112 protein-coding genes and 1 pseudogene (1 of these 113 running past the window's edge) are annotated in these 115,343 nt (G+C 58.4%); 53 read left to right on the forward strand and 60 right to left on the reverse strand.

Annotation, left to right across the window (positions count from 1 at the left end; genetic code table 11):
* From BM074_RS23375 to BM074_RS18630, 4 genes and pseudogenes are all read right to left on the reverse strand, one after another.
* A partial coding sequence (locus tag BM074_RS23375; RefSeq protein WP_244532983.1) for a DUF2950 family protein occupies positions 1–155 on the reverse strand: 155 nt, incomplete at its 3' end.
* Positions 156–680, reverse strand: a pseudogene (locus tag BM074_RS18620) (HAD family hydrolase); the annotation flags it as partial.
* Between the two features lie 662 nt (positions 681–1,342).
* Positions 1,343–1,663, reverse strand: a complete 321-nt coding sequence (locus tag BM074_RS18625) for a hypothetical protein (RefSeq protein ID WP_027232818.1) — start codon at positions 1,661–1,663, stop codon at positions 1,343–1,345.
* A 333-nt stretch (positions 1,664–1,996) separates the two neighbouring features.
* Positions 1,997–3,166, reverse strand: a complete 1,170-nt coding sequence (locus BM074_RS18630; RefSeq protein ID WP_091924056.1) for a zinc-dependent alcohol dehydrogenase — start codon at positions 3,164–3,166, stop codon at positions 1,997–1,999.
* A 284-nt stretch (positions 3,167–3,450) separates the two neighbouring features.
* On the opposite strand from BM074_RS18630, the gene BM074_RS18635 reads away from it, so the two are divergent.
* Entirely contained in the window at positions 3,451–4,644 is a 1,194-nt protein-coding gene (locus BM074_RS18635; RefSeq protein WP_091924433.1) for a M14 family metallopeptidase, read from the forward strand.
* A gap of 31 nt (positions 4,645–4,675) precedes the next feature.
* Here the strand turns inward: BM074_RS18635 and BM074_RS18640 are convergent, their stop codons facing one another.
* Positions 4,676–5,002, reverse strand: coding sequence for a DUF982 domain-containing protein (locus BM074_RS18640; protein WP_051615226.1), 327 nt, complete (start codon positions 5,000–5,002; stop codon positions 4,676–4,678).
* A 327-nt stretch (positions 5,003–5,329) separates the two neighbouring features.
* Here BM074_RS18640 and BM074_RS18645 point away from each other — a divergent pair, with 327 nt between their 5' ends.
* Positions 5,330–5,587 (forward strand): GlsB/YeaQ/YmgE family stress response membrane protein, encoded by a 258-nt coding sequence (locus tag BM074_RS18645; protein ID WP_091924058.1) that lies wholly within the window; start codon positions 5,330–5,332, stop codon positions 5,585–5,587.
* 690 nt (positions 5,588–6,277) lie between these two features.
* On the opposite strand, the gene BM074_RS18655 is transcribed toward BM074_RS18645, so the two are convergent.
* From BM074_RS18655 to BM074_RS18685, 7 genes are all read right to left on the reverse strand, one after another.
* Positions 6,278–7,561 (reverse strand): NAD(P)/FAD-dependent oxidoreductase, encoded by a 1,284-nt coding sequence (locus BM074_RS18655; protein ID WP_091924061.1) that lies wholly within the window; start codon positions 7,559–7,561, stop codon positions 6,278–6,280.
* Between the two features lie 64 nt (positions 7,562–7,625).
* On the reverse strand, positions 7,626–8,354 hold the full coding sequence (locus BM074_RS18660; protein WP_091924063.1) for an amino acid ABC transporter ATP-binding protein: 729 nt from the start codon (positions 8,352–8,354) through the stop codon (positions 7,626–7,628).
* Between the two features lie 28 nt (positions 8,355–8,382).
* The gene (locus BM074_RS18665; protein WP_091924065.1) at positions 8,383–9,057 is read right to left on the reverse strand and encodes an amino acid ABC transporter permease; all 675 of its coding nucleotides are present in this window, start codon (positions 9,055–9,057) and stop codon (positions 8,383–8,385) included.
* A complete protein-coding gene (locus tag BM074_RS18670; protein WP_027232810.1) occupies positions 9,054–9,731 on the reverse strand; it encodes an amino acid ABC transporter permease in 678 nt (225 codons plus the stop codon). Before BM074_RS18670 ends, BM074_RS18665 begins: the two co-directional genes overlap by 4 nt.
* A gap of 96 nt (positions 9,732–9,827) precedes the next feature.
* Positions 9,828–10,619 (reverse strand): ABC transporter substrate-binding protein, encoded by a 792-nt coding sequence (locus BM074_RS18675; protein WP_027232809.1) that lies wholly within the window; start codon positions 10,617–10,619, stop codon positions 9,828–9,830.
* 161 nt (positions 10,620–10,780) lie between these two features.
* The gene (locus tag BM074_RS18680) at positions 10,781–11,296 is read right to left on the reverse strand and encodes an Lrp/AsnC family transcriptional regulator (protein ID WP_091924067.1); all 516 of its coding nucleotides are present in this window, start codon (positions 11,294–11,296) and stop codon (positions 10,781–10,783) included.
* A 185-nt stretch (positions 11,297–11,481) separates the two neighbouring features.
* Entirely contained in the window at positions 11,482–11,742 is a 261-nt protein-coding gene (locus BM074_RS18685; RefSeq protein ID WP_091924069.1) for a type II toxin-antitoxin system prevent-host-death family antitoxin, read from the reverse strand.
* A gap of 225 nt (positions 11,743–11,967) precedes the next feature.
* Between BM074_RS18685 and BM074_RS18690 the strand changes: the two genes are divergently transcribed.
* The 3 genes from BM074_RS18690 (at position 11,968) to BM074_RS18700 (ending at position 15,021) form a co-directional block, all read left to right on the forward strand.
* Positions 11,968–13,101: a helix-turn-helix transcriptional regulator gene (locus BM074_RS18690; RefSeq protein ID WP_091924071.1), complete on the forward strand. Its 1,134-nt coding sequence runs from the start codon at positions 11,968–11,970 to the stop codon at positions 13,099–13,101.
* 114 nt (positions 13,102–13,215) lie between these two features.
* Positions 13,216–13,806, forward strand: a complete 591-nt coding sequence (locus tag BM074_RS18695; RefSeq protein WP_027232802.1) for a jacalin family lectin — start codon at positions 13,216–13,218, stop codon at positions 13,804–13,806.
* Between the two features lie 210 nt (positions 13,807–14,016).
* On the forward strand, positions 14,017–15,021 hold the full coding sequence (locus BM074_RS18700) for an ABC transporter substrate-binding protein (RefSeq protein ID WP_175499073.1): 1,005 nt from the start codon (positions 14,017–14,019) through the stop codon (positions 15,019–15,021).
* Positions 15,022–15,027: 6 nt separating this feature from the next.
* Here BM074_RS18700 and BM074_RS18705 read toward each other — a convergent pair whose 3' ends face one another.
* Positions 15,028–16,794 carry an adenylate/guanylate cyclase domain-containing protein gene (locus BM074_RS18705; protein ID WP_244532958.1) on the reverse strand — a complete coding sequence of 589 codons (1,767 nt, stop codon included), beginning with the start codon at positions 16,792–16,794 and terminating at the stop codon, positions 15,028–15,030.
* Between the two features lie 374 nt (positions 16,795–17,168).
* Positions 17,169–18,626, reverse strand: coding sequence for a glucose-6-phosphate dehydrogenase (gene zwf / locus BM074_RS18710; protein WP_091924077.1), 1,458 nt, complete (start codon positions 18,624–18,626; stop codon positions 17,169–17,171).
* A gap of 312 nt (positions 18,627–18,938) precedes the next feature.
* On the opposite strand from zwf, the gene BM074_RS18715 reads away from it, so the two are divergent.
* Entirely contained in the window at positions 18,939–19,409 is a 471-nt protein-coding gene (locus BM074_RS18715; RefSeq protein WP_091924079.1) for a VOC family protein, read from the forward strand.
* Between the two features lie 95 nt (positions 19,410–19,504).
* Here the strand turns inward: BM074_RS18715 and BM074_RS18720 are convergent, their stop codons facing one another.
* The 3 genes from BM074_RS18720 to BM074_RS18730 all read right to left on the reverse strand — a co-directional run bounded on the left by BM074_RS18720 (position 19,505) and on the right by BM074_RS18730 (position 22,617).
* The gene (locus tag BM074_RS18720) at positions 19,505–20,833 is read right to left on the reverse strand and encodes an epoxide hydrolase family protein (protein ID WP_091924080.1); all 1,329 of its coding nucleotides are present in this window, start codon (positions 20,831–20,833) and stop codon (positions 19,505–19,507) included.
* Between the two features lie 264 nt (positions 20,834–21,097).
* Positions 21,098–22,144, reverse strand: coding sequence for a DUF3095 family protein (locus BM074_RS18725; protein WP_051615215.1), 1,047 nt, complete (start codon positions 22,142–22,144; stop codon positions 21,098–21,100).
* 77 nt (positions 22,145–22,221) lie between these two features.
* Positions 22,222–22,617, reverse strand: a complete 396-nt coding sequence (locus tag BM074_RS18730) for an Ohr family peroxiredoxin (protein WP_091924082.1) — start codon at positions 22,615–22,617, stop codon at positions 22,222–22,224.
* Between the two features lie 145 nt (positions 22,618–22,762).
* Here BM074_RS18730 and BM074_RS18735 point away from each other — a divergent pair, with 145 nt between their 5' ends.
* From BM074_RS18735 to BM074_RS18765, 7 genes are all read left to right on the forward strand, one after another.
* Positions 22,763–23,296 (forward strand): MarR family winged helix-turn-helix transcriptional regulator, encoded by a 534-nt coding sequence (locus tag BM074_RS18735; protein ID WP_091924084.1) that lies wholly within the window; start codon positions 22,763–22,765, stop codon positions 23,294–23,296.
* 115 nt (positions 23,297–23,411) lie between these two features.
* Positions 23,412–23,645 (forward strand): AbrB/MazE/SpoVT family DNA-binding domain-containing protein, encoded by a 234-nt coding sequence (locus tag BM074_RS18740; RefSeq protein WP_091924085.1) that lies wholly within the window; start codon positions 23,412–23,414, stop codon positions 23,643–23,645.
* Positions 23,642–24,046, forward strand: a complete 405-nt coding sequence (locus BM074_RS18745) for a type II toxin-antitoxin system VapC family toxin (RefSeq protein ID WP_091924087.1) — start codon at positions 23,642–23,644, stop codon at positions 24,044–24,046. The genes BM074_RS18740 and BM074_RS18745 overlap by 4 nt, the downstream gene beginning before the upstream one ends.
* A 125-nt stretch (positions 24,047–24,171) precedes the next feature.
* A complete protein-coding gene (locus BM074_RS18750; protein WP_091924089.1) occupies positions 24,172–24,927 on the forward strand; it encodes an SDR family oxidoreductase in 756 nt (251 codons plus the stop codon).
* 70 nt (positions 24,928–24,997) lie between these two features.
* Positions 24,998–25,378: a cupin domain-containing protein gene (locus tag BM074_RS18755; RefSeq protein WP_036814922.1), complete on the forward strand. Its 381-nt coding sequence runs from the start codon at positions 24,998–25,000 to the stop codon at positions 25,376–25,378.
* A 48-nt stretch (positions 25,379–25,426) separates the two neighbouring features.
* A complete protein-coding gene (locus BM074_RS18760; protein ID WP_091924091.1) occupies positions 25,427–26,695 on the forward strand; it encodes a cytochrome b in 1,269 nt (422 codons plus the stop codon).
* A gap of 222 nt (positions 26,696–26,917) precedes the next feature.
* The gene (locus BM074_RS18765; RefSeq protein ID WP_027232790.1) at positions 26,918–27,205 is read left to right on the forward strand and encodes a glycine zipper 2TM domain-containing protein; all 288 of its coding nucleotides are present in this window, start codon (positions 26,918–26,920) and stop codon (positions 27,203–27,205) included.
* Positions 27,206–27,219: 14 nt separating this feature from the next.
* Here BM074_RS18765 and BM074_RS18770 read toward each other — a convergent pair whose 3' ends face one another.
* From BM074_RS18770 to BM074_RS18800, 7 genes are read right to left on the reverse strand one after another with little or no spacing between them, the layout of a single operon-like run.
* Entirely contained in the window at positions 27,220–30,300 is a 3,081-nt protein-coding gene (locus BM074_RS18770) for a proton-conducting transporter transmembrane domain-containing protein (protein WP_091924093.1), read from the reverse strand.
* Positions 30,294–30,662 carry a sodium:proton antiporter gene (locus BM074_RS18775; RefSeq protein WP_091924094.1) on the reverse strand — a complete coding sequence of 123 codons (369 nt, stop codon included), beginning with the start codon at positions 30,660–30,662 and terminating at the stop codon, positions 30,294–30,296. Before BM074_RS18775 ends, BM074_RS18770 begins: the two co-directional genes overlap by 7 nt.
* A 21-nt stretch (positions 30,663–30,683) precedes the next feature.
* Positions 30,684–31,367: a hydrogen gas-evolving membrane-bound hydrogenase subunit E gene (gene mbhE, locus BM074_RS18780; protein ID WP_091924096.1), complete on the reverse strand. Its 684-nt coding sequence runs from the start codon at positions 31,365–31,367 to the stop codon at positions 30,684–30,686.
* Positions 31,364–31,708: a monovalent cation/H(+) antiporter subunit G gene (gene mnhG / locus BM074_RS18785; protein WP_091924098.1), complete on the reverse strand. Its 345-nt coding sequence runs from the start codon at positions 31,706–31,708 to the stop codon at positions 31,364–31,366. Before mnhG ends, mbhE begins: the two co-directional genes overlap by 4 nt.
* The gene (locus tag BM074_RS18790) at positions 31,705–31,950 is read right to left on the reverse strand and encodes a Na(+)/H(+) antiporter subunit B (RefSeq protein WP_027232785.1); all 246 of its coding nucleotides are present in this window, start codon (positions 31,948–31,950) and stop codon (positions 31,705–31,707) included. Before BM074_RS18790 ends, mnhG begins: the two co-directional genes overlap by 4 nt.
* Before the next feature lie 4 nt (positions 31,951–31,954).
* A complete protein-coding gene (locus BM074_RS18795; protein ID WP_027232784.1) occupies positions 31,955–32,215 on the reverse strand; it encodes an MrpF/PhaF family protein in 261 nt (86 codons plus the stop codon).
* Complete coding sequence (locus tag BM074_RS18800; RefSeq protein ID WP_091924100.1) at positions 32,208–32,741, reverse strand: Na+/H+ antiporter subunit E; 534 nt, start codon at positions 32,739–32,741, stop codon at positions 32,208–32,210. Before BM074_RS18800 ends, BM074_RS18795 begins: the two co-directional genes overlap by 8 nt.
* Positions 32,742–33,032: 291 nt before the next feature.
* On the opposite strand from BM074_RS18800, the gene BM074_RS18805 reads away from it, so the two are divergent.
* On the forward strand, positions 33,033–34,463 hold the full coding sequence (locus BM074_RS18805) for a basic amino acid/polyamine antiporter (RefSeq protein ID WP_027232782.1): 1,431 nt from the start codon (positions 33,033–33,035) through the stop codon (positions 34,461–34,463).
* 60 nt (positions 34,464–34,523) lie between these two features.
* Here BM074_RS18805 and arcA read toward each other — a convergent pair whose 3' ends face one another.
* The gene (gene arcA, locus BM074_RS18810) at positions 34,524–35,786 is read right to left on the reverse strand and encodes an arginine deiminase (RefSeq protein WP_091924101.1); all 1,263 of its coding nucleotides are present in this window, start codon (positions 35,784–35,786) and stop codon (positions 34,524–34,526) included.
* A gap of 20 nt (positions 35,787–35,806) precedes the next feature.
* The gene (locus BM074_RS18815; protein ID WP_091924103.1) at positions 35,807–37,240 is read right to left on the reverse strand and encodes a basic amino acid/polyamine antiporter; all 1,434 of its coding nucleotides are present in this window, start codon (positions 37,238–37,240) and stop codon (positions 35,807–35,809) included.
* A 526-nt stretch (positions 37,241–37,766) separates the two neighbouring features.
* Here BM074_RS18815 and BM074_RS18820 point away from each other — a divergent pair.
* The 6 genes from BM074_RS18820 to BM074_RS18840 all read left to right on the forward strand — a co-directional run bounded on the left by BM074_RS18820 (position 37,767) and on the right by BM074_RS18840 (position 45,357).
* Entirely contained in the window at positions 37,767–38,879 is a 1,113-nt protein-coding gene (locus BM074_RS18820) for an efflux RND transporter periplasmic adaptor subunit (RefSeq protein ID WP_244532959.1), read from the forward strand.
* Positions 38,876–41,953, forward strand: a complete 3,078-nt coding sequence (locus BM074_RS18825) for an efflux RND transporter permease subunit (RefSeq protein ID WP_091924105.1) — start codon at positions 38,876–38,878, stop codon at positions 41,951–41,953. Before BM074_RS18820 ends, BM074_RS18825 begins: the two co-directional genes overlap by 4 nt.
* A gap of 294 nt (positions 41,954–42,247) precedes the next feature.
* Positions 42,248–43,441 (forward strand): helix-turn-helix domain-containing protein, encoded by a 1,194-nt coding sequence (locus tag BM074_RS18830; RefSeq protein WP_228020505.1) that lies wholly within the window; start codon positions 42,248–42,250, stop codon positions 43,439–43,441.
* Between the two features lie 25 nt (positions 43,442–43,466).
* The gene (locus tag BM074_RS23445) at positions 43,467–43,592 is read left to right on the forward strand and encodes a hypothetical protein (RefSeq protein ID WP_280139098.1); all 126 of its coding nucleotides are present in this window, start codon (positions 43,467–43,469) and stop codon (positions 43,590–43,592) included.
* 31 nt (positions 43,593–43,623) lie between these two features.
* Positions 43,624–44,130, forward strand: a complete 507-nt coding sequence (locus BM074_RS18835) for a hypothetical protein (RefSeq protein WP_091924107.1) — start codon at positions 43,624–43,626, stop codon at positions 44,128–44,130.
* A 72-nt stretch (positions 44,131–44,202) separates the two neighbouring features.
* On the forward strand, positions 44,203–45,357 hold the full coding sequence (locus BM074_RS18840) for an alpha/beta hydrolase (RefSeq protein ID WP_244532961.1): 1,155 nt from the start codon (positions 44,203–44,205) through the stop codon (positions 45,355–45,357).
* Between the two features lie 36 nt (positions 45,358–45,393).
* Here BM074_RS18840 and BM074_RS18845 read toward each other — a convergent pair whose 3' ends face one another.
* The 7 genes from BM074_RS18845 to BM074_RS18875 form a co-directional block, all read right to left on the reverse strand.
* A complete protein-coding gene (locus tag BM074_RS18845; protein ID WP_091924109.1) occupies positions 45,394–45,822 on the reverse strand; it encodes a DoxX family membrane protein in 429 nt (142 codons plus the stop codon).
* A 144-nt stretch (positions 45,823–45,966) separates the two neighbouring features.
* Positions 45,967–46,740 carry an amino acid ABC transporter ATP-binding protein gene (locus BM074_RS18850; protein WP_091924111.1) on the reverse strand — a complete coding sequence of 258 codons (774 nt, stop codon included), beginning with the start codon at positions 46,738–46,740 and terminating at the stop codon, positions 45,967–45,969.
* Between the two features lies 1 nt (position 46,741).
* The gene (locus BM074_RS18855) at positions 46,742–47,404 is read right to left on the reverse strand and encodes an amino acid ABC transporter permease (protein ID WP_027232773.1); all 663 of its coding nucleotides are present in this window, start codon (positions 47,402–47,404) and stop codon (positions 46,742–46,744) included.
* Positions 47,404–48,051 (reverse strand): amino acid ABC transporter permease, encoded by a 648-nt coding sequence (locus tag BM074_RS18860; protein WP_091924113.1) that lies wholly within the window; start codon positions 48,049–48,051, stop codon positions 47,404–47,406. Before BM074_RS18860 ends, BM074_RS18855 begins: the two co-directional genes overlap by 1 nt.
* 55 nt (positions 48,052–48,106) lie before the next feature.
* Positions 48,107–48,925, reverse strand: a complete 819-nt coding sequence (locus BM074_RS18865) for a transporter substrate-binding domain-containing protein (protein WP_091924115.1) — start codon at positions 48,923–48,925, stop codon at positions 48,107–48,109.
* Between the two features lie 439 nt (positions 48,926–49,364).
* On the reverse strand, positions 49,365–50,519 hold the full coding sequence (locus tag BM074_RS18870; RefSeq protein ID WP_091924117.1) for an acyl-CoA dehydrogenase family protein: 1,155 nt from the start codon (positions 50,517–50,519) through the stop codon (positions 49,365–49,367).
* Positions 50,516–51,667: a CaiB/BaiF CoA transferase family protein gene (locus tag BM074_RS18875; RefSeq protein WP_091924119.1), complete on the reverse strand. Its 1,152-nt coding sequence runs from the start codon at positions 51,665–51,667 to the stop codon at positions 50,516–50,518. The genes BM074_RS18870 and BM074_RS18875 overlap by 4 nt, the downstream gene beginning before the upstream one ends.
* A 208-nt stretch (positions 51,668–51,875) precedes the next feature.
* Here BM074_RS18875 and BM074_RS18880 point away from each other — a divergent pair, with 208 nt between their 5' ends.
* The 6 genes from BM074_RS18880 (at position 51,876) to BM074_RS18905 (ending at position 61,906) form a co-directional block, all read left to right on the forward strand.
* On the forward strand, positions 51,876–52,586 hold the full coding sequence (locus BM074_RS18880) for a GntR family transcriptional regulator (protein ID WP_091924121.1): 711 nt from the start codon (positions 51,876–51,878) through the stop codon (positions 52,584–52,586).
* A 382-nt stretch (positions 52,587–52,968) separates the two neighbouring features.
* The gene (gene bcsN, locus BM074_RS18885) at positions 52,969–53,889 is read left to right on the forward strand and encodes a cellulose biosynthesis protein BcsN (protein ID WP_081815953.1); all 921 of its coding nucleotides are present in this window, start codon (positions 52,969–52,971) and stop codon (positions 53,887–53,889) included.
* Between the two features lie 112 nt (positions 53,890–54,001).
* Entirely contained in the window at positions 54,002–56,182 is a 2,181-nt protein-coding gene (gene bcsA, locus BM074_RS18890; protein WP_027232767.1) for a UDP-forming cellulose synthase catalytic subunit, read from the forward strand.
* Entirely contained in the window at positions 56,179–58,542 is a 2,364-nt protein-coding gene (locus BM074_RS18895) for a cellulose biosynthesis cyclic di-GMP-binding regulatory protein BcsB (RefSeq protein ID WP_139217693.1), read from the forward strand. The genes bcsA and BM074_RS18895 overlap by 4 nt, the downstream gene beginning before the upstream one ends.
* A gap of 56 nt (positions 58,543–58,598) precedes the next feature.
* Positions 58,599–59,588: a glycosyl hydrolase family 8 gene (locus BM074_RS18900; RefSeq protein ID WP_244532962.1), complete on the forward strand. Its 990-nt coding sequence runs from the start codon at positions 58,599–58,601 to the stop codon at positions 59,586–59,588.
* The gene (locus tag BM074_RS18905) at positions 59,585–61,906 is read left to right on the forward strand and encodes a hypothetical protein (RefSeq protein ID WP_091924126.1); all 2,322 of its coding nucleotides are present in this window, start codon (positions 59,585–59,587) and stop codon (positions 61,904–61,906) included. Before BM074_RS18900 ends, BM074_RS18905 begins: the two co-directional genes overlap by 4 nt.
* Before the next feature lie 32 nt (positions 61,907–61,938).
* Here the strand turns inward: BM074_RS18905 and BM074_RS18910 are convergent, their stop codons facing one another.
* The gene (locus BM074_RS18910; RefSeq protein ID WP_348271671.1) at positions 61,939–63,192 is read right to left on the reverse strand and encodes a flavin-containing monooxygenase; all 1,254 of its coding nucleotides are present in this window, start codon (positions 63,190–63,192) and stop codon (positions 61,939–61,941) included.
* A gap of 164 nt (positions 63,193–63,356) precedes the next feature.
* Here BM074_RS18910 and BM074_RS18915 point away from each other — a divergent pair, with 164 nt between their 5' ends.
* The 3 genes from BM074_RS18915 to BM074_RS18925 all read left to right on the forward strand — a co-directional run bounded on the left by BM074_RS18915 (position 63,357) and on the right by BM074_RS18925 (position 65,038).
* Positions 63,357–63,563, forward strand: a complete 207-nt coding sequence (locus BM074_RS18915) for a hypothetical protein (protein ID WP_091924130.1) — start codon at positions 63,357–63,359, stop codon at positions 63,561–63,563.
* A 243-nt stretch (positions 63,564–63,806) separates the two neighbouring features.
* Entirely contained in the window at positions 63,807–64,415 is a 609-nt protein-coding gene (locus tag BM074_RS18920; RefSeq protein WP_091924132.1) for a DUF6766 family protein, read from the forward strand.
* Positions 64,416–64,543: 128 nt separating this feature from the next.
* A complete protein-coding gene (locus tag BM074_RS18925; RefSeq protein ID WP_027232762.1) occupies positions 64,544–65,038 on the forward strand; it encodes a YciE/YciF ferroxidase family protein in 495 nt (164 codons plus the stop codon).
* A gap of 75 nt (positions 65,039–65,113) precedes the next feature.
* Here the strand turns inward: BM074_RS18925 and BM074_RS18930 are convergent, their stop codons facing one another.
* From BM074_RS18930 to BM074_RS18970, 9 genes are all read right to left on the reverse strand, one after another.
* Complete coding sequence (locus tag BM074_RS18930) at positions 65,114–65,749, reverse strand: RES family NAD+ phosphorylase (RefSeq protein WP_091924134.1); 636 nt, start codon at positions 65,747–65,749, stop codon at positions 65,114–65,116.
* Positions 65,749–66,369 (reverse strand): MerR family transcriptional regulator, encoded by a 621-nt coding sequence (locus BM074_RS18935; protein WP_091924135.1) that lies wholly within the window; start codon positions 66,367–66,369, stop codon positions 65,749–65,751. Before BM074_RS18935 ends, BM074_RS18930 begins: the two co-directional genes overlap by 1 nt.
* A 60-nt stretch (positions 66,370–66,429) precedes the next feature.
* Entirely contained in the window at positions 66,430–67,581 is a 1,152-nt protein-coding gene (locus BM074_RS18940) for a VWA domain-containing protein (RefSeq protein WP_091924137.1), read from the reverse strand.
* Positions 67,578–69,866 (reverse strand): DUF5682 family protein, encoded by a 2,289-nt coding sequence (locus BM074_RS18945; protein WP_091924138.1) that lies wholly within the window; start codon positions 69,864–69,866, stop codon positions 67,578–67,580. The genes BM074_RS18940 and BM074_RS18945 overlap by 4 nt, the downstream gene beginning before the upstream one ends.
* Before the next feature lie 3 nt (positions 69,867–69,869).
* Positions 69,870–70,952, reverse strand: a complete 1,083-nt coding sequence (locus BM074_RS18950) for an AAA family ATPase (protein WP_091924140.1) — start codon at positions 70,950–70,952, stop codon at positions 69,870–69,872.
* A complete protein-coding gene (locus BM074_RS18955; protein WP_091924142.1) occupies positions 70,945–72,354 on the reverse strand; it encodes a DUF5691 domain-containing protein in 1,410 nt (469 codons plus the stop codon). The genes BM074_RS18950 and BM074_RS18955 overlap by 8 nt, the downstream gene beginning before the upstream one ends.
* The gene (locus BM074_RS18960; protein WP_348271672.1) at positions 72,351–73,490 is read right to left on the reverse strand and encodes a hypothetical protein; all 1,140 of its coding nucleotides are present in this window, start codon (positions 73,488–73,490) and stop codon (positions 72,351–72,353) included. Before BM074_RS18960 ends, BM074_RS18955 begins: the two co-directional genes overlap by 4 nt.
* 500 nt (positions 73,491–73,990) lie before the next feature.
* The gene (locus BM074_RS18965) at positions 73,991–75,448 is read right to left on the reverse strand and encodes a UdgX family uracil-DNA binding protein (protein ID WP_091924146.1); all 1,458 of its coding nucleotides are present in this window, start codon (positions 75,446–75,448) and stop codon (positions 73,991–73,993) included.
* On the reverse strand, positions 75,448–76,680 hold the full coding sequence (locus tag BM074_RS18970) for a putative DNA modification/repair radical SAM protein (protein ID WP_091924444.1): 1,233 nt from the start codon (positions 76,678–76,680) through the stop codon (positions 75,448–75,450). Before BM074_RS18970 ends, BM074_RS18965 begins: the two co-directional genes overlap by 1 nt.
* Before the next feature lie 356 nt (positions 76,681–77,036).
* Between BM074_RS18970 and BM074_RS23450 the strand changes: the two genes are divergently transcribed.
* Positions 77,037–77,168, forward strand: a complete 132-nt coding sequence (locus tag BM074_RS23450; RefSeq protein ID WP_255453114.1) for a hypothetical protein — start codon at positions 77,037–77,039, stop codon at positions 77,166–77,168.
* Positions 77,169–77,184: 16 nt separating this feature from the next.
* Here BM074_RS23450 and BM074_RS18975 read toward each other — a convergent pair whose 3' ends face one another.
* From BM074_RS18975 to BM074_RS19030, 12 genes are all read right to left on the reverse strand, one after another.
* Positions 77,185–79,485 carry an ATP-binding protein gene (locus tag BM074_RS18975; RefSeq protein WP_091924147.1) on the reverse strand — a complete coding sequence of 767 codons (2,301 nt, stop codon included), beginning with the start codon at positions 79,483–79,485 and terminating at the stop codon, positions 77,185–77,187.
* Positions 79,486–79,623: 138 nt separating this feature from the next.
* Positions 79,624–81,672 carry a PAS domain-containing hybrid sensor histidine kinase/response regulator gene (locus BM074_RS18980; protein ID WP_091924149.1) on the reverse strand — a complete coding sequence of 683 codons (2,049 nt, stop codon included), beginning with the start codon at positions 81,670–81,672 and terminating at the stop codon, positions 79,624–79,626.
* Complete coding sequence (locus BM074_RS18985) at positions 81,659–83,167, reverse strand: ATPase domain-containing protein (protein ID WP_027232751.1); 1,509 nt, start codon at positions 83,165–83,167, stop codon at positions 81,659–81,661. Before BM074_RS18985 ends, BM074_RS18980 begins: the two co-directional genes overlap by 14 nt.
* A gap of 211 nt (positions 83,168–83,378) precedes the next feature.
* Positions 83,379–83,753, reverse strand: coding sequence for a nuclear transport factor 2 family protein (locus BM074_RS18990; protein ID WP_091924151.1), 375 nt, complete (start codon positions 83,751–83,753; stop codon positions 83,379–83,381).
* Positions 83,754–83,780: 27 nt separating this feature from the next.
* A complete protein-coding gene (locus BM074_RS18995; protein ID WP_051615209.1) occupies positions 83,781–84,089 on the reverse strand; it encodes a hypothetical protein in 309 nt (102 codons plus the stop codon).
* 128 nt (positions 84,090–84,217) lie between these two features.
* On the reverse strand, positions 84,218–84,817 hold the full coding sequence (locus tag BM074_RS19000; protein WP_027232749.1) for a hypothetical protein: 600 nt from the start codon (positions 84,815–84,817) through the stop codon (positions 84,218–84,220).
* Between the two features lie 21 nt (positions 84,818–84,838).
* Entirely contained in the window at positions 84,839–85,156 is a 318-nt protein-coding gene (locus tag BM074_RS19005) for a PepSY domain-containing protein (protein WP_027232748.1), read from the reverse strand.
* 254 nt (positions 85,157–85,410) lie between these two features.
* Positions 85,411–85,851, reverse strand: a complete 441-nt coding sequence (locus BM074_RS19010) for a hypothetical protein (RefSeq protein WP_027232747.1) — start codon at positions 85,849–85,851, stop codon at positions 85,411–85,413.
* Between the two features lie 143 nt (positions 85,852–85,994).
* Positions 85,995–86,378 (reverse strand): hypothetical protein, encoded by a 384-nt coding sequence (locus BM074_RS19015; protein ID WP_091924155.1) that lies wholly within the window; start codon positions 86,376–86,378, stop codon positions 85,995–85,997.
* A 106-nt stretch (positions 86,379–86,484) separates the two neighbouring features.
* A complete protein-coding gene (locus BM074_RS19020) occupies positions 86,485–87,174 on the reverse strand; it encodes an FkbM family methyltransferase (protein WP_091924157.1) in 690 nt (229 codons plus the stop codon).
* Between the two features lie 51 nt (positions 87,175–87,225).
* Entirely contained in the window at positions 87,226–89,229 is a 2,004-nt protein-coding gene (locus BM074_RS19025; RefSeq protein ID WP_091924159.1) for a putative bifunctional diguanylate cyclase/phosphodiesterase, read from the reverse strand.
* A gap of 7 nt (positions 89,230–89,236) precedes the next feature.
* Positions 89,237–89,743 (reverse strand): putative pterin-binding protein, encoded by a 507-nt coding sequence (locus tag BM074_RS19030; RefSeq protein WP_027232744.1) that lies wholly within the window; start codon positions 89,741–89,743, stop codon positions 89,237–89,239.
* Between the two features lie 225 nt (positions 89,744–89,968).
* On the opposite strand from BM074_RS19030, the gene BM074_RS19035 reads away from it, so the two are divergent.
* Complete coding sequence (locus tag BM074_RS19035; protein WP_091924161.1) at positions 89,969–90,343, forward strand: VOC family protein; 375 nt, start codon at positions 89,969–89,971, stop codon at positions 90,341–90,343.
* A 10-nt stretch (positions 90,344–90,353) separates the two neighbouring features.
* Here the strand turns inward: BM074_RS19035 and BM074_RS19040 are convergent, their stop codons facing one another.
* From BM074_RS19040 to BM074_RS19055, 4 genes are all read right to left on the reverse strand, one after another.
* Positions 90,354–90,584 carry a hypothetical protein gene (locus tag BM074_RS19040; RefSeq protein WP_091924173.1) on the reverse strand — a complete coding sequence of 77 codons (231 nt, stop codon included), beginning with the start codon at positions 90,582–90,584 and terminating at the stop codon, positions 90,354–90,356.
* A 190-nt stretch (positions 90,585–90,774) separates the two neighbouring features.
* Positions 90,775–91,908 (reverse strand): AI-2E family transporter YdiK, encoded by a 1,134-nt coding sequence (gene ydiK / locus BM074_RS19045; RefSeq protein WP_036814913.1) that lies wholly within the window; start codon positions 91,906–91,908, stop codon positions 90,775–90,777.
* Positions 91,908–92,399 carry a CYTH domain-containing protein gene (locus BM074_RS19050; protein WP_091924175.1) on the reverse strand — a complete coding sequence of 164 codons (492 nt, stop codon included), beginning with the start codon at positions 92,397–92,399 and terminating at the stop codon, positions 91,908–91,910. Before BM074_RS19050 ends, ydiK begins: the two co-directional genes overlap by 1 nt.
* A gap of 56 nt (positions 92,400–92,455) precedes the next feature.
* The gene (locus BM074_RS19055; RefSeq protein ID WP_244532964.1) at positions 92,456–92,692 is read right to left on the reverse strand and encodes a hypothetical protein; all 237 of its coding nucleotides are present in this window, start codon (positions 92,690–92,692) and stop codon (positions 92,456–92,458) included.
* 160 nt (positions 92,693–92,852) lie between these two features.
* Here BM074_RS19055 and BM074_RS19060 point away from each other — a divergent pair, with 160 nt between their 5' ends.
* The 8 genes from BM074_RS19060 to BM074_RS19095 all read left to right on the forward strand — a co-directional run bounded on the left by BM074_RS19060 (position 92,853) and on the right by BM074_RS19095 (position 99,565).
* Positions 92,853–94,625, forward strand: coding sequence for a hypothetical protein (locus tag BM074_RS19060; protein ID WP_091924179.1), 1,773 nt, complete (start codon positions 92,853–92,855; stop codon positions 94,623–94,625).
* A gap of 216 nt (positions 94,626–94,841) precedes the next feature.
* Positions 94,842–96,599 carry a SulP family inorganic anion transporter gene (locus BM074_RS19065; RefSeq protein ID WP_091924181.1) on the forward strand — a complete coding sequence of 586 codons (1,758 nt, stop codon included), beginning with the start codon at positions 94,842–94,844 and terminating at the stop codon, positions 96,597–96,599.
* Positions 96,596–97,417, forward strand: a complete 822-nt coding sequence (ppk2, locus tag BM074_RS19070; RefSeq protein WP_027232739.1) for a polyphosphate kinase 2 — start codon at positions 96,596–96,598, stop codon at positions 97,415–97,417. Before BM074_RS19065 ends, ppk2 begins: the two co-directional genes overlap by 4 nt.
* A 46-nt stretch (positions 97,418–97,463) precedes the next feature.
* Positions 97,464–97,937, forward strand: coding sequence for a hypothetical protein (locus BM074_RS19075; protein ID WP_027232738.1), 474 nt, complete (start codon positions 97,464–97,466; stop codon positions 97,935–97,937).
* A gap of 30 nt (positions 97,938–97,967) precedes the next feature.
* A complete protein-coding gene (locus BM074_RS19080; RefSeq protein WP_091924183.1) occupies positions 97,968–98,288 on the forward strand; it encodes a hypothetical protein in 321 nt (106 codons plus the stop codon).
* A gap of 5 nt (positions 98,289–98,293) precedes the next feature.
* Positions 98,294–98,659, forward strand: a complete 366-nt coding sequence (locus BM074_RS19085) for a hypothetical protein (RefSeq protein ID WP_228020436.1) — start codon at positions 98,294–98,296, stop codon at positions 98,657–98,659.
* Positions 98,660–98,674: 15 nt separating this feature from the next.
* On the forward strand, positions 98,675–99,004 hold the full coding sequence (locus BM074_RS19090) for a potassium channel family protein (RefSeq protein WP_091924185.1): 330 nt from the start codon (positions 98,675–98,677) through the stop codon (positions 99,002–99,004).
* A gap of 69 nt (positions 99,005–99,073) precedes the next feature.
* Entirely contained in the window at positions 99,074–99,565 is a 492-nt protein-coding gene (locus tag BM074_RS19095) for a hypothetical protein (RefSeq protein ID WP_027232734.1), read from the forward strand.
* 60 nt (positions 99,566–99,625) lie between these two features.
* Here BM074_RS19095 and aspT read toward each other — a convergent pair whose 3' ends face one another.
* Positions 99,626–101,320, reverse strand: a complete 1,695-nt coding sequence (gene aspT, locus BM074_RS19100; protein ID WP_091924187.1) for an aspartate-alanine antiporter — start codon at positions 101,318–101,320, stop codon at positions 99,626–99,628.
* Positions 101,321–101,637: 317 nt separating this feature from the next.
* Between aspT and BM074_RS19105 the strand changes: the two genes are divergently transcribed.
* From BM074_RS19105 to BM074_RS19170, 14 genes are all read left to right on the forward strand, one after another.
* The gene (locus BM074_RS19105; RefSeq protein ID WP_091924189.1) at positions 101,638–103,248 is read left to right on the forward strand and encodes a bifunctional aspartate transaminase/aspartate 4-decarboxylase; all 1,611 of its coding nucleotides are present in this window, start codon (positions 101,638–101,640) and stop codon (positions 103,246–103,248) included.
* A gap of 111 nt (positions 103,249–103,359) precedes the next feature.
* The gene (locus tag BM074_RS19110; protein WP_091924191.1) at positions 103,360–103,746 is read left to right on the forward strand and encodes a hypothetical protein; all 387 of its coding nucleotides are present in this window, start codon (positions 103,360–103,362) and stop codon (positions 103,744–103,746) included.
* Between the two features lie 54 nt (positions 103,747–103,800).
* Complete coding sequence (locus BM074_RS19115) at positions 103,801–104,676, forward strand: bifunctional helix-turn-helix transcriptional regulator/GNAT family N-acetyltransferase (RefSeq protein ID WP_091924192.1); 876 nt, start codon at positions 103,801–103,803, stop codon at positions 104,674–104,676.
* Positions 104,677–105,100: 424 nt separating this feature from the next.
* Positions 105,101–106,018 carry an MBL fold metallo-hydrolase gene (locus BM074_RS19120; RefSeq protein ID WP_091924195.1) on the forward strand — a complete coding sequence of 306 codons (918 nt, stop codon included), beginning with the start codon at positions 105,101–105,103 and terminating at the stop codon, positions 106,016–106,018.
* Positions 106,019–106,378: 360 nt separating this feature from the next.
* Positions 106,379–107,719 (forward strand): sensor histidine kinase, encoded by a 1,341-nt coding sequence (locus tag BM074_RS19125; protein ID WP_091924198.1) that lies wholly within the window; start codon positions 106,379–106,381, stop codon positions 107,717–107,719.
* Positions 107,716–108,387, forward strand: a complete 672-nt coding sequence (locus BM074_RS19130; RefSeq protein WP_091924201.1) for a response regulator — start codon at positions 107,716–107,718, stop codon at positions 108,385–108,387. The genes BM074_RS19125 and BM074_RS19130 overlap by 4 nt, the downstream gene beginning before the upstream one ends.
* A 205-nt stretch (positions 108,388–108,592) precedes the next feature.
* Entirely contained in the window at positions 108,593–108,817 is a 225-nt protein-coding gene (locus BM074_RS19135) for a hypothetical protein (RefSeq protein WP_091924203.1), read from the forward strand.
* Positions 108,818–109,063: 246 nt separating this feature from the next.
* Complete coding sequence (locus tag BM074_RS23115) at positions 109,064–109,483, forward strand: hypothetical protein (RefSeq protein ID WP_162737209.1); 420 nt, start codon at positions 109,064–109,066, stop codon at positions 109,481–109,483.
* Positions 109,484–109,929: 446 nt separating this feature from the next.
* Positions 109,930–110,937 carry a taurine ABC transporter substrate-binding protein gene (locus BM074_RS19145; protein WP_091924208.1) on the forward strand — a complete coding sequence of 336 codons (1,008 nt, stop codon included), beginning with the start codon at positions 109,930–109,932 and terminating at the stop codon, positions 110,935–110,937.
* A gap of 60 nt (positions 110,938–110,997) precedes the next feature.
* Positions 110,998–111,792, forward strand: coding sequence for a taurine ABC transporter ATP-binding protein (locus tag BM074_RS19150; RefSeq protein ID WP_091924211.1), 795 nt, complete (start codon positions 110,998–111,000; stop codon positions 111,790–111,792).
* Positions 111,793–111,827: 35 nt separating this feature from the next.
* Positions 111,828–112,673, forward strand: a complete 846-nt coding sequence (locus BM074_RS19155; RefSeq protein WP_091924214.1) for an ABC transporter permease subunit — start codon at positions 111,828–111,830, stop codon at positions 112,671–112,673.
* A gap of 16 nt (positions 112,674–112,689) precedes the next feature.
* Complete coding sequence (gene ssuD / locus BM074_RS19160) at positions 112,690–113,838, forward strand: FMNH2-dependent alkanesulfonate monooxygenase (RefSeq protein ID WP_091924217.1); 1,149 nt, start codon at positions 112,690–112,692, stop codon at positions 113,836–113,838.
* Positions 113,839–114,022: 184 nt separating this feature from the next.
* The gene (locus BM074_RS19165; RefSeq protein ID WP_091924220.1) at positions 114,023–114,376 is read left to right on the forward strand and encodes a DUF2200 domain-containing protein; all 354 of its coding nucleotides are present in this window, start codon (positions 114,023–114,025) and stop codon (positions 114,374–114,376) included.
* Positions 114,377–114,697: 321 nt separating this feature from the next.
* On the forward strand, positions 114,698–115,343 hold the 5' portion of the coding sequence (locus tag BM074_RS19170) for an ABC transporter ATP-binding protein (RefSeq protein ID WP_027232721.1). It continues 419 nt past the right edge of the window; 646 of the gene's 1,065 nt are visible here — the first part of the coding sequence; it begins with the start codon at positions 114,698–114,700; its stop codon lies beyond the right edge, outside the window.

A 115,343-nucleotide genomic window follows, 5' to 3' on the forward strand; every position in this document is an offset into this window, starting at 1 on the left:
GTGTCGAACTGCCATCCCGCATCGTGCTTGACCAGTGGAAACGGAAACGGCCAGACACGGCTGCCCAGAATAACTTCCTTGGCGCCGTCATCGCGATCTTTCAGCTCCGTGCGTTCTTTCGATGCCTGCTGCAGTTCCGCGAGCCGATCGCCCAATTCAATGCCACCGCCGGATACGATGAACACCTTGAAGCCGTTCTGTTTGAGATAGTCGATGACCTCGAGCATAGGCTGGAAGATGAGCGACGTGTACGGTTTGTCGAGTTTGGGATGACGTGCCTTGGCGATCCAGTCAGCAACAATCTTGCTGAACTCCTCACTCGTCATGCCGGCGTGGGTTGCCGCCACAAGTTCAACAAGTCCGCGCTCGCCCGACGCCGCGACACCGTTCAAATCTCCTGAAAGGACAGATTTGAACGGCTCGGTGGTCTGCCATTCCGGATGCTGCGGCGCCAGGGCTTTCACGCGGTCGAGGACAAATGCGAGCTGGACATACATCGGCTGCTCGCCCCAGAGCGTGCCGTCATTGTCAAAGACGGCAATTCGGTTGTCGAGGTCGACGAAGTCGGCATTCCCTTCGGTGGTAACGGCCTTCACGAAATCGATGATCCTTGCCTTGGCATCACCGTCGGACCAGGAGGAAAGCGGCGCCTTTTGCCCCCTGTGCAAGAGCGGTGACAGGCATTGCTAAAGTGGAAGCCAAGAGCGAACATGCATTGCCCGGGCTTTGGTCTCTTGCCGCGCCATTCTCGACTTGCCTTCTGCCTTTGCTCGTTCCGGACGCCCATCGGGGCGGCTGCCGGAACGTCTTGCTCGCCCGCTCGGTCAGGGCGAAGGGCGAATGCGGTGTAAACAAGTGAGCCGCCGGCATCGTCGCCGCCCAGAACCAATGTGGTTCCGGCGCGGGAACCAAATTGAAAGCCGGTCAAGGACCTCGTTCGCGTTCAATTGTATCTCGATGAGGAAAACCATAAATTCCTGAAGGTTTACGCGGCCCAACGCCGCACCACCATATCAAACGCATTGAATGAATTTCTCATGGAGAAGTCTGGGCTGTAACCTTCGCCCAAGCGTGACTTCCGTCGCGGCACTTGCTTCGAGGCCGGCCGGTGCAGCGCAGCGCCAATGTTGAGCTAGGAGCGAATGTGAGAATTTTCTTTCTTGCTGCGCGCGGCGATCGACCCGCGACCGAAAGCGCCCCTCCGCACGGGCGTTTTACCTCGGTCGTCTTCACCGGTGAAGATCGAAATCCCGATGAAGCATGATGGGAAGGGGCTGCCGGCTGTATTGCCTCTAATTGCGACGGCTTGAGGAAGACCGATCAAACCCTGGCGGCGAAGCGCTCAACCCCCATTGCATTCGGATGGAACGGCCCGGCCGACGCCCCACGATAGCTTCCCCTGCACGATACTCAGCGTCTGTCGGCCATTCGAAAAAGTCGTTCCGTCTGGCCCCATGGAGGGCAGCTCGACCGCTGTCGCGCCGTTGACGGATACCGAAGCCCGATCGCCAAGGAGACGTACTGCCAGATGCGTGCCGTCCTCGCACTTGTAGTTGCTGACCGGATAGGGGTTGCCCACGCCCACCGACGCTCCAGGCGTGGATGGCTCATTGCTAACAAGCATCAAGGCGCTGATTGCCGCGATCGATAGATGACCCAACATGGTAGTTCTCCAAACTGGATCGAGAGTAGATGAAACAGAGAATGATGTCTTCTCCGGAGGACGAGCCGCGCAGATATTCACCACGGCCGCACCAAAAAAGGTCAAGCAACCTACTCGATCGCTCTCTGGCAGTGGCTCCGGTGGCCTTGTGGCCGGCGGGCGGGCGTGGTCTTTCGATAAAAGCCAAGGGCCGGTCCCTGCGGTCCCACTGTTCCGCCAATCCGTCAAAGTAAAAACGCATTGGGTGGAACCGACGGAAGTGGCGGGCTTGCAGTTTGTTTAGTCAAGAAACATGCGGGCCGGTCTAGGTCTTTATTATGTGCGGCACTGTAATTATGGACGCAGCACTACTTTGATTACGCCATCCTCTTTGTCGCGGAATTTCTTGTACATTTCAGGGGCATCTTCCAGTGCGGAGGGATGTGTAACGACAAAGCTCGGATCTATTTCGCCAGCCTCGATCTTCTCCAGCAACGGTTTCGTATATTTCTGAACGTGTGTCTGCCCCATCTTGAAGGTCAACCCTTTGTTCATCGCGGCACCAAGTGGAATCTTGTCGCCCATACCCACGTACACACCCGGTATCGAGAGGGTTCCGCCCTTGCGGCAGCTCATGATGGCTTCTCGAAGGACGTGGACCCGATCAGTAGCAAGGTAGGTCGCGGCCTTGACCTTGTCGATTATTGCGTCCGTCGCACCATGGCCGGAGGCCTCGCAGCCGACAGCATCAATACAGCTATCAGGTCCGCGCTTGTCGGTCCTTGCCATCAACTCGTCGTAGACATCTGTTTTGGAAAAATCGATCGTCTCGGCTCCACCCTCTTCGGCCATCGCAAGCCTTTCCGGAACTTCGTCGATCGCAATAACCCGCCCAGCGCCCATCATCAGCGCGGAGCGGATGGCGAACTGACCAACCGGTCCGCATCCCCAGATCGCAACCGTATCACCCGGCTCGATCTGCGCATTTTCAGCGGCCATGTATCCGGTCGGAAAAATATCGGACAAAAACAGGGCCTGTTCGTCCGTCACGCTGTCGGGAATCTTGATAGGCCCGATATCCGCCATCGGAACGCGCAGATATTCCGCCTGGCCGCCACTATACCCACCAAGCATGTGACTGAACCCGAATAGGCCTGCGGGCGAGTGCCCCATGGCTTTGACAGCCATTTCAGCATTGGGATTGGTGCGATCGCAACACGAGAACATTCCATGCTTGCAAAACCAGCATTGGCCGCAGCTGATTGTAAAAGGTACAACAACGCGATCGCCAATTTTCAGATTGGTGACGTCAGAACCAAGTTCAATCACCTCACCCATGTTCTCGTGGCCGAGAATATCGCCTTTTTCCATTGTGGGCTGGTAGCCGTCCAGCAGATGCAGATCGGACCCGCATATCGCACAACAGGTTATCTTGATGATCGCATCACGTGGATGTTCAATCTTGGGATCGGGAACAGTGTCAATTCGGACATCGCCCTTTCCATGCCAGCAAAGTGCACGCATGTCGGTAGCTCCTATCTAAGAGCTAACCTTCTCAAACAGAAGTCGTTCCCCCTTATGAATTAATTTACCGGCACTCGCAAAGCGGCCCGCACCAGTCAATTGGTTGGCTGTTCTTACTTTCTATGCCTGCCCCACCACTTGCTTGGGGCCCTCCCGCACAGCTCCACACAAACAATGCAACTTTGCGAGTGGCAGGTTGTGGGTTAGGTTGCGGAGGATTCTTGTTATCACGTGTACGTAGTTATTCTTGCGCAGTTTCTCAGATGACAAAGGACGATCCTCGCATGTCGGACAAACCCAAAGGCCGCCTCGATCGCCGCGATTTCATGATCGCATCCATTGCCACAGTCGGCGCGTCGGCGGCGCTCGCCGGCAACGCTGGCACTGCGAATGCTCAAGCCCAAGCCACACCCCCTGCCAATCCGGCCTCCGGAACCGTCTACACTGGCGATGTCATCGAAGGCAAAAAGGTCATCAGCAGGCTCGACGTCAATGACCTGGAGCCAGGCAAGAAGCACCTTTTGTATTTTCAGGGTGTTGAGATGCCGACTGGACAGCATTGGTATGTTTCTGTGACGGTGGCTAAGGGAGCAAAACCGGGGAAGCGCGGCATCCTGACAAGTGGCGTGCACGGGGATGAGATGAGTTCTGTGCATACGGTCCAGACAGTGATGAACCAGCTCAATCCTGCGGAAATGTCGGGTACTGTGATGGCGGTCACGGATATCTCCCGCCCCGCCCTCGAAAGCATGCAGCGGAGATGGCCCAATCAGGGCAGAGGCATTGATCTCATCGATATGAATCGCGAGTGGCCCGGCAACGAGAACGGCGCCACCGCACCCAGCCGGCACGCCGGGCTTTTGTTCAACCGGCTGTTGCGGCCGAATGCCGACTTCGCGATCGATTTCCACACCGGGACAACTGGATTTGAAGTCACTGCATTTAACCTCGGCGGCATGGATGTGCCGGAGGTCAAGGCGATGGTGGAGCTCTATCCCGTCGGTCAGATTTTCGACAATCACGTTTATCCCGGCGTTCTGCACAACGCGTTCATTGACGTGGGCATTCCGTCGTTTACGCCGGAAATCGGTGTTGCGCGCCACCTCGATACCGACATGAGCTCCCTCTTCGTCGAAGGCACGATGAACGTCCTCAAGCATCATGGCATCATCGCCGGGTCAATGGGGCGTACAGGCAAGGACGTGACTGTCTTTGTCGGTAACAGCGCCTTCCCGGTCCTGGCGACCGCAGGCGGGCTGGTCGAGCATTTGGTCAAACTTAACGACAAAGTTGAAGCCGGACAAAAAGTTGCCATCCAGCGCAATAGCTTCGGCGAGGTTGTTGCGGAGTATACGAGCAGCGTTGCCGGGGAGGTAACAGGCCAGCGCAGCGATGCAATGTCGGAGCCCGGAAACCCCTTGGTATTCATTCTTTTCAATAAGTCGGTGCCCGAGGGCGCTGAGTCCTATCCCGAGTAATCGAGCGGATCGCAAGTTACCTTGCGCATAGTCAACCACGACGTGCCGCCTTCCGCTTTCCCCACTTTATATCTGACTTGCCGGTATAGGCCGTCCGCAAGGGTTCGGCTTCCATATAAATGCCGGCTTCCCTCGCGGCTTCTATAAAGGCAACACGTGCCACGGCGGCAGAACAACTGCCTTCAAGGCACTTGAGCAATATCTCCCGTGCCATGAGATGCTTCGGGCCGGTCTCATCCGGCCACTGCTCGAGCACGAACCTTGCAGCGTCAAAGGCAGACGACACGCTAACAAGCTGACCCGGCTGCCTTCCGAACACCTGCACTCGCTGGAATGCCCTGTAATCCTCGTAATCCATGGCCGGGAATATAGGGCCGGTGTTTGGGGATTCCGAATCAATCAATTTATTTATTGTGGTTATGGCAGGCCACGCGTTTACGAGCGTGCAGTCAGAACTTGCGGCAACTGGTCAACTCGTTACCGGCAAGCGTCTACCATTTGAGTTCCGACAAGCGGCTCCCTGAGCGCGAACAACCTGAATCCTTCTCTACGCCTAGCGTCGGAAGTTCGAGCGCCAGGCTAATGGGACACCCGAGCCGACTGTGAACAATCTCTGTTTACTGGGAACCACGCGAGCTCCCCCGGTGTTGTTGTTCGCAACTGTTAGCGAAAGTTTGGAAAAATTATGGAAAGTGCGGGAATTGGCTGGATTGCAGCAATCATAATCGGTGGACTGGCCGGCTGGCTGGCGGAGATGTTCATGAAAAGCCAAATGGGCTTGGTTATGAACGTTGTCCTCGGCATTGTCGGGGCCGTAATCGCCAACGCAATCCTTTCGGTGTTTGGGGTGGTGCTGGGCGGTTGGTTGGGATACTTGGTCGCTGGCTTCATCGGCGCGTGTATTTTGATTGCGGTTGCCAGGATGTTTCGAAGGAACACATAAATAAATATCCGCAGATTTTATAACCCTCCGGATACCCATAACTTCCCTCGAGAAGGATCATTGTTAGTAAATCCGACGCTCGGCAGCGGAGCTTAATCTTTATCACTATTCAACCGTTCCGACGCGACGTCGCAGACCGCGTCGGCTACTCCGATCGCTGGGTCGTAGGCGTCCGTTGCTACTTCCTTACCATTTTCCAATAACTCATCTGCCTTTTCCGAAACGCTTTCCTCGACGCGCTCGGCAGCGTCGCCGACTACTTTGTCTTCCACCTCTGTATGGGGGAGTGCCTCGCCGATAGCTGGCGCATGTTCGTTTGTCCTGCCTGAAATTCCGGCGGTCGTGTCTCTTACTTGATCTCAGGTGTCCGAAAGCCAGTCTGCGTGGCTGTCCCACAAGGCACGGTCTGTTCCTTGATGGCGGAAAATGCGGTGGCCAGCGGAGTCCGCGAAGCCACGGTGGATTTTGCCGGTCTCGTCGACGAAATCGCCGGCACGCGGATGGACGTTGGCTCAGTGTCAATCTTCCAGCCGCTTTGCCCGCGCCGGTGAGGCAACCCTGTATCGGGCGTATGCGTCAACCGTCTGAAATTGGAATGTCCAAGGAGCGACTGTACAATAATGTCTTATAGCAGCCCCGCGGAGTGTAAACTGTCATTTCCGCACAAGGTGGCGCGCTGAGCACGGGGGGTCATGCTGACGATCGCTCCCGCCACCAATCCTGTGCTTGGAGTTTCCAGTAAGTAATTTGTGCTGCGGACAAGCCCCCCAGGCCTCCGGCCCACACGAGGCCGAACGGTTTAAACAACTGATAGCGATCCGACTGGCCCAGAATGGCCTCAGCGATTACTTTGCCGGCAATCGCAGTGGTGTTCAGTCCATGACCTCCAAATGCCGTGCAGAACCACACGTCCGGGTATAGTTGGCCGATTTGGGGCATGAAGTGTCGCGCATATGACATTAGCCCAGACCAGGAAGTCTCAATCTTCAAATCAGCAAGCTGTGGGTAAGTGCTCACCATTTCCCGTCTTAGTTCAAGGGCGAGCGCCCGAGGCGACGCGGCTCTAGTTGTGATGCGCCCGCCCCAAAGCAGACGCTTGCCGCCGTCGACGATGCGATAGTAATCGCCGGCTCGCCGATTGTCACCAACTGCGTCGGTCGTGGTGACAGCCTGGCGGATGAGGTCCGGCGCTTCTTCGGTCAGCATGACATAGGTGGCAATAGGCAGAAAGCTGCGTTTTATTTTCGGAAACAATCCTGTTGTGTACCCTCCGCTTGCAACGATGACACGTCGCGTTCTTATCTCGCCTCGATTTGTCCGCACGATCTTCTCGGATCGACTTAAATCGCAGGATAAGGCCGGGCTGCCTTCAAATATTCTTCCGCCAAGCCGCTGGATTTCCCGCGCCAAAGAACGAAGGTAATTCAGCGGATGCATGTGAAACGCGTGCGGATCACGCAGTGCTTGGAAATAGCGTTTCGAGTGAAGCACCTCCTGTACTTGGTCCCGACTCATATACTCGACTGAATAATCAAATTCGCGCTGGAGATAGCCGGCATGCGCGAGAAGAGCTTGGCTGTTTTCATAGCGCACCACTCTCATTATTCCGTGCGTGGGAGCTGCGCTGGCGATCTCAAGTTCATCAATCGTATCGCGCACGAACTTCATGCCTTCGATAGACAGGGCGTGGAGTTTGCGAGCGTGGTCAGGGCCCACGACACGCTCGATCGCATCACCGTCATTGGCATAACCCGGACTTACAAAACCGCCATTGCGTCCTGAAGCACCCCAGCCGATGCGTTCGGCTTCCAGCAGAACCACTGTCTGCCCGGCGTTTAGCAACTGCAGAGCCGTCGTTACACCGGCGAGGCCGGCTCCGATAACGCAGGTCTCGCATTCCGCAACGCCAGACAGTGCCGGATAGGTGTAGTTGTCATCTATCGTTCGCCGGTAGAAAGTATCGATATAACTCATTGCTCTGGCTTCCAGGTCACAAAGTAACACACGGCTTTGAGTCTCCCTGTTAGAGGGTCGACAATCAATGACGTAGAATCTTACTCAGAAAGGTGCGACTGCGATCCGTCTTCGGGTCTGAGAAAAACTCTTCCGGTGTACCGGTTTCTACGATAGCGCCCTCATCCATGAATACGACCCGATGCGCAACTTTACGGGCAAAACCCATCTCATGGGTCACCACCATCATGGTCATGCCCTCTTCGGCGACGCTCACCATCACGTCCAGGACCTCACTGATCATCTCTGGATCGAGAGCCGACGTAGGCTCATCGAAGAGCATGATTTTCGGGCGCATACAAAGGCAGCGCGCGATAGCGACACGTTGCTGCTGGCCGCCGGAAAGCTCGGACGGATAGGCGTTAAACTTATCGACGAGCCCGACTTTCGCCAGCATCTCGCGGCCCGAAGCCTCGGCCTCACTGCGAGCGATTTTTCGCACATGGATCGGAGCGAGCGTTACGTTCTCGAGCGCCGTCTTATGTGGATAAAGATTGAAAGCCTGGAAAACGAAGCCAATTTCGGTACGCAGTTCGATCATGTTGGTGGCGCGGTCGCCGATACGCTGTCCATCGACGATAAGGTCGCCGTCCTTGATCGTCTCGAGTCCATTAATGCAGCGGATCAGCGTGCTCTTGCCGGAACCGCTTGGGCCGCACACGACCACGACTTCGCGCTGCTCAACACTGAGCGTGATATTCTTGAGAACATGAAGCGCGCCGAACCATTTGTTCACGCCGTGAAACTCGATCATAACTTGCTGCTTTCGTTGATAGAACACGTCACAATTGCACCTCGCCATGGGCGGCGCCCATGCGTCTCTCCAGACGGCGGGCGAGCACGATGAGCGGATAGCACACGACAAAATAACCGATGCCGACAATTGCGAACACGAGCAATCCATTGGGTACTCGCTGAACCACAAGCCAGCCGACCCGGGTAAGATCCGTCAGGCCGATAGCGGAAACAACAGACGAATCCTTGATGAGAAGCACATATTGGCCAACAAGCGGCGGCAGGGAAACACGCATCGCTTGCGGCAGTACCACCTGTCGCATTCGCTGCCACTGCGACAGGCCCGACGCGAGCGCAGCCTCAACTTGTCCGGTCGGCACCGAACGGATACCTGCGGCAACTATCTCGCAAATGAAGCAAGCCGCGAGGTTAGTCAGGGCTATAATGCCGGCAGTGAAGGCATCGAGCTCAACACCAAGTTCCGGCAGGATGAAGAAGATCAGGAAGATTTGCACGAGGAATGGGGTTCCCCGGATCAGGTCGACCCACAATCCGATAGCATAATCCAACAAGCGGCTGCCGCTCGTGCGCAGGACACCGAGCGCAAAGCCAAGGATGGTACCGAGCAGCAGACTTATCAAAGAAAGGGCAATCGTCATGCCGAGCCCCCGCAACGCCAACGGATAGCTGCCCATCAGGCTCTGGAGCTGGAACCAGATCATGTGCGACTCCCGGTCGGTCGCGCGCCTAGCCAGCGCGCCGAGAATGCTGCCACGGATTTCAATCCGTAATAAAGGACGAGATAGCACGCAGCTGTCGTGATGAAGCCCTCTGCGGGCATGAACCTGTCGGACGCCAGCAACTGGCCTGCCCTCGTCAGTTCGGCTACAGAAATCAAGGACAGCAACGCCGAGTCTTTCACTAAAACGATGGCTTGTCCGAGCAGCGGCGGAATGGTTACCCGGAAGGCCTGTGGCAGGATCACCAAGCGCATGCGCTGGGAATAGGTCATCCCGGACGCAATGCCTGCCTCCACCTGTCCACGCGAAATCGACAGGATGCCAGCGCGGATGATCTCGGCAATGTAGGCACCGCTGTTTAAAGCCAATGCGAGGATGCCGACGAAAAGCTCCGGCAACACGAAACCAAGCCGTGGCAGGCCGAAATAAAGAAAATAAAGCTGTGCCAGCAGCGGTGTCGCACGGATCGCGTCGATATAGATTTTTGCCGGAAGTTGCAAAAGCTGCGAACGCTGCAAGTTCATCGCACAAAGGGTGATGCCGATAGCGAGGGCGCCGCCGAACGAAACAATCGACAGCCACAGCGTTGCAGCAAATCCCTGCCCGAACAGGGGCAGATATTCGACGATGGTGCGGAAGCTGAAGTTTTCTAGCATGCCGGAAGATTCCTCAGGCGGCGGGACAGGCGCTAAAAAGCGGCCAGACGGCGCGCGTGAGGCGAACCCGCTCCACGCAACGCCGTCCGCGACCTTCTATTGATGGTCTTTCTTCCAATCTTCCGAATTTACCCAGTAATCCAGGTTCTTCTGCAGACGGCCATCGAGTGCCACTTGGTCGAGGAAGAGGTTCATCCAAACGAGAAGGTCCTGCTCGTCATAGCGTGTGGCGAAAGCCAGCGGCTCTTTCGACAGGACTTCCGGCATGATGGTAATGCTTCCCGCCGGATAGGCGGCCTGTTGACCCTTGACCGCCGAGACATCGTTTACGCCGCAATCAGCCTGGCCATTAACGACAGCATCAAGCAGGAGCGGGCCGCCACCCTTATAACTCTTGATTTCGGCATCAGGGAAAGTCTCCTTTGCCACTTTTTCGCCGGTCGCTCCGAGAAGCACGGCGATTTTCGTGCCCTTGGCTTTACATGCATCCATGGTGCCGAACTTGCTGTCAGTTTTGGCAAAGACAGCGCTTCCCGTGTACATGAAAGGCTTGGTGAAGGCCACCTTCATCGCCCGCGCCAGTGTTGGGGTCATGTCTGCAACAAGCAGATCGGCCTTGCCGGAAAGCAACGCTGGGATCAGACCGTCCCAATCATAATCTTGGAACGTGATTTTTACCCCCATTTCCTTCGCCATCAGTTCGGCAAGCTCGACAGAGCTGCCCGTGCGTTTCCCCGCCTGGTCGACCATGGAAAAAGGAGGGCCTTGGGTCTGAACTGCGACCCGGAGTTCTCCGCGCTTGGTTATGTCGTCGAGAGATCCGGCGTTCGCGAGGCTTGCAGTGGTCAGCAGTGCCAGGCTTGCGACAAATAGTTTGGCGATCTTCATTAATATTCCTCCCTGTGATTGTTAAATGTTCCCGCCCTATTGGGCACTTGCTTCCGACGTCCGCAGTCTCCCAGAACGTCGCAGACTTAGTCGAAGTGTTCGGATTTCCTTCGCCAAGACTTCGCTCCTCGAGGTACCCCCTTTGAAATAAATGAAAGCGATCAAGTCGCCACTGCGCGCACAGGCACTTCGGGACCACTTGACCAACACCCCTTGGGCAGACTGACCCATTTGTTACAGGCTGCCATGACAACGAATGTTTCTGTACGCGTGATCTCGCCCGGTTCGCCAACTCCCGGGATCAGTTCACTCGTGACGCGATAGAGGTCAGCGACATCCCCAGCCACGACAACATCAACGATTATGTCGAAACGGCCGGTTACAACGCATGCTGAGTTGACGAACGGGAGCTCTGAAATACGAAGCGCAATCTCGCGTGCACGGCCATGTCCTTTGGCATTGATACCGACGATCGCAGAAATTAATTCGGGTCGCTCAGACAGATTCAGCAGTCCAACAATTTTGATAAGGTTTTGGCTCAGAAGGTTGCGAAGGCGCGAGCGCACGGTTGGCACTGAGATCGCCATGCCCTCGGCGAGACGGTTCACGCCGACCTGCGCATCTTGCGACAGCAATTGCACGAGTTTGCGATCCGTATGGTCAAGGTGTTCTCTCAATATAATTCTTTCATAAAAGGAAAAAAGTTTGAAGGTATCTTTCCCATTATTAGCGAACTTATACGAATTTTTTTCTTATGCAATAATTTGACTGGCTCATAATGTAGCAATCCTCTCGGCTTTTCTCGGCCTGCCAGCGCCAAAGCTAGGGATATTCGACAATGGTACCGGCGGGATAGCGCGGCTCAGTCATGATCGTTTGCAAGGTCGGCGTCGAGCCGCTCGAGTTCGTCAAGGATCATGGTGCGCAGTTCGGGCGGCGTTTCGTCAATGCCGTAGGTGCGACGCCGATCGTTGCTCTTCATCAACTTTTCAAAGGTCGCGACAGAGAGGACAACGACGCTTTCGCGTCCGTGCTTGGTCAGGACGACTGGCTCTCTTTGCGCCTGATCGTGGAAACGGCCAAACTTGCGGATGAATTCGGCGGCGGTGACTTTCGTCGTCATGGTGCGGGCCTTTCCTGAATAACTCATATTATACATATAATTCAGTGTTAGCCAGTAAAGTGAAGAGAGGCTTCTGCCGCCCCGGTTATTGGCCGGCCCAAGATTTTACTTTCCTGTCCGTCTCGTCGCTTGACAAAGTTTCTCGGGTAATCAGGAACGGGATGCGGCCCCGTGCACCGTGTGCTATTGATCTATCAATACGGGGCCAGAACACGGATTGTTTACATGTCCGAGATTGAGGCGTTCTCGACACTGGTCGGCGAAGTTTATGATGCCGCGCTAAACCCTGACCTGTGGCCAAGAGTGTTTGATCTCGCCTGCGGGTTCATCGGCGGGAGCTCGGCCAATCTTATTTCGCACAGTGCGGTTGGAAAAAACCCTGATTTTTACTTCGCTGCCAATCAAGATCCTCAGTATATTCAACTCTATTCTGATAAATACTTTAAGATTAACCCGATCTTTCCAACCGTGATATTTTTCGATGTCGAAGAGACACACTGGGTTCCTGATGTCCTCCCACGCCAAGAGTTCTGCCGGACGCGGTTTTTTAAGGAATTCCTGCTGCCCCAGGGCTACATGGATGGTCTGTTCACAAACCTCGAAAAAACGCCGACCGGTTGCGCACTTTTCACCGTATTCCGCCGGATGAGCGACGGTATGGTCGACGACCGGATGCGCCAACGGTTCGACCTCATCGTCCCGCATGTCCGTCGGGCGCTTCTGATCGGAAGAGTGATCGATCTCAAGAAGGTCGAGGCCGCAGCGCTTGCGGACAGCCTCGATACGCTTGCGTCCGCGATGTTCATGGTCGACGGCACCGGCCGCGTCGTCCACGCCAATGTCAGCGGCCACATCATGGTGGCCGAAGCGAGTGTTGTGAGAGCGCGCAAGGGCCGACTTGGGGCGATCGACCAGGCGGCTGACCGGGCGTTGCTGGATAGCTTCAACGCTTCGGGCGGCGGCGATGCGACGTTGGGCCGGAGGGGCATCGCAGTGCCGCTAAGGGCGCACAATGGTGAGCGGTATGTCGCCAACGTGCTAACCCTGACCTCCGGTGCGCGGCGTCGGGCGGGTATCTCCTACGAGGCCGTGGCAACCGTCTTCATTCACAAAGCTGCACTGGATTTGCCCTCGCCGCCGGAGGCGGTCGCGCAGGAGTTTCGCCTGACGCCGGCGGAATTGCGGGTTCTCTTTGCGATCATCGAGGTCGGCGGCGTTGCGGACGTGGCAGCGGTCCTTGGACTTTCTGAGGCAACGGTGAAGACGCACCTCCAACGCCTGTTCCACAAGACTGGTAGCGCCCGGCAGTCCGATCTGGTGAAATTGGTTGCCGGCTACTCCAACGCCCTCGTCGGCTAATCCCCTCGGATCATACGGATCTGGCCCGCATCAACCGAACGGTTGACGCGGACAAGATGTGTCGCTGGTAGAACAAGATCATAGCGAACAGTCCGAGATATAAAGGAGGTTTCCATGAGCGCTTTGGCTCGCAGCGTCGGCTTAATTTTCTTTGCCCTGACAACGGTCGCCCATGGCGCAAGCCAGACAACGCAAGTCGGCGGCTCCGGGGGCAGCCCCTTCAAGATCTTGTGTCCCCCAAATCATGTCCTGATCGGCTTTAATATGAGAACGGGCAGTGCACTCGACGCAATTGCACCGGCCTGCAAAAGACTTAAGGCAGACGGTACGACACTGATGCCGATCAGCAATCCCGGCGCAACCGGCGGCAATGGTGGTCACTCGAACCGCGTGAACTGTATGGGCGCCAACACATTCGTTGCGCGTTTGAATGTCTTCGTCGACCGTTTCGAGATCGTCAATCACATTGAAATTCAATGTCGCACATTGGCGAACAGTGCACCATCCGGCGTATTCCGCCCGCAAGAAGGCATAGGCGGGCAAGCCGTGCGCAGTTTCACGGTCGAATGCCAGACAGGCCATATACCGAACGGAATCATTGGCCGGAGTGGCGCGCTTATCGACCGGCTTGGCCTGCACTGCGACGCCTCAAGTGTGATCGCTCCGCGACAACTTGAGGCTATCCGCCGGTATTGGCCCTATTGACCTCGCTCTATGAGAGCCGCTGCGACACCGATACGCGGGCGCAAAGCGAAAATCATTCCCGTTGTGGGTACCGCCGCCCCCGTTGCCGTTCGGCTGCTTGCTGATAGGATGTGAGGAGCTCGGAGGGATGTTTAAATTCACGAACGTGCGGGCAGCGGAGCCGAGATGCCCCGCCACAGGGCAGCGCCATTCAGGTCTGGGGGCAAATCCATGAAACAGGGTGCGGGGATCGGGCGTCGAGCGCTGGTCGGGGCGATGGCGGGAGCATTTCTTGTGCTCCCATTTAAGGGCGCGCCGCCGGCCCGCGCCGCCGATCTGCCGGTGATCGCCTTCTTCAGGAGTTCGCCTGCCGGACCCTTCGCTTCCCTTGTGGAGGCCTTCCGCAAGGGGGTGGCCGAAGAAGGCCTGGTTGAGGGCGAGACCGTCGCGATCGAATACCGCTGGGCCGACAACAAGCCGGAACTGCTGCCGCAGATCGCAGCGGAACTGGTGTCTGCCAAAGTCTCCGTGATCGTGGGCAACAGCGTCGCTGTGGAAGCGGCGCGAGCCGCTACATCCGACATCCCCATCGTTTTCGTGTCGGCAGACGATCCGGTCAAGGCGGGCCTCGTCGATAATCTGGCCCGGCCGAGCGCCAATTTGACAGGGGTCACGTTCTTCGGCGGCGGCGAGCTTGCGGGTAAGCGAACCGAAATCCTGATGGAACTGGCGCCCACCGCGGTCGATGTCTCCTTGCTGATTGACACGAAATATCCCGGGTTCGAAGCAAATCGCGCCAAGGCCGAGTCTGCAATCACCTCGATTGGACGGCGGCTGATTGTTGCAGAAGTCAGTGGCGTCGAGGAGCTTGAAGCTGCCTTCGATCGGATGTCCGCAGCAGGAGCCGACGCGGTCGTGATCGGCGGCAGTCCCTTCCTGACGAGCCAGCGCGCTACGATCGTCAAACTCGCGGCCAAGCACAAGCTCCCCGCCATCTATGACCAGAAGGACTATGTGATCGACGGCGGTCTAATCAGTTACGCCTCGAGCTTCTCGGAGGCCTACCGTCAGGCGGGCGTCTATGCCGCGCGAATGGTCAAGGGCGCGGCTGCTTCTGAATTGCCGGTCATCCAGCCGACCGTGTTTGAACTTGCGGTCAACCTTTCCACAGCCAAAGCCCTCGGAATAGAAGTGCCCCGCTCGATTTTACTGATGGCGGACGAGGTGATTGAGTAAGCTCATCTATTCGCACACCCGTCCCTCTTTCATCTTGATGGCGAGTACGCGGGTGTCTGCCTCGAACCCTTTCAACAGGCGCTCTCCAAGGTCATCCAATGGAAAAGCAGGTCCGATCTGCCGTGCGGTAGCAGCGTCGATGAGGATCTGCCCATCTTTCGCCGCGGAGCAAAGGCGCGACGCCAGATTGACCACGGGTCCGATAGCCGTGTATTCGAGCCGCCCCTCATAGCCGATACGCCCTACCGTCGCGGCACCCGCTGCCATCCCCATCCCGAAACCAATCCTGTAGCCGACGGAAGTCCAGTGGAAGACGAGTTCCTGAACCGCCTCCTGTATATCCACCGCCATCCGCGCTGCACGCCCTACTGGATCGTCACAGGGCACGGGGGCGTTCAATAGCAGCATAAAACCATCACCAGAAAAGCCGGTTTGCGTCGCTTCGTGCTTCTGCACCAGCTGACCGAGCACGGTGAAGAACTCTTCCAGCACCGCCATGATTTCGCCCGGCTCCGCTTTCGCCGAGAAGGCTGTAAAATTGCGCAGGTCCCCGAACACCACCACGACATCGGCCTGCTTGCTTTCCAGCAGTTTCTCGGAGCCCTCGATCTCAATCAACTCCGCCACTTGCGGCGCAAGAAACTGCCTCAGTCGGGCGATGCGCTCCGAACGCTCTTTCGAAAGCGCGATTTCATCCGCCATTGTGTTAAATCGTTCCGCCAGTTCCTGGAGTTCATCGCCGCTGTCGATGCGAACGCGATGATCGAACTGTCCCGCACCGATTTTGGTGGCGCCCTGTTCCAGCAGGCGGATGGGGCCGGTGATTCTGCCTGCGAGCACGTATGCGAGTGCAGCCGACACTCCGATACCTGTGATCAGGAGGATGCCCGTCCGCCACAACGCGGCATAGATCGGAGCGAACGCCTCCGATAGGGGTTGCTCGACATACACCGTCCAGTTCGGTCCGGGAACGATGGCGCTGCCGGCGATCACCCACGCCCCGCTATCCCCGCGCCGGACAATCACCGGGTCCGATCGGACCGGCACCTGCGTTATATCATCGGCCACAGCCGGCCGTTCGGGAACTGCCATAAGGTCTCCCGGGTCCTCGCCACGAAGCACCCGGACAATTTCGGGGTGCGCGATCAGCCGCCCTATGCGATCGCGGACATGGGCGTGTCCCTTCTGGCCGACCCTGATGTTGGCGATCACGCTCCAGATCAGCTTCAGGTTGACTTCCGCGATCGCCACCCCGGTGCTGCTCTTCTCGCCGGCAATCGCGATAGCCATATAAGGCTCCGATCCTCGCGAGAAATGGACCGACCCAAACCGGCTCCCGTTTTCCATCAGCTCCTGAAAGCTGGCTTCGCGCGACAGATCGCGTCCGCTGTCCATGATGTCCGGCACGATGCGGGAGACGCGCAGGAGTTCCTTGCCCTGGCGGTCGGCCTGCGCGAACTCGGTGATGGCGGGCGCTTGGCGTAGCAGGCGAAGGGCGTCGAACCGCCGTTCTTCAGGCCTCACAGAGGCGACGGGCAACTGGACGGTCCATCCCATCTGGTCAATGATTGAGTTCAGGAAACTGCTGATGCGTTCCGACGATGCGCGCGCCTCCGACAAGAGCCTGGAATCAATGGAGGCGCGCTGGTCGCGATACCCAAGCCAGGCCTCGATCGTTCCGCCGACAATGATGGGCAGCAGAACTGCAGCAAAAATCGTCGTGAAGTATTTCCTGAATAAGCTACGCCTCAATGGTCCGGCAGCTGTTGTCACTGCTGATCGCCTATGCCTGTTGGCTGTCTGAAACGCGGTTTTCCAATGCGGATTGAATATGAGGCTTTCAGCCGTTGCAGGGCGAGAGCAATTGTGACCCTGTCCGTTCGACGGAGAGCATCACAGCCGCCTCCGCCCACGGCCGCTGCGTATCTCTGCACTTTTAAGTTGATCCAGAATTGCGCGACGGTCAATGCGCACGATTCACCAGGCAGACGGGTTGGAGCCTCACCTCGCTACGCGATGGCTGCGGCAGGTTCGGCTAGGCGCTATATTTGTTGCCGGGTCCCAACATCACTCGCTAAAGGCCCGGCCGCGGGTGCGAAGCCGCCGTTGAAATGCATTCGGGCTGGAAAGGTTGACAAGTCTGTCGGTTACTCCTTTGCCGGATCTCGCCAGGCCCGCTCGAACGGGAGGCGCCAGGCATGAGGTGCGATGAGTTGGTGGATCGATTTCGGGCCCCAGCCGCCCTGATCATAGAGGCGCACCGGTGGCGGGTTTTCCAAGAGCGGTTGCGAGATTTCCCAAAGCCGCTCTATACCCTCGGCGGTCGTAAACAGCGTGTGATCGCCACGCATGGCGTCGAGGATCAAGCGCTCGTAGGCCTCGAGCACTTCGCCGATCAGACCGGTTTCGCTCATTGCGAACTGCAACGACAGCTTGTCTAGCCTGAACCCTGGGCCGGGTCGCTTGCCATAGAAGGACAACGAGACCTTTGAGGCATCCGCAAGGTCGAACGTGAGGTGGTCCGGGCCTTGCGCCCCAACGCCCGAGCCGGCCGGGAACATCGATTTGGGAGGCTCTCGGAAGGCGATCGAGATGATGCGCTGGCCCTCCGCAAGACGTTTTCCCGTGCGCAGGAAGAAGGGCACGCCTGCCCAGCGCCAATTGTCGATGGCACATTTGAGGGCGATGAAGGTATCGGTGTCACTCTCCGGATCAACTCCCGGCTCCTTGCGGTAGCCGATATATTGGCCGCGCACGACATCGCGTGGCTCGATCGGCAGCATGGAGCGGAACACCTTGTTCTTTTCCTCCGAGATCGGCGCCGGCTCCAAGGCCGTGGGCGGTTCCATCGCCATAAAGGCCAGGATCTGAAAGAGATGGGTCACCACCATGTCGCGATAGGCGCCCGTCGTCTCGTAGAAGGCCGCGCGGGTGGAAAGCCCCAGCGTCTCCGGAACGTCGATCTGCACATGGTTTATGAAGTTGCGGTTCCAGATTGGCTCGAAAAGCCCGTTGGCGAAGCGGAAAGCGAGGATATTCTGCGCCGGTTCCTTGCCGAGGAAGTGGTCGATACGGAAAATCTGCTTTTCGTCGAAAACCTCGTGCAGTCTCTTGTTCAGTTCCATCGCACTGACCAGGTCCGTGCCGAACGGCTTTTCCATAATGATGCGGCAACCCTCAACGAGTTTCGCCTCAGCAAGGAGTTGCACGGCCGAAAGCGCCGCCCTCGGCGGCACGGAAAGATAATGCACGCGCCGCGTTTCCGGCCCAAGCGCCTCCTCTGCCCTGTTCACCGCCTCCTTCAATAACCCCGCGCCGGCAGAAAGCGAGACATAGTCAAGCGATGCGGAGAAATCTTCCCATTCGGTCTCGGTGAATTTGCGGGTCAGGAACGTGCTGAGCGACTCGCGTGCGATGGCGCGGAAACCGTCGGCATCGATCTCGTCGAGCGAGACACCGACGATGCGGCACCCGGGTATAAAGCCAGCCCTAACGAGATGGAACAGGCCCGGAAGAAGCTTGCGCCGGGAGAGATCGCCCGTTGCCCCGAAGAGGACGACAACCTGCGGATAGCCGGGTCCGACCCGAGTCAAATTCTTTTGCACAGTGCCCGCTCCACTTTCTGCTGTTGCCCAGTCCTGCACCTATTTGACTGGCTGCCCTGATACTTGACGCCCGCAGCATGCCTCGCCCGATCGAAGGCTGAATAGAGACATGAATAGCCCAGTCGATCAAGGATTTACGGGTTTCATCATCCCTCAGGCGTTCGCATCAACCGGACAGTTGACGCGGACAACGGTATCGTGCCCACGTGGGGCCATACCAAACTTTCGTTCGATTTTTTGCGTGGGAACTGTCGGTATGGAAGCTCCAACTTCGTCCTACTGACAGAAGTCCATTCAACAGGAGGTTACACGATGAAGGTTACGCAACATCTTTGGTTCGAGAAAGACATGGAGGCGGCAGTCCGCTTCTACACCTCGCTGATTGGCGGCTCTTCCGTCGAATGGGTCTCGACCATTCCGGCAGATACGCCAAGCGGACCGGCGGGGAGCGTTAAACTCGCAGGCTTTACCCTCGGCGATCAGCGCTACATGGCTATCGAAGCCGGACCGCTCGATCCGTTCAATCACAGTTTTTCGATCATCGTCGAGTGCGAGACGCAAGGCGAGATCGACCGCCTGTGGGGAGCATTGCAGGAGGGAGGCTCGACGGAGCAATGCGGATGGTTGCGCGATCGCTGGGGTCTGTCCTGGCAAATCACGCCAAAACGTCTCGGTGAATTGATGAGCGACCCGGACCCGGCGAAGGCCAAGCGTGTCACCGAGGCCATGCTCAAGATGAAGAAATTCGACATTGCCGGACTGGAAGCTGCAGCAAAGGGCTGAACCTCCAGGAAAAGCCGAGGCATCGACGGAACTCTTCCAAGACTTCGCGGCACAATGGGGCGGCCGCACATTGCCGCCGCCCCGTTGATTGCTGGTTAGCGCAGCGACTGGAGCCCCGTTCTAAGTTCGGTAGTGAACAGCGCCGGCTGTTCCCAGGCGGCGAAGTGGCCGCCCTTGTCGAGCTTGTTGTAATGGATCAGCTTGGGATAGGCCTTCTCCACCCAACTACGCGGCGCCGTATAGATCTCGTCGGGGAAAGCACTTACCGCTACCGGGATGGTGACGTTCTTCGGCGCGAAGAATGGAAGCTTGTTTTCCCAATAGAGACGAGCCGAAGATACGCCCGTATTCGTCAGCCAGTAGAGCGTAATGTTGTCGAGAATGTCGTCTCGCGTAAGGCCCTCGGTTTTACCGTCGAAGATGCGCGTGATGAGTTCATAACTGCGGATGTCGTGATCGAGTATCCAGGCGGCGAGACCGACGGGCGAATCCTCAATCGCATAAAGGGTCTGGGGTCGGTTCCCCATCTCCTGCGCGTAAGCCAGCCCATGCTTGTAGAAGAAGGCAAGCTGGGCATAGGCATTCTTCTCTTCAGGCGAGAGTCCCTCGGGAGGCGCCGCTCCTGCGAAAGCCGCCTTATCGATCTCAGGCGGAACTGCGCCGGCCATATTGGTATGAATGCCGATCAGTTCCGGCGGCGCCTGCACGCCCATCTGATCGACAATTAGCGCGCCCCAATCACCGCCCTGCGCGACAAATTTCGTGTAGCCGAGGCGCTTCATCAACGCGGTCCAGGCGGCTGCGATGCGGACGGCGTCCCAGCCTGTAGTGGTCGGCTTACCGGAAAAGCCGTAGCCGGGCATCGACGGTATGACGACATGAAAGGCGTCCTTTTCGGTGCCGCCGTATGCTGTCGGATTTGTGAGCGGGTCAATGATCTTCAATTGCTCGATGATCGAGCCGGGCCACCCATGTGTGACGATGAGCGGCAATGCGTTCTCATGTTTAGAACGGGCGTGGATAAAGTGAATCTCCAGCCCGTCAATCTCGGTTGTAAACTGCGGCAAGGCGTTGAGCCGGGCCTCGACTTTGCGCCAGTCGTAATCCGTTCCCCAATAGCCGGCGAGTGCCTTGATCGTCGCGAGTTGCACACCTTGTGTTGCATCCGTCACCACTTCTTGCGGCGGCAGTTTGGTAGCGGCGATGCGTCGACGCAGATCTTCGAGTTGGGCGTCCGGAATGTTCACCGTGAACGGGCGGATTTCTTCCGTCGCGGCCATAGCGTCCGGTCCGGCAAAAAGGCTCGCCGTGGTTGCAGCCGCAATCCCCAGTGAGACAGTGCTCAAGAATTCGCGCCGGCTTTGTCGGATAGGTCTGACCGCCGGCACTGATGAATGCTCGTTGGGATATTCTATGTCTGTCATTGTAGTGCTCCCGTTGGTCGGGCCCAAACAGAGAGACATGTCCTGCAGGTGATACGCTTAAGGGTACGCCGGTAGCATCTCATGCACTCTGTAGATGTGGCCCGTGCGAAAAACACCACGCCGCGATGCCAACAACAGGAGTGAACGGCGTGCGTGCGGTACCGATGATCCTTTCCAAACATACCCCGGACAAGTACGTTACGGTAACATCGTTTGCCTTGGCGCTTGATCGACGCACCGCTGGCACTCGTCCCAGCCCGGTGACTAACCCCTGCCCGACGTTGGCGTTTCACGGCGCTCAGTTGCTTCCAGCATCTGCGCCGCCTTGGTATAGCCACCGCCCAATCCGTCCAGGAAATGCAGGTGCGAATTGGGCTGTCCCGATGGTACCAGACAGGTCATCAGGGCATGCGACTGTCGATGCAATCCGAAGTTGATTTCGCCGCGCGCCCTTGCCTCGATGAGCAAGGCTTCCACTGTCTCGATTTGTTCGGTTGTGCAATCCAGCGTCAGGCGCAACCCATCGTCAAACTTGCGGAAATCCGAATTGGAGGCGATCTCCGCCCACATTTTCGCATCGATGTATTTCTTGCTGTCCCTTGGGATGCCTATCTCCTCGGGAAGCGGATGAGAACGGCGCGAACCGGTATCGAAGACTGCAAGGACCGCTCGCGCGACCTTGGCGAAGGCTTCGGGGTGCGTGTTTTCCGACGGCTCTACCAGAAGTGACAGGATCTCCCCTCGCCGACTGGGAAAGGGTGTCCAGTCGCAGGTAAGCCCAGACAGGTCAGGCTTAGTCTTGTCTGTACCCTGCTCGACGAGAAAACGCCCGCTCTTTATTTGCTGCTCGGCCCATTTTACCCCGCCTCCGGCAAACATCGCATAGGTGGCCTGTTCCGACGCCGCGTAGCGGGCAATTCTGACATCGCGTCCAGCGGCGCGAATGTCTCCAATGGGCACGAGGCCAGTTCGCAACCTGAGATTGAGATCGCTTTGCGCAAATGTTGAGACCTGCCGCATTACCGATGTTGCGATCCTATGGCCGTGTGGCGGCAATGCGAAAGCGGCTCCGTCGCCCCGAAACACAAACGGAAAATCGAACGACCCCCAAGCATTTCCGAGCGCGGCTATGATTGTCGCCCCGGCGTAGTTTACGTCTTCATATCGCCCTGACCCGATCGCAGAGGTTGAATCGATGACGTCCGTTATTCCGATGATCCAATCGTCCGGCAAAGCCTCATAGATGGCGGGGTCCAGCACGCGCGAAAACTCGCTGTAGGCCGGGCTTGACCTTCCATAGTCATCGATCATCGAACGCGCTCCTGTTGGGATGTCACTTTTACCAAAGTGGTCGGCCCGCCATGTTTGAACAGACCGGCCGATCTGCCTCATAGGAGTTTGGTCGCGACTTCAATATTGCCGTGCACCGCCTTGGAATACGGGCAAATCGTATGAGCCGCTTCGAGCAACTCTTCGGCTAGAGCGCGGTCGATTCCCGGCACGCTTACATTGAGTCGCGCCCGGAGAAAATAGGAGCCCTCGTCGACATTCAGGTCGATTTCGGCGTCAACTTCCGTCGCTGCTGGAAGCTTGATATTCCTTTGGGCGGCGGCGACCTCGATCGCTCCCATGTAGCAAGCGGACCAAGCGGCGCCGAACAGATTTTCGGCGGCTGGATGCGGCTGCGGAACCTTGAGGTCCAGCTTGCCGTCGCTGCTGCGCGTGCTGCCGTCGCGCCCGCTCGTGTTATGCGTCTTTCCAGTAAAAAGGAGCTTCTCGGTCATCGTCAAATCCTCGCGTTACTATCTCGTATCCGATCCTTTCGGATGCGATGTAAATAGTCAGATGCAAACGTAATGTCAATACAGTTGCGATTTAATCGTATGCGATCTATATAGGATCAATCCAAATTATGTCCCAGGAGGCGTCATGTCTGTTTCGAAAGCCATAGGCACCGACTTAACCGCGCCCTCTTCCACGGTGCCCGCCAACGAGCGTCGACAGCTGTCGAATTTTCTGTGTTTCGCAGTTTACTCGGCAAATTTGGCGTTTGGCCGTGCATACAAACCCATTCTCGACAAGCTTGGCCTGACCTATACCCAGTATATCGCTCTGGTCGCGCTTTCTGAAGGGGACGATCTGACCGTTGGCGCGCTTGGTGAGAAATTATTTCTCGAATCCAATACGCTGACGCCCATTCTCAAGAAACTCGAGACAACAGGCTATCTGCAACGTCGCCGCGATCCAGCGGACGAACGGCAGGTGCGCGTGAGCCTACTGCCTGCCGGACGGAAACTTCTCGATAAGATTCCTGCCGCGTCGGTTGTTGACGCCACCGGACTTGGTGAGGATTTTCCAGAAGTGCAGAAATCGGTGACGAAACTGCGCGACAACCTTTTGCGGGCGACGCAAGGCCGCAGCGGCAGGGCGTCAGCGGACGATGACCGTAAATCCGGCACATAGAGTGTTATGTCGATGATCCGCACGTGGCGCGTGGCGCCATAGGCTCCACTGACCGCTTGAATCCCCTGCCCAAAAGTAATACCTTCTACGACAAGAGCATTACCAGAGGCACAGAATGACCACCACCGTGACGACGAAAGGGCAAGTGACAATCCCCAAGCCCGTGCGCGACTTCCTGGGAATCGGGCCGGGCAGCAAGGTCGATTTTCACCGGGCGGTCGATGGCAGCGTCGTGATTACCCGCGCCGACAACAAGCAGCCAAAGAGCCGTTTTGGGAGTCTGCGCGGCCACGCTGGCGCCGGTCTCGATACGGATGCGATCCTCGCCCTCACCCGCGGTGAGAAGTGATCCTCGTTGATACCAATGTGTTGCTCGATCTTGTCACCAACTACCCGAAATGGGCCGACTGGTCGATCGCGCAGTTGGAGGCCGCGTCGTTGCGGGGCCCCCTTCTGATAAACGACGTTGTCTACGCCGAACTTGCGGTTCGCTACAATCGCATCGAACACCTCGACGCGTTCATTGATGAGGCCGGACTGGAAATAATACCGATCCCGAGAGAAGCACTCTTCCTTGCCGGTAAAGTCTTCATGCAATATCGCAAGGCAGGTGGGGCCCGCACAGGCGTGCTGCCTGACTTTTTCATAGGAGCCCAGGCAGCCGTCGCCCGGTTGACTTTGCTTACGCGTGACGTCGGACGATACCGTACCTACTTTCCAACTCTGACGCTGGTGACACCCGGCAGCTAGATCACTCCTATAATTTGGCATGATGCTGCTAACCAATGCGGTTAGGTCGCTACGCCCCGCGTATTATAGAATGATTTTGTCTCTCCATTCATTGTCGAAAACGCCGACAACGAAGGAGATAGGTTATGAAGATTGTCATTATTGGTGGGACCGGGCTCATCGGGTCGAAGACCGCGCTACGCCTGCGCAACAAGGGACACGAGGTGCTCGCCGTGTCACCAAACACCGGTGTGAACACCATCACAGGTGAAGGCCTGGCGGAAGCGCTCGTCGGCGCCGAAGTCGTCGTCGACCTGGCAAACGCGCCTTCATGGGAAGACAAGGCTGTGCTTGAATTCTTCGAAACGTCGGGCCGCAACCTTCTCGCCGCCGCAGCCAAGGCCGGCGTAAAGCACCACGTCGCCCTGTCGATCGTCGGAACGGAGCGGCTGCCCGAAAATGGCTATTTCAGGGCCAAACTTGCCCAGGAAAAACTCATCAAGGAATCGCCAATTCCATACACGATCGTCCATTCCACCCAGTTTTTTGAATTCCTGAAGGGCATCGCCGATGAGGCGACAGTCGGCACCGTCGCTCGTCTTTCTCCTGCTGCTTTCCAGCCCATCGCCTCGGACGACGTTGCCGATGTGATGGCCGATGTCGCCACCGGCAAGCCCCTCAACGGAACGATGGAAATTGCAGGGCCCGAGCGCGCGCCCATGAACGCGATCATTGCCCGTTATCTGCGAGCCGCCAACGATCCTCGAACGGTCGAGGCAGACGTGCATGCGCGCTATTTTGGGTCTGAACTCAACGACCAGTCGATCGTGCCTGGCGATGGTGCACGGATCGGCAAGATCACCTTCCAAGACTGGTTCCGCCAGGCTCAACAGCCGAAGTAAGCCACCCATCTATTTGCGTTCAACAACCTAAGGGATCACGACAATGAAATCAGCTTTGTTGAGGCTATTTGTGTCCGCCGCCATTTGTCTCGTTGGCACCTTGCCGTCGATCGCCGCTGGCGACACTGCAAAAGTCACGCCGCTCATGAAAAAGGACCTCCCGAACTATCCCGGCAAGGAGGGCTTGATGATCTCGGTCGAATATGGCCCGGGAGGCTCATCACCTATTCACAAACACGAAGCAAACGCGTTCGTCTATGTGCTCGAGGGTTCAATCGTGATGCAGGTCAAGGGAGAAAAGGAAGTCACCGTATCGCCGGGCGAGACCTTTTACGAGAGTCCTGACGACATTCACCTGATCAGCCGCAATGCCAGCAAGACCAAACCGGCGAAATTCATCGTCGTGCTGCTGAAGAAAAAGGATGCCCCGGTTGTCATGCCGGTGAAATAAACTACGCGAGACACAACGCTGAAAGTTAAGGCAACGGGGAGAAATGCGATGCGGGGTGTGGGTTCGCCGTATACGCCAAAGACAGGCATCGAGCGCTGGCTGGATGCCCGGATGCCGCTGCCCCGGCTGGTGTACGATTCGTTCATCGTCTACCCTGTCCCGCGCAATCTGAACTACGCCTATTCCTTCGGCGGCATTCTCACGGTCATGCTGGTTTCGCAGATCCTGACCGGCGTCGTCCTGGCGATGCATTATGCTCCCAATACTGTACTGGCCTTCGATTCAGTCGAAAAGATCATGCGTGACGTGAATTCCGGCTGGCTGTTGCGCTATCTGCATTCGAACGGTGCGTCGTTCTTCTTCATCGCAGTCTATATCCACATCGGTAGGGGTCTTTACTATGGCTCCTTCAAGTCGCCGCGCGAGCTTCTGTGGGTCCTCGGCTGCACCAACTTCCTGTTGATGATGGCGACGGCCTTCATGGGCTACGTGCTGCCCTGGGGACAGATGTCGTTCTGGGGCGCTACCGTCATCACCAACTTCTTCACGGCCATACCGGTAGCAGGCCAGTGGATACAGCAACTGTTGTTGGGAGGTTTCGCAGTCGACAATCCGACGCTCAACCGCTTCTTTGCGCTGCACTACTTGCTGCCATTCATGCTTGTCGGCGTGGTGACCTTGCATATCTGGGCATTGCATGTGGTCGGCCAAAACAATCCGATCGGCGTTGATGTCAAGTCGAGCGCCGACGTCGTTGACTTCACGCCCCATGCAACGGTTAAGGACGCGCTTGGAATTGTCGTTTTCTCGCTCGTACTGGCCTATTTCGTCTTCTATATGCCGAACTTTCTCGGCCATCCTGACAATTACACGGTTGCCGAACCACTGAAGACGCCGGCACACATCGTGCCTGAATGGTACTTCCTCCCGTTCTACGCCATCTTGCGTGCCATCACGTTCAGCATTGGACCGATCGATTCCAAGCTCGGCGGCGTATTGGCCATGTTTGCCGCCATCGCCGTGCTGTTTTTCGTACCGTGGCTCGATACGTCAAAGGTGCGCTCGGCGGTGTACCGTCCTTGGTACAGGCTGTTCTTTGCACTCTTCGTCGCCAACGGCCTCTTCCTCGGCTGGCTGGGCTCACGGCCGCCGGAAGGCGTTTACGTCATCCTGTCCCAGTTCGCGACGCTCTACTATTTCGCATTCTTCATCGTCATCATGCCGCTGCTGGGGCTCGTCGAGACACCGCGTCGACTGCCAAATTCGATAACCGAAGCTGTCCTCGAGCCAACAAGGCAGGCAGCAGAACGGGACTGAAGATATAAATCTCAATAGACCTTGGCGATGCGCCAACCCGGGCGCATGTCGTGGGCGGCTGGCCTGTCAAGCTTACGGTGACTTTGCCAAGAATCCGTAGACTAGGCCTGGCGTCCATTTCTTCGGTATGCGTGGCTCGGGGAAAGCGATCCTTGTTGACGTTGGCGCTTCCTGAACATTGAACTCACTGGCGAGCGAAACGAATTTGTCGAGGAGGTCGTCATGAAATCGTTTAATGTGGCCATTCTTGTTGTAAGCGCAACTGCACTGCTTTCGGCCTGTGCCACGAACGAACAGGATCGCCGTGCAGGAACTGGCGCGGTGGTCGGTGCGGGCGTCGGCGCCGTTGCCGGCCAAGCCATCGGCAACAATACGCGCAGCACCGTGGGTGGCGCTGCTGGTGGTGCCCTCCTTGGCGCTGTCGTCGGTACAGCATCGACGCCGAGCCAGGACCGGAGCAAGTGCCGTTATCGGCGCAGCGACGGCACGATCTTCATCGCGCCCTGCTGAGCGCAGATCGGCCGCTAACGGCCGATCGTCCCGACCGCAATAATGACGATGACATACCAAAGGACGCATAGGCAGTAGGTCTGGCCGTTTCCGGTATAGACCTTTCTGACCCAGTCCGCGGCGCCTAGCGTCAACGCCGACACACCGCGCCAGAATGTGATCGCGACCGGCTTCAGCACGCGCGCAAGCGTCGGCTGATAGAATGCGTAAAAGACCGCGACGCCCGTCGTCGGGGTCCTGCGGTAGCCGTATACGTAGCGCAGCCAGACCACGAAGAAGAGGACAGTGGCAAGCCCGACCGTTATCGCCATGACAGGTAGCGGATTCCAGTAACCGTAAATGGTTTCGAGCGACATGCCTTCCCACACCAGCGTCGATGCAAATGTCGGGTCGATCGCCGCCGATACTGGCTCCATGAAGATCTTCGGGAAAAAGGTCAAAGCCAGTATGGCTGCGACCAACACATACTGCGGGATAAGCAACGCCAGGGGCGCTTCCTGAACAGCTTCAAGTCCGCCCTTTCGCTCCCCGAGAAAAACCGAATAGGCCAGGCGGAACATGTAGAGGAAGCCGACGAACGTCGCGACGACGGCCATCGCTGCCAGTCCGTACCAGCCCTTTTCCACCAGAGCGCTGAGCAGCAGCCATTTTCCACCGAAACCCGCAAGCGGCGGCAGGCCTGACATGGAGATGAGAGCCGTGGCGACGGCCGCAAAAGTGAAAGGCATGTTGCGCACCAATCCGCCGCTTCCATCGATCAGGCGCGTTCCGGTTCGCAGGATGATGCCGGCTACAGCGAGGAATAAAATACCTTTCACCATCAGGTGGTTGGCGACGAGATAAAGCGCTGTGACCCAGCCGAGATGGCTCATCAATGCGATGGCAGTGACAATATAGCCGAGCTGACTCATGCTCGAATAGGCCAGCATGCGTTTCACGTCATTCTGCTGCAACGCCATTAGAGCGCCGAATACGGTTGTCAGCAGGCCGACCCAACCCACGACATGCGCCATGTCGAGCCCGATCTGCGAGCGAATGGCGAGATATGTGACTGAAAACAGTCCAAAGATGGCGACCTTGCTGACGACAGCTGACAACATCGCCGAAAGGTCGTCGTCGGCTTCCGCATAGGCGCCCGGTAGCCATACATGAACACCAGCAGCACCCGCCTTGATGAGGAAGCCGATTGCCAGCAGCACGAAAGCCGGCCAGGCATCCTTTCCGGCTGCGCCAACTGCAGCAAGATCCATCGTACCATTGGCGGCAGCGGCAATGGCGAAGCCAGTGAGCAGGCAGAAGGCCGAGGCAATGGAGAACAACAGGTATGGCAGCGCGTAAGCACGTGCGCCGCGGGCGATCAGGAAATAGGACGCGAGCGTGATCATCTCCCAGCTGAAGAAAAATTCGAGGCTGGTTTTCGTCCGCAGAAGCGCTGCGATGGAAAGCAGCAGGAGCGCCATGAGTGGAAAGTAACCTTGGCGAGGATCGGCGCGATAAAGACTTGCCGCAGCGACGACCAAACCGCCTGCAAGGAGCAGAATCGCAAACAGCCGGCTTATGCCCACTGCGGGAGAAATGATCCAGGCGCTAACGACAAGAACGAGGACGAGCATCAACACGGATTTCAATCGGCCCGGAAGCCGGTCGAGCAGACAGAGAAAGCCCGCCCCGCAAAGCGGCGCAAACATCCAGAGGGAGGCGGCACCCGAAAGGCTTGCCGCGATATAGCCGGAAACGCAGAGAAGCAGGGCACACATTCCCGCCGGTACGAGATGACCGGGCGAGACGTCCACCATCTCCACTTCCGGCGCGGCGCGGGTCGCCTGCTTGAACCAGCGGAACATATACGCGATCTCGAAAAGCGACCCGACCAGAATGACGGCGATCCATCCATACTGCCCGGCATTGGCCACTCTCATGACCAGTTCCCATTTGGACCAGAACCCTGGAAAAGGCGGAAGGCCGCCAATGGCAAGGAGCAGCATGGCGAAGACCAGCAGAAGTAGCGGACGTCCGGCGATGGCAGCCCAGCCATTGACCTTATCCCGGTCGACAGCGCCCGCGAGAAAGAAGAGACCGGCCTTTGCAAAGAGGTGATTGACGAAGAGACCGCCGACCACGAGCGGCATCGACGCGTCGGAGCCAAGCTGCCGCATCAGCGCAAGCGCGAGGGTCAACAATCCCATTTGTGCGATGGACGAATAGCCGAGGATGCGCTGAACATTCGTCTGGCGTAGCCCTGCAAGGTTGGAGAACAGAAACGTGGCGCCGCCCGAAACCGCAATGATTGTGAGAAAATTGTCAAAAAGCGGCAGCAGTTTGAACAGGGCAAAGAACACGCCTGCCGAAACCACACCGGAAACGAGCGCTGCAATGCCGCTCGACGCTGACTCGTACACATCGAGGCCCCAGCCATTGGCTGGAAACGGCTTCAATTCGATAAGAAGGCAGGCGAGCACGAGCAGAAGTGCCGTCGTTCCGATCGGGCCCGCTATCTGGTCACGGTGAACGATCAGGTCATCGATGTTGAGTGTGCCGGTCACATGATAAAGCAGCACGGTGCCAAGCAGGAAAAAGGTCGATGCAAGCACAGTCGCCAGAATGTATTTGAAGCCGGCGGCGAGCGCGGCGGGGGTCCCGTCGAAGCCCAAGAGGCCATAGGTCGCGATCGATACAATTTCCAGGAACACGAATAAGTTGAACAGATCGCGCGTCATCACCATGCCGTTCACGCCCATGATCAGGAGCAGAAAGAGCAACAGGGCTGCGTAACTTTGACGGAGCTGGCCCCACAGATGCCAGGCAGCCAGAAGCCCGACAATGTTGATGCTGAAGGCACAGATGGCTTCCCAAGGGCCAATGCGTAGATTGATCGAATAGGGTGGCACATTGCCGGCCGTAAAACTCTCCAGCGCAGGCTGACCATGATAAACCGCCCACAGGCAGGCAGCGCTGATGGCTGTCATCCCAACAAGTGCAAGGCCGAAAGCGACCGCGGGCAAAGGCTTGGCGATCCGGTAAAGCAGCGGGATAAGAAAGCTGCCGCCAAGGCCGAACAGGAAAATGTTCAGCGGTTGCAACAAGGCCTCTACCATTTCGACTCCGTGAAGGCGTCGATATCAAGCGTCTTCTTTGCATCGTACAGGCGTATCGCAAAGGATAGCATGATCGCAGTGACGGAAAAGCCGATGACGATGGCGGTGACAACAAGCGCGGATGGAACAGGATCCACAGCGTTCGCCGCAGCGTGTGCCTTTTCCAATGCGGCATCGATGATTGGCGCAGTACCCCCGGTCACATATCCGGTTGCCACCATGACGATGTGAATGCCGGTGTCGATCAGCGAAAACCCGATGATGATGCGCAGGATATTGCGGTGGGCAAAGATTCCCCAAAATCCGATCAGGATCAAAAGGAACCCCGTAACGAGCAAGATTTGCGAAACCGGCAGTCCCATCAACGTACCTCGCCTGCCATGTCAGCTTCGGAACCGATCGATAACGACACTCAGTTCCGCGCCGACCTTGATGCCAAGCAGTGCCGATATCAGCGGGATCGCCCCAGCGCTGAGGAACGTGCCGAATTTGCCGAGCGGGAGAATGTGGCTGTCAAGAAATCCACGAGCAAAAACAATGCCGAGCACGCCGATCGAGACATAAATTACGCCTGCCAGCGACTCCGTCACGCTGAGGAAGCCGTGATGGAGTTGGCTGGCCGGGCTCGCCAGCATCAGCAACATGACGCCGGATGCCACCACGGCGCCACCTTGAAAACCACCGCCCGCTGAAAGATGCCCGTTCATGATCACATAGGCGCCGAAGAGGAAAATGAGCGGCAGGATCACTTCAGCTCCGGTGCGAACGAGCTCGCTCGGTTCGCGCCCTCCGGCACTTGGCGCATCTTGGCCAGTCTTGCTTTTGAGGAGCACGCCAACACTCGCAGCCACCATGAAAAGTACGGCCACTTCCCCGAGCGTGTCGAAGCCACGATAGGTGATCAGGATCCCGGTCACCACATTCGACGCACCAAGTTCGCGCGGGACCTGCGTGAGATAATATGCAGCAAGCGGCGATATTGTCTGGCGTTCTGTATATCCTTTAATCAGGCCGAAAAAGATCACCCCGAACATGATGACAGCGAGAATGGCGAAGCTTCGTTTCATTGGGCGCCCTTCCCTTTCCGATCGTTTTCCGCGTCACGCAATGCGTCGGTGAAGGTCGACGCTGCCATTGGAATGCCGATCCTGTGCGCGGCACGCGAAAGTGCGTGGGATGACAGGGGATTCGTCATCAGCACGAAATAGGCAACGATCAGCAGCTTCAGGCTCCAATCGGGGTGGTACAAGCCCAGCCCGACAAGAACGAGAATGTTGCCGAGTGTCGACGCCTTGGTGCCGGCCTGTATACGGGTGAAAGCATCGGGCATGCGCAAAAGACCGAGCCCGGCGGAAAACAGAAAGAATGCACCGGCAAGGATTATGATACTGGCGATCAGTTCCATCATGGCTCTTTCCCGCCATTGGTCTTGCGCATCGTATAGAGGAAGATCAGGGTCGCCAGTCCAGAACCGATCGCCGCCTCTGCCATTGCCACGTCGGGAGCCGCGAGCAATACGTACGAGACGGCGGCAAACAGGCTGGCGAGGCCCGCGCTGATCATCGCGGCGAGCAGGTTGCTGAGCCAAACGGCAAGGACGCCGCTCACAAGGATGCCGGCACAAACGAGGATCACCAGAAGTTCCAGCATGGCGCTACGACCTCCGCTCGAGGTAACGCGCGATTGCAAGGACTGCAAGAAAGCTGAGAAGACCATAGACGAGCGCCACGTCGATATAGACGAAACGGCCCGACAAGTGGGCGTAAAGGGCGATAAGCGAGATTGAGACAACCGTCAGCATGTCGATGGCAACGACCCTGTCGACGATCGTGCGCCCGATGACGAGCCGGATGATACCGCATGTGATGCTCAGGAAGATCAGGGCACCGGCAATCTTCAGGATGATATCAGCCAAAGACCGCTCCCAGATGTTTCTCGAAGGGCGCTGCGATCATTTCAGTCGCAAGCCCTGGATCGACGGTCTTGACGTCCAGCCAGTGAATGAAAATCACATCGTCTTGGATATCCATGACCAGGGAGCCGGGAGTGAGCGCAATTGAGTTGGCAAGAGCCAGACGTCCTATCGGCGATTTGAGCCCCGTATTGATCTTGACGATGCCGGGGTGAATGTCGATGCGCGGCGAATAAACATAGCGCAGCATATTCAAATTGGCCTTCACCAACTCCACAAAGAAAACACCGGTATAGGCAATGAAATGGACCACGCTTTTCGGGGTCAGTATCACCTGCCACCAGGTGCCGCTGCGACGCATGAAGATCCAGTCGATGACGAGTGCGATCACGGCGCCAGTGAGGACGACCGGAAGCTCGATACTGGCATTCATGATCAGCCAAAGCGCAAACAGCAGCAGCCAGAGGCTGATCGAGCCCAAGGGCGAAGGTGCGACGCCATTGTGAGCAGTCCCACGGTCTGAAGCCATCGAAGCGACCCTCGTAGAAAATCGGGATGATGCAACAAGCTGGCAGTAGGTATGCCACGCATTAACCGGTTCTATTATAAGCGAATTTCTAGGAAGAATGCTTTCGAATTGTTGCTGGCTTTTTGGTTTTTATTTGCCGGAGGGACTGCTTTTGTTCTGGCGAATAGTATCCGGTGCAAAGGTTTGGGACTGGATGCCAATCACACCATCGCGGCCGAAAGTTAAAGTGGTTGCGGGGTCGCCTGGCGGCCGGCACGATTCGGCGAAATCAGCATCTGCTTGTGGGGCGAAATGACATCGACATCCGAGACAAAATTCTCCGTATGGGCACTGATGGCCATGGTGGTCGGATCGATGGTCGGCGCCGGCATCTTCTCCCTGCCCCAGGGCTTCGGCCGCGTCACAGGGCCTTTCGGCGCACTGATCGCCTGGTCGATCGCCGGCGTCGGAATGCTCATGCTGGCCTTCGTGTTCCAGGTCCTTTCCCGCCGTAAACCGGACCTTGATGCCGGCATCTACGCATATGCCAAGGCCGGCTTCGGCAATTATCTCGGCTTCCTGTCGGCCCTCGGCTACTGGTCGGCAGCCTGCCTCGGCAATGTTTCGTATTTCGTGCTGATCAAATCGACGCTCGGCCTGTTCTTTCCGGTCTTCGGCGATGGCAATACGGTCATCGCTGTTGTCGCCTCATCCGTCATTCTGTGGAGTTTTCACACGCTGATCCTGAAGGGTGTGAAGGGGGCGGCATCGATCAATACGATCGTCACCTTCGCCAAGATCATACCGATCCTTCTATTCATCGTCTTCGTCATCTACGGCTTCAAGGCAGACGTGTTTGCCCTCAATTTCTGGGGCGGCGAAGACGTCAGTTTCAGCAACATCGCCAGTCAGGTGCGCGGCACTATGTTGGTAACGGTCTTCGTGTTCGTCGGCATCGAAGGCGCAAGCGTTTATTCCCGCTACGCGCGCAACCGCAACGATGTAGGCGTGGCCACGGTTGTTGGCTTCCTCGGCGTGCTTTGCCTTCTCGTCCTCGTTACCATCCTGTCCTATGGCGTGATGTTGCGCACCGATCTTGCCCAGTTGCGCAACCCGTCCATGGCGGGCGTGCTCGAGGCGGTGGTCGGACCCTGGGGCGCGATTTTCGTCAGCTTCGGCCTGCTGATTTCGGTTCTTGGCGCGTACCTGTCGTGGGTGCTTCTTGCCGCAGAAATTCTCTTCTCGGCCTCCAAATACGAGACGATGCCGCGGTTTCTCTCCCATGAAAACAAGAATGGAGTGCCGTCGCATGCACTCTGGCTGACCAATATCATTGTGCAGTCGTTTCTGATCATCACGCTTTTCACTGAATATGCGTTTCGCCTCGCGATCGAATTGACGAGTTCGATGATCCTCATCCCCTATCTGCTCGTGGCAGCCTATGGGTTCAAGCTTGCCTGGACAGGCGAAACCTATGACCGCGATCCCGCCGGCCACCGGACTGACCTGATCAGGGGCTTGGTTGCGCTCATCTATACTTCAGGTCTCATCTATGCCGCCGGCGCCAAGCATCTTCTGCTCTCGCTTGTACTCTACGGCCCGGGCACGATCCTTTTCATCATGGCGCGGCGCGAGCAGGGCAGGAAGGTCTTTACACCAACAGAAATGATCATGTTCGCCATTGCGGCTCTCGGGGCGGCTATCGCGATTTTCGGCATCGCCACGGGACGCATCACCATCTGAACCAATTAAAAAATGGGCCGCTCCAAGCGGCCCCAGGGATAGTTCCGATAAGTCCGGCAATCAGTAGTCGACGGGATCGCGGGCGATCGGGCAGGTCATACAATGGCCGCCACCCCGGCCACGGCCAAGTTCGGCGCCGCTGATGGTGATTACTTCGATGCCTTCCTTGCGCAGCAAGGTATTGGTGTAGGTGTTGCGGTCATAGGCATAAACGACACCCGGCGAAGCGCAAACGAGATTGGCGCCGCTGTCCCACTGCGTGCGTTCACGCATATAGTCGTTGCCGCCCGTCTCGACGACGCGCATTTTCGTGAGGCCGAGCGCATCGCGTACGGTCTCAACGAACGTACCCTTGTCTTTGTGAAGTTCGACAGTTCCTTCCTTGTCACCAGGGCGATAGGAGAAAGCGTCGATACCATTGACGATATCCGGATAGAGCAGAACGCAATCGCGGTCGGCAAAGGTGAACACCGTATCAAGATGCATTGCTGCCCGCAGCTTCGGCATGGCCGCTACGATCACGCGTTCGGCGGCACCTTTTTCGAAAAGCTTGGCCGCGAGTTGGCTGATAGCCTGGCGTGAGGTGCGCTCGCTCATGCCGATAAGAACATTGCCCTTGCCGATGGGCATGACGTCGCCGCCTTCGAGCGTGGCGAGACCCCAATCCTCAGTCGGATCGCCCCACCAGACATTGACCTTGCCGGCAAAGCTCGGATGGAACTTGTAGATCGAGGTCGTAAGAATCGTCTCCTCATGGCGCGCAGGCCAGTAGAGCGGGTTCAAGGTAACGCCGCCATAGATCCAGCACGTCGTATCACGGGTATAAAGCGTATTGGGCAGCGGCGGCAGCAGATACTCATTGACGCCTGCAGCGTCCCTGACAAGCTTCAGCATCTCGCCGCCGTGGGTCTCGGGAAACTCATAGGTGGAAAGGCCGCCGATGAGGGTCTCGGCCAGTTCGCGGTTGGAAAGTCCCTCGAGATAGCTGCGGATCTCGTCCACCAAGCCCAACCCAACCTGATTGACGACAACCTGATTGTCAAGAATCCACTTCTTGCCTTCAGGAACCGCCACGGTTTCGGTAAGGAGATTATGCATTTCCAGCACTTCGATACCGCGATCGCGCATCTTGGTGATGAAATCGAAGTGATCGCGCTTGGCGGTATCGACCCAGAGCACGTCGTCGAAGAGCAAACTGTCGCAATTGCTGGGTGTCAGCCTTTGATGCGCCCGCCCCGGTGCGCATACCATGACCTTACGCAGCTGCCCGACCTCGGAATGGACGCCGAAGTCGCTGGATTGAGTATTTGGAGAAGCCGACATGTTGTACCTCCCGAGGTAGCTTAAATTGTGATGTAGCCGGATATGAGCCCGATCAGCGCCGCGACGCAGCCGATTGCTGCGGCAGCGAAAATCAGCCAATCGACAGTTGTGTTAAATATTGGCTTGCCGCGCTCACGGCGGGCCCAGAAATAGAGAATGGTTCCCGGCGCGTAGAGCAGCGCCGAAAGGAGTACGAATTTCAGTCCGCCCGCCGCAATCATGAACAGGGTGTAGACAGCGGCAACGCCGGCAATGATCAGATCGCGCTGGCGCTCCTCAGGCTTCTTTTCGTAGGTCTCCCCTCGCCGCGCCAGCATGACGCCATAGGCGGCCACGAAGAGATAGGGTATCAGCGACATGGCGCTGGTCAGGCTCAGCATCAGCGCGAAGGCGTCCCGAGACCAGTAGGTGCTGATGACGAAAAGCTGAACCACGATGTTCGTCAGCCACAACGCAGCCGCAGGAACCTTGTTTGAATTCTCGGTCCCGAACACCCTTGGCATGTCTTCCTTCTGCGCGGCGATGTAGAGAACTTCCGCACAGACCAGCGACCAGGCGAGGTAGGCGCCGAGCACCGAAATGATCACGCCGACGCTGATAAAAATCGCCCCCCAGTGGCCGACGACGGCTTCGAGAACGCCGGCCATCGAGGGCTGTCCCAGAGCCGCGATATCAGCGCGGGCCATGACCGAATAGGGGAGCAGCGACACCAGCACCATAAGCGTGGTGACGCCGATGAAGCCGAGGATGGTGGCTGTACCGACATCCGACCGTTTTGACGCGTAACGCGAATAGTTGCTCGCGCCTTCGATACCGAGGAACACGAAGACGGTGACCAGCATCGTCGCCCGCACCTGATCGAAGATGTGCGATTCCGGCATGCCGACGCCGCCCCAGAAGTTGGCGCTGAACATATCGCCCTTGAACATGACGATCAGAATCAGAATGAAGGTGAGGATGGGCACGATCTTCGCGACGGTGACCACCGTGTTGATGAACGCGGCCTGCTGGACGCCTCTCAGGATCGTAAAATGAAACAGCCAGATGCCGATCGATGCGACGACGATGGCGACCACCGTATTGCCATCTCCGAAGACCGGGAAGAACAGTCCGAGCGTGGACTTGATCAGCACCCAGTAGGAGACGTTGCCGATGCAGCTGCCGATCCAGTAACCGAACGCCGACAGGAAGCCCGGATAATCGCCGAAGCCCGCCTTGGCATAGGCGAAGACACCAGCATCGAGTTCGGGCTTGCGCTCTGCAAGCGACTGGAAAACGCGGGCAAGCATATACATGCCGGTCCCGGCAATGCACCAGGCGATGATCGCCCCGAAGGGACCCGTTGCGTTACCAAACGTGCGCGGTAGCGAGAAAATGCCGGCGCCCACCATCGACCCCACGACCATGGCAGTCAGCGCGAACAATGAGAACTTTTGAGTAGAACCTGAGGCCATGATTTACCCCCCAAGAATTGGTCAGGTTAGGGGAGCGCAAGGTGTGGCTCCGGCAAAGATTATAGGAGGTTTCAATTCTCTATGTGATCAGCACAGAATCCCACAAATAGGCTGCGCGTCTCTAATTTTGCTACCGTGCGCAGCTACGTCGGAGTATTGCGGACAAACGCCAGCAAATGCGATGGCGACAAAACAAGGATCCCAGCTTCAATGTGCCGGTTTCTGTCGCGCCCGGCATTAACCGACGCAATGCAGCGCCTTTAAATCCCTGATCTTCATGCAAACTTCCGGTGGGCGAAAATCCCGCATGGTACTAGGCGACGCTGAGTACTTAACGAGCGCGCGTTAACGCCGACCATGGCGGACAATAGCTGGAGGCCGCTTCTTGCACTGCGGAAATTGGGATTCCGGGCGGGCATTTGGGATTTCTGACCAATCACAAACGATTGGCAGACGTTATAGTCGAATTGCCCCGCAGACGTATGCTTTGTCCCAATTCACGAGAGCTTCCTGGAGTCCATGAGAAATGCTGGTTTCAGTGAATAAATCGATGCGAAGGGTGCGCGCGCTGGGCGCGTTCATGGGCCTTCTGATGGCAGGTCCAATGCTTGCAGGATGCCGGGATGAAGCCAAGGATGAGCCTCCGGTCATTCGCCCCGTGCGAACGGTCACGGTTGAGCAGCGCAAGCTTGGCGACAGCGTTAGCCTTACCGGACATGTCGAGGCCGAGAACCAGGTCTCCTTCGCGTTTCGCCTTGGCGGCCGCATGATCGAACGCCTTGCCAATGTCGGTGATCCGGTCGAACCCGGGAAGATTCTCGCCCGCATGGACCCGCAAAATGAAATCAGCGCGCTGCGCACCGCACAGGCGACCCTCGTCGCCGCCGAGGGGCAACTCGTCAAGACGAGCAATGCATTCGCACGGCAGGAAACGCTGCTGAGACAGGGCTTCACCACCCGCGCGCAATATGATGCGGCACAGCAGGCGATGCGCGCGGCGCAATCGCAGGTCGACAGTTCGCAGGCGCAGCTGGAAAATGCCGAGGATCGCGTGGGCTTCACCGAGCTCTACGCAGATGCGGCGGGCACCGTGACCGCTGTCGGCGCCGAGCCCGGCGAGGTCGTCCAGGCGGGGCAAATGGTGCTGCAGGTTGCGCGCCAAGATGGACGCGATGCGATATTCGACGTGCCGGCTCAGCTGCTGCGACAGGCGCACGACACAGCGATTGTCGAGGTTGCGCTGACTGACGATCCGACGGTAAAGGCCACCGGACGAGTGCGCGAAGTGGCGCCGCAGGCCGATCCGACGACGCGGACCTTCAGGGTGCGCGTCGGCCTCAGTGACACGCCCGCTGCCATGCGGCTTGGATCGACCGTGACGGGCCGTGTGACGGTTGATTCATCTCCTGAGATCGCGATACCGGCGACGGCCCTGACCAAGTTCAACAGCCAGCCTGCGGTCTGGATTGTCGATCAGGACAAGAAGACCGTGTCGACGCGCAATGTCGAAGTGGTTCGCTTCGATCCCGCCACTGTCATCATTTCGCAGGGCCTCACCCCCGGTGAGGTCGTCGTGACAGCCGGAGTCCAGGCCTTGCATGACGGCCAGGAAGTGCGTCTGCTCGGATCCACCCAATGAACGGCTTCAATCTCTCCGCCTGGGCGCTGAGGAGCCGCTCGCTCGTGATCTATGCGATGATTGCCGTCGTCGTTGCCGGCGTATTCGCCTTCATCAATCTTGGCCGCAACGAGGATCCAGCCTTTACCATCAAGACCATGGTCGTCAGGGCCGGCTGGCCCGGGGCAACCCTTGACGATACGCTGAAACAGGTGACCGAACGGCTCGAGCGCAAGCTGCAGGAGATACCCGAAGTCGATTTCCTGCGCAGCTTTACCAATGCGGGCGTCACGACCATCTTCGTCAACCTCAAGGACGCAACCACGGCGGCCGAAGTTCCCGATGTCTGGTATCAGGTACGAAAGAGCATCGGCGACATTCGCCCGACCCTGCCGGCGGGTATCGTCGGCCCCGGATTCGACGATGATTTCGGCGATACATTCGGCATCATCTACGGTTTCACGGCGGACGGCTTTACCCAGCGCGAACTCGCCGACTATGCCGATGAGGCGCGCTCGCGCCTGCTGCATGTGCCGGACGTATCCAAGATCGACGTGCTCGGGGCACAGCCTGAACGCATCTTCATCGAGTTTTCCACCGAACAGATGGCCGGCCTCGGCATCGACAGGACCGCCGTGATCGCCGCCTTGCAGGCGCAAAATGTGGTCAGCCCTTCGGGTACCCTGCGAACCGCCGACGAGCGCTTGAGCCTGCGCGTCAGCGGCGCCTTTGATTCCGAAGAGGACCTTCGCAACCTGAATTTCGTCGCAAATGGCAGGCTGATCCGGCTGCGCGACATTGCCGAAATTCACCGCGCCTATGCGGACCCGCCGCAGCCGATGTTCCGGGTGAACGGCAAGCCTGCCATGGGTCTTGCGATTTCGATGCGCGAAGGCGGCGATATTCTCGCACTCGGCCACAACATTACCGCGGCGATGAAAGAGATCACCGCCAACATGCCGATCGGCATCGAAACGACGCTCGTCGCCAATCAACCGCAGGTGGTCGACGACGCAATCGGGGAGTTCACGGAATCGCTCTGGCAGGCGATCGTCATCATAATGGCCGTCAGTTTCATCAGCTTGGGCATACGGGCCGGAACCGTCGTCGCCCTCGCGATACCGCTATCGCTGGCGATGGTCTTTGCGGTGATGCAGATCCTCGGGATCGATCTGCAGCGCGTCTCCCTGGGCGCCCTGATCATCGCGCTCAGCCTGCTCGTCGACGATGCCATGACGACGGTCGATTCCATGACGACGCGGCTCGCACTCGGCGATGAAAAGGAAGAGGCCGCGAGCTTCACGTTCCGGACGCTCGCTGCCGCCATGCTGGCCGGCACCCTGGTCACCGCAACCGGCTTCGTGCCGATCGGCTTTGCGCGCAGTTCCGCCGGCGAATATACATTCTCGATCTTTGCGGTCGTGAGTATCGCACTGGTCGTTTCCTGGCTTGGCGCCGTAATCTTCTCTCCGCTCCTCGGCGTTGCGCTGCTGAAGAAGCCCGACAAGATCGAGACGGGAAAGCCCTCCATCATTCTTCGCTTCTTCCGCAGCCTGCTTGTCGGCGCGCTGCGTATGCGCTGGTTGACGATCGGCATCACGCTTGCATGTTTCGTGCTCGCCCTTTTGGCGCTGCCGCTGGTGCCGCGGCAGTTCTTTCCTTCGTCCGACCGTCCCGAACTGCTTGTCGATATAAGGCTGCCGCAGAACGCGTCCATCGAGGCGAGCCAAAAGGCATCGGACCAACTTGACGCGCTCCTCAGGGACGATCCGGACGTGGCACATTGGAGCACCAATGTCGGGCGCGGCGCCATCCGCTTCTACCTGCCGCTCAACGTCGAATTGCCCAATGAATTTTTCTCGCAAGCGGTTGTCGTTGCGAAGGACGTTCCGGGCCGTGAGCGGCTCCGCGCGCGACTTGAACAGGAATTGGCTGAAAAGGTGCCAAGCGCCATTTCGCGTGTCTCGCTGCTCGAACTCGGTCCGCCAGTTGGTTGGCCGGTGCAATATCGCGTGAGCGGCCCTGATGCCAACGAGGTCCGCGAGATCGCTCAGCGTCTGGCACGGGTCATGGGCGCCAATTCGCAGCTCAACCGCATCAATTTCGACTGGATCGAACCCGCCCGCTCCATCCGCGTCCATATCGATCAGGATCAGGCGCGCCTCCTAGGCCTGAGTTCGCAGGCGCTGGCGACGGCGCTCAATACCGTCGTGTCCGGAATGGCGGTCACGCAGGTGCGCGACGATATCTATCTGGTCGACGTCGTCGTGCGCTCGACCGACGAGCAGCGCGTATCGCTCGACAATCTGCGCACGCTGCAGTTCCCGCTTCCCAATGGCCGTACGGTACCGCTCAGCCAGTTCGCGACCTTTGAAGTCGACCAGGAGTTCCCGGTGATCTGGCGGCGCGACCGCGTGCCGACACTCACCGTGCAGGCGGATGTGACGGCGGGCGGTTCGCCAGAGGCGATCGTCCAGGCAATGGAACCGGAAATCGACAAACTCAACGCCACCTTGCCGGTCCCATATCGCATTGTCGCAGGCGGCACCGTGGAGGAAAGCGCCAAGTCGCAGGCGTCCGTGATTGCCGTTGTACCGATCATGCTGTTCCTGATGATCACCATACTCATGGTGCAACTGAAGAGCTTCAGCCGCCTGTTCCTGGTGATGAGCGTTGTTCCGATGGGATTGATCGGTGTCGTCGGTTCGCTCTTCATCTTCAACCGGCCCTTAGGCTTTGTCGCCATTCTTGGTATCCTGTCGCTGCTCGGGCTTATCGCCAAGAATGCCGTCATACTCATCGAACAGATCGAGACGGAGCGGGCCAAGGGAACGGACGTGTGGAATGCCGTCATCGACGCCACCGTGTCGCGCTTCCGCCCTATCATGCTCACCGCGATATCCACCGTGCTCGGCATGATTCCGATAGCCTGGACCATCTTCTGGGGACCGATGGCAATTGCGATTATGGGCGGCTTGCTGGTGGCGACCGTTCTTACCTTGATCTTCCTGCCGGCCCTCTACGTGGCCTCGTTCCGCGTCAAGGAACCGACAACCGATCAGCCTTCTCGCCAACCTGCCCCAAGCCCAGCATAGATCGCATGAAAGGATGCGGTCATGGATGGCCGTATTGTGGTCGGCAAAGTTCTTTGACAACTCCGGCAAAGCTTTGGCTAACAACCGACACTTGTCGGGAGGAGATCGTCAGTCGTGCAACCCGTTTGGTAACAGTTACGTACTGAACAGACGATAAGGGTTGTGTCATACTATTCAAGACGAGCATTCGTAACTGCGTGATTTGTCACTTCGGGGAATTTTTGGGGTAGCAATGCCAGCATTTTCTTCAGCAAGAACGGATCGAACCAGTTTGCCCGGTACGGACAGTGATGCATGGGCAAAGGTTTTCACCCTACCGTTGCGGCGCATGGTGACGGCATGAACGCGCATGATCACACCACACCGTCTGAAGCGTCGCTTGATCACAACTTTGCGCAAGCGGCCGCCATATCTCCCATCGACTGCCCCCCATTGCCTTCAAAGCGGTCTTCCTATCCTTCGACGATACCCGCGTTCAAGTTCGACACCCGGGTCGTGCCGCTTGACGATCAATATGACTCCTGGCGCAAGAGTTTCTCCTCCATGCTGGAGTTCGGCGACCGCAGGGACACGTCGAACGGCTTTGACGGCAGGCAAACCGTCTGGGATCTCGGCAATCTCGCCTTTTCCAGGATCAGAACCAACGCACTCGAATTTGCGAGCGTTCCCGGTCATACGCGGCGGGAAGCGCTCGATCACTGGACAATGACACTTCCGCTCGACGGAGCGATAAGCACCCTCGGTCCGGCGGGCAGTTTTGCAGGCGGCGCGGGCATCGTGCAGATCCATTCGCTCGGACGTTGGTTCGAAGGCAATGTAACGGACAGCGATATGCTGATGCTTTTCGTCCCGCGTGACTTCGACCCGGACGTCGCCCACGCGCTCAGCGCGGCTGAGTTTTCCTCCGTCGATACAGCGATGGGCAGGCTGCTCGCCGACTACTTCATGGGGCTGGCCAAGCGGCTGCCGGGGGTCGAGGCGGAGAATATTCCAGAACTGGTGGGCGCGACGCGCGCGATGATCAGAGCTTGCGTCATGCCTTCGCCCGGCACAATCGAGGAGGCGCAGGCGCCTATCACGCGCGTTCTACTCGAAAAGGCGCGCAGTATCGTAAACGCCAGATTGTTTGATCCGTCATTCAATGCCGAAGCACTGCGGCGCGATCTCGCAATCTCCCGGACCGGGCTTTACCGGATGTTCGAACCTTTCGGCGGCGTGATGCATTACGTTCAGCACCAACGGCTTCTCGATGCGCATGCGGCACTGGCGGATCCGAATGACAAACGCCGCATCGTCGAAATTGCCGAGCAGCGTTGCTTCAGCGACGGCGCGGAATTCAGCCGGGCATTCAAGCGGGAATTCGGTTACACACCCACGGAGGTGCGCGCCGGACGCAAGAGCGGGATCCCGCGCAGGTCGGCAAGCGAAATCACCAGTGCTGCTCCCGAAGAACGCCTCGGTCTTCTCCTGCGCAAGCTCCACGGTTGATCTGCAACAATTGATGAGGTTTTCGATGCGTCATGAAGATGTGGATGAACGGTTGAGAAAACTCGGCGTGAATGTCGGCCCCTTCACCTTCACCGTATTGTTTCTGATCGGCGTCATCGTTGCGGCGGGTCTTGGCTGGCTCCTGTACTAGTCTCGCCTGCTGGCTGGAGGTATTGACTACGATGTTCGATAGCGACGACTGGAAACTGGCGATTGAGGATACGCGGTTTCGGCAAAATGCCATCGTCGCCCTCATTCATTCGAGCAACAATCAGGCCTTGGGACTTCTGCGGCTGTTTTCCGTCATCGCCCTTGCCACCGCGACCGGGGCGGTTACGTCACTTGCCGCAGGCGAATTCTCGCCGGCGGTTGGCTGGGAGCTTGCATCCCTGACATTGGTTCTTGTCTGGTCGTCATGGCAGTGTTTCCGGGCCCTCGAAGTCGGGGATATCGACCTGCCGGGTCGGGATGCCGAATTCTGGTTGCGTGCGGCGGATGCGGGAGACGACCGGCCTGCCTTTTCGCGCCACTATCTCGAAGGGTTCAGGGAACGCTACCGGACCAACCGCAGGGTAAGCGAGCGTCAGGCACGCGCGCTGAGGAGAGCAAAACTTGGAGGAATAATTGCGCCCCTCATCGGCATCGCCGTGGGCTTGATCCTCGCCTTCTTCCAAATAAACTATGCTTGAACTCTCGCGCGCTCACTGTGTCATGGTCGTGATGGCGAATTGGATACCCACTCAGTGCTCAGTCGAAGCGTATTGATCCTCCGCGCAATCCTGCTGATGCTCGTCGCCGGCGGTATTACGGCATGCGCCTCGCCGGCGCGCGGTGTTCTTGCGCCCGTGGCCGCGCCATCGCCCGACACTGCAAAGGTCGATATCCTTGTGGCCACGACCCGCGCGCCCACGACGCAGAAGGGGGTCTTCTTCAGCGGCGAGCGCGGCAGCGATTTGAGCCTGGCCAATGTCGTGGTTTCAATTCCGCCGAACCGTCAACCCGGTACAATTCAGTGGCCGCGCCGGCTTCCTGGCGATCCTGAGCGGAGTTTTGTAACGACAGCGGTGAACCCGATCAAGATCGGAGATATTCGTACCTGGTACCGATCGCATGCAGTAAGCGACAGGCGCGTATTGATCTTCGTTCATGGCTTCAACACCCGGTTCGAGGATTCGGTGTTTCGCTTCGCGCAGATTGTTCACGACTCGCGCGCGGAGGTCACGCCGGTCTTGTTTTCCTGGCCATCGCGCGGGGCTCTGCTGGATTACAATTACGATCGGGAAAGTACCAATTTTTCTCGCTCCGAACTGGTCTATGTCATTCAGCAGGCGGTAAAAAGCCCCGATGTCTCCGAAATCACGATTGTCGGGCATTCGATGGGCAGCTGGCCGGTGATGGAAGCACTGCGCGATATATCAATGCAGAACAAGCGTATATCGCCCAAAATCACCGACGTCATCCTTGCCTCGCCGGATCTCGATATCGACGTTTTCCGCAAGCAGCTCACGGATATCGGCCAGGAACGGCCGCATATCTCGATATTCGTTTCGGCAAACGACAGGGCGCTGCGCCTTTCTAGGTTAATATCCGGCCAGGTCACGCGCGTTGGGGGCGTGGATCTTACCGACGTGGCCTACAAGGCCCAGCTTGAAAAGGCGACCGGGATTACGGTCTATGACCTTACTCAACTGCGCGACGGCGACAGTCTCAACCACACCCAGTTTGCAACGAGCCCCGAGGTCGTCCGCCTCTTCGGCGAACGACTGTTGCGAGGACAATCGCTTTCCGATGCCGATCCGAATGCCTCCGGAAATTTCGGCGCCACTGCAATTGAGGCCGGCCAGACCATCGGCACCGTGACAGGCGCTGCGCTGAGCGCGCCCATCCGCATTTTCGAGAGCGCCGTGCGTCGCTGATACGCGGCTATCCGCTGTGGGTAGCTTAATTCGGCACTATCGCCGCAGCAGCCATTCCTTCTTGATCGCCAATACTCCTCCGGGTCCGTGCGCTGCCGCAAAGAGCAGGCCGGCGGCAAAAGTAAAATGGTCGATGAAAAACCCGAACTCGGCCTGGTTTCCGGCCCAGTGCGACGGGCCGTGAAACGCAAATGCCAGAAACAGAACGTAGGCGGCAGCTACAAGTGCTGCTTCGGAGAAATAGGCGCCGGTCAGGAAGCATGCGACGAGAGCAAGCTCAAGCAGCGCAGCGAGCCACGCCAGCAGGGTGGGAAACGGAAATCCGGCCCCGGCGATATACGTCGCCGTACCGCCGATATCCATCAACTTGAAGCTCACGGCCATGATGAAGACGAGCGCGAAGATAAGTCGCCCCACCAGAATCGCCGCCGTCGTCCATCCCGCATTGCCTGTTGCCGTTGTCATACTGGTCCTCCTGAAGCAAGTCTCGAAGCTTTCGCTGCAAGGACGAGTGCTGCGGACCATTTCCGACACCGCGCGGGCAATTTTCTTTTTGGACGCCGATCCGTACCCGAAAGCGGATCCGGCAGCGCTTATGGTCCTTGACTATCAGAAACTGTTGCGCTCGTGATAGGTCCGCAGGAAAGACTGGATACGTGCATCCTGGGGATGATGCAGAATGCGGTCGGGGCTATCGACGCCCACGAGTTCGCCCTTTTCCATGAATCCGACCTGATCGGCGACGTGTGCGGCGAAACCCATTTCGTGGGTGACCACCACCATCGTCATCCCCTCCCCGGCCAGTGTCCTCATGACGCTAAGCACCTCGCCCACAAGCTCCGGGTCAAGTGCGGACGTCGGCTCGTCGAAGAGCATGAGCCTCGGCTCCATGGCGATGGCCCGGGCAATTGCAACGCGTTGTTGCTGTCCACCGGAGAGCCGCGAAGGATGGTTCGCCATCTTGTCCGCCAGTCCCACCTTGGCCAACGCCTCCACGGCGCGCCGCTCGGCGTCGGCCTTGGACATGCGGCGCACACGGATCAGCCCCTCGGCAACATTTTCCTTGGCGGTCATATGCGGCCAGAGATTGAACTGCTGAAAAACCATGCCGATCGAGCGTCGCATCTCGCGGAGCTTGCGGCCCGACATCTTCTTGTTGGGCGCCTCATAGCCAATCAACTGGCCATCAATGCGGACTTCGCCGGAATCATATTCTTCAAGGAAATTGATGCAGCGGAGCAGGGTCGACTTGCCTGAACCGGATGGTCCGATGAGACAGGTGACCTTGCCGGGCAGAATCGACAGGTCGACATCCTTCAGCGCCTGAAACTTGCCGTAGTACTTATTGACCTTACGCATTTCGACGGATGACGCTGCAAGCATCTTACGTCCTTTCAATCAGATGTTTCGTGATACGCGCTTCCAGTCTGTGGCCGACGCGCGAGATCGTCTCCACCAAGCCCCAGAAGAACAGCGCCAGCACCAGGTTTGCCTCGACATAACGGAAGGTTTCGGCCGACATGCGCTGCACCTGGTACAGCAATTCGGGAACGGTGATGATCGACAGAATCACGGTTTCCTTGGTCAGGATGATCGAAAAGTTCACCAGCGCCGGCAAAGCGGAGACCAAGCCGAGGGGCAGCAGGATACGCCGCACAATATGGCCTTCGGCCATGCCGATGGCACGGGCGGCTTCGATCTGCCCGTCGGGCACGGCCCGGAATCCCGAACGGAATATTTCGGCAAAGTAGGGGCTGCCATAGATTGTCAGCCCGAGCAGGCCGGCCGGCAGGGCATCGAGGCGCAGGCCGATGAGTGGGCCACCGTAATAAAGCACGAACAATTGCACGAGGAACGGTGTGCCGCGGATAACTTCGATATAGACTTGGATGATCCACGTCACCCAGCGCGGTGCGTAGCGTTGAATGAGCGCAATGACGAGGCCGAGCGCCATGCCGAAGACGGTGCCAAGCGCCCAACAGACGATGGTATTGGCAAACCCCTTGAGCAGCGACGGGCCATATTGCTGCAACATGCTCCAATCCATCAGACGGCCGTCCTGTGTTCGAGGTAACGTCCGAGCGCCGCGAGGCACAGATTGATCACGAGATAAATGCAGGCGGCGGCGATGTAGACCTCAAGCGGCCGGAAGGTGGTAGCGGCCTGCGCCTGGCTGGCGCGGGTAATTTCAAGAATACCGACAACCGAGACCAGCGAGGACGCCTTCACCAGAAGAATAAGTTCGTTGATCAATGCCGGCAGCGAAAGCGTCACGGCTTGCGGGAGAATGACCCGGATCCATACGTCGAATGGCGTCATGCCGATGGCGACCGCCGCCTCTGCCTGTCCCTTCGGCAGCGCCGCTATCGCACCGCGCCAGATTTCGGAGATATAGGCGCTGGCGCAGATACCAACGGTCACGACGGCAGCGACCATTGCAGGAACGTCGAGGCCAATGACCGGCAGCGCGTAGTAGAACACCAGCAATTGCACCAGGAGCGGCACGCCGCGCAGGAAACTGACCCAGATGGCTGCAAAGCGACGCAGCAGCGGGTAAGGCGACAGGCGAGCTGCGCAGACCAGCGTGCCGATCACAAGACCCAATCCGATACCGAGTATAGAGATCAGCAGCGTGTATCGCGCTGCCCACAACAACGGCTCGAAGCTTTGAAGGAAAACCGCTAAGGAAAACATCCGCCCCTCACGTGACCCAAGATGTGCGGGCGGAGGTCACTCCGCCCGCAGCAAATTACTTGGCCGGAACCTCACGCGGCAGTTCGGTGTAGGTGCCGAGCCACTTCTCCTGGATCGCCTTGACGCGGCCGTCATCGGTCATCTTAAGTACCGCATCGTTGATGGCCTTGTTGAAGCTTTCGCTGTCGACATCCTTGCGCAGCACCCATGCGAAATACTTCGGCTCACCGAACTGGGCAGGGGTGAAGAGAGCAAAACTTTCAGGACGGCTCTTCACGAGATAGGTAAGGTTCGGAAGCGAGCCCGCAACCGCATCGAGACGACCGGCAGCGAGGTCGGCATAGGCTTCGTCAGTGGTGCCGTATTCCTTGATCGTTACACCGCCAAGCTTCTGGCCATAAGCTTCAAGCTGCTTGAATTGCGCAGTGCCCTGCTGCACGCCAACGGTCTTGCCCTTGATATCTTCCGGCTTGGTGAGTTCGGTGTTGCTCGCAGCCTTCAGCAGCGAAACGGTGGCATCGGCGATAGGCAAGGTGAAGCCGTAGCGCTCGAGACGTTCCGGGGTAATGGTAACGGGGGCAATCACGATGTCGAACTTCTTGACTTCAAGACCCGGCAGCTCGGCCGTCCACGGAATATCCTGGTAGACCGGCTCGACGCCGATTTCCTTGGCAACCTGGTCGAACAGGTCCTTGGTCATGCCCTCATACGTGCCGTTGTTGAGCATGTCGAAGGGTGCATAGTGCATGTCGGTGGCGGTTACGATCTTGCCCGCGGCCTTGACGTCCGCAAGCTGGTCCGCCCCGGCGGCGCTGGCAAGACAGAGTGTGGCCAAGCCGACAAGCGCCCCTTTGAAGGTCATGTGAATTCTCATTTCAGTTCTCCTAGTTGTTCCCACGGGATTGACACGGCGGGCACTTATTGTGTCGCCGTATTTTTAGATCAGAGAAATGCCTCGCCGATCGAGGCCGTATGTCGCTCCTTGACCGGCTGTTATGTTCGGGTTGGCGAAAGCGCAACGGATCACGCTTTTCGCCAGATTATTCCACAGCGCAGGAGTCCACCGCCGCCTGGTATCTTCCGCTTCGCTGCGCAACCTTACCATGCCAGAGTGCAACGAAAAGTACTCAATAAGCGGATTCGGTAAAGCACCAGGACCGCCGTCTTGCCCGTCACCACCGGACAGGAACCGGCCGTTCGGCGCGACGAGCGGAGGCATTGACCTCGGCCGGTTCTTGCCGCTTCTTCCCATGGCGCCCGCTGGGAGAACATTGGATGCATTGCGCTTTGACTGATGCACGGGTCGCCTTCGGTCAGTTCAGCATATGGCCGGAAATGATAATGCGCTGGATTTCACTTGAGCCTTCGTAGATCCGCATGATCCGAAGATCGCGATTGATCCGTTCGATGGGGAAATCACGCGTATATCCATAGCCTCCATGCAGTTGCAGCGCGATATCTGCAATACGGCCTGCAGCTTCTGATGCGTGCAGCTTGGCCATGGAGGCCGCGAGCGAAAACCGCCCGCCACCTGTATGCACCAGGTCCCGTTGTCGCGCCGCGTCCTGCGCAACGAGCAATGCCGAGCGATAGGCCAAACCCATATCGGCGATCATCCAGCGTATGCCCTGCCGGTCACTCAGTGGCTGGCCACCAATGACACGCTCCTTTGCGTAAGCGATCGCAGCTTGCATTGCGGCCTCGGCCATGCCGAGGCATTGCGCGGCAACCTCGATACGGCCATTGTCAAGCACTTGCATGGCCGTGCGGAAACCCTTGCCTTCCTCCCCCAGCAGCGCGTCGGACGGCAGCTCGCAGTCGATGTTCAGTGTGAAGACATGACCGCCTTTGAGACCCATTGTCCTTTCAGCCGCACCAGCTTCAAGCCCCGGCGTCCCCTTGGGGAGGATAAAGGTCGAAATGCCGCGATGTCCTTTTTCTGGATCGGTCACGGCATAGAGAAGAATGAAATCTGCAACGCCGCCATTGGAGATGAAGCATTTCGTGCCTTTGACATGCCAACCCGCACTCGTGCGGCGCGCCCGAGTCTTCATGTCAGCAGGATCGGATCCGGCAGTGGGTTCGGTCAGTGCGAATGATCCCAAAGCCTCGCCCGTTGCCGCCTTGGGCAGCCATTTCTGTTTTTGCGCTTCCGTTCCGCCCATGAGGATGGAGTCGGTCGCCAGATAGTGCGCGGTCAGCGCCGAAGCAGTGGAACCGCAGGCTCCGGCGACGATCGCCACTGCCCGCAGCAGCGCAGTTGCCGAGATCGAACTCCCGCCATAGGCTTCCGGCAGATTTGCGCCCAGCATTCCGGCTTCGGCCAGAACCGCGAGTTGTTCATGGACGAAGGTAGAGGCTTCGTCGGTTGCCGCCGCTTTCGTCGCAATGCGTTCCGCACACAGCCGCCCAAGCACGTCGCAGAACAGCCGCTCCTCGTCGGACAGCATGTACCATTCATCCGTCATGCGCGCTTCTCCAGTCCGAACTCCCGCAGAATTGTTTCGCGATCGCCGCCGAGCTGGGGCGCCGAGACTGCTGCAACCGGCTTTTCGCCGTCGAAGCGGACGGGCTGACCGACTGTCGGCGCCTCCCCCAGCACCGGATGTTGCAAAAGGCTGACCAATCCACGCGCGGCCGAATGCTCATTCGAAATTGCCTGCGCAATGTCCCAGATCGGGGCCGCCGGCAGACCGGCCGCAGAGAGAGCGGCAATGGCTTCCTCGGTGGTCAGCTTGCGCGACCAGTTTTCGATCAAGGCCTTCAAGGCCGGTTCATGTTCGGTGCGGCTGGCATCTGTAGCAAAACGCGGGTCGTCCACGGCCTGCGGGGCGCCGACAAGTTGAGCAAGCGCGCTAAACTGCCTGGGGTTCAGAACGGTTATCACCACCTGACCATCGCTGGTGGCAAAGCAGCCAAAGGGCGTCGAGAGCGGATGGCGATTGCCGACGCGTTGCGGCAATAGGCCGGCATAGAGGTGCAGCGCATGGCTGGTCGTCAACACTGAAAACAGGGCGTCATACATGGCGACGTCAAGCGTGGCGCCCTGACCTGTCGAATTGCGTTGCACCAGCGCGGCCATGATGGACCAGCTGGCAAACAATCCGGCCAGCAGATCGGCAATGCTTTCACCGGTCTTGAGCGGGCCGCCTCCCTCCTCGCCGGTGCTTGCCATCAGGCCGGACATGGCCTGCACGATGAGGTCATAGGCCGGCAAATCCTTGAATGGTCCCTCCTGGCCAAAGCCGGAGATCGAGCAATAGATAAGTCTGGGGTTCGCCGCTCGCAGCGCCGCGGCGCCGAGGCCCAAGCGCTCGGCCACGCCGGGACGAAAATTCTCGACCACTACGTCTACTTGCTCGGCGAGCATCTGCGCCAGCGCCTGGTCTTCCGGAACCTTGAGGTCCAGAACGATGCTGCGCTTGCCACGATTGTTAAGAGTGAAAAGTGCGCTTTCACCATGACTGAACGGGCCGACGTGGCGATAATCGTCGCCCGCCGGCGGTTCAAGCTTGATGACCTCGGCTCCAAGATCCGCCAGAAGCGCCGTGCAGTAAGGACCCGCCAACACACGCGACAGATCCAGTACCTTGATCCCCGCCAGCGGCCGGTTCATGCCCACGGCTCCGACATGGGACGCGCCGCACAATTGCTGGCTGCCTTATAACGGGAACGGTACATCTGCACTCCTCCATAGCGCGCTGTCACGGAATATGTCTACACATAAGCCCGCGAATATGTCTATACTTATTTTATGGATATGTCTAAACTTGCCCGCATTCCGCTGGAGATTCATCGGCGGGAGCAGCCATAGGCGACAAATAATGCGCAAGGCCCAAAGTATCGCTGACGAGGTACGTCGTCGCATTGTCGAACTCAAGTGGCGTGAAGGCGAACGCATACCGGACGAGGCGGATCTGGCGGTCGAGTTCAGCGCCGCACGGGCGACGGTCAACAAGGCGTTGCAAGTGCTCGCCGATGAAGGCCTTCTGGATCGCCGGCGTCGCGCGGGCACGCGGGTGGTGGTCAATCCGGTGCGCAAGGCCACCTTCTCCATTCCCATCGTGCGTGAGCAGGTCGAGGACGCGGGCCTGATCTACAGCCACCGTGTCGTTGCGCAGCGGCTCAGTCCGATCCCCGGCCACATCGCGGTACGCCTGGGTCTTCCGGAAGGGGAACGTCTGGTCCATCTCAGGGCGGTGCATTACGCCGACGGCAAACCCTACCAGCTCGAAGACCGCTGGATTAATCCGCACGTTGTGCCAGGACTTGAACACGCCGGCTTCCGGGATTTGAATGCCAATGAATGGCTAGTACGTAACGCACCCTATCTGCGGGCTGAGTTCTCGTTTTCAGCCGAGAATGCCGACCGGCGCGATGCGCGATTATTGCAGACGAGGCAAGGCCAGGCATTGTTGATCCTGCATCGCACCACCTGGAATGATCTTGGACCCATTACCACAGTCCGGGTGGCCTTTCAGCCCGGCCACAGTTTCGGCGCCGACGAGGGCCGCGATCAAGCGGCCAAAATCTGAGAGACAGCCGGAAGGCTTTCGCAGACGTTATGCCCAATCTGGAATCGGGCGGACTGTGTGGCCGGATTTGGCTGGAACTGGTGACATTGTCTATCTGCTCGTGGAGATATTTATATGAAAGTTCCGTCCTAAGGTTCCACAATTGCGAGTATTAGCTACCAGACGGATGGATTAGCGAAGTAGACAAGGGCCAGGACCAACAAATTGCGAAGATCCGAGTTGAAAATAACGCTAAGGTGCGACGGACAGTTCTGCCGGACATGCCGTTTTGCAATTTTAAGGTGTAACCATCGGGCAACTGTCGAGGTGAGAAGTTTGAACTTTCCCAACGACGTAAAGCATTTCCTTTGTACGAATCAATTCAATCGCCTAGTTTTCCCAAATGTTGAAGAGGACCTCCTGTCTGATCTTGCTACTTCTGGTTGGCGGCTGCGCATCCGGGGGCCCGCCTCAGATCCTGGCATCGACGCGAACCGTCGACGCGCAGCAGGCCTATGCGCTACCGCCGCCTGGCGGTCCCTCCATCGTCAGCGTCGTCGAACGGTCCTACAACAATGCCGTTCAGCAGGAAATTCTGTTGGCAACGTCCGCCCGCACGCCTGGGCAGAACGTCCTGCGCGTACAGCTGTTCGGACCGGTGAAGGCAAACCTTTCCGGCGGTGATACGCTGCGCGACCGTCAGCTTGGTACAACGAACATCGATCGCGAGCTCCGCGGTACGTTGCCGGGCGTTCCAATGCATCGTTCTCCCAACTTCGTGCAGAACCGGTACGGTGCCTTCGGTTTCGCCAGCGGGCATTCACGCTCCGGCGATACCTGCGTCTATGCCTGGCAGCGCATCCGGCCACCTGAAACACAATCGCGCTGGTTTACCGGGCGCGGCTCGATCCAGATCCGGCTGCGTCTTTGCGACTCGCGCTTGACCGAAGAACAATTGCTGGCGTTCATGTATGGGTTCACCATCAACGCAGCCTTCAACAATTATAGCTGGAACCCTTATGGCGAACCGGCCGGCGTGCCGGAAAATCTTGGCCGCCCGGGCGCCAATGTCTTTCCGACTGGGCCTGACATGCCGCCATCCGCCGCATTGATGCCTCCGCCAGCGCCGCAACCAGTTGCAGTGGCGCCAAAACGGCGCGCACAGCCGCCTGCCGCACTGGCTGTCGAGACACGCCCGGCAAGACCTGCGCCGATCGGACCCATCGTACCGCCGCCGCCTGTATCAGGTGCGGCCCCGCCCATGCCCGCACCGACCCAGATCAATCGGGCCGTTGTTCCACCCCCGCCACCCGCCGCCCAATAACCCGGAGCCAAAACGCAGTGACATCCATTGGGGAATGACCCTCCCATTAACCCACCGCCAGGACATGAGATGAATTCTTCGCCCGCCCGCCCATCGAAAAGCACGGCCGTCCATGCGTAAGTTCCTCATCATCCTGATGTGGCTCGTAACGTCGATCAGTGTTCTGCTACTGGTCACGCTCCCGGTAAATCTGCAGACGCAGTTGATCGCCGGCGCCTCGGTACTGTTCCTCATGATGGTGTTGAAGACGCTGAATGCCGGCGGCATCTGGCGGCTGATCGCCCTCGCTTTCGGTACGGCCATCGTCATGCGCTATGTCTACTGGCGTACGACGAGTACGCTGCCTCCGGTCAACCAGCTCGAAAACTTCGTTCCCGGGTTCCTGCTCTATCTCGCCGAGATTTACAGCGTGATGATGTTGGCGCTCAGCCTTTTTGTCGTCTCAATGCCACTGCCGCATCGTACGACACGGCCGGCAACCAAAGGTGAATTGCCAAGCGTTGACGTGTTCATCCCGACCTATAACGAGGACATCGAACTGCTTGCAAACACCATGGCCGCAGCCAAGGCCATGGACTATCCGGCTGACAAGCTCACCGTCTGGATACTCGATGACGGCGGTACGCTGCAAAAGCGCAATGCCGACAAGATTGTCGAATCCCACATTGCTGAAAAGCGTTTCAAGGATCTCTCGGAGCTCTGCGAGGCTTTAGGCGTTCACTACCTGACGCGTGAAAAGAACGTCCATGCCAAGGCTGGCAACCTCAATAACGGCCTTGAACATTCAACCGGCGAATTGATCGCCGTGTTCGACGCGGATCACGCGCCAACACGCGATTTCCTGCTCGAAACGGTCGGCTATTTCGATGAGGACGAGAAACTGTTTCTCGTGCAGACGCCGCACTTCTTCCTCAACCCCGATCCGCTCGAGCGCAATCTGCGTACGTTCGAGGAAATGCCATCCGAAAACGAAATGTTCTACGGCATCATCCAGCGCGGCCTCGATAAATGGAACGCGGCTTTCTTTTGCGGCTCGGCCGCCGTGCTACGCCGCGAGGCACTGAACGTCACGGGCGGGTTCAGCGGCATCAGCATTACGGAAGACTGCGAGACTGCCATCGCGCTCCATTCGAAGGGCTGGAACAGCGTCTATCTCGACAAGCCACTCATTGCAGGATTGCAACCCGCCACATTCGCAAGTTTCATCGGCCAGCGCAGCCGCTGGGCGCAGGGTATGATGCAAATCCTGCGGTTCCGCTTTCCTTTATTCAATGGCGGGCTCACGATCCCGCAACGCCTTTGCTACCTCTCTTCGACATTGTTCTGGCTGTTTCCATTCCCGCGGGCAATCTTCCTGGTCGCGCCGCTGTTCTATCTGTTCTTCGGGCTTGAGATCTTCACGGCATCGGGCGGCGAATTTCTCGCCTACACCCTGATCTACATGGTCGTGAACCTGATGATGCAGAACTATCTTTACGGCGCATTCCGCTGGCCCTGGATTTCCGAGCTTTATGAATATGTACAGACCGTGCACCTCCTGCCCGCGGTCGTGTCGGTTGCCCTGAACCCGCGCAAGCCGACATTCAAGGTCACCGCGAAGGACGAGCGTATCGACCGAAGCCGCCTTTCGGAATTGAGCACGCCATTCTTTGTCATATTCCTGGTGCTACTTGTCGGCGTGGGAGTAACGATCTATCGAATTTACACCGAGCCATATAAAGCGGACGTGACGCTTGTCGTTGGTGCGTGGAATCTTCTGAATCTGGTTTTCGCGGGCTGTGCGCTTGGGGTAGTATCCGAGCGCGGCGACAAGCGGCCTTCGCGACGCGTAAAGGTGAGCCGCCGCTGCGAATTTCGCTTGGGCGAGCGCTGGCTGCAGGGGACGATCGACGATGTGTCGGTCAATGGTCTGCGCGTCCAGGTGCTGGGCGACGTGGCCGAGGCGGTTTCCGTCGGCATGCTGACCGACGTCCGCTTCAAGACATTCGCAACGGGAGATCTCGGCGATCTTCCCTTGCAGGTCCGCAATGTCAGAAAGCAAGCTGGAGAAACGTCGGTCGGCTGCATGTTCATGCCTGACCAACCCTCGGATCATTCATTAATCGCCGATCTGATTTTCGCCAATTCGGCTCAGTGGACCAAGTTCCAGCTGGATCGGCGTGGCAATCCCGGCCTGTTCAAGGGTACGATCTGGTTTTTCGGGGTAGCGATATTCCAGACATACCGGGGTTTTTCCTATCTTTTCCGCCACTTGACTGGAAGAGGCAAAAAGGAATGGGAGGGTACGCTATGAAGCGGCTGCTTGGCGCCTGCCTGTTTCTCGGCCTATCCACCCTGAGTTCTTATGCGCAGGTTGCGCCTTTCGACATGTCGCCCGAGCGACCCGCCGAACCCGCACCGGCCGAGAAGCCGGCCGCGCCGTTCTCGCCACTGCCCGGCCAGCAGGCACCGGCCGCACCCGCCCCCGCTCCCAAATTGGCGCCGGCGCCGATCAGGGCCGACGGACAATGGCGACGCTATATCGTGCCTCAGGACAGTCTTTCGTTCAGCGGTGAGAATGGTGACAAAACGTGGGCCGTTTTCATTACTGCGGATCAGGCGGCAGCTCCTGCCACTCTGACGCTGGCCTATCAGAGCAGCCTCGTCGTGGCGCCGGAGTGGTCCACCATGACCGTTTCGATCAACAACGCCCGCATCATCAGCGAGCCGGTACAGTCGCCGGAGGGCCGGAAGACTTTGACGGCGAAGATACCGGCCGGCGTCCTGAAAGAGGGGCTCAATACATTCCGGATAAACACCAGCCTTCGCCACCGCACCGACTGCACGGTGCAATCGACCTACGAATTGTGGACTGAAGTCGATCCGTCAAAGACTTATCTTTCTTTCACCGGAGACAATCCGCGCAGGCTTAAGAAGCTGGACGACATACGTGCAATCGGTGTCGACGGGACCGGACGAACGGCGTTCAACATTGTCGTTCCCGCCATTGACCGCACCCAAGCGACGGCTCCCATGCTTCACACAGCCCAGGGTTTGGCGATCCTTGCCAATATGCCGAACCAGACGGTGACGGTCTCGTCCACCCTGCCGGCAGAGCAGTCGCCCGGCGCGCTGACGGTCCTTCTTGGTACCGACGAGGAACTGCAATCCCTCGCGCCGTGGGCAGGAGACAGTCGAACGGCACCCGGCGTGGCATTTGTGGACGACCCTGCAACCGGCAGTTCGATCCTCCGCTTTCGCGGCGCCGATTGGCAATCTGTCACCAATGCGGTTGCCGGCTTTGTCGACCCGCTGAAGCGCGATCTCAGCGTGCCGCGGACGTTCATTTCTACCCAGACATGGCGGTCACCCGACGTGCCGCTTTTCATTTCTTCATCGCGGGTAAAGCTCAGCGAACTTGGAGTGGATACGAAGAATTTCACCGGACGCCGGCTGCGTACGGAATTTGCAATTGGCGTTCCTTCGGATTTCTACGCGAACGAGTACGGAAAGGCGACGATCCTCCTTGACGCGGCCTACTCGGAAGACGTTTTGCCGGGCAGTCAGATCAATATTTACGTCAACGACAATATTGCCGCGACGCTACCGATAACCACTTCAGGCGGCGAAATCCTGCGGCATTTTCCAATCAGCTTCACCATGAGGCACTTCAGGCCCGGTGTGAACCTGATCACCATCGAGGCCGCGCTTACCACCAAGACGGATTCTATCTGCGCGCCTGGATCCAACGCATCCTCGACGACTCGGTTCGCGCTTTTCGATTCGTCTGAATTTGTCATTCCAAGTTTTGCCAGGATCGGTACCCTCCCCAACCTTGCTGGCTTGAGCGGCACGAGCTTCCCCTATAATCGTTCGGGCAAACCGTTGCCTGTCGTGATGAACAATGCCGGGGAAAAAAGCCTGTCGGCGGCCGCAACGCTGCTTGCCCGCATGGCCGTGGCTGCCGGGCGGCCGATGGAGGTCGATCCGAGGGCAACCGCGAATTCCGCCATGAATTCAAATGCCCTGTTTATCGGCGCCATTCCGCAAATCGAATCGAGTGTCCTGACGCAGACCGGGATTTCCGAAAACACTCGGACGATCTGGAGCGCCGTTAAAGGGAATGTCGAACCGGCACCAGAGGAAAATACCCAGAGCGACTTCAACGAGTGGCGGGAGCGGCTTTCCGGTAGAGGTTGGCGCGGCCAGATTTCCTCTTTTGACGACTGGCTGAACCGTACGTTCAACATTTCCCTGGCGAGCCTCATGACCTCCGATGAGAGCGATGCGCCCTATACGCCGGAACCTGCCGCTACGCTCCTCGTTGCCCAACGGCCAAATCCGAACGGCGACGGGGTGTGGACAGTGGCAACGTCGGCAACAGACGACAATCTCATCGAGGGCGTCCGCGCCCTGACGCGGCAGGATCACTGGCCCGAACTCCAGGGCCATATTTCCATCTACAAAGCCGGCACCGACGAAATGCAGATGGTCCCGGTGGGTAACTACACCTTTGTTCAGTCACAGCCGCTGTCATTTTCGAACATGAGACTGGTCATCGCCAATTGGCTTTCCGGCAATATATTGTGGTTTTCGTTAATCCTTGTTGTCCTTGCCAGCTTGCTTGGCATCGCGACCTCGCGGATGCTGGCAAATCTCGGGAGGCGCATATGAGAGCCTATGCCTGCCTTCTATGTCTTTTGCTCGCCTGGGCCGGCAGCGGAGTTGCGATGGCGCAAAACTTGTCGGGAACCGTGAAACCAGCGGATTGGGCCGCCTATAAATCGCGCTTCATCGATGCAGGTGGACGGGTGATCGACGATGCGAACGGCAATATCAGCCATAGTGAAGGCCAGGGCTATGGATTGCTGCTCGCATATCTTGCCAACAGCAAGGCGGATTTCGATCTGATCTGGTCATTTACAAAAACCGAGCTGTTGCTGCGCGACGACGGTCTTGCCATGTGGAAATGGGATCCCTCGGCAAAACCGCACATTACCGACAGCAACAATGCCTCCGACGGCGATATTCTGATCGCCTATGCGCTGTTGCTGGCGGGAGGCGAGTGGGAGCGCAACGATTTCATCAACGCCGCAAAAACGATTATCGGCGGGATCGGCAAATCGAACGTTGTCAAATGGCAGGACCGCCTTCTCCTGCTGCCCGGTGCCAAGGGATTTTCCGAATCCGACCGCACTGACGGTCCGATCATCAACCTGTCCTATTGGGTCTTCGAGGCCTTTCCGAAATTTGCCTCGATCGACAAGACGACTGACTGGATGCAATTGAGCATGACCGGCGTTGGGCTACTCAATAAAGCCAGTGCCGGCCCGCGGTCGCTACCGACGGACTGGATGTCTGCTAAAACCCAGTTAAAGCCTGCCAAGGGATTTCCCGCGGAATTTGGGTACAATGCCTTGCGCATTCCTCTCTACCTCATGCGTGCCCGCATCTACGACCGGGAATTGCTTACGAGGTTGCGCAAGGGCATGACCTCGGAAAGCGGCCAGGTGGTCATTACCGACAGCGATAGCGGAAATGTGAAGGAAACGCTCTCCGATGCGGGATATGCGATCATTCCGGCACTCGTCGCTTGCGTGCTGGACAAGGTAAAATTGCCCGAGGCCGTTCGCTCGTTCGAACCGTCTCTATACTACCCGTCAACGCTGCATTTATTATCGCTTTCGTTCGCCAATAGTCAGCATCCGGAATGTTTATGAAGAAGCCGGTCCTTATCATCGCACCCCTGATAGTCGCTTGCGCCGCAGCCTTTGCGCTTCAGCAAAGCTATCTGCCGGAGTCGGCGACGGCTGGAGAGACGATCCGGTCGGCGCTGTTGGGAGGCGCAAAAGGCAGTTCCGCCCAAGCGGATTCAGCCGGTGAATATGTCGTCGCGCAGTCCGGCCGAACGCCTGCCCGCCGCACGCAGCCTGCACCGGAGCAGCCACCTGCTCCCGCGACGACGCCGAAAGTCGATGAAACCGCGCTGCGTTATTTTGCCCGCCAGGGCGATCAGCGCCGGTTGGCGGCGGAGATCGCGCGGTTGCGGGCGCTCTACCCCGATTGGACGCCCCCCGCCGATCCCCTCGCCGTGCCCGTTCAGACCGATGCATCGCTCGATGCCATGTGGAAGCTCTATGCCGACGGGAAACTCGCCGAATTGCGCAAGGCCGTGCAGGATAGGCAGAGTACAGAACAAGGCTGGACACCGCCCGCCGATCTGATGGACCGATTGGACCTTGCCGAAGCGCGCGAGCAACTGATCAATGCCTCCGACCTGAAACAGTACGATACGGTGATCCGCGTCGGCGCGGCCCATAACAGTCTGATGACCTGCAGCGAGATCGACGTGCTGTGGCGGACGGCCGAAGCTTTCGCCAAAACCGATCGCGAGGCCCGGGCGAAAGCTGCCTACGCATACATCCTCGACACCTGTACCGATCCGGCTGAACGGCTTGCGACGGTGCAGAAGGCGCTGCCGCTGCTGACGCGGCCCGATCTCGACACGTTGTTGGCAAAGGCCAAAATCCTGCCCGACGGGAAGAGCGAATTCGATTCGATACGCGACGACCTCGCGCGCAAAGCCGTCGCCGACGCAGGGTCTGACCCGAAACTTGTCGTACCCCAGCCCGATATCGAGCGGGTGGAGAAACTTGCGACCGCTACACCGGGGCCTTCCGATCCGCTTATCCTCGGTTGGTATTATCTGCGCCGCAATAATTTCGAGGCGGCAGAAAAATGGTTCAAGCTTTCATATGATCGCGAAAGCGCGCCGTCATCCGCGCAAGGCCTCGCACTTGCGATGATCGCGCGCTCGCGCCCGGCAGAAGCCGAAGCAGTCATGTACGAATGGCGCGACAGCTCGGACGACACGAAGGCGGTCTACATGGCTGCCGTGGCAAATCTTCTGGCGCAGGACCCGCCGGTGGAGATTGCGCCCGCGATCCTGCAGCGCATGGTGCCGGAGGTCGTGGAAGCAAAGGATGCCAATGCCGCGCAGCAGCTCGGTTGGTACGCTTATCTGCTCAATCAGTTCGAGACCGCTTCAGGCTGGTTCTCGATGGCCCTGCAGTGGAAGCCGGACGACGAACCATCCTCCTACGGTCTCGTACTGACGCGCCAACAGCTCGGTGATGCGGCAGGCGTGGCCGCGATCCAGCGGCGCTGGGCTGGTCGCTCGGAGCGCATCGCGCGGCTCGGTGAACAGCGCAAGACGCGGCAACCCGGGCTAGCGCCCTCGCCCGAGCGGTTCGGCGACACGCTGGAGCAAACGCAACTGCGGCCGACCCTGACCACGCCGCTTGCGCTGCAGGATATGCCAGCCTCGACTTCCCCTCCCACCCCACCGGCGCCGCCTCGGACCCTGGCGGACCAGGTCGCCGAGACCATTTCCCGCCAGCGAGCCGACGCATACGAGCAGCCTGCACTCCAAACCGAGCAGGCGCCCCGACCGAGATCGCCGGAAACGCGTCCGCGTCAGGCGCCGCGCGCGGCCACCAACAATGCCGGCGCGCGTTCGGTCCGCGGCTGCACGACAACAATCGACCCGCAGGCACTTTCACCCGAGAACGCGTTGTCGCGCGGCTGGTGCCTGATGGATATCAATCGCCCACTCGAGGCAGCCGCAGCATTCGAACGCGGCCTCCTGAGTCGGTCGGAGGCACAGCGGAGCGACGCCGCCTACGGCCAAAGCCTTGCCTATCTGCGTGCCGGTCTCAGCGACAAGGCCGCGGTGGCCGCCTCAAAGGCTCGCCAGCAGCAATCCCGTCAGATCGAACTCGACATCGCGCTGCTTTCGTCGCGCGCAACGGAGGCCTTCAACGCCGGCCGTCCGAACGAGGCCATCCTCGCACTCGACCAGCGGGCGCGGATCGCTCCCGAACGCACCGATCTCATGATCCTGCGCGGCTATTCCTACATGAAGTTGAACCGGCTCGCCGATGCCTTACGCATTTTTGAGGCCGTTGCGGCGACGGGCAACAAGGAAGGCTTGCGGGGGATCGCCACGATAAGGGCGATAAGGAACAAAGAGTACTGAGGGCAGTACAGCTTCTCGTGAATGCCAACGGATCACGAACGTCCCAGAATGTGTTCGACAAGACGAGTTGCTTCGTCGGCGACCGCCAATATGATGCCAGACTTGCGTGTCGAGCCGAAATCCAGTCCCGCGAAGTAGAGGCCCGGGAGGACCCCGACGCCATCCTTGTGAATCGGCTGTCCGGCAGCGTCGAGCGCACCTGCAAGTTTCACATAGCTGAAATCGCCCTTGAAGCCGGTGCACCACACCACGCTCGTGATACCGGACCCGGCGAGATCGAGCGAATTGATGGCGGGATCCGGCCGATGCCACTGGACCGTCTCCGTTGGGTCAGGAACCGGAACCGGTGCATCGATACCGGCTCGCGCGATATATTCATCGATAAAGCGTTTGGCACTATCCGAGGCTTCGTCTCCAAAGCGAACATTTGCTTCGACATCGTCGGCGAAAGCGAGGCAGCCATCCACAACGCCGGTCAACCGCCCGAGAAGCGCAATCCCCTGGGCGGCGAGCGCCTGCAGGCTTATCGTGTGCTCCGACCCGAGTACACCACGCGCCGGGATGCGTCCGGCCGACCGAATGATCTCCTCTCGCCGCAGGTCGAGAAACCCGCTTTCATCCAGCCAGATCATGATATCGCGCCCGCGGTAACGCCGTGGGAGCCGCCCGACGCGGCTCGTCGCAAGGAACACCGTCCGCCCCGCTTGCGCCAGTTCCTCAGCGATCTGGGCCCCTGATTGGCCGCTTCCAACCACCAGAACCGCTCCACGCGGCAGATCGGCAGCACTTCGATAGCCCGAAGCGTCGACCTGATAAATATCAGGCGGCATCGCATCCGACGAGACCGGACGCACCGCACGATTGAGGCTACCGCTTGCGATGATCACGTTGCGCGCCCGATGTGTGCCGCTTGAGGTGGTCAGCCGATAGTTGCCATTCTCGTGCGTAAGTTCGCTCACTGCTGTATCGGGCTCGATCGGCAGGCCGTTTCTCCCGGCGAAGTCCTCGAGCAGGGCGACGAACTGGTCGCGCGTTAGGCAGCCGTACGGATCCTTACCCTCGTACCGGTCTCCAGGCATTATAGTCTGCACGTTGGGCGTATTCATATGAAAGGCATCCCACCGCTGCGTGCGCCACGTCTCTCCTATGCGACCACGCTCCACCACGCTATGGCGCAAGCCCCGTCGTGCCAGCCAATAGCTTACACCGAGGCCCGCCCAGCCGGCCCCGATGACAACAGCGTCGAGAACATCGCCACTACCATCCATTTGCTGCGGTGATTTCATGATCGGCATCCCCCGAGCCATCCCCGCTCGGTATTAAGCCTTGTTGACCGCAACTAGTCCAGCGCCGCCGCTCTCTTCGCGATGAGCTATCCGCTTGGTCTGCAAGGAGACCCGGGCGGGAACCAAAAGCAACGGTCGCAAGTTGCTGCTCAAAGGAGATACCGATGTCAAACACTGGCAAAAACCGAGACTCGGAGAAGACCCCACAGGCGGACGCCAAGGGACAATTTGCCCGCACGGACCACGGTTCGGACAATGACGGCGTCGTAAGCGCGAACCCCCGCGTGCTGTCGGGCAAGTCGGATGGTGACGCGACATTCAAGACAGATGCAAAAGCGAATGAGCGAGATAGGCGTGCACCGGCGAAATGATCGGCGGTGCTTGCTGGCCGATCGCGATCACCGGCTGCAACGATCTCGGCATAAAGCCACCATGCGATTATTTTCGTTCAACCGAAGACCATCCCAACAGTTGGAAACCGCTGAAATTCTGGAGGCCCGGTACTGCGCTTCTCGTCCGGCTTCAGCCATGTCCGGTGCGGAACGTTCCCGGAATCGTGCCGTTAGGGTCTGAGACAATACACGTCGACGTTTAAGATCGGTCGGAGAGGGTGAATGCGTTTCCTGCGAAACAATGGGCTGACAATTGCGCTTTTTCTGGCCTTTGCCGGGAGCGTGGTCGGCATGACCTGGTCCGGTTGGCGGCAACAAAACCATGAGTTGAGTCTTCATGGGCAAGCGCTCCTGTCTCTGACCGGCTACCTGTCCGATGAGGCATTCTGGTCCGCTTTGTTTGAAAACTGGGAAAGCGAGTGGTTGCAGATGGCAACCTACGTTGTATTGACGGCTTATCTTTTTCAAAAGGGCTCTTCTGAATCGCGCGATCCCGACAAGCCTGAAAAAAAGCAGGACTCCGGCAGCGGAAGCTGGATTTATGATCATTCGCTGGGATTGGCACTGTTGAGTTTGTTCGGCTTGTCCTTTGCCGGGCATTTCTTCGCAAGCCTCGCCACTTACAACTCTGAGGCCGCCTTGCACGGGGAGGCGGCGCTAACGCCGTTGAGCTATATGGGCAACGCCCAGTTCTGGTTCGAGTCGTTTCAAAATTGGCAATCGGAGTTCTTCTCGACTGCCATGCTTGTCGTTCTGTCCATCTTTCTGCGGTATCGCGGGTCCCCTGAATCCAAGAAAGTTATGGCGGCTAATCAACAGACCGGAGATTAGCGGCGGCGCGATCTCTGAGATCGCGGTCCTTGTGACCAGATATCGGCAAGCCATCGCGCGGTGTTACGGAACGCTAGTGTATCTCCCGCGTTGGAAGCCTGTAGATATCCCACTAGGAGAACACACTGATGGCCGACAAAACACTCGAAACATTGTTTCATGAAACGTTGAAAGACGTCTACTACGCCGAGCGCAAGATTTTGAAGGCATTGCCCAAGATGGCACGTGGCGCAACCTCGCCCGACCTAAAAGCCGCTTTTGAGAAGCACCGCGGCGAGACCGAAATCCATGTCGAACGTCTCCAGGAGGTATTCGAGATTTTGGGCAAGCCGGCACGTGGCAAGACTTGCGACGCTATCGAAGGTATCCTCGCCGAAGGCGACGAAATCCTCGAAGATTTCAAGGGACAGCCAGCTCTCGATGCGGGCCTGGCCTCGGCCGCGCAAGCCGTCGAACATTACGAAATGGCCCGCTATGGGACATTGGCCCGCTGGGCCGGCGAGCTTGGCTTAAAGGACGCGCAGAAGCTTCTCGTCACCACTTTACAGGAAGAAACGAAAACCGACGAAGCTTTGACCGCATTGGCGGAAGGCGCTTTGAACCCGGCAGCGATGGCTGCCTGATTCGACAGGGAGCGCTTTCAAAAGGCGCTCCCCTCTTCTCCAGCGTCACTGTTCCATGTTGTCACCGGACAGGTCTCATGCGCTGGGCGATATCGACTTCCCATAGCGGTCGAGCAGGACCGCGACATCCTTCAGCATCGCGGTCAGGAGTCTGGTCCGAATAACAGCGATCGTCAGGTCCGGACGCTCAAACAGCGCTATGCAGATTTCGCCTGGATCGTGTCGCGATTGATAGGCCAGTCCGTCAGGCTGGTCGGGATGATCCCATAGTGCGTCAGCCCACTGCCCGCATGGCTCATATGGCCCTGTGGAAATCGCGTTGTCCGTGCCCAGCGCCTGCAACCCCGTTCCGTGCACCCGCACGATACGAAGATCGCGTTGCGGTCTGAGTTCGGTTGCGGCTCGACTGGTAATTTCCGATGCGGGCACCATCAGCCGTTGCGGGTTACGCAGGATCGTTTCCGCCAGTGCCCCGCTTAGTGACATTCCCACATAGAGCACTGCGAAGCGGCCGCCGGCGCTGTCGAAGCGATTTGTTGGCGAGCTGCCTTTTCCCGGTCCGAAGAAGACGGGGGCAAGTGTGGAACGGTGGATGCGATGCAGCACCGTTCCGGCAGGCAACAGGTCGATTGGCAAGGGCCTTGTGTCGAGCCAGGCAGGCGGTGGCGGCGCGGCCCCGGAAGGGCCACGCTGATCAGTGCTTGCCGCCATCAGGCAAAGCCATCCGATCCATCAGCGCGGACAAGCCGCAAGACGGCGTCCACCTCTCCGTGCCGCAGCGCCTCAAGTGGCGATCGACCGCCAAGCACTGTGTCGGGAGCAAGCAAGAAGTCGAGAGTTGCCCACGGACCTGCCGACGCAAGGCCACGCACGACATCGGCGATCCCGGCAATCACCTCACCCTCATTGAGTTGGCAGGCTGGGTAGCGCCAGTCGCCGCCTTCGCGAACAGCCAGCATTGTGTTCGACCGCCGTCTCTTGTCGACCGCCTGTCTGGTGATACCAAGGATTCGGCCCGCTTCGTCTGCGGACAATACGCCGCCCGCAAGCTTGAGCAGCCGCTGGCGATGTTCGACATTCCGGGCGAGCGCCGGGACCAGCGGATCGAGATCGGTCACCGCCGATCCCAGTATATCCGAGCGGCTGAGTAGCTGGGCAAGCGAGCCGGCGTCGGTCGGGGCGGCAAGCGCGTCCGCCAACGTCTTCGCCGACGCATTTGCGGAGATGCGCTCCAGCGCTGACATTGCCCGTCGCAGGAACGCCGCCTGGACGGAATTCGGATCAGCATGAATATTGAGCGTCAGGCTCGGCGCAGCATGTTCGCGGGCCATCGCGACCTCCAGTGGTTGTCTTTGTATTTATATGGTTCAAGAATATACAAAGTCAACCTACTACGAGGCCCCGCGCACGAGGTCGATGCCGTTTGCGCTTGCCCATTGCCCGATGTCCTGCCGCGTCAAGGCGCATGCCATCATATCCGGAAATTGATCCGGCGTGCAGGCAAAGACCGGACAATCCATCGCGGCGATCGCGCTGGCATTGCGCACGTCGTAGCTCGGCCGGCCGTCGTCGGACAGCGCCAGCAGCACGATTACGTTGACGCCCGCCTGCTTGAATGCCGCTACGCGCGCCAGCATCGACGCTGCATGCCCGCCCTCGCAGAGGTCCGTGACGAGAACGAGGTGCGTCTTGCCTGGCCGGTCGATTTTGGTCTCACAATAGGCAAGCGCCGCATTGATATCGGTGCCACCCCCCAGTTGAACCCCGAAAAGCACCTTTACCGGGTCCGTTAGCTCCTCCGTCAGGTCGACGATGGCCGTATCGAAGCAGATGAGTTTCGTCGAAAGAACCGGCAGGGACGCCATGACCGCCGCAAAGATCGACGCATAGACGACGGATGTCGCCATCGAACCCGATTGATCGACGCACAGCACGACGTGATCGAGATCGGCTCTCGTGCGGGTCTTGCGGGCGAAACCGATCAGCGTCTCCGGCACCACCGTGTTGTAGCGCTCCTGGTAGTGGCGAAGATTGGCACGGATCGTGCGCGGCCAGTCGATATCGGCGTGCCGCGGCCGACGTGTCCGCCGCGACCGGTTGAGAGCGCCGGACAGTTTCTCAACGGTCTTTGCCCGAAGGCGCTGCATCAGTTCCTCAACGACCTTGTCGATCACCATCCTGGCGGTCTCCAGCGTCCTCTCGGGCATCGCGCCTCGCAGCGAGATGAGGTCGGCGATGAGATGCACATCCGCTTCAAGTGTCGCAAGGAATTCCGGCTCCAACATCAGTGCCTTCAGATTGAGACGTTCGAAGGCATCCTTCTGGATGATCTGCACGACCGGTGCGGGGAAGAATTCGCGGATGTCGCCGAGCCAGCGCGAGACCTTCGGGGAAGAAGCACCGAGTCCGCCGCGCTTCCCCCGCGTCTCCGACGCGTAGAGAGCGGACAGCGCGTGGCCAAGTCGCTCGTCGCGTTCGCCAAGTCCATCCATGTCGTCATCGCCAAGTGCCAGTTTCCAGCGGCGGATTTGTTCCGAAGTCATGCGCTTATTCCCAGGATTTGCTTCAGCAGCGGGAGCGCGCGTTCGAAGGCGGGATTCTCTTCGCTCACGGATCGCACTGGCCTCCGCTCCTTTCTGCCGCCCGCGATGCGCTCAAGCACCCGCTTTCGGCCGACGGAATCAAGGCCGGCAAGGGCGCGTCGGAAGAGCGGCAGGCTCTCGACGAAAGTCTCCTCGTCCAGTCCGCAAAGCCACTCGTCGATCAGAAAGAGCAGCGTCTGGTCCTGAATAAGCACGTCCGCGGACCCGGCAACGAAAGCTTCGATGAAAGCGCCGGCGCGGGACGGCGTTTCACCAAGCACATGCCGCGAGAAGGCAGCCGACACCTGCAACTCATCCCACAGGCCGAGATCATGCAGGCGGCGCAGGCTGAAACCGATGAGAGGCGCAAGGGATTGCGCATCATCGACCATAAGCGCGAGTTGACGCCGCCATTCCTCGAGCAGTCCTGAATCTCCAAAAAAGCCGAGAGCTTCGTCATAGGCCCGCATTGCATTCAAGCGCTGCAAGGTTGCCTCGTCGTCGAGTTGGCGAGAACCGACGCGGACACCGGCATTGGCTTCTGCACTAAGCGCCGTGATCAGGGCACGCAATTCCAACTCCGGCAGCTTACGGGCGGTGCCGTAGCGTACGATACGCACGAGAGGAGCGACGGCGTTCATCACGTCGGTAATATCGTTGTTATGCACCGCGGTCGCCTGCAAAAGGTTGATGCAGGTGCTGGCGGCTTGCGGAAGATCGGCAACCAGTGCGTAGCGGACAAGTTCGGCAAGTTGCGCTATGCCATCCGTTTTGTGAGCGCGTTCGACGGTTGCGGAGGCCGCGGCCTGCTCAATGGTAAGCCCCCAGACCAGTGCTTCGGCCAAACGGACAGACATGTCGGGAGACCAGGATACGCTCCAGATCTCGCGATAGGTTCCCCGGCCGGCCTCGGCGTCAATCAGGCGGCCCCAATTAACGCGGATAAGATTGAGCCGGTGCAGCAAGGTCGATTTGAGGAGGCCTGCCTCGCTGCGAAGATCGAGCTTTATTTCGCTCGGCTGCTCGTCCGGCTTGAGCCGCGTCTTGCGGCACCAAAGCTCGAAATCCTTCGCCAGCGGCATTTGCGGAACCGCCTCATCGATCTTGCCTATGCGGCTGTCGATATAAAGCTTCCGCTCGATCATCGCCAACTGGATATCGTCTCCGTGGCAAAGGCTCGAAAGGGATGCATCCCGCATTTCGGCGAGGCCAGGCATGCCGATCCCGCGCAAGCTTGCAAGGGCGAGCGCGAGGCGCGCGGCCTCTATGGCGGAAGCCGTCGAAGCGTCGAACCCTTCCCGCCGCAAAAGCGCTGCCGTCCGGGCCTGCCAACCGGCCGCAAAGGCTTCTGGCCCATCGTGACGGTCGCCCGAATAGAGGTCCCAGAGATGGCGATACCATCCGGGAGACACCACGCCTGCGCCGTATCCGGAGGCACGGCTCAGCCGCCCATCGCTCCAGGGCGCCCAGGTCGCTTCGACCTTTATTTTCGGAAGATCCTTTATGATTGCACGGTCCTCGGCAGCGGTCGTGGCCGTGCTCAGCCCGCCGATGTGCCACGCGCCTACCACCACCGCGACTTCGCCATCGTGCTGCTTCAGCGCGTCCCTTACATGGATCCGCATGAAAGCCTCGCGGCGCTCTTCGCGCAGCCGCTCCGCAGCGCTCCTGTCATCGTAGCCGCCGGGATACTTTCGCAGTTCCGTCATGGCCGTTTCAATGGCGGCGAAGATGTCGAGGGGCGACTGGCCGCCACCATATTGTTCGATCAAACCGTTCCAGAAGGTTTCCCCGTCACTGTATCCGGCTGCGCCGGCAAGCACATCGAGAGGATCGAGGCGCGCTGCGTGACCGGCCTCGTTCCCACTTTCGTCCGCTTCAGCGTCAGCGTCTGCTGTGTCCTCTTCGCGCCCGGCCTTGGCGAGCGCCAGCGAAACAGCGGCGGGCCAATCGATGAACCGCACCGCACGGCCGCGCGCGAGGGCCCATTGCATCGCAACCCACTCCGGCGAGAACTCGGCAAACGGGGCAAAAGCCGCATTGGCAGCTTCTTCGGCTGCATAGAACAACATCGCCAACGGCGGCTTCATGCCGGGGAGCGCCGCATATTGGATCAACGCATCGCCCTCGGGCGGGCCCTCGATCAGCACACAGGCGGGATCGAGCGCATCCAGCGCACCCTTCAACAGGGCCGCCGAGCCCGGGCCGTGGTGGCGAATTCCAAAAAGATGCGCCTGGCGCTTCACGGCTCAGACCACTTCGCGAATAGCTTCGTAGAGGTCGCTCCAGCCATCGCGCGTGCGCAGGACGGTTTCGAGATATTCAGACAGCGCAACACCGTCCTGCACCGGATCCTTGACAACCGCGCCGACGATGTTTGCAGCAAGCGCATTTGCATCGATACGGCCATCGCCAAAATGCGCAGCTTCCGCCCATGCCGACACGCCGACGGAGATCGCCTCCGCGGTTGAAAGCGTGCCGGTCGAGGTCTTGAGCTTGATCTTGCCATTCAACGTCTTGCCGTCGCGGATCTCCCGGAACAGGACAACGATGCGGGCGAGTTCCTTGTCCGCAGGCTGGATCGCCGGCAGTCTGAGATTGTTGCCGATCTCGTTGACGCGTTTGACGACGATCTGCGTCTCCTCCTCCAGCGTGCCCGGCGACGGCAGCACAACTACGTTAAAGCGGCGCTTCAAAGCCGAGGACAGATCGTTCACCCCCTTGTCGCGATTGTTGGCGGTGGCGATGATGTTGAAGCCGCGTTCAGCATTGATCGCAATGTCGAGCTCCGGCACTGGCAGGGTCTTTTCCGAAAGGACGGTGATCAGCGTATCCTGCACCTCCGAGCCCATGCGGGTCAGTTCTTCAAGCCGAAGAAGCGTGCCCTCTTCCATCGCCCGTACCAGAGGCGTCTTGACCAGAGCCTCCGGCGACGGCCCCTTGGCGAGGAGCAGCGCATAGTTCCAGCCGTAGCGGATCTGGTTCTCGTCCGTGCCGGCCGTGCACTGAATCAAACGTTGCGAGGAACCGGAAATTGCGGCGGCGAGGTGTTCGGACACCCAGGATTTGGCGGTGCCCGGCAAGCCGAGCAGCAGCAACGCCCGGTCAGTCGCAAGCGTCGCGATCGCCGTCTCGATCAGCCGTCGGCTACCGACATATTTGGCCGAGATAGGCGTTCCGTCGGCAGCATCGCCGCCCAGTAGATAGGTAGCGACCGCCTGAGGTGAGAGCTTCCAATTGGTGGGACGGGGACGGTCGTCGCCCTTCGCGAGCGCCTCCAGTTCGGCCGAGTAAATCTCTTCCGCAGGACGACGAAGTAAAGCTTCAGACATCTGTGGTCTCCAGTTTGTCCATGAGATCGAGAAAAAGGATGGCGTTGCCGCACTGCGCCGGATCGAAGGCGGCAAGTTGGGTGCGAAGCAGGGAGCGCATCGGTGCCGGGCACATAATGGCCATACTGTCTGCGATATCCGTATCAAGGTACGTCTTTTCATTGCCGAACGATTGCCATTGCTTGGATCGCAGCAGGTCACTGAAGAGGGCCTGTGTCGCCTCGCCGCCGAGAAAACGCGCCATCTGGCCTATGATCCACCGTGCAGTGTCGTTCGTCCACCTGTCCGGGCGGAAGATATAGGCGGCCCATACCTGACGCATCTCAGGCGGATATTGCGCCAGCAGATCAGCCTCCAGCCGCATGAACGGCTCCCAACTGGCATGGAGATGACCATCGCTGATCAATTTCACGATATCGAGGCGCTTGTCCTGTGTGGCCATGAGCAAAAAGGCGACCAGAAGTTCGTCTTGCTTGGCTGCTGCCACCATCGCCTCCACCGAGAGCGACAGGGCGTTGGCGAGTTTATCCAGTCCGACCGGGCCGAAGGTTTCGTTGAGCCAGGCCATCACGGTGTTTTCCCTGACCGTTGCGGGCAATTCCAGCGTGAGGCTTTTCTTCTTGAAAAGGATGCCGGACGTCGTGACCTTGATGCGCTCCAGTGCAGCGCGCAGGGGCGGATCGTCCCCTTCAAAGCCGGGCAACCGAACCAGCAGTCTTGCAGCAAGGTCGCGCACGCGGGGCGCGCGATCCTTGTCGAGACCCTTGAGAAAAGGGGCGTCGGCTTCCGACAGGTTCTCCCGCAAAGCTTCGAGAAGTCGTACGCGGCTTTCGGCGCTTTCAGCCTGCCAGGCCGTTGTCACCAGGCCGCGCGCCGCTTCCGGGTCCGATTTGCGGCGTTCCCGGATGTATCCCGCCTTCACCGCGGGCGTCGCATGCATCCAGTTGCTAGCATTCAGGCTGTCGGGCGAGAAGTAGTTCTGCTGTTGGGTGACCGGGACTTCCCGGTTCGAAAAGGCAAGGGCTTCGGCGCCGAGATGCTCCGCATACGCCCTCACCATGGTCTCGAGCTTTGGCAGGTCGAACGGATGCAACCGAAGCCTTCTCTCGGTCAGTTTGCGAACGATGGCGGCTGTCAGTCGGCTTGATGCCTGGTTCTTGGCGGTGAGGAGCCGCAGCAGAAGCTTTCTTGCTGCGTCCGGAACGATTGTCGCGTGATCAACGACAGCGTTCCCGGCATCAAACTGTTCCGGCGATAAGGGACGCTCAAATCGCATCGCCTGGCCCACCAGCGCGAGAGCCTGCAGGGCGTCGCCAACACCTGCCGCGTCGAGCGGCAGACCGTCCTTTGCGCCCGAGAGAAGACGCGGCACGATCACATCTGTCAGGCTGGACACGATCATGCTGTCCACCGCCCGAGTATTGTTTCCGCCCAGAACAGCGTGAACTCATTGCCATCCCAAAGACCCGCACCATCGATGTTTTCGAGTTGCAGAAGCGGCCAGACCGCATCCGCTTGCGATTTCGCCACCGGCAGGCAGATCGTTTCATCATCGAGATAGATGTTCTCCCCCGAGGTCCTGAGCCGGGCCGCGCGAAACATCACTGGAAACTCGCCGAGCCAGGGCTTGGCAATCAACGCATCCTCGTAACGGCCGTAGGCCGATGCGAGGTTTTCGGCGGGAAGGTTCAACGGTGCGTCGGACGGCATGGTGCTCCCGGTCTGCTCCGCGATCTGCGCCCGTAGCGGAACGCTGGACGGATAGAAGACGAGCTCGGCATCGAATGTATCGCCGATGGCATAGACGCCCGCAGACACGCCTGCAGCAACGGGGACATATTCGACGAGAACGGCAGGCCGGTCGCTGCCTTGGAGCCAGGTTTCGATACGCCGCAGCTTGTCAGGCTGGGTCTCGCTGCGGGTAGCCCAGACGCGCCAGGTATCCGATATGCGGAGCGCCCCGTCATCATCGAGCAATGCCGCACGCGTGATGTTCCAACCAACCATCTGGCGGACGTCCTGACTCAGCGGATCGGCGAGGTCGGCCTGACGGCGATAGGCTGCGGCCAGAAGATGCAGCATGGCAAGCTCGGTGATTGCCGCAGTGGGACGGGCCGGTGCGGGAAGCACAAAAAGGCGCGTCGGCAGGGTATCCACACGCAGCGCCAGGCCGGGCGCCTTGGCATCAAACAGGCGTTGTGCCATCACCCGGCATGCGGCCGAAGCTTTGGCCGGAAACGCGGCAAGAGCGCCATCCAGTTGATCGCCAAGCCAGATATCCAGCTCATCGAGGCCATTGGCGATGGAAGCCTCGCGCTCGATCCGGCTTCGCTCGCGGGCAGTCGCGGCGCGGGCATCCGCTTTTGGATCAGCCGCGGCCTCGGCATCGTCAATCGCCTCGATCGAGACACGAGATTTATCAGCAGCGTTCGTGGCGGGCCCGGTAGAAGGGCCACGGCGGCGCGACACCCATTCGGCTACCCACTCGGGAGCCGCTGCGGTCGCAAATTCTGCCTCGCCTTCAGCGCGTAGCCACATGAGCGCAAGGCCGTGCTTGCAAGGAAACTTTCGGCTTGGACAACTACATTTATACCCGGCGTCGACTTCCGAAACGACTGTGCGGTAGGGCGTGGAGCCGGACCCCTGGCACTCGCCCCAAACCAGGCCAAAGCCGTCCTGGGCGAGCGTCGGCCAATTCGAGCGGTTGAGGAGTTTCTTCGCAGCCGCAAGTGATGCCTGATCCGGCGCAAGCGCTTCGAGCCTTGCCAGGGTCAGGTCAATGAACCCTCCGGCACGGTTGCATCTGCCTGGGGCTCTTCATTCTCGCTCTGCTTTGCGAAGTTTCAGTCCGGTCTAGCATAGGCTTTGATTACAAATTCTTGCGTAAAATTCGTCTAATACAAGCTAATTGCCGCAATCTTACGTTACGTCGCATCCCCTAGTAAAGCAGCCCAAAGTTGTCTTTGGATGTGTTCGGACGGAACGCTTCATCAAGCTGCGATCAGCCCGTCCGGATTGCGTATTCTGCCGGTTCACTCCTAGGCGCCTTGCGCCTCGGCCACGAGACGCAGGTCGGCGTGAAACCTCTTGATTTCCAACTGCTGGTGATCGAGGTCCGGCAGGCGCAGCAGGTAGGAGGGATGAACCGTCGCAAGAAGCGATCGTGTACCATCGAGCGGCATCAGGACGCCTCGAACATCGGTCAAGCGTCCCTGCCGCCCAGTCAAGGAGGCCAATGCGGTCGCCCCGAGAGCAACCACGAGTTGCGGCTTCACAAGATCGATCTCCTGCCGCAGCCACCATTTGCAAGCTTCAATCTCGCCGGCATTGGGCTTTTGATGAATGCGTCGCTTGCCTCGCGGCACATATTTGAAATGCTTGACGGCGTTGGTAACGTAGACGTTTCTGCGATCGATGCCGACTTCCGCCAATGCATTGTCGAATACTTTGCCAGCCGGACCGACAAAGGGGCGTCCCGCCAAATCCTCCTGATCGCCCGGCTGTTCCCCCACAAACATTACCCGCGCATCGACTGGACCTTCGCCGAATACCGTTTGCGTGGCGTTGCAGTGAAGCGGGCAGCGGGTACACCGCCGCGCTTCTGATCCAAGCTCCTCGAGCGAGCCCGGGACAGGGGTTTCGTGGTCCCCGGAAATTCGAAGCGTCGTCGCTTCCTGCAAGCGATCGTGGAAAAGCGGTGGCATCGTGGGCTGCCGCTGCCGCATTTCCATTACGCTTCGTTCGGCGTTTCCAACGAGTTCAGGTATCAGCACTGCCTCGGGAAGGTTCTTCCAGTACTTTTTCGGCATTTCCGCGCGCATTGCCTTCAACTTCAAACGTGCCGGATTGAAGATGCTCGCGTAATAGGTGCGCCAGAGATCGTCAGTTGTATCGGAGGCAATCGATTTTTCCGCGGGCTCGCGCGACGTGACAAGATTTTGGCCGTCCCACATCATCGACCCCCTGGGTGTGGCGATGATCCAATCCATATCTGTGAAACGCCGCTGAAAAAACGGCGCCACACGCTCCACGATAAAGTGGTCGGGTTCGAACCACGCCACGAACTGTCTTCGCGCGCGGACTTCCTGGTGGATGACTTCCTTGAAGCGCACAAACGCTTTCATCTTGTGGCTATCGCGCCGCACCGATTTTTCCAGTTTCAGCGCTGCCGCCACGTCCTCGTCAGAAGCGACGTTCAACAGGCTCTTGTCACTCTGCATCCGCGACAGGATACGGTACAACAGGCCAAACCGTGCGGGGCTGCTATTGCAGATAACGGTTTCGGCGAGGTCGATGAATCTTTCAGTTGCAGTGACGGCAAGGGACCCGTTCGCCGCTTCGCCAGCGTCGGGGATCGAAAGACCGAGCATGTCGCATCCCCCTGCGGCATCGCTCCACACGACGTCGTTGGGCTCAATGCCGTGCGACAGCAGGCGCCGCGCGGCATCGCGCCATTCGATGAAATTTCCCCTGCCCTCCAGAATGACGCTTCGCATCAGAGCAGTGCGAGTTGTTCAGGTTTTCTTTGGAACATGTGGTTGAGGTCGGCACTGTCTATCAGCCGGTGCGGCGACCAGCCGTCAGCGATAATGAACGCCTTGACCTTTTTCAACGACACGCCAAGCCGTTGCAGATCTTCGAGGCGTAGGCGGCGATGCCGCCGCCCCGAAAGGATCGCCTTGACCGTCTTCGTTCCAAGCCCGGGAATGCGCAGCAGGATTTCGCGCGCCGACCGGTTGATATCCACGGGAAATCGCTCACGATGCGCCAGTGCCCAGGCGAGCTTTGGGTCCATGTCCAGATCCAGCATTCCGTCCGGCCGCGCCGATGTGATTTCCTCAATGTCGAACCCATAGAATCGATAGAGCCAATCTGCCTGATAGAGCCTGTGCTCGCGTTCGAGCGGCGGCCGGATAAGCGGCAGGTTTTTCGACGCGTCCGGTATGGGACTGAACGCGGAATAATATACCCGGCGCAGCTGGTATCCACCGTAAAGGCGCGAGCTGGCGCGCAAGATCGTAGCATCGCTGGCCCCATCCGCGCCGACGATCATCTGCGTGCTCTGGCCTGCCGGAACGAAACGCTTACGCCGCTTTGTCTGCAGGGTCGGCTCGTTTGCCGCCTCGATTTTCAGCCGCAGATCGGCCATTGATTTTCGTATTTCAACCGGCCGCTTGTCCGGTGCAAAACGGGCAATGCCCGAATCCGTGGGCAATTCGATGTTGATCGAAAGGCGATCGGCATAAAGCCCGGCCTCCTCGATCAAATGTGGCGAAGCGTCCGGTATCGTCTTCAAATGAATATAGCCGCGAAAGCCGTGGGTCGTGCGCAATTCCCGGGCAACGCGGACCATTTGTTCCATCGTGTTGTCCGATGAGCGGATGATGCCCGATGAAAGGAACAGGCCCTCGATATAGTTGCGCCGATAGAATTCGAGCGTGAGCCAGACCACTTCCTCCACGGTAAAGCGCGCCCGCTCAACATTGCTCGAAGATCGGTTGATGCAGTAGGCGCAATCGAAGATACAGAAGTTCGTGAGAAGAATTTTGAGGAGCGAGATACAGCGCCCATCCGGTGCGTAAGCGTGGCATATGCCTGCGCCCTCGGTCGATCCCAATCCGCCCGACCTGGACGAGTCGCGCTTCACCGTTCCGCTGGAGGCACATGAAGCGTCGTACTTTGCCGCATCCGACAAGATGGCCAACCGCTGTTTTAAGCTCTTCCTCATAATGTTCATGATATGTTCTTGCTGGAGTTACGTCAAGACTGAGCTTTCTCGGAAAGGGACCGCGCCAATCGGAAGCCATCAACCCGAAAAAATGTGCGACCATGAAATGGCAGTGCTTCCCGGCCGATCCTGCCTTGTTTATCGAGCCAACTTGAATTTTGCACCCGCGGTCTTTGTGGATCAGGCCAAGTGCCGGCGCGCTTTGCTTCAGCTTGTCGATTTTATGTTGCACTTGGAACTTAGCGTTTGACGCGGCCTGCCAATGGTTCTCTAACTGGTGCAGCGCTGGGTCTTCTGACGGCATGCCAGCGCTTGCGAGCGTTCAATGCTCCCGCCATGACGAGCAGGAGAGCGATATGGCCAAAGGTCAACAACGTAGCAACAAGGAAGTTCGAAAACCCAAACAGGCGAAGGCCCAGGAAGTGAAAGCGGCGCCTGCAGCCTTTAGCACGACGGCGAAGCGCCTGGAGAATCCGAAAGGACGCTGACAACAGGCGAGTTCTACTATCCCCTCTCGCGGCGCAGCGCGAGAATATGCCGGATCTTGCGGGCGAGTGCCTCACGCTGATAGGGCTTGGAGAGAAGTTCCACGCCGGGGTCGAGCCGCCCGCCATGGACGATGGCATTTTCCGTATAGCCAGACGTGAAGAGCACGGCGATCTGCGGCAGACGCTGGCGGGCCTGGCGCGCAAGCTCGGGGCTTCCCAGCGGTCCAGGCATAACGACATCGGTAAAGAGCACGTCGATCGGAACGCCGCTCTCGATGATCGATAGCGCGCTCGCCGCATCCTTGGCCTTGAGCACGCGATAACCGAGGTCGCCCAGCATTTCGACGACGGTCGCCCTCACCTCCTCGTCGTCCTCGGCGACGAGGATCGTCTCCGTGCCGCCGATCGTCGGGCCGAGATCGGTCTCGATCAACTCGTCTTCGTTCTGCTGCGCGCGCGGCAGATAGAGTTTTACCGTCGTGCCCTGGCCAACTTCCGAATAGATCTTGACGTGACCGCCTGACTGCCTGACGAAACCATAGACCATGGAGAGGCCCAGCCCAGTGCCGCGACCGACCGATTTCGTCGAGAAGAACGGTTCGAACGCCTGGGCGAGGACGGCGGGCGTCATGCCCGTCCCCGTATCCGTAACCGCCAGCATCACGAACTGACCGGCTTCCGCCTCCGGATTGCGCCGCACATAGGCATCGTCGAGCGAAGCATTGCCGACCTCGATCGTCAGCTTGCCGCCATCGGGCATGGCATCCCTCGCATTGATAGCGAGATTGAGCAGCGCGTTCTCGATCTGCGCCGGGTCAATCAGGGTATTCCATAGCCCGCCGGAGCGAACGATCTCAATCTCGATCGATTCACCGATTGTCCGTCGCATCATGTCGCCCATACCGGCGATGAAACGGCCGATATTGACGACTTTGGGTTCGAGTGCCTGCCTGCGTCCAAACGCGAGAAGCTGGCTCGCCAGCTTCGATCCGCGGCTTACGCCCGCCAGGGCGTTTTCGATCCGCCGTTCGCCCCGCGCATTGCCGGCCATGTCCTTGGCCAGGAGTTGCAGATTGCCCGATATGATTTGCAGGAGATTGTTGAAGTCGTGGGCAACGCCGCCGGTAAGCTGGCCCAATGCTTCCATCTTTTGCGACTGGCGCAGTTGTTCTTCCGTTTTCGATCGCTCGGCGATTTCGTCGAGAACCCGCTGTTCCAGCGTGGCGTTAAGCCGTTGGAGCGCCTCTTCCGCGTTGCGCCGGACGGTGAGTTCGCGATCGGCCGCCTGAAACAGCCTGGCATTGTCGATGGCGGTCGCTGCCTGACCCGCCACGCCGACGAGGAGCGTTTCATGATCAGGCTGGAACTTGCCAGGTTCGTTATGTCCGAAGAACAACCCGCCGAGTACCTCTCCGGTGCGCGAAGTCACGGGTACCGCGAGATAGCTTCGAACCGGCAGATGACCCTTTGGCATGCCCTTGTGAGGAGCATTTCGGCCATAGCGCGGATCTGCGATAATATCGTGCGAGAGGACGACGCCCTCGCCCTTGAATGTCGGCTCGAATACCGCCGTATTGCGCGGCATCGGAAATTTCGAAAAGGCATCCTTGTCGACGCCGGAGAGCGCGTAGAGCATGTAGCTCTCGCCCTCCTTGTTGAGAACATTGTAAAAGAATGCGCCAAACTGCGCGCCCGTCAGCTCGACGCCTGCGTCAGTCACCATCTGGACCACTTTGCCAAGATCAAGTTCGGCGGCAATATTGGCGCCGGTGCGGTTCAATATCTGAAGCAGGCGCGTTTCATTGCGAAGGGCTTCTTCGGCTTTGATCTTCGCAGTCGTCTCGACTACGATCGCCATGACGCCGCAGGGCACACCGTCCTCGTTGATCAGCGGCGAATAGTCCAGATTCATCCAGACCCGTTCCGGCTTGCCGCTGCGATGAAGGACGAGTTCCTGATCCAGATAGGCGAGCGTCTTACCCGCAAGCCCGACCTTCATGACATTGTCGTTGAAATCGGCGACCTCCGGCCAGCCTTTTCTCACCTCGCTGCCGAGCAGCTGGGGGTGTCGCCCGCCGGCAAAGAGCGAGTAGGCGTCGTTATAGATCATAATGCCGAGCTCGCCCCATAGTGTCACGATCGGCACTGGGGAATGAAGAATGAGCGAGATCGTCGACTTCAGACTTTGCGGCCAGGCGTCAATTGGGCCGAGGGGGGTCAAAGCCCAGTCATAGGCTGCGATCAGCCGGGCAAGTTCGCCGCCGACGCGCAGGAATGTGTGATCGTTGACAGGTGACACTCCTTCTTCAGCGCGCATATCGGCTCCCACAGCTCCAGGCGTTGATCAATTGCATGGCTAAGGACGTTAAGTCTTTGCAACTCCCCTGCAAAACGCACTAACGCAAAGGTGTGAAAGGTTGTTCCCGGCGCTATCATGCCGATCCCTCCTGCCGCCTCATTTCGCGAGCGCCTTGGCGATCTGTGATGCAAGTTCCGCTTGCGTATACGGTTTGCCAAGCCGCGGCAGATCAATTCCCGAACCGGGCGGCAGGTCCGCATAGCCGGTTGCAACAAGGATCGGCAGCTGCGGATTTAGCGACAATGCGCTTTCCGCAAGTTCAGCACCGGTCATGTGCGGCATGGAGTAATCTGTGATCAAAAGGTCGATTTCCTTGCCACTTTCGAGGAATTTCAGCGCATCGGCGCCGGAATTCGCCTCATAGACCTCGTGGCCGAGGTCCTCAAGCATGTCCACGGTGCTCATGGCGATCAGAGCATCGTCATCGACAACCAGTATGCGCGCCCTGACGCCGCTGCCGGCGGTGCTGGCCTCTTCACTGACAGGTTCTGCTTGCTTCACGGCACCGGTAACCGGTAGCCAAAGTTCTGCGGTGGTCCCTTTGCCGAGCCTACTTGTCATACGGAGCGCGCCCTTGAGTTGGAGAGCAAGGCCGTGAATCATGGAAAGGCCCAGTCCTGTTCCCTTGCCGAGTTCCTTGGTCGAAAAAAACGGGTCAATCGCGCGCTTCAGCGTCTCAGGCGCCATGCCCAGGCCAGTATCGCTGACCCCCAGAATGATATAATCGCCGGCACCAAGGTCATCGGTCGTCGCAGCGATGTCGGCACGCCTGAGGCTGACGACGACGGCGCCGCCATCCGACATCGCGTCGCGTGAGTTGACCACGAGGTTGAGCAGCGCAAGCTCGATCTGGTTGGCATCGGCGAGCACCGGCGGCAGGGCATCGGGAACGTCGTAGCTGATGTGAACTCCGTTTCCGACGGATTTCGCGAGGAGGTCGTGCATGCCGCCGACAAGCGCCACCAAATCGGTGGGTTCGAGCTGCAGGTCCTGACGGCGCGCGAAGGCAAGCAGACGCTGCGTCAGGGCGGCGCCCCGTTGCGCCCCTTGCAAAGCGCCGTCGACAAGCCGCGCCGCCTTTGAATTGTCGGCAACCGACTTGCGCAACAGGTCGAGATTGCCCAGCACCGCCATCAGCAGATTGTTGAAATCGTGCGCAACGCCGCCGGTCAACTGGCCGATCGCTTCCATCTTTTGCGCTTGCCGCAACTGGTCTTCGGCGACCTCGCGCTGGCGGATTTCGTCAAGCAACGTGCGGTGAGCCTGTTCGAGTTCACGCGTTCGCTTGAAAACCCGATCCTCGAGAGTCTCGTTCAGTTGGACAAGCTCGGCCTCGGCAATTTTTCTGTTGGTGATATCGGAACATACCCCGACCAGGCGTTCGGGCTGGCCGAGCCTGTCGGAAACGACGCGCGCCCGTGCGTCGGCCCAGTGGGCGCTGCCGTCCGGCCACACCGTTCGGTGTTCGACCTGGAAATCGCGTCCGGTGCCTTTCGTCGTCGCAATGGCCGTGAGGACACGTTGCCTGTCGTCAGGATCGATGCTCGCGATGAGATCGTCATAGGTCAGTGCCTGATCGCCGCTTCGACCGAAGATGCCTCTGAACACATCGGATGTGATCAGTCCGTTGTTGGCAAAATCGAGTTCCCACGTGCCGAGATTGCCGGCGAGAAGCGCCGTTTGCAGCCGCTCTTCGCCCTCCCGGAGTTCTTCAAGGCGGCTGAGGGCCTCATATTGCCGCCCTCGCGCCTTGAGCGCCGTCTTGGCGACACTGACAAAGGTGGTGGCATGAAACGGACGCTCGAGAAACGTCACGTTGCCTAGAACCTCGGACAAGCGCGCGGCCGCTGGATTGCGCTCAGGACCGCCGCCGCGATGCGTCACGATTATGAACGGCAGATCCGACCAACTCGGCTGAACTTCAACCCATGCCGCGAGCGGCTTCAGGTCGGCGTTCCTTATGGCTTCCTCGGTAATCACCACAAAGCTGGCGCTCTCGCCAAGTAGGGAGGTCAGCACGTCGAGGCTCTGACAAACCTCTGACGCAATTGACGCTTCTGCGAGAATGGCCGCAGCAACAGCCGCGTCGCGGCCCATCGGAGCGTGTATAAGCGCCCGAGTGACATGATCGTTAAGAATTTTCATCCACTACGCCCAACGCCAGCAGCGGTTCGGCCTTGCCGACGAATGTGGGAACGCCGCGCAAAACACCTTGGAATTCGTCAAGAGGCTGGCCGAGAGAAAGGCCATTTTTCGTTATCCGGAATTCGCGGATGGTATCCTCATGATTTCCAGTGCGTTTCTTTATTACAGATACCGCACGCCGAACCTTCCCACGCGCCTCGAAATAGCGAAGCAGCACTACCGTATCGGCAAGGTACGTAACGTCGACGGGCGCCTTCATGTCGCCGACCAGCCCGTGCTGCGCCACTGTGAGAATCGTGGTCGTGCCCTGGCGGTTCAGATATTGCAGCAATTCGTGCATGTGCAGGACCAGGGCGTTTTCCTCGGGCATCGACGCCTGATAGCCGTTGAGGCTATCGATGATCACGGTCCTTAGGTTGGCGCTATCGACGCGCTCCCTCACCCTATGTGCAAATTCACCTGGCGAAAGTTCGGCTGCGTCTACCTGCTCGATGTGAAGGTTGCCTTCGTCGCGCATTTTTTCGAGGTCTATGCCGATGGCGCGAGTGCGATCGAAGAGAAGGCCCAACTCTTCATCAAAGACGAAAATTGCCGCTTTCTCGCCGCGCCGGATCGCAGAAACCACGAATTGCAGCCCAAAGGTGGTCTTGCCCGTTCCGGCAGGACCGAGAACGAGGCAACTCGATCCGCGCTCGAGCCCGCCGCCGAGAAGATCGTCTAACTCTCCGATGCCGCTCGAGAGGCGGTCGCGTGTAAACTGTTTGCGATGTTCGAGAGCAACGAGGCGCGGAAAGGCGACGACGCCTCCCGTTTGAATGATGAAATCGTGATAGCCACCGCGAAATGCCTGACCGCGATATTTGACAATGCGCAGACGCCGGCGCTCGGAACCATAGTTCGGTGCCAATTCTTCAAGCTTGATGACGCCGTGGACGACGCTGTGCACCGTCTTGTCGAGCACGTCCGAGGTCAGATCATCGAGCAGCAGGACCGTTGCGTTACGCTTGGCGAAATAGTGCTTCAGCGCCAGTATCTGCCGACGATAGCGCAGCGAACCTTGCGCCAGCAGGCGGATTTCCGAAAGGCTGTCGAGAACAACGCGCTTCGGCTGGAGGCGCTCGAAAGTCTCGAAGATTGCCTTTGTTGTTTCGCCAAGTTCAAGATCGGATGAATATAGCAGACTTTGCTGTTGATCGGCGTCCAACAGGCTTTCGGGGGGTACCAGTTCGTAAACGTCGATGTTTTCATCGATGATTAGCCCATGGGAGAGCGCACCCTCGCGCAGTTCGTCCTCGGTTTCGGACAATGTGACGTAGAGGCCTTTCTCGCCTGCCGCAGCCCCTTCGAGCAGAAAGCGCAAGGCGATGGTCGTCTTGCCTGTGCCTGGATTTCCTTCAAGCAAGAAGACCCGCCCTTCGCTCAAGCCACCGGACAAAATGTCATCCAGTCCCGGTACGCCCGTGCGCGCTTTTTTCGAAGTCGTGGGTGCAACCATGCTTTGCTTCGTTCCCTTTGCCATCCAATAAGCACACGCAATTGCTCTCGCTACCTAGCGTAGCAATTGAATGAAGGGCGGAATAGAGAAGTGCGCCCCCTGCGCTGTCTGAGAGCCAATAACGTAATGGCGAGCCAATCGTTCCACGCGGCTCGAAATTATAGACAATTAGTATAATGCAGCCAGCCGGCTGGCCTGACCCTTTGCTATGTTATTTCGGATTGACGAAGCTTCCCGGTTTGGCATCGTGCGGCAGCGACCAGCCGAAATAGACTTCAACCGCGGCAATCTTGCCATCGCGGATTGTCAGTATCTCGGTATTGCGAAACCGGTGTCCATCAGACCGCTTGCCCTCATAGGTGACGAACACCTCGTTGCCCTGCGCCACAAGGTGGATGAAGCTAAATGCCTCTATGCTATAACTCGTCGGCCAGCAGCGCTCAAAATAACTCTGCCGGTCGATGCCGTTGTCGAGCGGGCTGGTGAAATGAAAATCTTCTGCGACGAGGCGCTCCATTGCGTCTCTGTCCTTCGCCACATAGGCGTCGTAACTCGCGCGGGCGACGGCGATATTATTGTCCACCATCACGATCTCCCTAAGGCAATCGTTTGACTACTGCGTTCCATTCGGTTTGGCCGGCTGTTGATCGCCTCCCGAACCCGTCTGCGGCGTGGGATTGGTCTGCGCCGGAGTGTTTACCGTGGGCTCGTTTGTCGCCGGAGCTGATGGCGATGCGGTCGTGCTGTTGTCGGCTTTCGGCGTGTTATCGGTGGTTCGGCCGTACAATTCCGCAGCGCCCCAAGCAACGATGGCAAGGAGCAGGCCACCGATGAGAATCTTGAGCACCGGGCGGCCGGGCGGTCCCTGACGGGCCTCGTTGGCAGTCTCCTGAACCGGAGCTTTCGCCGTATCATTGTCCATGACGACATCCTTTTCATTTAGATAGGAACCGACGAAACAGCGGGAAGTTCCGTTGCGCCCGACTTTCCGCAAGTGTAAAGACGCTCCCCCGACGATTGCCGGGGGAGCGCTCAAAATTCATGCGTCCATCAGAGCGGGCGGTATTCACGCGCTCGCTCGCGTTCGCGGACGAGCTCTTCTTCCGTAAGATCCGGGTTACGTTCGTCAAACCCCTGCCAACCCTCTTCCCGATACATTGCGCGGCGCGCGTTGACATCGACCGGAGTGTTGTCGTCAAGGATCGAGCGGACGAGGTCGGTCTGGCTCTCTTCGGCCTGGACAGTAACCAGCGTCCCGCCTCGGCGAACGCCCTCAGCGTAGACGTGAGCATCTTCCTCACTGACACCAGCGCCTGTCATCGAACCGATGATCCCGCCGGCGGCGCCGCCCGCAACTGCGCCTGCTGCTGCACCGGCTGCCGTTGCAGCAAGCCATCCGGCCGCTACCACGGGTCCAACGCCCGGAATGGCAAGCATACCAAGACCGGCAAGAAGGCCACCGGCACCGCCTACAACAGCGCCCACGCCTGCGCCGGCCGCTGCACCTTCGCCCGCATTGCTTTCTCCGTCACCCGCGCCGCCGCGGCGCACGATGCTTATGTCTGAAGACGCGACACCCGCATCTTCCAGGGCGTTTACGGCCGCACGCGCATCATCATAATCGTCAAACAGTCCAGTAACTATCGTCATTAGGATTCTCCCTTGATATCTTTATTTGGCGGATGCTGTGATATTGCCCTGGAAATCGAGCTTTACCTCGACCGACTTTCCGTCCTTCATGGCAGTACCAGTCCAGATCCCGTCCTCGCCCTTCGTCAGGCCACTTACATCGGTGTAACCTTGCCCTTCGATGCGTTCCTTGGCCTGACCTTCGGTGAAGCTATTTGCACCTGGAACGGGAGCCGCGGGATTGTTTGTGTCCGGCGTTGCAACCGCCGGCGTCTGCGCGTCCGGCTTTGTGGTTGTGTCCTGGGCATAAGCTGCCGAAAGAATGGAAAGTGCGCCAAGCGCAAGTGCGATACGTTTCATGGTTTCTCCTTTTTATGATCGGCGATCATGGAAGAACTAACCCATAGATCAGCGTGAAGTTCCGCGACGAACCGCGGCTTGAGGGCAGTTTATTTTTTTGCCATTCCGGAACTTTTGGGGCTGTGCTGTCATCGTTCCATAACCGCTGCCCCACGGTAGGATGACGTTTCGGGCAGTGGGTCCCAGGGACCATGTTCCGCACGCCTGGGGCAGTGTCACCTTCGCGCTGAGAATAGCGCGGCAGGCGCCTCTTTCTAGATTTGAACCGGTTTGACGTTGTCTATTCTGATATTGCCACTGATAATTCCGCGCGCAAGATCGGTTCGATCGCGCTCGATTTCGATGACCGAATAGAGTTTGTCGTCTCTGAAGGCGCTTGCGTTTATGGTGGTAACATCGTCCGCCGGCGCCGCGTCGATCTCCATGAAGTCAAGTTCGCCGCCCGCAGCGACAATCCTGGCATCGCCTGTTGTTCGGGCAGCGACCGTTACTTCGCCCTGATAGGGCGAGTTTTGCCATCGCGGATCATCCGCCGACGCGGTGGGGACCAATCGGTAGACGTTGAGCGCCTCGCCGCTTCCAACTTCTGACGAGGTCCGGCTTTCGGCATCGGCAATTTGCGCTTGGCTTTCCACGGACTGGCCAAAGCTGGTGGGACTGCTTCTTCCTGTCTTATCTTCTTGACCAATGGACATAGCGAACCTCCTGTTGAAAGTTCGCCAACGCCACCCCGCCGGGATTGTTCCACACCCGGGGCGTCCCCGAAATTGTAAGCGGCGTGAGATCCACAGTCGATTTCGACGGCCGCTCGGGATGGGCGAGTCATCAGGAAGGACGTCTAGCCGGTCTTATCTTCCCACATTGTCGAGCGGAGAAGCGCCTGCATTTGCTCAGCCAGGTCCAGTTCGCCTCGCGCCTCGATTTCCAATAGATATCGAGCCTTGGCCTTACGGTCCGCTTCGCCAAATGCTGGATAGGCGCAGACAGCCAGCAGCGCCTTTTCCTCAGCTCGGCTGGCACTTTCGTGATCGCGGCTGCTTCTGACGATTTTTTGGAATGCCGCGTACATGGCCTTGTGCGCCGCGATGAGCGCCTGCAGATCGCGGGACAATGGCAGGTCCCGGTCTGTCGATGCGGTGGCGGGCACCGGACCCGCAACCGTTGAGGCGATGATTGCACCGCCGGAATTGAGAAAGAAGGCGCGGCGATTGATCCTGGACATGACGTCTCCACTTCACTTCAACGCAGTCGCGCGATCGTAGCACGATCGATGGCGCGTTCATGTCAGGAGAGGTCGGAACACAAGTGTCTCGCTTCTTTCTTACCCTTCACAACGCCTCCGGTTCGTAATCTCGCAGGCCCTGCTCTTTTGCGAATAGCACACAAGCGCCATAGGATCCCCGCGGGTCATAAGCGAAGCCTTTTGCGGCGAGCGCCTGCGTGATCTCACGGATGCCCGACAATCCGTAGAGATGATCGTGCAGTTCAAGAAAGACCCGATCGATGCCGGCAAGCTCAGACTTGCAAAGCAGATCCTGTTCGGCGCCCTCAATATCCATGACAAGAACGTTGATGGCGTGGTGCGCGATGAAATCGTCAATGTTCGTCGAAGTCAGCGATATTTCGCGTTCGTAAGGACCCTGGTTTTTATCCATGGAAGACATCCAGAGATCCTTTCGGACATAGAACGGAATGGTGTGTGGTTCGCCCGCGGCCAGCAATCCTTGGGACAAAACCACGTTGCCGATGCCGTTCGCACTGATCACGCGTTGAGCAAGTGCTGCTGTCGATGGATTTGCTTCAAACGACCACACCTGGACACCTGAAATCTTTGCGATGAGCGAAGTGATCACTCCGATCCCTGCCCCCAACTCCAGCACCCGGTCATTCGCCCTGACGGCCTTGAACACCCACTTGGCTTCCTTTGCCTCGTAGCATCCACTTGTAAGCGCCTGCCAGATAACGGGTGATACTTCATCTGATGCCAGTGGCACCGTAATTCCGTGGACGGTCAGCAATTCGAACTCAAACTCCCTTGTTGCCTGAGGATGGCAGGCGTTGCCAAGCGGCTAGCTACCCCTGCCCGACACTGCCTTCACATCAACAAGACCTTCATATTCAGCCAAGCTTACGCCATTGCTGGCCTGGCGGAGATGGTCCAGTTGCGTCGCGGGTACGGGCCGGCCGATCAAGAAGCCTTGCACCTGCTCGCATCCAACCTGTTTGACACAAGCGAACTGCTCCTCGGTCTCGATACCTTCCGCTATCGTCGTCATCCCCAGGCTTCGTCCAACGCCCGTCACCAGTTCCACGATGGCGAAGGCATCTGCGCGCGTGGTGACGTCACGGATGAAAGAGCGATCGATCTTGATCTTGTCGAAGGGGAAGCTCCTGAGACTGCCAAGCGACGAGTATCCCGTGCCAAAATCGTCCATCGCAATCTGGATGCCGACCGCCTTTAGTTGCGTCAAGGTCTCGAGCGTCTGTTCATTCTTGTCCAGGAGAACGGACTCGGTAATCTCCAGCTCCAGCCGGTCTGGATCGAGGCCGCTTTGAGTGACGATGGTGACGACGCTCTGAATGAGATTTCGACTGCGGAACTGAACCGGCGAAAGGTTGACCGCGACTTTGAGCGACCGTGGCCAACGGGCAGCTTCCGTGCAGGCCGTCCTTAACACCCAATCACCCAATTCATGGATCAACCCGATGTTTTCTGCCACCGGGATGAATTCGGATGGGGGAACCTGTCCACGTATCGGATGAAACCACCGCAGGAGGGCTTCATAGCCACAAATCTCACGTGTAATCGTGTTCACTTGCGGTTGGTAGAATATCTCGAGTTCGCCCTTGCGTAGCGCCTGTTTGAGATCGGCTTCGAATGACTTCTTTTCCGTCAGCCTTGTTTGCATCTGCGACTGGAAGACACACGCATGCCCGGAGCCAAGCGACTTTGCTTCGTAGAGCGCAAGGTCTGCCTGTTTGAATAATTCATCAGTACCGGACCCGATCGCCGACAGGGCAACGCCGACACAGGTGCCGATCTTTATCTCACGCTCGCTGACAAGGTAGGGAAAGCTGATTTCATCCATGACATCGCGGGCAAAATCAAAAGCCTGCTGCTCGTTCAGCCCCGCGGTCAGGATGGCGAACTCATCTCCGCCCAACCGGCAGACAAGGTCGCCTTCGCCACCAAGCTTTGTAAGGCGGCTTGCCACACCCTGGAGCAGGCCATCACCGACGTCGTGGCCCAGCGTATCGTTCACATCCTTGAAGCCGTCGAGGTCAAGGAGAAAGATCACAGCGGTTGGTCCACCGGCTGTCGCTGTTTTCAACCGGTTTTCCAGATCCTGCCGGAACAGCACACGATTGGGAAGTCCGGTCAGGGCGTCATGGTGGGCCACATGTTTCAGCCGGTAGTTCTGCAGCTTCAATTCACCTGAAGCCTCGCGGAGATTGTCTGTCAGGTCCTTCATCTTGCGGTGAGCACCGTCAAGAAGGCTGTTGTGGCGCAAAAGGAGAACAACGAGCCCCACCCCGCAGAGTATGAGCCCACCCGCAAGGCCCGTATAGATCAGATGGAGCTGTCGCAATTCCGCCTGGGCGGCGTCTATCAGACCGACATCATATTCAACCGCGGTGGATGCAAGCGCTGTCATCGACGCATCGAGGGCGGCCATGGTTTTCAGCGTCGCTTTGAGACCTTCGGTATCGAGGGTCTCGAACCGCTGATCAAGCACATCGAGCACCTTGGTCAACTCTGAAAGCAGTTCGCGGCGCTGCGCGTCATCCTCGATAAAGCTATGGAGACTACCCTGCTTGAGCAGCTGCAACCGACCGATCATAATATCAAGACGCAGACGAACCTCATCGCGATCGGCGTCGTCCATACCCATGGCATAGGCCGCCACGCGATGTTCGAGCCTCATATATTCGGAGACAGTCTGTCCGATGGCCCAGGAGTCATTATAGCGGGCAAACTTCTGCAGCGCAGTCTGCCGCTCTGCAATGACATAGGCGATGTAGGCCGTCGCCACGACAAAGCAACAGATAATGATCCCTAGAAACCGTTTCACTGCGTCTCTACTCGATGATCAGTTTGGCCACCTGCCACGCGGATCGTGTGTAATAAGTCTGACTTTGCAGCTGCGGATCACTTTCGTAAGGATAGACAATAAACAACGGTCCCTTATCGCGGACCGGCATGTATTCTCCATCGCGCTTGAGGGCGAGCACGACCTTGAATTTCTTGAAATCGTCCAGCGGAATCGTCGTCACATAGTCGTTGAGCGCAACCGCGGTCACTTTCGTTCCGGTGGCGCCGACCAGTTCCATCAGCTTGTCGAGCGGCACGCCCTCGAAGCGTACGCGCTTGTCATACCAAGGCGTTGTCGTTTCGATGGTCTGCAAGCCGATGGCTTCCAGCATCGCACGGTCGAATTCGGCCGTAGAACCCTTGTTTGTGTTTTCAATTTTCCCGGAAATAACCAGAATAGGCTTGCCATCAGGCTTGGCAAGTGAGCCAGCAGACGCGCCCGAAATCGTCGCGATCGACAAGGCCAGGTAGATGATTAGGCGGATTAGGCTCATTACATTTCTCCATGATCCATTAGTTTAATAGAGCAAATGAGCTAGACCAGCATTAAAAATAAACATCGGAAGCAATTCGCCGCACAGTTTCTTCGCATATCGACCCGCAGCACTCCTCAATCCGGCATTTTGAGGTGTAGGGTGCGAACGAACCCTTGCGGGAAATCAGGCAACAGGACCTCTGGGCGATCTCAGCAGGAACTCACAGAACTTCGCGGAGCATTCATGTTCGACCACGTCAAATTCGGCGTTACCGACTATTCGGCAAGCAAAGCGTTCTTCCTAAAGGAGCTCGCACCCCTCGGCGTAACGGTTGTCTCGGAGGAGTCTCCGACATACGGCGTCGAAATGAGCGCAAACGGCAAGGCATCGCTTTGCCTGTACCAATCCGATGAGAAGCCAGCGCATCTCCACTTGGCGTTCACGGCCGAGAATCGAAAGCAGGTCGAAGCGTTCTATCGCGCCGCTCTGGAGGCTGGCGGCAAAGACAATGGTACGCCCGGTCTGCGCCCGCACTACCATGCGAACTACTATGCAGCTTTTGTCATTGGTCCGGACGGGCACAACATCGAAGCGGTTTGTCACACAGCCGAAGCCTGAAACACCGCAGTCACTTCATGTCGACAGTTTCGCCGGCAGTGTAGAAAACCATTGGAGGGCCGTATTCGTCCCCTTGCTTCACGTCCTGGCTCCAGGCAATGACGCCTGCATGCTTTGACGCCAAATCATCGGCAGCCGTCTGCGCCTCTTCCTCTGCGTCGAACCGTTGCGGTTCGCCGGATCGAAACAATTCTCCAGCTTCACCCTGATCATACACCGCTACAAAATAAACCTGTTTCATCCCATCTCCTGAAGGCACTGGACGATTTCGCCGAAATCGATTCCAGTCCATGACAATTTCTCGTTGTTTGTCAGACTGAAACGCGCAAGCCAAATGCGTGTTCCAAGGAGCGGTCGACCGACTCAGCCAAAAGACGTCCGATTTTGGAGGCAATGCCTCGTTCACGGCAGTTGCACGCGGCGACGGCTTTTCAGCTCACATCATCCAGGATTTTCGGTGGGCTATGGGCTTCGTTCTGGACAGATACCGCTACGATCCCCTCGTCCTCTGCCATCCACGCGTCCAGGAGGGTGTAGGCAACCGCAAGCAGGGTCGGTCCCACGAATATTCCGAGAATCCCGAATGAGATCAGGCCACCGATGACGCCTGCGAAGATCAGCAACAGCGGCAGGTCCGCCCCCTTTCGGATCAAGAACGGCCGCAGGAACCCGTCCATTGTCCCGGCGATGATGGCAAACAGCAAAAGTACTGTCGCCCAGAGGGTGTCGCCGCTGTAGTACATCCAGAAAACGGCGGGCGCCAACACCAAGGCAGGGCCGATCTGCATCAGGCAAAGGACAAAGACAAGGGCCGTCAATACGCCAGCCAATGGTATGCCGACGACGAGAAGCCCGATCGCGCTTACGGCAGTCTGCGCGACAGCTGTGACGACCACGCCGAGAGCAACGCCGCGGATGGCCCGGCCAGCGAGACGTACCGCCATTTCACCCCGGTCACCCCCAAGCCGATGCCCGAACCGGACGGCAGTCGCAGCGCCCTGCTCACCTTTTGCGTACATGATGGCGGCTATCGCGGTCGTTAAAAGAAACTCGAGGACCATGCCGCCAAGACTTCCCGCTGCCGCCGCAAACCAGTGCGCAAAGGAGCCGGCGTAGGGCTGGAGCCTCGGCCCGAGTTCATTCACGCCAAGGCGCCCAAGCCGTTCCCAGCTGTCGTGCAGCCGCTCTCCGACCAGCGGAATTTCATTAAGCCAGATTGGCGGCTGCGGTAATTTGAGCGCAAGCGCAGTCTGGATGTTGTCCGTGATGCGATCCATGTTGTCCATGATGAGACTGATTGCCAGCAGGAACGGCACGATAAGGACAAGGAGAAGGACGACGGTCATGACGAACACGGCAACGCCGCGGCGGTTGCCCGTGTGACGCTGCACCCAGATCATCAGCGGCCACGTGGCGATGACCAGGGTCAAGGCCCAGATGATTGCCGCAAGAAATGGCAGCATGATCCAGATCGAGCTGACAAGCAGGCCGCCAATAAAGAGGACTGCGAGTGTCACCCGGGTAATATCCTGGTTTCGAACACCGGTCGAAGGAGCAGTTCCCATCAGCTGATCGTCTCCCGTCCGCTCTGGCCCGGAGCCAGCCTTGCCATCGCCAGGACCTGGTTTGAGTACCTGTGCTCGCCTGTTATCTCGATGCCCAACCAAACAGGACGCGGAAACAGGTCGCTTTCGCTTTGCAACTCGATTTCTGCAACCGTCAGTCCCTGATGAATGCCGTGGTATACATCAATTTCCCAACGCTGGCCTGCATCGACGAGTTCATGGCGAGTCTTTTCAACAACGACGCCTATGCAGTGACGAAATATCTGGAGAGCGTCCGCGTAGGGGATTTCATATTGGAATTCTTCGCGTCGAAGTGGGCCGAGACGAACCTTTACTGTGAGTGTCGCACGTAAGTCATCGATGGTCCTAACCCGCACCGATCGCTGTGCGGCTGCCAGCAGATAGGCCTGGCGCAAAGTTGAACCGTTGGAAGCATATTTCCTCCAGCGTTTGTCCTTGACGAGGTATTTGCGTTCGATCTCTATAGCCAATTTTGCAAGTCCGGTACGTTGTGGTTCAGTCCGTTGAGTTTCTGTCGGGACGAGCCTTAAGGATAGCCCTTGGACCCGAGCGCTTCAGCGATCTCCTTCGCGAGACTATCGGCCATCTCCGCGAATTCATCGCGCCGTTTCTCACGAATATTAACAGGCAGGTGTTGAGCATCTTCAAGCGCGCGTTCGGCTGCCGCGAGGTCGGAGCACAGCTCCTTAAATGCTTCGTTTCCCAGCATGAGTTGTCGAATGCGAAATGCGGATTCCGGAAATCTGCGAAGAGCCGCAGCCAATCCATCTTCCCGCTCCGTGTCCCAGGATCGCGACGTCATCGGTGCCTCCGCTGACTGCTCTCGTTTGTCGACGCATAGTATTGGAATAACTTCAGTTAGAGGCGTAAGATACTGTACCATACAGCCGTAAAGGACGGTTGCTTGTTCGGGGAAACAAGGGGTGAGCGTTGCCGCTGACGGCGTGCCGGTAGACAAGCAAGCTCTGCCGACGGATGCCGATGTCCTTGCGCAACTTGATCGCATTCGATCGAGTGCCGAATTTGATGTGCCTGAGCGCGCGCGCAGATTCCTGACCTATGTTGTTGAAGAGACAATTGCGGGTCGCGGCAACCGGATCAAGGCCTACTCGATCGCCATGGAAGTCTTTGGGCGCGATTCATCGTTTGACGCGCAATTGGACCCCGTGGTCCGGATCCAGGCGGGTCTGATCAGGCGCGGCCTCGAACATTACTATCTCGTTGCCGGCAACGACGATCCAGTCATTATCACCATGCCCAAGGGCGGCTACATTCCCATCTTCTCGCGCAAGGATCCGGTAACGGCGCCCGAGAGCTATTTTAAGCCGATTCATGGAAAAAACCTCGGCCGCCTCTTGGAGCGCGCGTCTCGTGGCAAATGGTCAGTGCTGGCCGTGACTTCCATCGTCGTTGGCTCAGTCATGTTCGCTGGCGGCTATCTGTTTCACCTGGACCCGCTGGACCTCACGGGCGGAAATAATATCAGGCAGGCTGGACCCGACATCCCGAAAGTGCTGGTCGAACCAATCGAGGACCTTTCGGGGACACAGCGCTCTGCCAATATTGCGCAGGATTTGACTGATGAAGTCATCAGTCAGCTTGCGAAATTCAAGGAAGTCGTCGTCGTGGCAGGACGCTCATCCGACCCTTCCAGCACGTTGTTTAGGATCAACGACCCGCGACCAAGCTTTGCACTGCAGGGGCGTGTCCGCATCGACGGGGAGAAGCTTCGTTTAAGCACCCGGCTCATGAACCGCGCCGACAGCTCCATTGTGTGGACCGGCAACTATGAAAACGACCTAAAAGCCGAGAGACTGGTCCAACTTCAGGCCGACATAGCCCGTTCCGTGGCCACCGCCCTGGCGCAACCGTACGGCATTCTCTTTCAGAAGGATTCGGCTCAACTCGCACAATCACCGCCAAATAATATCGAAGCCTATACCTGTACTTTGGCCTATTATCGCTACCGCGCAAACCTTAATCCGCAAACCCACACTGCGGTCCAGAACTGCTTGAAGCGGGCCGTCGAGCGCTATCCGGGCTATGCAACTGCCTGGGCACTTCTTTCATTGACCTATCTCGATGAGGTCCGCTTTCGATACCGCCTGGACTCGCTCACTGCCCCGTCGCTGGAGCTTGCGGCCTCGGCTGCAAAGCGGGCCACCGAACTCGATCCGCAAAACGTCCGCGGTCTGCAGGCGGAGATGCTGACGTACTTCTTCCGGGGTCAAGTCCAGGAGTCACTGCAGATCGGCGCACGCGCCTACGCGATCAACCCCAACGACACGGAACTATCGGGCGAGTATGGATTTCGCCTCGCATTATCGGGAAAATGGGACGAAGGTTGCAAGCTGATCGCCTCGGCGGTGTCGCGCAATCCAGGACCGTCCGGATATTTCGAGGCAGCGCTTGCCGTCTGCTCATACATGGCGGGCGACTATGTTGCGGCCGAACAATGGTCGCAATTGTCGGACCTTGGCCCCAATCCCATCTTTCACATTATCCGCATGGCGATCCTTGGAAAGCTCGGCAAGCGCGAGGAAGCCGACATCGAACGGAAGTGGCTTGAACAAAATGCTCCGGCTTTTCTCCCGGACATCAGGAACGTCGTCGCCACGCGCATCCTTCGACCGGAAGACCAGTTGATCTTTATCGATGGGCTGAGAAAAGCGGGCCTTGCGATCCCGGGAAACTAGCCGCTTTGCTGCCCGCTCTGTAAGCGGGCGCCGTATATTACACGATGCTACACGTATTGGCGTTCGCATCGGTCTACACTCTAGCCACATGAAACGGGCACTGCGCCCGCTCGAGGGAGGTAGCCGTGTTTCTCGATTACTCCGCGTTGGGTGTGCTCTTGTTCGTGGTCTTGACCCCGATGGATGGGATCATCGCCATTCACAATATCGATTAAGATGGTCGCGGCAACGCACCCTTGGCCTGTTTTTAAGAGCCTGGCGGGCTATCGGGCCAATTGGCTGGGACGCGACATCGGTGCGGGTCTTGCGGTTGCCGCCGTTGGATTGCCGAGCGCCATCGCTTATCCGGCAATTGTCGGCCTACCCCCGGAAACAGGTATTTACGCCAGTATCGCGGCACCAATCGCCTATGCACTATTGGGACCATCTCAAAGGCTCGTACTCGGACCCGATGCGGCCACCATGACCGTGCTCGGCGCCGCCATCGCGTCAATCATAGCGTCGATGCCGGCGGACGCAGGGGTTGACCGTGTAACCATAGCTTCGGCGTTGGGGCTCGCGGTCGGGGGAGTATGCCTGGCAGCCCGGTTGTTGCGGCTCGGGGTCGTTGCGACGTTTCTGTCCCGCCCTATTCTTGTCGGCTTTTTCGCTGGCATCGCGATATCCATTGTCGTCGGTCAGATTGGCCGGCTGACGGGAGTGAAAATACAGTCGGAAGGGCTTGTCGCGCCCGTGCTCGAGCTGGTCGGCAAAAGCGCCGAAATCCATTGGCCGTCCCTGCTGCTCGGTGCCAGCATGTTCGTTCTCCTGCAAGCGGCAAACAGATTGCGGCTCCCCATTCCCGGGCCGGTCCTTGTCGTCGTCCTTGCCATGGTCCTCTCGGCGCTTTTTCGATTTCGTGAAATGGGCGTGAAGGTGGTGGGAGACATTCCCCTCGGACTCCCCTCGTTTTCTATTCCCTCGTTTCGTGGGCTGCCATTGGACAAGATGCTGCTCGGTGCTGCCGCGGTTTTTCTTGTGAGTTTTGGCGCGGGCATTATTACGGCGCGCAGTTTCGCGGCGCGCTCGGGTGAAGCGGTCGACGCCAATGGTGAACTGATTGGGCTCTCGGCCGGCAATATTGCTGCCGGTCTCTTCGGCGCATTTCCGATCAGCATGTCGGACTCGCGGACGGCGATCGCGTTCGCGGCGGGCGGCAGATCGCAAATTGTCGGGCTCGTCTCGGCAGCTACCCTGATCGCCACGCTGCTCTTCCTCGGAGAAGCATTGCGGATTTTGCCCCTGCCAGCGCTTGGAGCAATCCTCGTATCAGCGGCCATCGGCTTGATCGATATCGGCGAGTTGAAACGCATCTGGCAAATCAGCCGGCCCGAATTCGTGTTCGCCATGATCACCATGTGGGGCGCGATAAGCTTTGGCGTGCTCAATGGGGTGGTCATCGCTATCGCCGCGACCCTGGTCTACTTGTTGCGCAAGTCGATGTACCCCCGCGACGCCCAGCTCGGCCGCATTCCTGGCCGCGACGGACTCTATAAGCTGCATCGCTCGCCCGAGGCCGCCCCGATACAGGGTCTCGTGCTCTACATGATCCAGGGCAGCCTGCTTTTCGTCAACGCCGATTACGTTGGGGAGCGCATAAAGACCACGGTCCGCAAATTGGCGCCCGGATGCCGCTGGTTCGTCATAGACGCCAGCGCAATCGTCCAGGTCGACAGTACAGCCGCTGCAATGCTCGATGAAGTCAGGGAGGAACTTGCTGCCAAAGACATCAGGCTGTGCCTTGCGGAGGTCCACACCGAGGTGAGGGAAATACTTGAACGCAGCGGCGTGATCGAGCGTATCGGCACGCAATATGTCTTCGATGATTTGGAAGACGCGGTCGCTGCTTTTCAGACTGAAGCAGAGCAGCCTCGCGCCCAAGAAGGATTGTTGTCATCGGCATTGCCGATCCACGTTTCGGAGGTGAAAAGATGAGTAAGGACAATCACAAGTCTGCTGCCACGGAAGTTGACGACAAGAAGGGTTTCAAGGACCGCTACAACAAGGAGATGAGAAAGCTTCAGATCGAGCTTGCGCATCTGCAGGCATGGGTAAAGAAATCAGGGGCCCGTGTCGTCATCCTGTTCGAGGGGCGCGATGCAGCCGGCAAGGGGGGCATGATCAAACGGATTACCGAGCGTGTGAGCCCGCGGGTTTTTCGTGTAATCGCCCTGCCAGCGCCAAGTGATCGGGAAAAATCCCAGATCTTCATGCAGCGCTACATTGGATACCTGCCCGCTGCCGGGGAGATCGTGATCTTTGACCGGAGCTGGTACAACCGGGCAGGCGTCGATCGCGTGATGGGCTTCTGCAGTGAAAAAAAGGCCCGCCGCTTTCTTGAGCTGGCTCCGCGTTTTGAAGCAGCCATCGTCGAGAGCGGCATCATTCTGTTGAAGTATTTCCTGACAGTCAGCGAGGAGGAGCAAGACCGCCGCTTCCGTCGTCGCATTGACGATCCGTTGCGGCAATGGAAGCTCAGTCCGATGGACATAACATCCTATCAGCGGTGGTGGGATTATACGCGGGCCTATGACGAAATGCTCAAAATGACGGACAGCCAACACGCACCGTGGTGGATCGTGCCATCCGACGACAAGGAGCGCGCGCGTATAAATTGCATTTCTCACATCCTCAAATCGATCCCTTATGAAAGGGTCAAGTTTGACGAACCCGATCTTGGCAAACGCCAAAAGCGGCCCGGCGACTACATCGACCCCGAGATGACCCTAAACGTGGTTCCGAGGATTCTCTAAGCGACGAGGTGCTGGCCTCATATTCTCGACGAAGTGGAGGAAAGAGATGTCTGACAAAAAAGAACTTGACGTGAACGCGATGCCTCCGAGTGCGACGGAGCTTCGCCAGGAAGTTAAGAAGCGGGAGTCGGAGGAGACAAAAAAGCAGGCGAAAGCCAAGTCCGTCCAAGAACAGAAGATCGCCGATTTCGCCGAAGACTTTCTCAAGAACCATGTCGGCGAGGCGGACATTCTCGCTGTACGCCGCGCCGTGGCGGCTGCGGTCGAAAACGGCAAATTCGAAGCCATGGTCTATACCTTCTCCTCAGACCTTTGTTCGGACAGCGGCCGCGCGATCAATAGCGGCGACAAGAGCTGGCCTGATACCCTTCAGGGGAAGGCGAAGGAATTTTACGATCGCTACCAGAAATTCGGTAAGCCGCAAGGGTTCAGGCTCAAGGCAATGATCATCAGTTTCCCCAATGGAATGCCCGGCGACGTCGGCTTCTTCCTGAATTGGGGTTCCGATCTAGGCAGCTGAACAGCAAGTTACTCAAAAGGAAGCCGAAACATGAAGTTAGCGCTTTTGCTGGTCTTGCTTTCAGTGTCGCCGGTCAACGCAATGAGTGCAGCCGAACTCTTGAAAGCCGATAAGGGATTCGCCTCAGGCTACATTTTCGGTGCGATCGAATATCAGATTGCCGTCGCATGCGATGACGATGTCTCGGTGCGCCGTCAGGAAATTCGCAAGTGTCTGGTCGACGGCAAATTCATGTCCCAACAGCTCTATGGGACAGTCATCAGCTTCATCCAAACTCATCCTGAACAAACGAGCGCGGTGGGTGCAATTGTTCAAGCGGTGGACGAAATTTGCCCGCGCTCCGGGAGATAAGCAACATGACAGCCACGAAAGTTGATATGCTGAAATCAGCGATTGCCATGCGCCAGATCTCGTTGGCATTGGCAATCTCGTGCCTCAGCGTTTCCGCCCTCGCCGAGGCGCCATCCTTCGCAAAACTTCAAGCGATGTGCGGCAATGTGAAGGACCCCTTGGACCACGGATATTGTGTAGGATTTCTTGAAGCGGTTGCGCTTCGTATTGTCCACGACAACAAGCACTGCACGGTCCTTCAAGAATATATCGACCACCCCAACTCAAGCCTCGCATTCCCGGATTTGATCGCAGACGTGGATCCCAAGGAATATTCGGGGAGCGCTCTCGAAGGCGTCGAAAAGTATTTCCTCAACAAAGGCTGCATGTAGGGTATCGGTCAGGAAATGAGCGCGAAAGCCAGGGAAACACGGCGCATTTTCTTCAGAGAGTTCTTTCGCCAGCTCGGAGTTGTTTGGCCAATCCTGTCCGGAATTCTTGTGTTGATGGTAGGGTTTGGGCTCTTGATTGGCAGAATAGAAGATTGGCAGGCAATGGACACGCTCTACTTCACCTTCGTTACCGGCCTGACAATAGGCTATGGTGATCTCGCGCCGACCCACGCTTCATCGCGCTTGCTGGCTGTGGGGATTGGTTTTTGTGGAATCGTCATGACTGGGCTCATCGCGGCGGTCAGCGTGCAAGCGCTTGTAGCTGCAGCCACAGCCAGGAAGTGATGACTATCGTATGCAGTGGATTTCAGTATCGCATAATTTTTAATTCAAAGCAGAGCACAGGAGAAGATCATGCATTTATTCGCTTGGACTACCCTAGCAGTCGCTGTCCTCGCCGTTCCATGTGAGGCCGCCGTCACAAAATATGGTTCGGCGGCGGGCTGGGACATATATGTCGACGACACCATGGGGCCGGGTTGCCTTATCATGCGGGATAATCCCGATGGTGAAACACAGGCGCAGATCGGTATCGATGCGACCGCGGCCCCCCGCGGCTTTCTCGCGCTTTATACCAAGACACCCACAAAAATTACCGCCGGTGAAAAGCTTGATGTCGTTTTCGATGTCGATGGTCAGAAATACACGGGCGTAGCCAAGGGACAGCAGATGCAAGGATATGACGGCGCATATGTTCCGTTCGACAACCTCGATTTCATCTACGACCTCGCCAAGAAGAAGGCGCTGACGATCACCGCGAAAGGACGCAAAACCGTGGTGGTAAATCTCACCGGCACCGATGACGCGTTTAAGGCGTTGCGGGCTTGTCAGGCCGCCCAGAAATAGCCGGAAGCCTTTCTGATGCCCGCGACATGGGACCAACCCATGTCGCGGCAGTGCCCGTGGTCAGGCAAGCAACATCACCAGCACCATTCCCCAGATGGTCAGCAGCGTATTCCCCACCGCATAGGTGACCGTATAGCCGAGGCCGGGGATCGTGCTCTTTGCCCGGTCGTTGATCATGCCAAGTGAAGCGGTGGTCGTTCGAGCGCCTGAGCAGCACCCCAAGAGGATGGCGGGATGGAACCGGAACACGTATTTCCCGACATACATGGCGAGGACAAGCGGAATGGTGGTCACGACGATGCCCCAGAGGAAGAGGCTGAAACCGAGTTGCTTCAACCCCGCGACAAAACCCGGCCCGGAAGAAATTCCGACCACCGCAATGAAAATATTGAGGCCGACCGAATTCATGAACCAGACGGTCGATGAGGGAATGCGGCCAAACGTTGGATGTACCGAGCGCAGCCAGCCGAAGAAGAGCCCTGAAATCAACGCACCGCCTGACGTCGACAGAGTGAGCGGAACGCTGCCGATCTTGAAGACAAAGGCGCCAACGAGCGCACCGATAGCGATAGCCCCGCCTATGAAAGCGACATCGGCGATGTCGGTCTGCCGGTCTGGTACGCCGAGAGCCTTGGTCGCTGCTGTGGTATCCTGGGTCCGCCCCACGATTGTGACGATATCGCCGCGGTTGATTTGAGTGTTCGGCAGGATTGGAATCGATATTGCGGTGGCGCCCCGCGTTATCTTTCGCAGAAACACACCACGTGCTGACGGCATTTTTGCAAGTTCAGCCAGGGTCTTTCCATCGACCTCCTTATTGGTAACAAACACGTCAACGCCTTCAGCCGGAACCGCCAAAAGCTGCGGATCGTCGATTTCTTCGGCGGTGTGGCCAATGACATTTACGAGGACTTCGCGGCGCCCGGCGACGGCGACGATGTCGCCCGCCTGAATCACAGTGTCGGCGGTGGCGTCCAAGAGCTTGCCGCCGCGGCGTATGCGCTCGATGAAAACTCGTTGCTCTGGAAGGAGTGCTTCGGCTTCGTGCGCCGTCTTGCCGACTATGGGTCCGCCTTCGCGCACCCGGTAGGCACGCAATTCGTAGTGGTGCCAGGCCGTACCAGCGCCCCCGATTTCCTTGTCGCCGCCGCCTTGTTCCTGCTCGTAGCGCTTGCACTCCGCTTCTAGATCGATCCCCAGCAAGGCGGGTCCGAGAAGCGCAAGCACAATAGCTGAGCCTACGGTGCCAAAGATATAAGTAACGGCATAGGCAACAGGCATTGCATCAAGCAAGGCCTTCGTCTGGTCGGGCGGCAGCGCGAGGCGATTGATGGCATCGGTTGCAAGCCCCATGGAAGCCGAAATAGTTTGCGATCCCGCGTAGAGGCCGACAGCGGAGCCGACGTCATAGCCCGCGAGAATTGCGCCAAAGTAAGCAGTCACCAGACAGAACAGGCAGACAACGACAGCAAACAGAGCCTGTGGAATCCCGTCTTTGGCGATGCCCCTGACAAATTGCGGACCAACGCCATAACCAATGGCGAACAGAAACATCAGGAAAAATGTTGCCTTCAACGGCGGCGAGATGGTGATGCCGAGCTGTCCTATGAGGACGGCGGCAATGAGGGTGGCCGTAACCGCGCCTAGTCCAAGGCCCTTATAGGTGAAGGACCCGAAATAGTAACCGAGCGCAAGAGACAGGAAAATGGCGATTTCGGGATAGCTGCGCAGCGCACTAACGAACCAGTCAATCATCATGCCCCTCCCAGAAAGCTGAAAGAAACGCCCCGCCATCCAACAATTTGGAACGGTCCATCGTTGTCGGCCAGGACAGATCAATCATGCGAGCTTTACACTGCTGAGCCCAGGGAAAAAGTAGTATCCTGTATCATACTGTATGGTACGTGCTGCAAACCTATTGTGTTTGCTAGTCTCAACTGTGACGCCTTCAAGTACTTTGAAGAGTTGCACTATGGCTTACCAGCTTCTCGATTCTGCTCGCCGAAGTGAAAGCCGGAATGATTTTTCCAAAACTGCCGTGGCTACTTTGTATTACCGGGGAGGAAGACCCTATGAAAGTCATCGATTACCGCGACTACGAGAAGATGAGCCCGTTTGAAATAAAGGACGGCTTGATCAAGCTCGCCAAACGCAGTTCACAGAAATCGGCAAAGGTGCTGCTCAATGCAGGGCGCGGCAATCCGAACTGGATTGCGACCAGGCCTCGCGAGGGGTTCTTCCTGTTCGGCCAGTTCGCCTTGTCCGAATGCCGCCGTACGATGGACAATCCCACCGCTGGCGTTGCGGGCATGCCGCAGCAGAAGGACATCGCCGAGCGCTTCAAGGCCTGGATCGAGAAGCATGCCGATATGCCGGGCGCAGACTTCCTGGCGAAGATGGTTGAACATGCCGTCACGGCTTTCGGATTTGACGCGGACGCCTTTGTCTTCGAGCTAACGGATTCGATCATTGGCGATAATTACCCTGTGCCTGATCGCATGCTGGTCCATGCCGAACAGGTGGCGCACCGCTACCTCATGTGGGCGATGTGCGGCGACAAGGTTCCACCCGGCAAATTCGACCTTTATGCGGTGGAAGGCGGCACTGCCGCGATGTGTTACATCTTCAAGTCATTGATCGCCAACCGCATCCTCAAGAAGGGCGATACGATCGCGCTGGGGACGCCCATATTCACGCCTTACATCGAGATCGCGGAACTTGAAGACTATGCGTTCAAGGCCGTCCACATCAAGGCTACGCAAGAGCATCGGTTCCAATACTCGGACGAGGAGATAAAGAAGCTCGAGGATCCGAAGATAAAGGCCTTCTTCGTCGTCAACCCCGGCAACCCTACTTCGATGGCGATCGATGCGCCTACAATCAAGAAGATCGTGGATCTCGTCAAGAAGAAGCGGCCCGACTTGCTGCTGCTGACCGACGATGTCTATGGCACCTTCGTGCCGGGCTTCCGCTCATTGATCGCCGAGCTGCCGGAAAATACCATCGGCGTCTACTCGTTCTCGAAATACTTTGGTTGCACTGGCTGGCGGCTTGGCCTTATCGCCATCCATGAGAAGAACATCCTGGACGAGATGACAAAGAAGCTGCCGCAAAAGGAACTGGAGGCCGTCGACAAGCGCTACATCTCGATCACACTCGAGCCCCGCAAGCTCAAGATGATTGACCGGATCGTCGCTGACAGTCGCGACGTCGCTCTCAATCACACCGCAGGTCTGTCCCTGCCGCAACAGGTGATGATGACCATGTTTTCGCTCAGCGAATTGATGGACACAGAAAAGCTCTACCAGAAGGCGTGCATGGATATCTGTCACAGCCGCGTCGATAGTCTTCTTGAAGGCCTGCCGCTTGATGTCCAGCCAAATCCAAACTTTGCCTATTATTACGGTACGATCGACTTCGAATTTTGGCTGCGCAGATATGTCGGCGACGACATGGTAAAGTGGCTGAAAAAGCATGTCCATCCGCTCGACCTCGTCTATCGCCTGGCGGAAGACCATTCGATCGTGCTTCTCAACGGCGGCGGTTTCGATGCGCCGAACTGGAGCGTCCGCGTCTCCTTCGCCAATCTTTCCGATGATGTCTATGACGATATCGGCAGAGGCGTCCGCGCTGTCGCACGTGGATACATTGATACGTTCAATGCATCGAAAAAGGGAAAGTAGGCTTGGCGCGTGCAATTAGCCGGCAAACTCACTGTCGATCGTGCGAACTGACAGTCGATCGACAGAGGGCACCATTTGGAGGGCAATATGTACAGGGTTCGAGTAGCGCTTATGGTCACGCTGTTTGCCACAGCGACCGGATATGGTGCGCAAGCAGCCACGATAGCGGATCTCCAGGGTGCCTGGGCGATGAAAGGTAGCAAATGCGAAGAAATCTTTCGAAAGGTCGGCAGTAAAATCGAATTCAAGGATAGGATCGCTTCAACCACTACCGGCCTCCTTTTCGCTGGCAACAAGGTTGCGGGGCCGATGGCGGTCTGTACGGTCACGAAGATTCGAAAGAAGTCGTCGCATCTTTCAGCCCAGCTATCCTGTGAGACGTCGATGATCGTTGAAAACGTTTCCGTCGGGTTCGACATTCCCAACCCGTCGGAACTTAAGCGATTCGATCCCTTCGGCGAGAACACGTATGTAACTTACCGGAAGTGCGATTTATAGCGGCAGCATGCGGCATGGATTGACAGAACGAATTGTCTGACCTAAGTCAGATAAATGCCTTACGACCCAGTTTTTCGCGTCCGTCGCTTCAACCGTGCTGTCACCGCCGAAGTCGGAGCTCTCGATACCTCGTTCCTCGGACGTGGCCGTCCGCTTGGCGCGGCACGCGTGCTTAATTTGATCGGCCAAGGGCAATCGGATGTTGCGGCTATCCGCGATGATCTCGATCTCGACTCGGGTCTCATGAGCCGTCTGCTGCGCAGCCTTGAAGAGGAAGGTCTCATTGAAACTGTATCGAATCCGCAGGATGCGCGTCGGCGCATCGCCAGGTTGACCGAAACCGGCAGCTCGGAGTTTCAGGCATACGAAGCGCTTTCCAATACGCAGGCGACAGCATTTCTGGCGCGCCATTCCCAGCCGGAAGAACTTCTACGCGCCATGGATATTGTTGCTTCCGCGCTGAGGCGCAGCCACATCGCGGTCGAGGAGAAAGATCCGCGAAACGCAGACGCCACCTATTGTCTCGGTGAATACTACGCCGAGCTTGGACGCCGTTTCGAGAAGGGTTTCGACGTGTCGCTGTCGCGTGATCCGGACGCCGGGGATATGATCCGCCCGCGCGGCGTATTCCTGGTAGCCACATCGGATTCTCTGCCGATAGGCTGTGTCGGGTTGAAGGGCAGTGGCGGCGACGTGGCGGAGATCAAAAGGCTTTGGGTCGCGCCATCAGCACGGGGACTTGGGCTGGCAAAACGGCTTATGGCTGCCGCCGAAAATTGCGCCTGTGAACTATCCATAGAGGTCCTGCGTCTGGATACGAATAGTGCGCTGACCGAAGCACAGCAGCTTTATCGCAGAACCGGTTGGACTGAGATCTCACGTTTCAATGACGACCCCTACCCTGACACGTTCTTCGAGAAGCGCCTCTAAAGCGGCGGCGGCCCAGACCGTCGTTGGTCGATCGTGCGTGGTTTGATCCCGACTACCCATTATACGGCCAGCCATACCCTCCTGATTAATGGATGAGCGAACCTATGCTTTGGTATCGCTGCCCAATGCTGCAGTGCCATCAGCTTTACCAGCGCGCGTAACATATGCCCTCGCACGCCGAATGGTGCGGTCGAAGGTAACCCCATTTCTGATGCCGCCAAAGGCCGCTCAAAACGCCGGTTTGGCGGCGTTATCGCCCGTTTCCGCTGCGTCGGTTCGCCCGTCCGCCTTGGTAGCCGGACCTATACGACCGTATGGCCCCCTCTGTCCCTGACCCCAATTGTCCGCAAGCAGGCCGCGAAATAACGTCAACCATGCCGTGCACAAGACGGCGGTCAGCAGGCGAAGAAACAGGAGAACCGATATGAACTTACAGACCTCACACCCCGCCGTTAAACCTGCGCCCGACGAGCTGGTCCCGTCGCGCTACGCGTTGAAGATCGGCGAGATTGACGTAATGGTTGTAAGCGATGGTGTACTGCCGTTGCCAGGCAAGATGTTGGGCCACAACGCCGATGCTGCCGACCGGGCGGCTTGGCTCAGCTACAATTTCCTGCCGACGGATAAGCTCGACTGGGGGCTGAACGTGGTCGTGGTGCGTAGTGGCGGCAAGACCATCCTCGTCGACGCCGGGCTGGGGGACGACCCCAACTTGAACTTGCCGCGGGCCGGGCAGCTGGCCCATCGGCTGCAGGCCGCCGGCATCGAGCTTGCGTCGGTGACCGACGTGATCCTGACACACATGCACATGGACCACATTGGCATGTTTCTTGTCGACGGGGTGAAGGAGCAGTTGCGTAAGGACCTGCGGATCCACGTGGCGGAAGCCGAAGTCAAGTTCTGGACACACCCGGATTTTTCCCACGTCTCCATGCCTGAGGGGTTTCCGGACGCGCTTCGTGCGGCGGCCAAGCGGTTCGCTGAAGAGTACAAGAGCAATCTGCAGACATTCAAGGAGGAGTACGAGGTTGCGCCCGGTGTGGTCGCCACCCGCACCGGCGGTCATACACCTGGGCACAGCGTGGTGCGCCTCGCGTCCGGCAACGACCGGTTGATGTTCGCCGGCGACGCCGTGTTCGCGGTGGGCTTCGAGCATCCCGACTGGTTCAACGGCTTCGAACACGACCCCGAAGAAGCGGTCCGCGTCCGCGTTCGTCTTTTGAAGGAGCTGGCAGCGACCGGCGAGCTGCTGGTAGCAACGCACCTGCCGTTCCCATCCATCGGCCATGTGGCGGTCGAAGGTGACGCCTTTCGCTGGGTGCCGATCTTCTGGGATTACTGACCGGACCGGGGCGTGAACCGCTACGTCGCGTGGTCCACGCCCTGGCTCAGTCTGCATTGCTACAGTCGTCCGTACCGACGTGCCCGCGTCACGGGCTGCTTTGAGCATGAGATCGATAATTGATGGCTTAGTGAAAGAATCGGCCAAGGACCACGGAGAACCCCATCCGCTCATTGGTCCCTGATGAATAAATTGGCGTGCCCGCGTGTTTAGTTTCAATCGCCTTGTTCGAGGAGGGCATTGAATGCCTGGAGCGGGATAGGCAGGACTGGAACATCGAAAACACAATGGAGCGAGCCGCTGACGACGACATTCGCCAAATCCGCTCCGCCAGCTGAAACGGCCGAATTATTCGGTAGAATGACGCTTGCCCGTCAGTTCATCCTCGCTGCGAGCGCCGTATTGATCGTAGGCATGGCCATCATTGCCTTCTGGGTCACCTCCCGCATCGAAGAGTCCGTTACCCGCAATGCGGCATCCGCCACCGCGCTCTATGTCGATAGCATCATCGCCCCCCTCACCCAGGAGCTGGCCGACTCCGACACTCTTGGTGAAGGTGCGCGCCTGGCATTGACGGAGACACTTGGACAGGGCGTGCTGGGCGACAAGATTGTGTCCTTCAAAGTGTGGAAGCCGGATGGGAGCGTAGTCTTCAGCAATCAAACTGAAATCGTAGGTCGCCGTTTTCCAATCAGCGATCGTTTGCAGGGAGCTTTCGCGGGTACGGTTCAGGCGGAGTTCGATAAACTCGACAGCGCTGAAAATGCGACGGAACGCGCCAAGGGAATTCCGCTCCTCGAAATCTACAGCCCTATCCGGCAGCCATGGTCCGGCCGAGTGATCGGCGTTGCGGAATTTTATGAGATCGCCACGGACCTGAAAGCCGATCTGAACCGCGCCCGCCTGCGCAGCTGGATTGTCGTCGGTCTGGTTACACTCGCCATGCTCGGGGTGCTTTTCGGGATCGTGGCGCGCGGCAGCCGGCTGATCACGCGGCAAGCCGAGATCTTGAGAGCCAGGTTCGACGAACTCAGTCGTCTGCTGAATTCAAATCGGGCGCTTCGATTGCGGGCCGAGCAGGCCGCGCACCGCACCGCGGCGCTCAATGAGCGATATCTCCGCCGCATCTCGGCCGATCTGCACGATGGTCCCGCCCAACTCATCGCTTTCGCCTGTCTGCGGCTCGAAACTGCAACAAAGGGATCGGTGATGGGCCCTGACCTCGAAACAGTCACGACTTCGCTCGAGGAAGCACTGCAGGAGGTCCGCAATATCTGTCATGGACTGATGCTGCCGGAACTCGATGATCTCGAAACACGGGAGATTTGCATGCGCGTGATCAAGGCGCATGAAAGCAGAACCAGAACGAGCGTTGAATTCACGTGCGGTGACAACCTCCCGGAATTGAACCAGGCCGAGAAGATAGGCCTCTACAGATTTGTCCAGGAAAGCCTCAACAATGCGTTTCGCCATGCGAACGGGATAGGCCAGAAGGTCACCGTCGTATCGTCAAATGACGGGCTAAGCGCGACAGTAGCCGATGGAGGCAAGGGCTTTGATCCAGTCAACGCAGACAAGGGCCTCGGATTGACCGGACTTGAGGAGCGATTTGCAGGTTTGGGTGGCACATTCGTCGTCAACTCATCGCCGGGGCACGGCACGATCGTTACAATGCATCTACCGGGAGGGCGGGACGCATGAGCACGGCAAGCATCAGGATTATCATCGTTGACGATCATCCATTCTTTCGCCAAGGCGTTGCAGTCAGTCTTTCCGAGAAGGGATTCACAGTCGTCGGCGAAGGCTCGAGTGCCGATGATGCCGTCCGCCTGGTCAACGAACTGCGACCCGACGTAGCCCTTCTCGACCTGTCGATGCCGGGCGGCGGACTGAGTGCGCTCCTCACCATTCTGGAAGCCAGCCCGGAGTTGAAGGTCGTCATCCTCACCGTCTCGGAGAGCGACGAGGATGTGTTGCAGGCACTACGGTGCGGGGCCCACGGCTATGTTCTGAAGGGCGTCCGGGCAGCAGGCCTCTGCGAAATCATCCAGAATGTCGTTGCCGGCGAACGCTATGTTTCACCGGCGCTCGCAGCGCGCATCCTTACGGAGATGCGCGGTTCAGGCGCTGCGGTAGCGCCGAGCCAGCCTGTCGCGGAAATTGCCGATGCCATTCACTCCCTGACGCCGCGCGAGGAACAAATCCTTACGCTCGTCTCCAACGGCAAAAGCAACAAGGAAGTCGCACGCGAAATCGGCTTGCAGGAAAAAACCATCAAACATCACATGACCAGCATCCTGCAGAAACTTCAGGTGCGCAATCGCACCGAAGCTGCCTTGTTGCTGCGCGAGGCGCGCTGGCAATCCTGAGAAGGCCTAACGGGAGCTGCTCTTGTCGATGCGGAGCGCATCGGCAGGGATCGCCTTCCTGTTGATGACCGAGCGGCCCTGTGGGTCGAAGATTTCATAACGGCCGTTACGGATGCGCTCGGTCCATCCTCCCTGATAGACGCGTTCCTGCCCTGCGGAACGGGAGGGTGCATGCGATTCGCTGTCACTTGAGTTTGCGCGTGAATTGTCTGAACCGGATCCTGAACTACTTGATCCTCGCGAACCGCCCGATCCGGAGCCTGAATTGCTCGAGCCGGAGCCGGAATTGTCCGAGCCCCCACCCGATCCGGAGTTCGACCCCGATCCTGAACTGCCGGAGCCGGAGCTACCGCTGCCCGATCCTCCGCTTGAGCCCGAACCGGAGCTTCCCGAAGACCCGGATCCCGACCCCTTGTCGCCCCAGGCATAACTGGTCGGGCCAATAACCCCCGACAACAGGGCAACGGCAAGCAAGGAGACGCGGATTACAGAGGCAGCTCTGTAATCTGTCGCGATGGAACGGATACCTGCCCGATTCAAAACTCACCTCATAAGACTCTGTCCGACCAGATTCTGTGCCGCCGCTTCGCACAGCGCGACGACACAGTGTTTCAGCAGCGTCGGTTCGCCACTGTCAGCAAATGCCTATTCCGGCCTCACCTGTAAGCATAACACGTTGATCGCTGACTTTCCTGCGTTGATGCAATCCACGATCGTCGTTCTGGTCGTGAATACCCCTGTGGATGCCATGATCGTCATTCTGATCGTGGACACCCCGGTGGATACCGTGATCATCGTTCTGATCGTGGACGCCTTGGTGGACACCGTGATCGTCCCCTGGCGCATCGTCAGCGCCGCGTCCGTGCCTGGCTTCACCGCGACCGCCGTGATCGTCGCCTGCGGGATCATCGGCCCCGCGACCATGATGGCCTCCGTCATCATTGCCCCGGTCTCCGTGATCATCGCCGCCGGCGTTGTCACCGCGGCCGCCGTGGTCATCGCCACCGCCATCGTGATCGCTGCCCCGGCCACTATTGTCCGAGCCACTGCGGGCCATCAGGATCATGTTGGTCGTGCCATATTTGGTCAGATGTGAATCGAACCGAGTGGAAGCGCTGGTACTGGCAGTCAGTCCGAGAAAGCTTAGTGCGATCACTCCGGCACCGGTCATAATGGATTGAGCGATTTTCATGGTCAATCTCCGTAAGGAGGCCGCGGCCCGCCTTGGCGGGAAGGGCCGGCGAGCCACGGTGGCCCGTCTTCTTCCGCAATTAAACCGCCGTCCATCAGGAAATTATACGTCCTACAGACCTATACGCGACCTGTTCGGACCTTAGTCCTACCAGACCGACCTGGCGCGCCAAGTCGAGGTTTCTTCATCCTCGAACAGTTTTCAACGAGCGCCGCCCCCGCGGCAGGATGACTGTTTTACGAAACGCGCAAATCTTGAAAAGAATAGTCTACCAACTTGGTAGACATTGTGGAAACCTTTCGTCGGGTCCTCGCCACTTTGGCTGATGGATAAATAGAGAGGGTAAAACCGTGCGCATCAAAACAGTTCTCGGAGCTTTCGGTCTGATTGCTTCGCTTATCGCCTCGGCGCATGCAGAGGATACGAAAAAAGTCGTCATCGCATATCAGACCGGCGCGGTTCCATATCTTGTCGGCATTGCCAATGGCGAACTTGCCAAGGGGACCGGATGGGATATCGAGTTCCGCCGCTTCAACTCCGGCGCCGATATTTTTGCGGCGATCGCATCGGGCGACGTCCAGATCGGCGACGTCGGTTCCAGCCCCTACGCGGCGTCGGTCAGCAAGGACCTCGACGTCAAGGGAATATACATTACCGCGGGTGCTGGCGACAGCGAGGCCCTGGTCGTTCGGCCGGAGATCAAGTCGGCTGCCGATCTCAAGGGCAAAAAGTTTTCAGCAGCTCCGGTCTCCACCGACCACTATCAACTGCTGGCCTATTTGAAGCAGGAAGGCCTGACCGAAAACGACGCTCAGGTCATTGCGATGCCCCAGCCGCAGATCGTCGCCGCATGGAAGCGTGGAGACATAGACGGTGCGTTCGTCTGGGATCCGGCGCTTTCCGAGCTGAAAAAGGATGGCAAGGTCTTGATCACGTCTGGCGAAGTCTCCAAGCGCGGCGCGCCCGTTTTCAGCTCGCTCGTAGTAACCGGCGACTTCTCGAAGAAGAACCCTGACTTTCTCGCCAAATATGTCGGCCTCATCGACAAGTATTATGTCGATTTTGCCAACCACCCTGATGCCTGGGGCCCGGCGTCCGACAATATCAAGCTGATCGCCAAGCTTCAGGGCGGCACGCCGGAAGAAAACGCCGGCTGGCTCAATACCACCGTGGTTGTTCCGCTGGATCAGCAGGTCACCGATGCATGGCTTGGCGGCGGGGACAAGGGGAGCGTCGCCAAGACGCTGAAGGACACGGCTGCATTCCTCAAGGAGCAGAAGAAGATAACGGCGGTCAAAGACGGCTACGGCGACTTCGTCGACCCGCAGTTTGCAGCGGCTGCACTCGCTTCCAACTGAAATCTTGCAACCGCCTGGCGGCCGCCCCTTGCCGGCCGCCATCCTCTTTGGAACTCGACAATGCTTTCAATCCGCAACGCCACCGTAAAGTTCGAAGCTGCCGACGGAACGGAAATCCACGCGCTCGATCGGGTTTCGTTCGACATTCCGCCGGACTCCATCGTTGTCGCACTCGGTGCGTCGGGATGTGGAAAGTCAACCCTGCTCAATGCCATTGCCGGCTTTCAATCGCTGACCGAGGGACAGATTCTTATCGATGGGCTCCCCGTCGACAAGCCCGGCGGGGATCGCGGTGTCGTCTTCCAGAAGGATACACTCCTGCCTTGGTCAAATGTCCTCGACAATGTCGCGCTTGGCTTGCGCTACCGCGGAGTGCCCAAGCTTGAAAGGTATCGTCAGGCGCGCGAACTCCTGCAACTAGTCGGCCTGTCGGATTTCGAGACCAAGCCCCCTTACGAACTCTCCGGTGGCATGCGTCAGCGGGTCGGCATAGCGCGTGCACTCGCCACCGACCCCAAGATACTGCTGATGGACGAGCCCTTCGGCGCGCTTGACAGCCTCACCAGGGAAAACATGCAACAGCTTCTGGCGACGGTCTGGGCCAAGACGCGAAAGCAGGTCTTCTTCATCACGCACTCGATCGAAGAAGCTCTGGCGCTCGGCACCCATATTCTGGTGATGTCCCCACGGCCGGGGCGTATCGTCGCTCGCTACGAGGCCGATTTTGTCCGGACGTTTGCAGCAACCGGTGACCTCGGACCCATCCTTTCCCACCCCCGGTTCGTGTCGCTGCGTGAAGAAATACGCTCGATCATCCATACGCCCGCCAGCCACAATGAGCGACACGCGGCCTGATAACTATACGCCGCGATTGCAGAGAGGAGCTCATGATGAGCGCAGTGATTGAACCCGCAGTGGCCATTTCGGAAGTCAAGAGACAACGGACGCAGCAGCCGCGTCGCATTAAAAAGACGCATGGAACCGCCGTGATCAGTTTTGCGACCCTGATCGGATTGCTGGCCTTGTGGATCATCGCAACGAAGTATCACTTCGCCTCAGCGTTATTCCTGCCCTCACCGTCAGATGTCGCGGTGCAGGCCGTCGCCGTCGCTTCGGAAGGCTATGCGAACGGAACCCTCCTCGATCACATCCTTGCCAGCCTTGGACGCATAGGCGTCGCCCTCGCTTTCGGGATCGGCCTCGGCATTCCAGTTGGCCTGCTTATGGGCCTCAACCGCTGGGCCAAGGGCATCCTCGGTGTTCCCATCGATATCTACTGGGGCCTTCCGCCGCTCGCTTACCTGCCGCTCATGATTATATGGCTCGGAATCGGTGAGGCGTCGAAGATTGTTCTGCTCAGTCTGGCGGCGTTCGCCCCAATTTGTTTCGCGGCTCAGGCGGGCGTCCGCTCGGTACCGCAGGAACGCATCAACGCTGCCCGATCGCTCGGCGCAACATCTTATCAGGTATTCACCTCGATCATTTTTCCTTCGGCGCTTCCGGAGATCTTCACCGGCGTGCGCATTGCAATCGGCGCAACTCTTTCCACGCTGGTGGCGGCGGAGCTGATCGCTGCGCAGTCCGGCGTCGGCTATATGATCATGTCGGCTGCCAACTTCCTTGCGACAGACGTCGTCTTTGTCGGGCTCATCGTCATCGCAATCTTCGCCTTCGCGTTCGCCACGGGGATGCGCTTTCTCGAAAATCGTATCGCGCCCTGGAAGGGCAAACTCTAATTTAAGGTTGGAAACCATGACTGCACCTGCTGGTCCACTGGACATATACTGGTATCTGCCGACCCACGGCGACGGCCCATATCTTGGTAGCGACGAACGTCATCGCCCGCCGACTTTCGGCTATATGCGCGACATCGCCCAGGCGGCGGACCGTTTGGGCTTCAAGGGCGTGCTCCTGCCAACGGGACCGTACTGCGAAGACGCCTGGATCACGTCAGCGGCGCTCGTGCCGCTGACGGAACGTCTTCGCTTTCTCGTTGCGCTTCGCCCCGGGAGCGGGACCCCTGCAATGTTCGCACGTCACGCTGCCGCGCTTGACCGGATCTCCAACGGACGGGCGCTGTTCAATGTCGTGACTGGAGCCGATCCCAAGGATCTCGCGGGCGACGGCAACAAACTCGGCCATGGTGAACGCTACGAACAGACCGACGAGTTTCTCACGATCTGGCGACGGATACTTTCTGGCGAAGCAGCAGATTTCGAAGGCAAATATCTTTCTTCCCACGGCCGCGGCCTCTCCTTCCCTCCAGTCCAGTCGCCGCATCCGCCAATTTGGTTCGGCGGCTCTTCAGACGCTGGCATCGACGTTGCCGCGCGGCATGCGGATGTCTATCTGAGCTGGGGAGAACCCGTACACCAGCTTGGAGAAAAGCTCAGCCGCGTACGGGCACGCGCTCTTTCCCAGGGCCGCAGGATTCGTTTCGGCCTGCGCATTCATCTGATCGTACGTGAGACCGAAGAAAAGGCCTGGGCTGCCGCGGACGACCTTATCAGCCGGATCACAGACGATCAGATCGCCGCAGCCCAGAACGAGTTCCTCAATGTTTCGCAATCCGTCGGACAAAAGCGGATGTCGGCGCTGCATGGCGGACGCCGTGACAAGCTGGTCGTCGGCCCCAACCTATGGGCTGGTCTTGGTCTGGTACGGGGCGGCGCCGGCACTGCGCTCGTCGGAAGCCCAGAGAATGTCGCTGCCCGCCTCAGGGAATACCAGGCAATCGGGATCGACACGATTATCGGTTCGGGATATCCGCATCTTGAAGAGGCGTTCAGTGTGGCGGAATTGCTTTTCCCCCAACTCGGGGTCACAGGCGAAAGCGCACACACTGTCGGCGCTGACAACCAGACCTTCGAAAGCGGTGTGAGACCCAAGCGCACGGCCTGAAATCATGAATGGTGTCGACGACCTTTGACGGAACCGATGCACGGGCCGGCAAAGGCGTCGCCTCGTTTATGCGGCTGTTGACAGCGCGGCAGCCGTCGATCAGCCTTAGCTAACGCCGATTGGGATTTAAACTCCAAGCCTTGCTCGGGTTGGTCGCGGGCGCGTTGCTGAGCTGGAGGAGTCGATGGCAAAACACAGGATCTATACGACGAGCTTCGCCAGCGTCTATCCTCACTATGTTGCCAAAGCCGAGAAAAAGGGACACACAAAGGCAGAGGTCGACCAGATCATCACTTGGTTGACTGGTTATGACGCGCCGGCATTACAAACTCAGCTTGAACAACAAACCGATTTTGAAACTTTCTTTGCCGAGGCCCCGCATCCCAATCCTTTGAGAACCTTGATCACGGGCGTGGTTTGCGGTGTCCGCGTGGAGAATATCGAGGAGCCAACCATGCGGGAAATCCGCTACCTCGATAAGCTCATTGACGAATTGGCTCGCGGAAAAGCCATGGATCGCATTTTGCGAGAGAATTAGTTCCGGACGATCGATCCTTTTCCGTGTTCGCTGATTGCCCATACCGGTGACGCCAAATGGCACAACCCAAGTTGGGTTTGGGCGGCCACGCCTCTGCATCGCAGTGGACTCCCTCAGCCGCCTTTCTGACAGATCAATAACCTTGCGGTGCCGCACCAACTGCGGCGGGAACGCGGGCGGCTTCACCACGGTGTATGCGAACACAAGAAGTTCATCGCACCATAAAATAGTAATCTGTTGACAGTCTTCAATTTGCTCCCTACCTTCCCTGCAGTGGCCAAAGGAGCGGCAACACGTTGCCGCCAACACTTGGGAGGTGTGATGGCATTTCTGGAACTCGACGGTTTGACGAAGAGCTATGGTAGTCTGACAGTCGTAAAAGGCGTGAATTTGTCAGTCGACCAAGGCAAGCTGGTTTGCCTGCTTGGCCCATCCGGCTGCGGCAAAACCACGACCTTGCGCCTTATCGCAGGATTTGCTCCAGCGAATGGCGGAGAAATACGCGTCGGCGGCAAGGTGGTCTCTTCTTCGCGCGGTACCGTCCCGCCCGAAGCCCGCAACATGTCTATGATCTTCCAGAGCTATGCGCTCTGGCCGCACATGACAGTCTTTGAAAACGTGGCTTACGGCTTGAAATTGCGCCGGATGCCGCAATCTCAAGTCACTGAGCTCGTCCGCACCATACTCACCGCCACTCAGCTTATTCAGCTTGCGGACCGCTATCCTGGCGAATTGTCCGGAGGGCAGCAGCAACGTGTGTCGTTGGCGCGGGCATTGGTGATCAAACCCGAAATACTGCTGCTCGACGAGCCCCTGTCCAATCTCGACGCCAATTTGCGCGAGGAGATGCGCTTCGAAATACGCAGGCTCCATGACGAATTCCGCTACACGACTGTCTACGTTACCCACGATCAGGCCGAAGCAATGACCACGGCAGACATTATCGTGGTGATGAATGACGGGCGCA

Source organism: Phyllobacterium sp. CL33Tsu (assembly GCF_900113985.1).
Taxonomy (GTDB): domain Bacteria; phylum Pseudomonadota; class Alphaproteobacteria; order Rhizobiales; family Rhizobiaceae; genus Phyllobacterium; species Phyllobacterium pellucidum.

Coding starts and splice junctions, on each gene's coding strand:
- BM074_RS18625 (WP_027232818.1), bottom strand. CDS start 1,663: ATGTTGGGTCATCTATCGATCGCGGCAATCAGCGCCTTGATGCTTGTT.
- BM074_RS18630 (WP_091924056.1), bottom strand. CDS start 3,166: ATGCGTGCACTTTGCTGGCATGGAAAGGGCGATGTCCGAATTGACACT.
- BM074_RS18635 (WP_091924433.1), top strand. CDS start 3,451: ATGTCGGACAAACCCAAAGGCCGCCTCGATCGCCGCGATTTCATGATC.
- BM074_RS18640 (WP_051615226.1), bottom strand. CDS start 5,002: ATGGATTACGAGGATTACAGGGCATTCCAGCGAGTGCAGGTGTTCGGA.
- BM074_RS18645 (WP_091924058.1), top strand. CDS start 5,330: ATGGAAAGTGCGGGAATTGGCTGGATTGCAGCAATCATAATCGGTGGA.
- BM074_RS18655 (WP_091924061.1), bottom strand. CDS start 7,561: ATGAGTTATATCGATACTTTCTACCGGCGAACGATAGATGACAACTAC.
- BM074_RS18660 (WP_091924063.1), bottom strand. CDS start 8,354: ATGATCGAGTTTCACGGCGTGAACAAATGGTTCGGCGCGCTTCATGTT.
- BM074_RS18665 (WP_091924065.1), bottom strand. CDS start 9,057: ATGATCTGGTTCCAGCTCCAGAGCCTGATGGGCAGCTATCCGTTGGCG.
- BM074_RS18670 (WP_027232810.1), bottom strand. CDS start 9,731: ATGCTAGAAAACTTCAGCTTCCGCACCATCGTCGAATATCTGCCCCTG.
- BM074_RS18675 (WP_027232809.1), bottom strand. CDS start 10,619: ATGAAGATCGCCAAACTATTTGTCGCAAGCCTGGCACTGCTGACCACT.
- BM074_RS18685 (WP_091924069.1), bottom strand. CDS start 11,742: ATGACGACGAAAGTCACCGCCGCCGAATTCATCCGCAAGTTTGGCCGT.
- BM074_RS18690 (WP_091924071.1), top strand. CDS start 11,968: ATGTCCGAGATTGAGGCGTTCTCGACACTGGTCGGCGAAGTTTATGAT.
- BM074_RS18695 (WP_027232802.1), top strand. CDS start 13,216: ATGAGCGCTTTGGCTCGCAGCGTCGGCTTAATTTTCTTTGCCCTGACA.
- BM074_RS18700 (WP_175499073.1), top strand. CDS start 14,017: ATGAAACAGGGTGCGGGGATCGGGCGTCGAGCGCTGGTCGGGGCGATG.
- BM074_RS18715 (WP_091924079.1), top strand. CDS start 18,939: ATGAAGGTTACGCAACATCTTTGGTTCGAGAAAGACATGGAGGCGGCA.
- BM074_RS18720 (WP_091924080.1), bottom strand. CDS start 20,833: ATGACAGACATAGAATATCCCAACGAGCATTCATCAGTGCCGGCGGTC.
- BM074_RS18725 (WP_051615215.1), bottom strand. CDS start 22,144: ATGATCGATGACTATGGAAGGTCAAGCCCGGCCTACAGCGAGTTTTCG.
- BM074_RS18730 (WP_091924082.1), bottom strand. CDS start 22,617: ATGACCGAGAAGCTCCTTTTTACTGGAAAGACGCATAACACGAGCGGG.
- BM074_RS18735 (WP_091924084.1), top strand. CDS start 22,763: ATGTCTGTTTCGAAAGCCATAGGCACCGACTTAACCGCGCCCTCTTCC.
- BM074_RS18740 (WP_091924085.1), top strand. CDS start 23,412: ATGACCACCACCGTGACGACGAAAGGGCAAGTGACAATCCCCAAGCCC.
- BM074_RS18750 (WP_091924089.1), top strand. CDS start 24,172: ATGAAGATTGTCATTATTGGTGGGACCGGGCTCATCGGGTCGAAGACC.
- BM074_RS18760 (WP_091924091.1), top strand. CDS start 25,427: ATGCGGGGTGTGGGTTCGCCGTATACGCCAAAGACAGGCATCGAGCGC.
- BM074_RS18765 (WP_027232790.1), top strand. CDS start 26,918: ATGAAATCGTTTAATGTGGCCATTCTTGTTGTAAGCGCAACTGCACTG.
- BM074_RS18770 (WP_091924093.1), bottom strand. CDS start 30,300: ATGGTAGAGGCCTTGTTGCAACCGCTGAACATTTTCCTGTTCGGCCTT.
- BM074_RS18775 (WP_091924094.1), bottom strand. CDS start 30,662: ATGGGACTGCCGGTTTCGCAAATCTTGCTCGTTACGGGGTTCCTTTTG.
- mbhE (WP_091924096.1), bottom strand. CDS start 31,367: ATGAAACGAAGCTTCGCCATTCTCGCTGTCATCATGTTCGGGGTGATC.
- mnhG (WP_091924098.1), bottom strand. CDS start 31,708: ATGATGGAACTGATCGCCAGTATCATAATCCTTGCCGGTGCATTCTTT.
- BM074_RS18790 (WP_027232785.1), bottom strand. CDS start 31,950: ATGCTGGAACTTCTGGTGATCCTCGTTTGTGCCGGCATCCTTGTGAGC.
- BM074_RS18800 (WP_091924100.1), bottom strand. CDS start 32,741: ATGGCTTCAGACCGTGGGACTGCTCACAATGGCGTCGCACCTTCGCCC.
- BM074_RS18805 (WP_027232782.1), top strand. CDS start 33,033: ATGACATCGACATCCGAGACAAAATTCTCCGTATGGGCACTGATGGCC.
- arcA (WP_091924101.1), bottom strand. CDS start 35,786: ATGTCGGCTTCTCCAAATACTCAATCCAGCGACTTCGGCGTCCATTCC.
- BM074_RS18815 (WP_091924103.1), bottom strand. CDS start 37,240: ATGGCCTCAGGTTCTACTCAAAAGTTCTCATTGTTCGCGCTGACTGCC.
- BM074_RS18820 (WP_244532959.1), top strand. CDS start 37,767: ATGCTGGTTTCAGTGAATAAATCGATGCGAAGGGTGCGCGCGCTGGGC.
- BM074_RS18825 (WP_091924105.1), top strand. CDS start 38,876: ATGAACGGCTTCAATCTCTCCGCCTGGGCGCTGAGGAGCCGCTCGCTC.
- BM074_RS18830 (WP_228020505.1), top strand. CDS start 42,248: ATGGGCAAAGGTTTTCACCCTACCGTTGCGGCGCATGGTGACGGCATG.
- BM074_RS23445 (WP_280139098.1), top strand. CDS start 43,467: ATGCGTCATGAAGATGTGGATGAACGGTTGAGAAAACTCGGCGTGAAT.
- BM074_RS18835 (WP_091924107.1), top strand. CDS start 43,624: ATGTTCGATAGCGACGACTGGAAACTGGCGATTGAGGATACGCGGTTT.
- BM074_RS18845 (WP_091924109.1), bottom strand. CDS start 45,822: ATGACAACGGCAACAGGCAATGCGGGATGGACGACGGCGGCGATTCTG.
- BM074_RS18850 (WP_091924111.1), bottom strand. CDS start 46,740: ATGCTTGCAGCGTCATCCGTCGAAATGCGTAAGGTCAATAAGTACTAC.
- BM074_RS18855 (WP_027232773.1), bottom strand. CDS start 47,404: ATGGATTGGAGCATGTTGCAGCAATATGGCCCGTCGCTGCTCAAGGGG.
- BM074_RS18860 (WP_091924113.1), bottom strand. CDS start 48,051: ATGTTTTCCTTAGCGGTTTTCCTTCAAAGCTTCGAGCCGTTGTTGTGG.
- BM074_RS18865 (WP_091924115.1), bottom strand. CDS start 48,925: ATGAGAATTCACATGACCTTCAAAGGGGCGCTTGTCGGCTTGGCCACA.
- BM074_RS18870 (WP_091924117.1), bottom strand. CDS start 50,519: ATGACGGATGAATGGTACATGCTGTCCGACGAGGAGCGGCTGTTCTGC.
- BM074_RS18875 (WP_091924119.1), bottom strand. CDS start 51,667: ATGAACCGGCCGCTGGCGGGGATCAAGGTACTGGATCTGTCGCGTGTG.
- BM074_RS18880 (WP_091924121.1), top strand. CDS start 51,876: ATGCGCAAGGCCCAAAGTATCGCTGACGAGGTACGTCGTCGCATTGTC.
- bcsN (WP_081815953.1), top strand. CDS start 52,969: ATGTTGAAGAGGACCTCCTGTCTGATCTTGCTACTTCTGGTTGGCGGC.
- bcsA (WP_027232767.1), top strand. CDS start 54,002: ATGCGTAAGTTCCTCATCATCCTGATGTGGCTCGTAACGTCGATCAGT.
- BM074_RS18895 (WP_139217693.1), top strand. CDS start 56,179: ATGAAGCGGCTGCTTGGCGCCTGCCTGTTTCTCGGCCTATCCACCCTG.
- BM074_RS18900 (WP_244532962.1), top strand. CDS start 58,599: ATGGCGCAAAACTTGTCGGGAACCGTGAAACCAGCGGATTGGGCCGCC.
- BM074_RS18905 (WP_091924126.1), top strand. CDS start 59,585: ATGAAGAAGCCGGTCCTTATCATCGCACCCCTGATAGTCGCTTGCGCC.
- BM074_RS18910 (WP_348271671.1), bottom strand. CDS start 63,192: ATGAAATCACCGCAGCAAATGGATGGTAGTGGCGATGTTCTCGACGCT.
- BM074_RS18915 (WP_091924130.1), top strand. CDS start 63,357: ATGTCAAACACTGGCAAAAACCGAGACTCGGAGAAGACCCCACAGGCG.
- BM074_RS18920 (WP_091924132.1), top strand. CDS start 63,807: ATGCGTTTCCTGCGAAACAATGGGCTGACAATTGCGCTTTTTCTGGCC.
- BM074_RS18925 (WP_027232762.1), top strand. CDS start 64,544: ATGGCCGACAAAACACTCGAAACATTGTTTCATGAAACGTTGAAAGAC.
- BM074_RS18930 (WP_091924134.1), bottom strand. CDS start 65,749: ATGGCGGCAAGCACTGATCAGCGTGGCCCTTCCGGGGCCGCGCCGCCA.
- BM074_RS18935 (WP_091924135.1), bottom strand. CDS start 66,369: ATGGCCCGCGAACATGCTGCGCCGAGCCTGACGCTCAATATTCATGCT.
- BM074_RS18940 (WP_091924137.1), bottom strand. CDS start 67,581: ATGACTTCGGAACAAATCCGCCGCTGGAAACTGGCACTTGGCGATGAC.
- BM074_RS18950 (WP_091924140.1), bottom strand. CDS start 70,952: ATGTCTGAAGCTTTACTTCGTCGTCCTGCGGAAGAGATTTACTCGGCC.
- BM074_RS18955 (WP_091924142.1), bottom strand. CDS start 72,354: ATGATCGTGTCCAGCCTGACAGATGTGATCGTGCCGCGTCTTCTCTCG.
- BM074_RS18960 (WP_348271672.1), bottom strand. CDS start 73,490: ATGTGGCTACGCGCTGAAGGCGAGGCAGAATTTGCGACCGCAGCGGCT.
- BM074_RS18965 (WP_091924146.1), bottom strand. CDS start 75,448: ATGCGAAGCGTCATTCTGGAGGGCAGGGGAAATTTCATCGAATGGCGC.
- BM074_RS18970 (WP_091924444.1), bottom strand. CDS start 76,680: ATGAGGAAGAGCTTAAAACAGCGGTTGGCCATCTTGTCGGATGCGGCA.
- BM074_RS23450 (WP_255453114.1), top strand. CDS start 77,037: ATGGCCAAAGGTCAACAACGTAGCAACAAGGAAGTTCGAAAACCCAAA.
- BM074_RS18975 (WP_091924147.1), bottom strand. CDS start 79,485: ATGCGCGCTGAAGAAGGAGTGTCACCTGTCAACGATCACACATTCCTG.
- BM074_RS18980 (WP_091924149.1), bottom strand. CDS start 81,672: ATGAAAATTCTTAACGATCATGTCACTCGGGCGCTTATACACGCTCCG.
- BM074_RS18985 (WP_027232751.1), bottom strand. CDS start 83,167: ATGGTTGCACCCACGACTTCGAAAAAAGCGCGCACGGGCGTACCGGGA.
- BM074_RS18990 (WP_091924151.1), bottom strand. CDS start 83,753: ATGGTGGACAATAATATCGCCGTCGCCCGCGCGAGTTACGACGCCTAT.
- BM074_RS18995 (WP_051615209.1), bottom strand. CDS start 84,089: ATGGACAATGATACGGCGAAAGCTCCGGTTCAGGAGACTGCCAACGAG.
- BM074_RS19000 (WP_027232749.1), bottom strand. CDS start 84,817: ATGACGATAGTTACTGGACTGTTTGACGATTATGATGATGCGCGTGCG.
- BM074_RS19005 (WP_027232748.1), bottom strand. CDS start 85,156: ATGAAACGTATCGCACTTGCGCTTGGCGCACTTTCCATTCTTTCGGCA.
- BM074_RS19010 (WP_027232747.1), bottom strand. CDS start 85,851: ATGTCCATTGGTCAAGAAGATAAGACAGGAAGAAGCAGTCCCACCAGC.
- BM074_RS19015 (WP_091924155.1), bottom strand. CDS start 86,378: ATGTCCAGGATCAATCGCCGCGCCTTCTTTCTCAATTCCGGCGGTGCA.
- BM074_RS19030 (WP_027232744.1), bottom strand. CDS start 89,743: ATGAGCCTAATCCGCCTAATCATCTACCTGGCCTTGTCGATCGCGACG.
- BM074_RS19035 (WP_091924161.1), top strand. CDS start 89,969: ATGTTCGACCACGTCAAATTCGGCGTTACCGACTATTCGGCAAGCAAA.
- BM074_RS19040 (WP_091924173.1), bottom strand. CDS start 90,584: ATGAAACAGGTTTATTTTGTAGCGGTGTATGATCAGGGTGAAGCTGGA.
- ydiK (WP_036814913.1), bottom strand. CDS start 91,908: ATGGGAACTGCTCCTTCGACCGGTGTTCGAAACCAGGATATTACCCGG.
- BM074_RS19065 (WP_091924181.1), top strand. CDS start 94,842: ATGGTCGCGGCAACGCACCCTTGGCCTGTTTTTAAGAGCCTGGCGGGC.
- ppk2 (WP_027232739.1), top strand. CDS start 96,596: ATGAGTAAGGACAATCACAAGTCTGCTGCCACGGAAGTTGACGACAAG.
- BM074_RS19075 (WP_027232738.1), top strand. CDS start 97,464: ATGTCTGACAAAAAAGAACTTGACGTGAACGCGATGCCTCCGAGTGCG.
- BM074_RS19080 (WP_091924183.1), top strand. CDS start 97,968: ATGAAGTTAGCGCTTTTGCTGGTCTTGCTTTCAGTGTCGCCGGTCAAC.
- BM074_RS19085 (WP_228020436.1), top strand. CDS start 98,294: ATGACAGCCACGAAAGTTGATATGCTGAAATCAGCGATTGCCATGCGC.
- BM074_RS19090 (WP_091924185.1), top strand. CDS start 98,675: ATGAGCGCGAAAGCCAGGGAAACACGGCGCATTTTCTTCAGAGAGTTC.
- BM074_RS19095 (WP_027232734.1), top strand. CDS start 99,074: ATGCATTTATTCGCTTGGACTACCCTAGCAGTCGCTGTCCTCGCCGTT.
- aspT (WP_091924187.1), bottom strand. CDS start 101,320: ATGATTGACTGGTTCGTTAGTGCGCTGCGCAGCTATCCCGAAATCGCC.
- BM074_RS19105 (WP_091924189.1), top strand. CDS start 101,638: ATGAAAGTCATCGATTACCGCGACTACGAGAAGATGAGCCCGTTTGAA.
- BM074_RS19110 (WP_091924191.1), top strand. CDS start 103,360: ATGGTCACGCTGTTTGCCACAGCGACCGGATATGGTGCGCAAGCAGCC.
- BM074_RS19115 (WP_091924192.1), top strand. CDS start 103,801: ATGCCTTACGACCCAGTTTTTCGCGTCCGTCGCTTCAACCGTGCTGTC.
- BM074_RS19120 (WP_091924195.1), top strand. CDS start 105,101: ATGAACTTACAGACCTCACACCCCGCCGTTAAACCTGCGCCCGACGAG.
- BM074_RS19125 (WP_091924198.1), top strand. CDS start 106,379: ATGACGCTTGCCCGTCAGTTCATCCTCGCTGCGAGCGCCGTATTGATC.
- BM074_RS19130 (WP_091924201.1), top strand. CDS start 107,716: ATGAGCACGGCAAGCATCAGGATTATCATCGTTGACGATCATCCATTC.
- BM074_RS19150 (WP_091924211.1), top strand. CDS start 110,998: ATGCTTTCAATCCGCAACGCCACCGTAAAGTTCGAAGCTGCCGACGGA.
- BM074_RS19155 (WP_091924214.1), top strand. CDS start 111,828: ATGAGCGCAGTGATTGAACCCGCAGTGGCCATTTCGGAAGTCAAGAGA.
- ssuD (WP_091924217.1), top strand. CDS start 112,690: ATGACTGCACCTGCTGGTCCACTGGACATATACTGGTATCTGCCGACC.
- BM074_RS19165 (WP_091924220.1), top strand. CDS start 114,023: ATGGCAAAACACAGGATCTATACGACGAGCTTCGCCAGCGTCTATCCT.